95 protein-coding genes, 2 pseudogenes and 1 riboswitch (1 of these 98 running past the window's edge) are annotated in these 115,343 nt (G+C 45.3%); of the genes and pseudogenes, 26 read left to right on the forward strand and 71 right to left on the reverse strand.

The window, feature by feature from the left end:
* A partial coding sequence (locus tag EIZ48_RS30070) for a hypothetical protein (RefSeq protein WP_369127462.1) occupies positions 1-247 on the forward strand: 247 nt, incomplete at its 5' end.
* A gap of 323 nt (positions 248-570) precedes the next feature.
* On the opposite strand, the gene EIZ48_RS10135 is transcribed toward EIZ48_RS30070, so the two are convergent.
* The 4 genes from EIZ48_RS10135 to EIZ48_RS10150 all read right to left on the reverse strand — a co-directional run bounded on the left by EIZ48_RS10135 (position 571) and on the right by EIZ48_RS10150 (position 3,456).
* The gene (locus EIZ48_RS10135) at positions 571-1,317 is read right to left on the reverse strand and encodes an RluA family pseudouridine synthase (protein ID WP_160650617.1); all 747 of its coding nucleotides are present in this window, start codon (positions 1,315-1,317) and stop codon (positions 571-573) included.
* Between the two features lie 80 nt (positions 1,318-1,397).
* Entirely contained in the window at positions 1,398-1,589 is a 192-nt protein-coding gene (locus tag EIZ48_RS10140; protein ID WP_160650618.1) for a YwbE family protein, read from the reverse strand.
* A 141-nt stretch (positions 1,590-1,730) separates the two neighbouring features.
* Positions 1,731-3,023, reverse strand: coding sequence for a DEAD/DEAH box helicase (locus EIZ48_RS10145; RefSeq protein WP_160650619.1), 1,293 nt, complete (start codon positions 3,021-3,023; stop codon positions 1,731-1,733).
* Positions 3,024-3,273: 250 nt separating this feature from the next.
* Positions 3,274-3,456, reverse strand: a complete 183-nt coding sequence (locus tag EIZ48_RS10150) for a hypothetical protein (RefSeq protein ID WP_160650621.1) — start codon at positions 3,454-3,456, stop codon at positions 3,274-3,276.
* Positions 3,457-3,957: 501 nt separating this feature from the next.
* Between EIZ48_RS10150 and EIZ48_RS10155 the strand changes: the two genes are divergently transcribed.
* The 3 genes from EIZ48_RS10155 to EIZ48_RS10165 all read left to right on the forward strand — a co-directional run bounded on the left by EIZ48_RS10155 (position 3,958) and on the right by EIZ48_RS10165 (position 7,443).
* Positions 3,958-4,914 carry a DUF2860 family protein gene (locus tag EIZ48_RS10155; RefSeq protein WP_160650622.1) on the forward strand — a complete coding sequence of 319 codons (957 nt, stop codon included), beginning with the start codon at positions 3,958-3,960 and terminating at the stop codon, positions 4,912-4,914.
* A 163-nt stretch (positions 4,915-5,077) separates the two neighbouring features.
* A complete protein-coding gene (locus tag EIZ48_RS10160) occupies positions 5,078-6,169 on the forward strand; it encodes a calcium:cation antiporter (RefSeq protein ID WP_160650623.1) in 1,092 nt (363 codons plus the stop codon).
* Between the two features lie 347 nt (positions 6,170-6,516).
* Complete coding sequence (locus EIZ48_RS10165) at positions 6,517-7,443, forward strand: LysR family transcriptional regulator (protein ID WP_160650624.1); 927 nt, start codon at positions 6,517-6,519, stop codon at positions 7,441-7,443.
* A gap of 37 nt (positions 7,444-7,480) precedes the next feature.
* Here EIZ48_RS10165 and EIZ48_RS10170 read toward each other — a convergent pair whose 3' ends face one another.
* From EIZ48_RS10170 to EIZ48_RS10190, 5 genes are all read right to left on the reverse strand, one after another.
* Entirely contained in the window at positions 7,481-9,265 is a 1,785-nt protein-coding gene (locus EIZ48_RS10170; protein ID WP_160650626.1) for a mechanosensitive ion channel family protein, read from the reverse strand.
* Between the two features lie 131 nt (positions 9,266-9,396).
* Complete coding sequence (locus EIZ48_RS10175; protein ID WP_160650627.1) at positions 9,397-10,437, reverse strand: alpha/beta hydrolase; 1,041 nt, start codon at positions 10,435-10,437, stop codon at positions 9,397-9,399.
* Between the two features lie 341 nt (positions 10,438-10,778).
* The gene (locus EIZ48_RS10180; RefSeq protein WP_160650628.1) at positions 10,779-11,603 is read right to left on the reverse strand and encodes a DUF4037 domain-containing protein; all 825 of its coding nucleotides are present in this window, start codon (positions 11,601-11,603) and stop codon (positions 10,779-10,781) included.
* Between the two features lie 265 nt (positions 11,604-11,868).
* Positions 11,869-13,134, reverse strand: a complete 1,266-nt coding sequence (locus EIZ48_RS10185; RefSeq protein ID WP_160650629.1) for a RidA family protein — start codon at positions 13,132-13,134, stop codon at positions 11,869-11,871.
* 737 nt (positions 13,135-13,871) lie between these two features.
* The gene (locus EIZ48_RS10190; protein ID WP_160650630.1) at positions 13,872-14,483 is read right to left on the reverse strand and encodes a GNAT family N-acetyltransferase; all 612 of its coding nucleotides are present in this window, start codon (positions 14,481-14,483) and stop codon (positions 13,872-13,874) included.
* Between the two features lie 320 nt (positions 14,484-14,803).
* On the opposite strand from EIZ48_RS10190, the gene EIZ48_RS10195 reads away from it, so the two are divergent.
* From EIZ48_RS10195 to EIZ48_RS10215, 5 genes are all read left to right on the forward strand, one after another.
* Positions 14,804-14,968, forward strand: coding sequence for a DUF2256 domain-containing protein (locus tag EIZ48_RS10195; RefSeq protein ID WP_160650631.1), 165 nt, complete (start codon positions 14,804-14,806; stop codon positions 14,966-14,968).
* Between the two features lie 29 nt (positions 14,969-14,997).
* Complete coding sequence (locus EIZ48_RS10200; protein WP_160650632.1) at positions 14,998-16,320, forward strand: DASH family cryptochrome; 1,323 nt, start codon at positions 14,998-15,000, stop codon at positions 16,318-16,320.
* Positions 16,313-17,869 (forward strand): cryptochrome/photolyase family protein, encoded by a 1,557-nt coding sequence (locus tag EIZ48_RS10205; RefSeq protein WP_160650633.1) that lies wholly within the window; start codon positions 16,313-16,315, stop codon positions 17,867-17,869. The genes EIZ48_RS10200 and EIZ48_RS10205 overlap by 8 nt, the downstream gene beginning before the upstream one ends.
* Before the next feature lie 348 nt (positions 17,870-18,217).
* A complete protein-coding gene (locus EIZ48_RS10210; RefSeq protein WP_160650634.1) occupies positions 18,218-20,494 on the forward strand; it encodes a bifunctional diguanylate cyclase/phosphodiesterase in 2,277 nt (758 codons plus the stop codon).
* A gap of 351 nt (positions 20,495-20,845) precedes the next feature.
* Positions 20,846-21,097, forward strand: coding sequence for a hypothetical protein (locus EIZ48_RS10215; protein WP_160650635.1), 252 nt, complete (start codon positions 20,846-20,848; stop codon positions 21,095-21,097).
* A 70-nt stretch (positions 21,098-21,167) separates the two neighbouring features.
* Here EIZ48_RS10215 and EIZ48_RS10220 read toward each other — a convergent pair whose 3' ends face one another.
* Positions 21,168-21,626 carry a GNAT family N-acetyltransferase gene (locus tag EIZ48_RS10220; RefSeq protein WP_160650636.1) on the reverse strand — a complete coding sequence of 153 codons (459 nt, stop codon included), beginning with the start codon at positions 21,624-21,626 and terminating at the stop codon, positions 21,168-21,170.
* Between the two features lie 20 nt (positions 21,627-21,646).
* Complete coding sequence (locus EIZ48_RS10225; protein ID WP_160650637.1) at positions 21,647-22,330, reverse strand: MOSC domain-containing protein; 684 nt, start codon at positions 22,328-22,330, stop codon at positions 21,647-21,649.
* A gap of 95 nt (positions 22,331-22,425) precedes the next feature.
* On the opposite strand from EIZ48_RS10225, the pseudogene EIZ48_RS30680 reads away from it, so the two are divergent.
* Positions 22,426-22,541, forward strand: a pseudogene (locus EIZ48_RS30680) (AraC family transcriptional regulator); the annotation flags it as partial.
* Between the two features lie 24 nt (positions 22,542-22,565).
* On the opposite strand, the gene EIZ48_RS10230 reads toward EIZ48_RS30680, so the two are convergent.
* The 4 genes from EIZ48_RS10230 to EIZ48_RS10245 form a co-directional block, all read right to left on the reverse strand.
* Positions 22,566-23,615, reverse strand: coding sequence for a hypothetical protein (locus EIZ48_RS10230; protein WP_160650638.1), 1,050 nt, complete (start codon positions 23,613-23,615; stop codon positions 22,566-22,568).
* 143 nt (positions 23,616-23,758) lie between these two features.
* Positions 23,759-24,073, reverse strand: a complete 315-nt coding sequence (locus EIZ48_RS10235; RefSeq protein WP_160650640.1) for a DUF1330 domain-containing protein — start codon at positions 24,071-24,073, stop codon at positions 23,759-23,761.
* Positions 24,070-24,675, reverse strand: a complete 606-nt coding sequence (locus EIZ48_RS10240; RefSeq protein WP_160650642.1) for a short chain dehydrogenase — start codon at positions 24,673-24,675, stop codon at positions 24,070-24,072. Before EIZ48_RS10240 ends, EIZ48_RS10235 begins: the two co-directional genes overlap by 4 nt.
* 23 nt (positions 24,676-24,698) lie before the next feature.
* Positions 24,699-25,667 (reverse strand): haloalkane dehalogenase, encoded by a 969-nt coding sequence (locus EIZ48_RS10245; protein ID WP_192928531.1) that lies wholly within the window; start codon positions 25,665-25,667, stop codon positions 24,699-24,701.
* Between the two features lie 174 nt (positions 25,668-25,841).
* Here EIZ48_RS10245 and EIZ48_RS10250 point away from each other — a divergent pair, with 174 nt between their 5' ends.
* Entirely contained in the window at positions 25,842-26,702 is an 861-nt protein-coding gene (locus tag EIZ48_RS10250) for a LysR family transcriptional regulator (protein WP_160650646.1), read from the forward strand.
* Between the two features lie 15 nt (positions 26,703-26,717).
* Here the strand turns inward: EIZ48_RS10250 and EIZ48_RS10255 are convergent, their stop codons facing one another.
* From EIZ48_RS10255 to EIZ48_RS10320, 14 genes are all read right to left on the reverse strand, one after another.
* Positions 26,718-28,049 carry an MATE family efflux transporter gene (locus EIZ48_RS10255; RefSeq protein ID WP_160650648.1) on the reverse strand — a complete coding sequence of 444 codons (1,332 nt, stop codon included), beginning with the start codon at positions 28,047-28,049 and terminating at the stop codon, positions 26,718-26,720.
* 131 nt (positions 28,050-28,180) lie between these two features.
* On the reverse strand, positions 28,181-30,022 hold the full coding sequence (locus tag EIZ48_RS10260; protein WP_160650649.1) for a GNAT family N-acetyltransferase: 1,842 nt from the start codon (positions 30,020-30,022) through the stop codon (positions 28,181-28,183).
* Positions 30,023-30,358: 336 nt separating this feature from the next.
* The gene (locus EIZ48_RS10265) at positions 30,359-31,945 is read right to left on the reverse strand and encodes an aminotransferase class I/II-fold pyridoxal phosphate-dependent enzyme (RefSeq protein ID WP_160650651.1); all 1,587 of its coding nucleotides are present in this window, start codon (positions 31,943-31,945) and stop codon (positions 30,359-30,361) included.
* Positions 31,946-32,481: 536 nt separating this feature from the next.
* Complete coding sequence (locus EIZ48_RS10270; RefSeq protein WP_160650653.1) at positions 32,482-33,468, reverse strand: acyltransferase; 987 nt, start codon at positions 33,466-33,468, stop codon at positions 32,482-32,484.
* Positions 33,469-33,916: 448 nt separating this feature from the next.
* The gene (locus tag EIZ48_RS10275) at positions 33,917-35,308 is read right to left on the reverse strand and encodes an MATE family efflux transporter (RefSeq protein ID WP_240152926.1); all 1,392 of its coding nucleotides are present in this window, start codon (positions 35,306-35,308) and stop codon (positions 33,917-33,919) included.
* Positions 35,289-36,383, reverse strand: coding sequence for a phosphotransferase enzyme family protein (locus tag EIZ48_RS10280; RefSeq protein ID WP_160650655.1), 1,095 nt, complete (start codon positions 36,381-36,383; stop codon positions 35,289-35,291). Before EIZ48_RS10280 ends, EIZ48_RS10275 begins: the two co-directional genes overlap by 20 nt.
* 311 nt (positions 36,384-36,694) lie before the next feature.
* Positions 36,695-37,381 (reverse strand): GNAT family N-acetyltransferase, encoded by a 687-nt coding sequence (locus EIZ48_RS10285; RefSeq protein WP_160650657.1) that lies wholly within the window; start codon positions 37,379-37,381, stop codon positions 36,695-36,697.
* A gap of 4 nt (positions 37,382-37,385) precedes the next feature.
* Positions 37,386-38,822: a flavin monoamine oxidase family protein gene (locus EIZ48_RS10290; protein ID WP_160650658.1), complete on the reverse strand. Its 1,437-nt coding sequence runs from the start codon at positions 38,820-38,822 to the stop codon at positions 37,386-37,388.
* A 107-nt stretch (positions 38,823-38,929) separates the two neighbouring features.
* Positions 38,930-40,201 (reverse strand): sensor histidine kinase, encoded by a 1,272-nt coding sequence (locus EIZ48_RS10295; RefSeq protein ID WP_160650659.1) that lies wholly within the window; start codon positions 40,199-40,201, stop codon positions 38,930-38,932.
* Positions 40,201-40,869 carry a response regulator transcription factor gene (locus EIZ48_RS10300; RefSeq protein WP_160650661.1) on the reverse strand — a complete coding sequence of 223 codons (669 nt, stop codon included), beginning with the start codon at positions 40,867-40,869 and terminating at the stop codon, positions 40,201-40,203. Before EIZ48_RS10300 ends, EIZ48_RS10295 begins: the two co-directional genes overlap by 1 nt.
* A gap of 150 nt (positions 40,870-41,019) precedes the next feature.
* Positions 41,020-44,109, reverse strand: coding sequence for an efflux RND transporter permease subunit (locus tag EIZ48_RS10305; RefSeq protein WP_160650663.1), 3,090 nt, complete (start codon positions 44,107-44,109; stop codon positions 41,020-41,022).
* Positions 44,110-44,128: 19 nt separating this feature from the next.
* On the reverse strand, positions 44,129-45,253 hold the full coding sequence (locus tag EIZ48_RS10310; protein ID WP_160650666.1) for an efflux RND transporter periplasmic adaptor subunit: 1,125 nt from the start codon (positions 45,251-45,253) through the stop codon (positions 44,129-44,131).
* Between the two features lie 218 nt (positions 45,254-45,471).
* A complete protein-coding gene (locus tag EIZ48_RS10315) occupies positions 45,472-46,902 on the reverse strand; it encodes an alanine/glycine:cation symporter family protein (RefSeq protein WP_160650667.1) in 1,431 nt (476 codons plus the stop codon).
* A gap of 182 nt (positions 46,903-47,084) precedes the next feature.
* Positions 47,085-48,236 (reverse strand): amidohydrolase, encoded by a 1,152-nt coding sequence (locus EIZ48_RS10320; protein WP_160650669.1) that lies wholly within the window; start codon positions 48,234-48,236, stop codon positions 47,085-47,087.
* 374 nt (positions 48,237-48,610) lie between these two features.
* Between EIZ48_RS10320 and EIZ48_RS10325 the strand changes: the two genes are divergently transcribed.
* A complete protein-coding gene (locus EIZ48_RS10325; protein ID WP_160650671.1) occupies positions 48,611-50,137 on the forward strand; it encodes a YfcC family protein in 1,527 nt (508 codons plus the stop codon).
* 117 nt (positions 50,138-50,254) lie between these two features.
* On the opposite strand, the gene EIZ48_RS10330 is transcribed toward EIZ48_RS10325, so the two are convergent.
* From EIZ48_RS10330 to torR, 4 genes are all read right to left on the reverse strand, one after another.
* Complete coding sequence (locus EIZ48_RS10330; RefSeq protein ID WP_160650673.1) at positions 50,255-51,064, reverse strand: bifunctional 5,10-methylenetetrahydrofolate dehydrogenase/5,10-methenyltetrahydrofolate cyclohydrolase; 810 nt, start codon at positions 51,062-51,064, stop codon at positions 50,255-50,257.
* Positions 51,065-51,528: 464 nt separating this feature from the next.
* Positions 51,529-52,110 (reverse strand): PadR family transcriptional regulator, encoded by a 582-nt coding sequence (locus EIZ48_RS10335; RefSeq protein WP_160650674.1) that lies wholly within the window; start codon positions 52,108-52,110, stop codon positions 51,529-51,531.
* A gap of 180 nt (positions 52,111-52,290) precedes the next feature.
* Positions 52,291-55,419 carry a cache domain-containing protein gene (locus EIZ48_RS10340; protein ID WP_160650675.1) on the reverse strand — a complete coding sequence of 1,043 codons (3,129 nt, stop codon included), beginning with the start codon at positions 55,417-55,419 and terminating at the stop codon, positions 52,291-52,293.
* Between the two features lie 4 nt (positions 55,420-55,423).
* Positions 55,424-56,155, reverse strand: a complete 732-nt coding sequence (torR, locus tag EIZ48_RS10345; protein ID WP_160650676.1) for a two-component system response regulator TorR — start codon at positions 56,153-56,155, stop codon at positions 55,424-55,426.
* Positions 56,156-56,281: 126 nt separating this feature from the next.
* On the opposite strand from torR, the gene EIZ48_RS10350 reads away from it, so the two are divergent.
* Complete coding sequence (locus tag EIZ48_RS10350; RefSeq protein ID WP_160650677.1) at positions 56,282-57,268, forward strand: AraC family transcriptional regulator; 987 nt, start codon at positions 56,282-56,284, stop codon at positions 57,266-57,268.
* A 119-nt stretch (positions 57,269-57,387) separates the two neighbouring features.
* Entirely contained in the window at positions 57,388-58,365 is a 978-nt protein-coding gene (locus EIZ48_RS10355; protein ID WP_160650678.1) for a CE1 family esterase, read from the forward strand.
* 44 nt (positions 58,366-58,409) lie between these two features.
* Here EIZ48_RS10355 and EIZ48_RS10360 read toward each other — a convergent pair whose 3' ends face one another.
* Positions 58,410-60,323, reverse strand: a complete 1,914-nt coding sequence (locus tag EIZ48_RS10360; RefSeq protein WP_160650679.1) for a methyl-accepting chemotaxis protein — start codon at positions 60,321-60,323, stop codon at positions 58,410-58,412.
* Positions 60,324-61,456: 1,133 nt separating this feature from the next.
* Between EIZ48_RS10360 and EIZ48_RS10365 the strand changes: the two genes are divergently transcribed.
* The 4 genes from EIZ48_RS10365 to EIZ48_RS10380 all read left to right on the forward strand — a co-directional run bounded on the left by EIZ48_RS10365 (position 61,457) and on the right by EIZ48_RS10380 (position 68,238).
* Complete coding sequence (locus EIZ48_RS10365) at positions 61,457-63,541, forward strand: hypothetical protein (RefSeq protein WP_160650680.1); 2,085 nt, start codon at positions 61,457-61,459, stop codon at positions 63,539-63,541.
* Between the two features lie 189 nt (positions 63,542-63,730).
* Positions 63,731-64,441, forward strand: coding sequence for an SGNH/GDSL hydrolase family protein (locus EIZ48_RS10370; protein ID WP_160650681.1), 711 nt, complete (start codon positions 63,731-63,733; stop codon positions 64,439-64,441).
* Positions 64,442-65,040: 599 nt separating this feature from the next.
* The gene (locus EIZ48_RS10375) at positions 65,041-65,355 is read left to right on the forward strand and encodes a hypothetical protein (protein WP_160650682.1); all 315 of its coding nucleotides are present in this window, start codon (positions 65,041-65,043) and stop codon (positions 65,353-65,355) included.
* A 339-nt stretch (positions 65,356-65,694) separates the two neighbouring features.
* Entirely contained in the window at positions 65,695-68,238 is a 2,544-nt protein-coding gene (locus tag EIZ48_RS10380) for an Ig-like domain-containing protein (protein ID WP_160650683.1), read from the forward strand.
* A 65-nt stretch (positions 68,239-68,303) separates the two neighbouring features.
* Here EIZ48_RS10380 and EIZ48_RS10385 read toward each other — a convergent pair whose 3' ends face one another.
* The 26 genes and pseudogenes from EIZ48_RS10385 to EIZ48_RS10510 all read right to left on the reverse strand — a co-directional run bounded on the left by EIZ48_RS10385 (position 68,304) and on the right by EIZ48_RS10510 (position 97,037).
* A complete protein-coding gene (locus EIZ48_RS10385) occupies positions 68,304-69,305 on the reverse strand; it encodes an adenosine deaminase (RefSeq protein ID WP_160650684.1) in 1,002 nt (333 codons plus the stop codon).
* Between the two features lie 219 nt (positions 69,306-69,524).
* Positions 69,525-69,635 (reverse strand): annotated as a pseudogene (locus EIZ48_RS29700) (GNAT family N-acetyltransferase); the annotation flags it as partial.
* Positions 69,636-69,702: 67 nt separating this feature from the next.
* On the reverse strand, positions 69,703-70,473 hold the full coding sequence (locus EIZ48_RS10395; protein WP_338046912.1) for a PhzF family phenazine biosynthesis protein: 771 nt from the start codon (positions 70,471-70,473) through the stop codon (positions 69,703-69,705).
* A gap of 185 nt (positions 70,474-70,658) precedes the next feature.
* Positions 70,659-74,930: a hypothetical protein gene (locus tag EIZ48_RS10400; RefSeq protein WP_160650687.1), complete on the reverse strand. Its 4,272-nt coding sequence runs from the start codon at positions 74,928-74,930 to the stop codon at positions 70,659-70,661.
* Between the two features lie 546 nt (positions 74,931-75,476).
* Positions 75,477-77,108 (reverse strand): methyl-accepting chemotaxis protein, encoded by a 1,632-nt coding sequence (locus EIZ48_RS10405; RefSeq protein WP_160650689.1) that lies wholly within the window; start codon positions 77,106-77,108, stop codon positions 75,477-75,479.
* A 233-nt stretch (positions 77,109-77,341) separates the two neighbouring features.
* Complete coding sequence (locus EIZ48_RS10410; protein WP_160650692.1) at positions 77,342-77,929, reverse strand: histidine phosphatase family protein; 588 nt, start codon at positions 77,927-77,929, stop codon at positions 77,342-77,344.
* Entirely contained in the window at positions 77,926-79,290 is a 1,365-nt protein-coding gene (locus tag EIZ48_RS10415; RefSeq protein WP_160650694.1) for a cobyrinic acid a,c-diamide synthase CobB, read from the reverse strand. The genes EIZ48_RS10410 and EIZ48_RS10415 overlap by 4 nt, the downstream gene beginning before the upstream one ends.
* Positions 79,291-79,348: 58 nt before the next feature.
* A complete protein-coding gene (locus EIZ48_RS10420; protein WP_160650695.1) occupies positions 79,349-80,383 on the reverse strand; it encodes a nicotinate-nucleotide--dimethylbenzimidazole phosphoribosyltransferase family protein in 1,035 nt (344 codons plus the stop codon).
* Positions 80,384-80,445: 62 nt separating this feature from the next.
* On the reverse strand, positions 80,446-81,468 hold the full coding sequence (gene cobD, locus EIZ48_RS10425) for a threonine-phosphate decarboxylase CobD (protein ID WP_160650697.1): 1,023 nt from the start codon (positions 81,466-81,468) through the stop codon (positions 80,446-80,448).
* Positions 81,469-81,482: 14 nt separating this feature from the next.
* Positions 81,483-82,481 (reverse strand): adenosylcobinamide-phosphate synthase CbiB, encoded by a 999-nt coding sequence (gene cbiB, locus EIZ48_RS10430; protein WP_160650706.1) that lies wholly within the window; start codon positions 82,479-82,481, stop codon positions 81,483-81,485.
* Positions 82,471-83,847 carry a uroporphyrinogen-III C-methyltransferase gene (gene cobA, locus EIZ48_RS10435; RefSeq protein WP_160650708.1) on the reverse strand — a complete coding sequence of 459 codons (1,377 nt, stop codon included), beginning with the start codon at positions 83,845-83,847 and terminating at the stop codon, positions 82,471-82,473. Before cobA ends, cbiB begins: the two co-directional genes overlap by 11 nt.
* Complete coding sequence (gene cobM, locus EIZ48_RS10440; RefSeq protein ID WP_160650709.1) at positions 83,834-84,670, reverse strand: precorrin-4 C(11)-methyltransferase; 837 nt, start codon at positions 84,668-84,670, stop codon at positions 83,834-83,836. Before cobM ends, cobA begins: the two co-directional genes overlap by 14 nt.
* A gap of 11 nt (positions 84,671-84,681) precedes the next feature.
* Positions 84,682-85,506, reverse strand: coding sequence for a precorrin-3B C(17)-methyltransferase (gene cobJ, locus EIZ48_RS10445; RefSeq protein WP_160650710.1), 825 nt, complete (start codon positions 85,504-85,506; stop codon positions 84,682-84,684).
* Positions 85,499-86,371 carry a sirohydrochlorin cobaltochelatase gene (locus EIZ48_RS10450; RefSeq protein WP_160650712.1) on the reverse strand — a complete coding sequence of 291 codons (873 nt, stop codon included), beginning with the start codon at positions 86,369-86,371 and terminating at the stop codon, positions 85,499-85,501. Before EIZ48_RS10450 ends, cobJ begins: the two co-directional genes overlap by 8 nt.
* Positions 86,368-87,993 carry a cobalamin biosynthesis protein gene (locus EIZ48_RS10455; RefSeq protein WP_160650714.1) on the reverse strand — a complete coding sequence of 542 codons (1,626 nt, stop codon included), beginning with the start codon at positions 87,991-87,993 and terminating at the stop codon, positions 86,368-86,370. The genes EIZ48_RS10450 and EIZ48_RS10455 overlap by 4 nt, the downstream gene beginning before the upstream one ends.
* A complete protein-coding gene (gene cobI / locus EIZ48_RS10460; RefSeq protein ID WP_160650716.1) occupies positions 87,990-88,784 on the reverse strand; it encodes a precorrin-2 C(20)-methyltransferase in 795 nt (264 codons plus the stop codon). The genes EIZ48_RS10455 and cobI overlap by 4 nt, the downstream gene beginning before the upstream one ends.
* A complete protein-coding gene (gene cbiE / locus EIZ48_RS10465) occupies positions 88,774-90,036 on the reverse strand; it encodes a precorrin-6y C5,15-methyltransferase (decarboxylating) subunit CbiE (RefSeq protein ID WP_160650718.1) in 1,263 nt (420 codons plus the stop codon). The genes cobI and cbiE overlap by 11 nt, the downstream gene beginning before the upstream one ends.
* Positions 90,033-90,686 (reverse strand): precorrin-8X methylmutase, encoded by a 654-nt coding sequence (locus EIZ48_RS10470; RefSeq protein WP_160650720.1) that lies wholly within the window; start codon positions 90,684-90,686, stop codon positions 90,033-90,035. The genes cbiE and EIZ48_RS10470 overlap by 4 nt, the downstream gene beginning before the upstream one ends.
* A gap of 54 nt (positions 90,687-90,740) precedes the next feature.
* Positions 90,741-91,925 (reverse strand): cobalt-precorrin-5B (C(1))-methyltransferase, encoded by a 1,185-nt coding sequence (locus EIZ48_RS10475; RefSeq protein ID WP_160650723.1) that lies wholly within the window; start codon positions 91,923-91,925, stop codon positions 90,741-90,743.
* A gap of 31 nt (positions 91,926-91,956) precedes the next feature.
* On the reverse strand, positions 91,957-92,652 hold the full coding sequence (locus tag EIZ48_RS10480) for an energy-coupling factor ABC transporter ATP-binding protein (RefSeq protein ID WP_160650726.1): 696 nt from the start codon (positions 92,650-92,652) through the stop codon (positions 91,957-91,959).
* On the reverse strand, positions 92,649-93,446 hold the full coding sequence (locus EIZ48_RS10485; RefSeq protein ID WP_160650729.1) for an energy-coupling factor transporter transmembrane component T family protein: 798 nt from the start codon (positions 93,444-93,446) through the stop codon (positions 92,649-92,651). The genes EIZ48_RS10480 and EIZ48_RS10485 overlap by 4 nt, the downstream gene beginning before the upstream one ends.
* Positions 93,443-94,042, reverse strand: coding sequence for a NikL family nickel/cobalt ECF transporter subunit (locus tag EIZ48_RS10490; RefSeq protein ID WP_205298583.1), 600 nt, complete (start codon positions 94,040-94,042; stop codon positions 93,443-93,445). Before EIZ48_RS10490 ends, EIZ48_RS10485 begins: the two co-directional genes overlap by 4 nt.
* 16 nt (positions 94,043-94,058) lie before the next feature.
* Entirely contained in the window at positions 94,059-94,658 is a 600-nt protein-coding gene (gene cbiM, locus EIZ48_RS10495; protein ID WP_160650732.1) for a cobalt transporter CbiM, read from the reverse strand.
* A gap of 249 nt (positions 94,659-94,907) precedes the next feature.
* Positions 94,908-95,082, reverse strand: a riboswitch (cobalamin riboswitch).
* A 95-nt stretch (positions 95,083-95,177) separates the two neighbouring features.
* Entirely contained in the window at positions 95,178-95,930 is a 753-nt protein-coding gene (locus EIZ48_RS10500; protein ID WP_160650736.1) for a metal-dependent hydrolase, read from the reverse strand.
* Positions 95,931-96,128: 198 nt separating this feature from the next.
* Positions 96,129-96,590 (reverse strand): methyltransferase family protein, encoded by a 462-nt coding sequence (locus tag EIZ48_RS10505; RefSeq protein ID WP_160650740.1) that lies wholly within the window; start codon positions 96,588-96,590, stop codon positions 96,129-96,131.
* A 36-nt stretch (positions 96,591-96,626) separates the two neighbouring features.
* The gene (locus tag EIZ48_RS10510) at positions 96,627-97,037 is read right to left on the reverse strand and encodes a hypothetical protein (RefSeq protein ID WP_160650743.1); all 411 of its coding nucleotides are present in this window, start codon (positions 97,035-97,037) and stop codon (positions 96,627-96,629) included.
* A 238-nt stretch (positions 97,038-97,275) separates the two neighbouring features.
* Here EIZ48_RS10510 and EIZ48_RS10515 point away from each other — a divergent pair, with 238 nt between their 5' ends.
* The gene (locus tag EIZ48_RS10515) at positions 97,276-97,500 is read left to right on the forward strand and encodes a YgjV family protein (protein WP_160650745.1); all 225 of its coding nucleotides are present in this window, start codon (positions 97,276-97,278) and stop codon (positions 97,498-97,500) included.
* Between the two features lie 17 nt (positions 97,501-97,517).
* Here EIZ48_RS10515 and EIZ48_RS10520 read toward each other — a convergent pair whose 3' ends face one another.
* From EIZ48_RS10520 to EIZ48_RS10530, 3 genes are all read right to left on the reverse strand, one after another.
* Positions 97,518-98,609: a hypothetical protein gene (locus tag EIZ48_RS10520; protein ID WP_160650748.1), complete on the reverse strand. Its 1,092-nt coding sequence runs from the start codon at positions 98,607-98,609 to the stop codon at positions 97,518-97,520.
* Between the two features lie 70 nt (positions 98,610-98,679).
* Complete coding sequence (locus EIZ48_RS10525; RefSeq protein WP_160650751.1) at positions 98,680-99,732, reverse strand: hypothetical protein; 1,053 nt, start codon at positions 99,730-99,732, stop codon at positions 98,680-98,682.
* A 144-nt stretch (positions 99,733-99,876) separates the two neighbouring features.
* Positions 99,877-100,398, reverse strand: coding sequence for a GNAT family N-acetyltransferase (locus EIZ48_RS10530; RefSeq protein ID WP_160650754.1), 522 nt, complete (start codon positions 100,396-100,398; stop codon positions 99,877-99,879).
* Positions 100,399-100,692: 294 nt separating this feature from the next.
* Between EIZ48_RS10530 and EIZ48_RS10535 the strand changes: the two genes are divergently transcribed.
* The 3 genes from EIZ48_RS10535 to EIZ48_RS10545 all read left to right on the forward strand — a co-directional run bounded on the left by EIZ48_RS10535 (position 100,693) and on the right by EIZ48_RS10545 (position 104,162).
* On the forward strand, positions 100,693-101,442 hold the full coding sequence (locus EIZ48_RS10535) for a LuxR C-terminal-related transcriptional regulator (RefSeq protein ID WP_240152928.1): 750 nt from the start codon (positions 100,693-100,695) through the stop codon (positions 101,440-101,442).
* Positions 101,443-101,544: 102 nt separating this feature from the next.
* A complete protein-coding gene (locus EIZ48_RS10540) occupies positions 101,545-103,425 on the forward strand; it encodes a DUF294 nucleotidyltransferase-like domain-containing protein (RefSeq protein WP_160650757.1) in 1,881 nt (626 codons plus the stop codon).
* A complete protein-coding gene (locus tag EIZ48_RS10545) occupies positions 103,425-104,162 on the forward strand; it encodes a 3'-5' exonuclease (RefSeq protein ID WP_160650759.1) in 738 nt (245 codons plus the stop codon). Before EIZ48_RS10540 ends, EIZ48_RS10545 begins: the two co-directional genes overlap by 1 nt.
* A gap of 49 nt (positions 104,163-104,211) precedes the next feature.
* Here EIZ48_RS10545 and EIZ48_RS10550 read toward each other — a convergent pair whose 3' ends face one another.
* The 3 genes from EIZ48_RS10550 to EIZ48_RS10560 form a co-directional block, all read right to left on the reverse strand.
* The gene (locus EIZ48_RS10550; RefSeq protein ID WP_160650762.1) at positions 104,212-105,786 is read right to left on the reverse strand and encodes a BCCT family transporter; all 1,575 of its coding nucleotides are present in this window, start codon (positions 105,784-105,786) and stop codon (positions 104,212-104,214) included.
* Positions 105,787-106,107: 321 nt separating this feature from the next.
* A complete protein-coding gene (locus tag EIZ48_RS10555) occupies positions 106,108-106,764 on the reverse strand; it encodes a Qnr family pentapeptide repeat protein (RefSeq protein ID WP_160650764.1) in 657 nt (218 codons plus the stop codon).
* Between the two features lie 270 nt (positions 106,765-107,034).
* Positions 107,035-107,913 carry a LysR substrate-binding domain-containing protein gene (locus EIZ48_RS10560; protein WP_160650766.1) on the reverse strand — a complete coding sequence of 293 codons (879 nt, stop codon included), beginning with the start codon at positions 107,911-107,913 and terminating at the stop codon, positions 107,035-107,037.
* Between the two features lie 105 nt (positions 107,914-108,018).
* On the opposite strand from EIZ48_RS10560, the gene EIZ48_RS10565 reads away from it, so the two are divergent.
* Positions 108,019-108,333 (forward strand): putative quinol monooxygenase, encoded by a 315-nt coding sequence (locus EIZ48_RS10565; protein WP_240152930.1) that lies wholly within the window; start codon positions 108,019-108,021, stop codon positions 108,331-108,333.
* A gap of 2 nt (positions 108,334-108,335) precedes the next feature.
* Positions 108,336-109,331, forward strand: coding sequence for a Gfo/Idh/MocA family protein (locus EIZ48_RS10570; protein ID WP_160650768.1), 996 nt, complete (start codon positions 108,336-108,338; stop codon positions 109,329-109,331).
* Between the two features lie 74 nt (positions 109,332-109,405).
* Here EIZ48_RS10570 and EIZ48_RS10575 read toward each other — a convergent pair whose 3' ends face one another.
* Both EIZ48_RS10575 and EIZ48_RS10580 read right to left on the reverse strand, forming a co-directional pair.
* Positions 109,406-109,768 (reverse strand): cupin domain-containing protein, encoded by a 363-nt coding sequence (locus EIZ48_RS10575; protein ID WP_075762231.1) that lies wholly within the window; start codon positions 109,766-109,768, stop codon positions 109,406-109,408.
* 123 nt (positions 109,769-109,891) lie between these two features.
* A complete protein-coding gene (locus tag EIZ48_RS10580; protein ID WP_160650771.1) occupies positions 109,892-110,719 on the reverse strand; it encodes an N-acetyltransferase in 828 nt (275 codons plus the stop codon).
* Between the two features lie 136 nt (positions 110,720-110,855).
* On the opposite strand from EIZ48_RS10580, the gene EIZ48_RS10585 reads away from it, so the two are divergent.
* Positions 110,856-111,338, forward strand: coding sequence for a GreA/GreB family elongation factor (locus EIZ48_RS10585; protein WP_160650774.1), 483 nt, complete (start codon positions 110,856-110,858; stop codon positions 111,336-111,338).
* A gap of 3 nt (positions 111,339-111,341) precedes the next feature.
* Here the strand turns inward: EIZ48_RS10585 and EIZ48_RS10590 are convergent, their stop codons facing one another.
* From EIZ48_RS10590 to EIZ48_RS10600, 3 genes are all read right to left on the reverse strand, one after another.
* The gene (locus EIZ48_RS10590) at positions 111,342-112,769 is read right to left on the reverse strand and encodes an NAD-dependent succinate-semialdehyde dehydrogenase (protein ID WP_160650777.1); all 1,428 of its coding nucleotides are present in this window, start codon (positions 112,767-112,769) and stop codon (positions 111,342-111,344) included.
* Positions 112,770-112,857: 88 nt separating this feature from the next.
* A complete protein-coding gene (locus EIZ48_RS10595; RefSeq protein WP_192928532.1) occupies positions 112,858-113,331 on the reverse strand; it encodes a GNAT family N-acetyltransferase in 474 nt (157 codons plus the stop codon).
* A 16-nt stretch (positions 113,332-113,347) separates the two neighbouring features.
* Positions 113,348-114,196 (reverse strand): patatin-like phospholipase family protein, encoded by an 849-nt coding sequence (locus EIZ48_RS10600; protein WP_240152931.1) that lies wholly within the window; start codon positions 114,194-114,196, stop codon positions 113,348-113,350.
* 227 nt (positions 114,197-114,423) lie between these two features.
* On the opposite strand from EIZ48_RS10600, the gene EIZ48_RS10605 reads away from it, so the two are divergent.
* Positions 114,424-115,343, forward strand: partial view of a methyl-accepting chemotaxis protein gene (locus tag EIZ48_RS10605; protein WP_160650780.1) — the 5' portion only. It continues 709 nt past the right edge of the window; only the first 920 of its 1,629 coding nucleotides appear in the window; its start codon is at positions 114,424-114,426; the stop codon falls past the right edge of the window.

A 115,343-nucleotide genomic window follows, 5' to 3' on the forward strand; every position in this document is an offset into this window, starting at 1 on the left:
GCCTTGGTCAAGAACTAACTGTGCGGCTTCAAGTTTAAACTCGGGGCTAAATGTTCTTCTACTACGTTTTGTCATTGTGTCACCTGTTAACTTCCGAGGTGATGATATCACCTCTAATCAGGTGGCCAAATTAACTATGCCACTTCATGATGCATCATTTATAGGAACAGGTAATAAAGAAATGTGCAAAATTATGAACGGGATGAATGGCGCAATTGCCCGGTGGTTTGCCCCTAACTACCATTAATTACTTATTCTTTAGCCTGAGCGCTGAGATGATCTTGGCGAATTATCAGAATCAATTCGCCAGGGTAAAAGTGGTCAACCATCTTTAGATGAACTCAAAGAAACCTTAAACAAGGTCAAGTACAATCGTTAGAACGCTTATCACAACGCGTTTAAGGCAGATTCCCAACGTTTGGCATTCTGAGCTCCATGCTGGGTTCAGTGCTTTCGGCACAAAGTTTAGGCTAGTTGGCTGCGTTGCTCACTAATTAACGTAGCTTTATGTTGCTAGGAGTAACTATGTTGAGATTTGAGCGCACAAGCTCGAAACAAGTATCTTATTACTTAAAATGGGTTTGGGCTATGACCATGGACAGGCTCGCCTGTGACTGGATGAGTGAAGTAAATATCACTGGCATGGAGCATTAAGCGCTGTGAGGTATCATTCGCTTCAAGGCTGTTGCTTTGCTCTGGGGTGTTATACAGATCACAACCTAAAATAGGGTGTCCAAATTCAAGGCTATGGATCCGCAATTGATGAGTGCGGCCTGTAATGGGTGTGTATTGCACTAAAGTTCTAGGGGGGTTATCCAAACGACTAATTACCTGATAGTCACTAGTGGCACTTTTCCCTGTATCGTGGCAAATCTTTACTCGGGGGAACAAAGCCTTATCTTTAGCAATAGGGGCAGATATTTGGCCACTGTCAGCTTCAACCCACCCAGTTAACATAGCGAGGTAACGCTTTTGCACTGTCCGTGCTTGAAACTGTTTATTCAGACTCTTAGATGCAGAACTGTTTAGCCCCACCACCATAACACCAGAAGTCCCTAAATCTAGGCGGTGTGGTAATTTAGCATTCTCAAAAGCAGGCGTTGCTTTTATAGTCTGGGTGGCGCCTTGACCATTAACTAAACGATAATGCACTGAATCCCAATTAAGAAGGTTTTTACCCGATAAACTTAACAAACCACTCGGCTTATTAATCAATAAAATATCATCATCTTGATAAAGGATCTCTACCCTAGCCTGACACTTAGGTGCCACAAAATTATCAATGATTTCATTAGTAGAAGAGTCAGATTTAGACATTTAAGTTATCCGATATTTCTCAGTCTCTAAAAATTCGCAACAAGGTTTTGCCCGAAGTGATAGCCATTTAAGAAAAATGGCTAACAGATCACTTTCACACGACCGACATCACCATTTTCTAAGCGGACTTTTATTCCATGAGGATGATTTGGTGACTTCGTTAAAAGGTCTTTTACAATGCCAGAGGTCAGTGTTCCGCTTCGTTGATCTTTTTTAAGGACAATTTTCACTTCTAATCCAGGGTGAATATTGGCTCGATTGGTTCCACTCATTTTCTCTACCTTATTACTCAATGTGTCTTTGATTAAACGCTTCTCAACTCAAGCTACTTCAAGATGCTTGAGTATATAATCGTGTCAGCAACTATCAACTGACACGATGTTTATCGCTTGGTTGATCGGTTAATTGCTGGGTTATGAATTTCTCAACCAAACATCAGATTGACCAAGCCCTTTCTTCTTGCGCTTTTTCTTACCCGTACCTTCTGGTTTTGCCATTGGCTTACTGGCCTCTAGCATCTCTTGGGTAATGGTTTCATCGAGTTCGTACCCTTCTACCTGTTCACGTTCAAGACGAATTTTGTTCTTCTTCTCGATCACTTTGAAATGATGAAAATCTTCATAATCAATCAGTGATAGCGCTAGGCCAACTTCACCGGCACGGCCACTTCGGCCAATGCGATGCATGTAGTCTGACGGGCTTCTTGGCAGATCAAAATTAATCACCACTGGCAATTTTTCGATATCTAGACCACGGGCCGCGATATCAGTTGCAATTAATACATCAATCTCACCCGACTTAAAGGCTTCCAGTATACGGGTACGATAGCCCTGCCCTTTATCACCATGAAACACTTCGGCTTCAATGCCGCGTTTATAAAGTTTGTCGGCTAAGTGCTCACAGCTGTTCTTCGCATTAACGAAAACAAGCGCTTGTCGCCATTGATGCTGTTTGAACAAATGCGCTAGTACCGCAGTTTTCTCGCCTTTATTGACGTTAAAAACACGCTGTACGACGGTGCTGGCATCATCACTTTGTAGCTGGATTTCAACCGGGTCGTTAAGCAGTTCTTGAGTTAGCGTCTGTACTTGCTCAGGGAACGTCGCAGAGAACAACAGCGTCTGCTTTTGTTTCGGCAATTGACCTAACAATTCAGATAGCTCATCCGTAAAGCCAAGGCTTAACATTCGATCGGCTTCATCAAGCACTAAGGTTTTTACCTTATCTAATTTGATCGCATTACTTGAAATTAAGTCGAGTAATCGGCCTGGCGTTGCAACCAAAATATCGGTGCCGCCACGGAGCGCAAGCATTTGGGTATTTGCAGATACCCCACCGAAAACAGCCACCGTTTTAATTGCACCGTTAAAATGTACAGCATAGGACTTAACGCTGTCAGCAACCTGTTTAGCTAGTTCACGCGTTGGCACCAAAATCAGCCCAGTAACATAGTTACCTTTGCTGTCTCTCGAGTGCTCGGCATTTTTTTGAGTAAAAATATCCTGCAACAATGGCAGTGCAAAAGCCGCTGTTTTACCCGAACCTGTATTTGCACCTGCAATTAAGTCACGCCCCGCTAACACACTCGGGATAACTTGCGCTTGAATAGGTGTAGGTTGTTGATATTCAAGCTCTGTTAATCGTGCTAACAAAGGTTGAATTAAAGCAAGTTCAGTGAAGCTGGCTGGCGTTGTGGCAGTAGTCATTGGGGAATAAAGGCTCTAGCAAATATAATGGTGTGCATCTTAGCGTATTTAAGCCCTGTGAAGTAGCACAATGATAAGTCTAATCGTTCAATGGATGAAGTAACTTTCAGATACAAGAAAGGGGCGATTGCTTCGCCCCTATTATGTTTGCTTGGTTATTTATGACCTATAATGTCCGCCATTTTTCACCATCAACGAGTGGAGTACCTCACAGAACACTATAAGCCGTTTAGGTTTCAGAGTGCTCAAACTAATCCGTAGCTCTAATCATATGATTGATTAGTTGGTCGATTTTTTCTAGGCCATATTGATCGCAGAGCTCTTTTCTATAACCCTCATCACCTATCGCCCTTACGATATCTTCATTAGCCGGATCTCCAATAATCGGAGTATGATGTACGTTATCACCTGTATACTGGGATTTGTCAGTCATCTTTTTATCTCCCTTATGTCTTGCATCGAAGTACGGGCTTTTGGAGCATTACCGGATTCACTGTCCGCCCCCTACTCGCTTTCGAGCCTGACCTCGATTGAGTTTACACCGTAAACACTTTCAAGCGTTTTCTGCAAAAGCGACATCTCTATTGTAGCCAAACTTACTGGTATCTTGAGGCTAGAAGCGTATGTGGCTCGTGTGAGATTCGGTGTGCTTTGTTGATTCAGTGAGGCACTCCTTCTTGTTGACGTTACCCATACTCTCTCTGCTCTCAATGTTCAATATTGAAGTCACATTGGTGCTCTTTACTTATTTGTACCTTCCAAATAAGCCTTTCATATTCTCAGCGACTCTAACCTTAAAGCTAAGTTCACCTCTCTCAAAAATGAATTTCTCTAATCCATCGTTTTACACGGTATGAATCCCTACTCTGCCTACATCGAAAGGAAAGCCTCTTCAGGATAGAAGCCCAGTATCTAACCAACGGGATTTATCGTTATGAAAAACTTTAAGATTTGTGTCATTGCGTCGATTGTTGCTATTACGACATCAGCAAACGCGTCTGACGATTCACGCTTAAGTGGTGAGATCTCAATCAATACCGGTTATGCCACGTCAAATTCCAACTTAAACCCTAATGGCGACAAGGTGTTAGGTAGCCTGAATGATCGGGTTTCTCATACCAACAACTACTTTGCGGCACCGCTTGGTAGCGTTCAATATGCACTGGATCGAAACCATATACACCGTGTTTATTTAGGGACATCAAGAGATGACCTGGCTGTCGGCACATTAGCTTTTGAGCTTGGTTATAAATATGACTTTTCTAATGGTACGCAGTTGGATGTAGCCTATCTGCCGACCATTGCTTCAGGCGAGGTTTGGGCAGATCCATACTTGATCGGAGACGAAAGAACAACAACGGACATTGATGGTAACGCATATCGCCTTAAGTTATCTAACATCATGAATACTGGAGCGTCAGTCGACATGGCTTACGCTACTTCAAAGATCGATAACGAACAAATTGCGGAAAATGCCCTGCTTCGTGACGGAGAAACTTTTTATCTGAAAGGTCAGTACCTTTCCATGCTTGATCCTCGCTCAGGGTTAGTAACAACATTTAGCCACACCGATCATAACGCTGATGGCAAAGCTGCTTCTTATAACCAATACAAAGCAGAAATGACCTATTTCCTCCACTCTGCCGCGCATTCATTTGCACTAACAGGTAGCTATGCTAACCGTGATTTTGATGCTGAAAACCCTCTTTTTGGTAAAACGCGTTCCGATGATATGTTCCGCATTTTCTTAGCATACGAGTACAAAGACATTCCAGGCTGGGATAACTGGAGTATCACGTCTTTTGCTGGCAGTACATTAACTACGTCTAATATCGATTTTTATGAAAGCCATGACTTTCTAATGTCGCTGGGCCTCAACTACACCTTCTAACCTCCTCAGCTTACTTAGGCATATAAAGACTTCACTTATGCCTTTCGTTTCGCTCAACCATTTAATCATTCACTGCAAGGACTCGGTGCAAAAATATTACCTCCCCAGATGTCATTGGCTAAAGGACAAGTATTAATGACAGGTAGAATAATAAAGGCTCAACATGATCAAGGCATTTAAACAAGAATACACTCTCCCCATCGGTATTATTGCTATTGCGTTTTTTAAACTCATCGGTAATGGCTTACTAACTGACGGAACGTCCTTAATCCTTTACATCGTCACTACCGGCATTTTGTTCTACGTGGTAATGACCGCGATATTTGCCGTCGTTCGTCACTCGGATGCGCTGGCAATAAAACTCGGCGACCCCTACGGTACCCTTATTCTGACTTTGTCTGTCGTCTTACTTGAAGTCATCATGGTCTCATCCGTCATGCTCACTGGTAATTCTAATCCCGTACTAGCCAGGGACACCATGTTTGCCGTTGTTATGGCCGTTCTTAATGGCTTCGTAGGTATAACCCTTCTGATTGGTGGCATGAAATATCATACCCAAACTTATAACCTTGATGGTATTAAGGCTTACCTTGTCGCCATCATCCCGCTGGCCATGTTGTGCCTAGTTCTGCCAAACTTCACCAGCATGGATGCCTTTGGCAACATGTCTGCGGGTTTAACATGGACTCTGGTTCTTATCTCTATTGCACTTTACGGTGTTTTCTTGTTTGTTCAAACCAGAAGCCATACGCATTTTTTTATTGATGCTGACAATACAAACGATCACGAACATCATGGCCCGCTAGAGAGCAATGCGTTTCATACCATTATGCTCGTTAGTTATTTAGTTGTGGTTATTTTGCTGGCTAAGAGCTTAGCCATTCCAATCGACAACAGTATTACTGAAATGGGAGCTCCGGCTGCATTAGGCGGCCTCGTTGTGGCGCTTATCATCCTAGCACCGGAGGCTGTAGGTGCTGTAAAAGCAGCCATCACTAATCAACTTCAACGTGCCATGAACTTATTCTTTGGATCTGTGCTAGCCACCATCGCACTCACCGTTCCAGCAGTACTGCTGATCTCCGGGGTTATGAACGAACCAATTCGCCTTGGGCTAGAGCCTGCTGAGATGGTACTTCTCGCTGCGACCCTGTTGATGACCAGTGTTAGCTTCAGTAACGGAAGAACTAACTCACTTAATGGTGCTACACACCTCATACTGTTCATTGCTTACATTATTTTGATGTTTGACTAAGCCCTTAAGTTCACATGCTCTGGTTGTGTCAAACATCCAGAGCAATAGCCTGATTCAGCCTAACTAAGGCAGAAATTAACGTTACTTCACTCCCAAACCAAACCGTTAATATCGATTTTTCCCGACCTTTACTTAATTTTCATACTCTCTTCTGGAATAAAAACTATTCTTCATGCCATCCCGATTGTATGTCTTGTGGTAGCATCATCTATGTTACGACTAGGGCTCATTCTTCACATTGGGTGACACTGACCAAGTAGACAAGCATAAATCGATGGAATATCAGGCCATTTAGCATACTCTAAATAAGAAGAAGATAGGCGCTCAAAGAAAAGCAGGGCTCAAATATGAAAGAGATTCACGATTTGGACTTGAACTTACTGAGGTTACTGCAAGCTGTTGTCGAAACGCGCAATACCCATGCCGCAGCAGAAAAACTCGGGATATCACAAACTAGCGTAAGCCGTGGTCTTACTAAGCTAAGAGAAACCTTTGGTGAACAACTCTTTATCCGTAAAGCTCATGGCGTCGAGCCGTCAGAGTTGGCAGAAAAACTAGCGGAAGCTTCAGAGGAGATGCTTAATCCAATCATAAAAGTGGTTGAATCATACCAAAACTTCGAGCCCGACAAGTTCAGTGGCGAAATCACCATAGCGATGAATATTTTTTTCTTAGAACTGTATGGCGATGGTATTTTTAATGCACTTAAAGAAGTGCTGCCTGAGGCGAGCTTTAAGCTAGTCTACTGGCAAGCAGAGTCACTGTCAGATATGCTCAATGGCCAAATTGACTACATGATTCACTTTGCAGCCCTTCCCCTTCCACAGGAGATTTACCAGCACAAACTGCAAGACATAAAGCTCTGTTTGGTCGCTCGTAGAGATCATCCAATCTTATCGAAATCCAGCGACTGGGAAGATATTCACCACCTGCCTATAGCGCGCTTGGTCATTGATGGGGTTAATTCAAAAAGAGCTCCTATCGAGGAGATATATCTATCCAAAGGCTATCAGGCAAATTGTTCACTGGTTACCCATAGCGTTCGCGTGTTGCTCAATAAAATCAAAGATTCCGACGCTATACTCTATGGCAGTAGCTTTATGACGACTCTTGAACCCGAGATTTCGACCTATCCGCTCCCGATACTTCCCAAAAAAATACAGCAGGTACAAATCAATGGTGGTTACTTGCAAACCAAACGAGGCTTTCCACTTTATCAACTGTTACATCAAACAATGCAAAGTTTCTTCGATTGCATTATCCAACCTCAATAGCAATGTGACCAATCATAGTTCTTACGGTGATAATGAATTAACCACTTAGCCTCGTGGCTGATGTTTTCACAGGGTACACAATGCTATCCTTAATCTCATATTTATACTCATAGCTAAAATCTGGGAAAGGATAATTACTTGAGTCATGCCAATGCTGAACCGTTTGGGCTGCCTTCTCCTTCAGTTTCTCGTCCATAGCCGCCAGGTTACCAGCAAACTGATATTGGTTGGAAAAAGCAAGCTGGGCGCCGACAGCTTCTGTCTGCTGCACAATTGAAAACAACACATCTTCCTGTACCGCCATAAACTCCTCATGATCCCGGCATCGAATGTAAGCCACCACATTCACTAACACGGCAAATTCACCGACTCCCATAAAACGAACTCTGACTGGGTCTTCTTCCAGTTTGGGGTGTTGCAGCAAAATACGACGGGTATTAACCAATAATAGTTTTAGCTGATCTTGTGTCAGCTCAGCACGAACCCTGAATACGTGCTCCATACGGCGTTTATCACGACGTTCCAAATTATCTATTTCCATATTGGCAAATTCAGAGTTGGGAATAGTGATCAACGAGCGCTCTAGCGTACGAATGCGCGTGGAACGCAATCCGATGCTCTCAATCGTGCCAAGTTTGTCACCATATTTGCATAACTCACCGATTTTGATACCACCATCAGCATACAGCGTTAGTCCATTAATCACGTTCTCCAGTACAGGACGAATAGCCAACGCTACAGCTAAACCACCGACACCAATACCCGCAAGAATAGGAGAAATTGAAAAACCTATGAATTCAATAATATAAACACCGAGAATAACTATTGTCAGGCCACCAAAAATACGGGCAAGTACGGTGATCAATGACGAGTCTACGTGTTTACCATTATGCTTATTGAAAACGTAAATGGTGGCGAAGTAATTGAACAGCGCCATGATCAACCAGGACACGAAGAAAAACTGCCCAAGTAAAAATGTTGACGAGAGAAATTGATAAACCCCACCGGTTATCCATATCCCATCATCGATAACCTTTCGGGCCAGAAATAGGATCACCACAACACCAATCAAGGAAAGGAGTTTGCCCACTTTCCACTTCATCCCCTTCATCTCCCAACGAGTATTCCAATATTCTCCCAAGAGAAAGCTCAAACGGATAAGTAGATTACAAACAAAGAACACCCCAGCTAGCGCTCCCCATTGCCACAACGGTAACGGACCCATGAGTTGCATGAGTTGAGAGGGTAATGATTGAATAAACTGTTTTGGAAACAACGGCCCCGGATTGACCAAAAACTCTTGATAGTATTCCACTCTATCTTGGTCTCGATAAGGTAGAACCAACATACTTCGATACCAACGAGGCAGTTGTTGCATAGTCCCCGGAGAAAAAAGATACTGTCCTTGCTTGTCATCTACATCGTGCCGAACAATTGCAAGATCAGTATTTGGAATACGCCAACGCTCAACAGACACAAGGCTATCACTTTCTAACGTTGGAGCCTCCCACAGAGCATCTCCTTCCAGCCGATCTAACACTTCTCTGAGCAACAATACCCGCTCCATGACAACCACGGTACGGTTTCGGTTTGGTATTTGAGAAAGGTCCATCGTTCTTATCACCTGCAGATAGGCATGCTGTGCTTGAGGGGCTGCTAACTGTTCATTACGCCAGTATTCGATCAGCACATCAGATGAAGCCAAAAAACTCTTCACCGTCGCCTTCGGGCTGGAAGTATCAGCAAAGACATAGTCGCTTGATGCCAGTGCCGGTAGGCTTGTGGCAAGAAAAACGCACAGCATAATCAAAATTTTGATCATGGGAGAACCACGCTTATTATTCAGGAAGGTAAATGCGAGAAGCCTATAGCAACGTTAATGGCTTGTGCAGTCAATGCACAAGCCATTCATTTTGCTTTGGCAGTAGAAGCAACACATCCTTGTGTCGACCATCAATTAAGATGGGTATCAAAGAACTGACCAATTTCTTTTATTGCATCGTCAGATTCCGGAATATCAGCCAATAAACCCGACATGTAATCACCGTGTGACTGGCCATCGTAAACATGCAAAGCAGTTTCCACATCGGCGCTACGTAGCAAGCGATGCATACGCACAGTGTCACTCAATAACAAGTCACGTGTGCCGGTTAAAAAGACAGTTGGCGGGAAGTCTTCAATGTCAGCATAAACAGGAGAAATCAGTGGATTACTCAATGACTGCTCTCCTGCATATAATTCAAATGTACTTTGAATTAAACCATCACGCTTACCGAGTGGGTCTAACCCTTCCAACACATACCAAGAATCAGACGTCTCTTTTAAATCGACCGCCGGTGTACCTACGTACAATGCACCTGGTAATGGCAACCCTAACTCTTGAAACTTAAGTGTTGTCGCAAGCGTCAGGTTACCACCTGCTGAAGTACCAAAAATGGCTGTAGACTCAGGCTTTTGTGTTTTGAGAAGCTCCTTCCACACTGCCACCGTATCCTCTAACGCGGCAGGAAAAGGGTGAAGGGGCGGCTTACGATAATCGATCGAAATGACTTGCGCACCTAGACCATTTGCCAACCAAGCAGCCTCACGCAGTGCCGATTCTCCCCCTCCAAAGACAAAAGCACCGCCATGAATGTGGATCAACCACTTATCTTTATACTCCGGCGCGATTTTTTTTGGTGAAACAAAGAATGTATCCACACCGGCAAAAATTTTGGCTTCATACGTAACACCTAAACGTTCCAATGCACTTCGTGCAAGCTCAATCCCTGGCTGATCATATTGTTTTTGAAGCGAAATCCAAGCCTCTGTGGATTTCGGAACAGGAATGGTGAGTGATGTTTCTCTATTTTCAATCACATGAGAGAATTCCGCTGATAAACCAACTGGTGTAGGAATAGTACGTTCGTTTAGCGTTGTATTCGCAATAGCCGCGCTAGAAGCGAGTCCAACTAAAATTGCTGGGACTAAATTACGTAAATAGTTTGTCTTCATAATGGTGCCTCAATTTGGATTCAAACAATGCCGTCCTTAGCGCTTGAGAACCATTATTCACCCCCTCGTTTTAAATCACTATGAATTAGAGAAATTCGTTTTTGTTCTCAAATTGAGCCGATAATGAATTTCTCTAATTCATAGTTTAGAGCCAAAAATCAAATAAAATCACCAACATATACTGCAACCATTAACTGGTAAACCAGATGAAAAAATACTTACCTTTGATCGTAATTTTTTCCGCCTACCTAATCATTCTATTCTCCATGGTAAACCGGCTCTTATCTTAAGAGAAGATAAGCTGAAAGCGAACCGTATGATTCGCTTGAATAGGAATATAGTCAACAAACATGGTAATTGATGCCAGATTCATCAACGACGGCTTTCAAGTTCTCAGTTGCAATATCCAATGCCAAGGGCAGTTCATTACTTCTGGTTCCAGCAAGAAACAGGAGATTCTCCATTGTTTGCTCAAAATCAGCAGGTAAGCTTGAACACTGCTTCACCGCCACCTCAACCAAACGCTTTTCACCTGGGTGAGGTATAAGATTTACGGCAAACAAAATATCAAAATAGCTGTCCAGATATGCGGTAAGCCGATGCTGAACGCTGAGATAATCTTGCCGCTTTATCGCCTTGATTATCTGTTGTGGATAAGCAGGAGCCGCATCACAAAGCAGAGGCAAGTTTTTAGCGATCACGGCAGCAGCTAACTCTCGGCTGTAGTCAATGGTATATTTGTCTTGAAGCCTCGTTAATGTGTTATTTCGTTCAAAGAAAACTTTTGAACTCAGCAGGTTAGTCCAAAAACAAGTACTATATCCCACGTTTGACTGATGCTTGAACAACACACGCTCAAGTTCCTTATCCAACCAATCTGTACTTCGATAAATGAGCTCGACCTCAGTTCCAGAGTTGAGCCGGCCATCATCCTCGGTTTCCCAATATTGGTTGTTTATCTCCATTTCACAACAATGGCGTGAGGTTATCTTTTGCCTGACTTCGACCGGAATAGTTTCATTAACGTAGACATAGATATCATAGTCAGAAAGTGAATCGTTCATTTGCGTGCCGTGAGAACCGGCTATTGCTATAGCATCAACTTGTTTTAACCCGGAAAAATCATTTAGCAATGCTAGCAATACATTATCCTTCACTTCTTTCATTTCTTTTTCTCCTCATCTTGGCTTCAGGTCAGAAACAAAATAATCATTATTAATCACTCCAAACGAGTGCCTAATCACAAAGAAGAAAGGTTGGACTTAATTTATGCTTGCGGAGTGTGAGTTGAGTTACAGCTAGAAAGACAAAAGGCAGGTTTTTATCATTTAGCAGTTAATTTAACTACCAAATAATAAAAACCTGCCCTGTTTTATTTGAAGAATGCAGCTGGTATTTATATTTAACTACCAAGCTGCAATCTATTCACGATTAAGCTTGTGGAAGTGTACCTTCGCCGTTAGATACAACCGCGTCGATTTGAACCAGTGCGTCCATCTCGATTTGAGAAACACCCACTACTGTGCGAGCAGGTAGCTCGCCCTGGAAGAAGGTTGTGTACACTTCGTTAATTGCATCGATATCAGCAACATCTTTCATATGGATGTTGATTTTAACGATGTCGTCCATAACGTGGTCAACACTTTCTACGATCGCTTTGATGTTCTTCAGGCATTGTTCTGCCTGCTCTTTCGCACCACCAGCAACAAGTGCATTTGTTGCTACGTCAACTGGAAGCTGAGCGGCAATGTGGTTGTAGTGAGAGAAAGCTACAGTTTGCGTGTGCAGCGGGCTACGTGGTGCTGCATCTGTGTTGTTCGCACGAATGACGATGTTATGACGATCTTCAACTTCTTGCGGTGGTGTGCCGTCACCGTGTGATACAGAAGCATCGATTTGTACTAGTGCGCCCATAGGTAGTGCGTCTGCAGCGATGATAGAACGCGCAGGAACGTAAGCGACTGTACGTGCGATAGATGAATCAGGGAAGAACGTTGAGTAAACTTCGTTTACTGCATCAACGTTTGCCAAGTCTGTTAGGTACAGGTTGATTTTAACGATGTCATCGAAAGGCACATCGATGCTTTCCAGAATCGCTTTCATGTTTCTCAAACACTGAGCTGTTTGCTCTTTCACGCCACCTTCAACAAATTCGCCAGTTTTAGGGTCAACTGGAAGCTGGGCGGAGATGTTGTTGTAGTGAGAGAAAGCCACTGTTTGTGTTGCAAGTGCATTTTGAGGTGCATTCTCAGTGTTGCGAGATAGTTTTACTAGCGGGCAAGGCTCTTGAGGAGCAGTACCTTCACCGTTAGAGATTAGGGCATCCATTTGAACAAGTGCATCGCTCATTGGTAGCGCAGCAACTTGAACCACAGTACGAGTTGGAATTAGGTTATCGAAGAATGTAGCGTAAACTTCATTTACTGCTTCCATATCTGCAATATCTTTTAGGAAGACGTTGATTTTAACAACATCGTCCATAACGTGATCGATACTTTCAACGATTGCTTTAATATTAGTTAAGCACTGTTTTGCTTGTTCTTTTACATCACCAACAACAATCTCACCTGTTTTAGGATCTACAGGTAATTGTGCAGAAAAGTTATTGTAATGAGAAAAAGCAACTGTTTGTGAAGATAGTGTGCTTTGAGGTGCATTTGCAGTGTTTCTAGAAACTTTAATGATACCGCCACTCATGTCGATATTTATCCTTATATGTAGTACAGAGTTAAGAAATTATCTTTATAGATTTTTATTTAATTGAATGATGAAAGCGAAGCCATGTTAAGTGAAATTATCTTGGTTAATTGTGATACATATCAAAATATCATTTTACTAGCACATGAGACTGAACAGGATAAATAGTCACTTTACGAATAAATATCCGCCCTTTTATTAAAAATCTGGGTACAATGACCGTTTTTATGCGAATAATTCGTCAGCCGTGAATATGTTCTCAGCAAATTAAATGCGAATTTTTCATATTTTCATCCAATTCTGATAAGTTGATCACAATAAGTTCACTCAATTTCAAGCATATGCTTTTTTAGAACATCTTTTATGTCGTTAAAAATGCATAAATTCCCTAAATCGACTCTATTAGCTACATTATTAGTGAGAAATGTTAACGAATGAGAAAGGTGCAGCCCTTAGTTTTATGCAACCAGGCGCACCAGCTTGATTATTTTCATGCAAACTTTAGTTCTGTTTAATCAAGTCCAATATTCTTCAGTCCCTACCTTGTTAAACATACGTTATCAGATTGATTTTAATCATAACAATATACGCTGAATGACTTTCCTTTTTTATTGAGCTACTAGATCAGCATTTAATTGGACTATCAAGTAACGCTTCAGAGTATTAACAGCATTATACCGATATCGGGCGCAAAGCTTTCCTCGCTCTCCCGATATCGGCCATATTTCAGTCACTTATCAACTTTCTGATGAACTCCCTATAGGCTCACGCCTCAAGATGTAAGTTGTAATACCCTCAATTCGTTGCACTTTTTCAACAACAGTAAAGCCATAGTGCTCATACATGCCCACATTTTTCTCATTATTAGTATCTGTTGAGCACACTAATTGGTTTTCATCCATATACGAGAGCATTGGCTTCATCAACTCTGATGCCAGGCCTTTTCCCTGACACTCACGAGCAACATATAACAGGTTTAGATAGTAGTCTGACCTACGCTTATTAAGGTCAATTCGCTTTTGTATTTCAGATAAACGTTTGCCGTAAGTGCTGATCTCTTTAATACAACCACATGTGATCATCTTGTAATGACAATAAAGAACCTTAAATGGATTCCTTAACTTTTTAACACCGACACGTTCCCAAATCGCAAGCGCATTATAGCTATCATCCGCTGTGTATATAAACGTCTCACCTTTGCTATTGTAAATAGCAAGTTGACAGATTGATGCAATTGCTTTTTTCCTGGCCTTAATATCTGTTGTAAATAAGGAAAACAATGGATCGCCGATAAAAGCATCGGCCTGTTTTTCATATATAGCCTGATTCAGTTCATATATTCGCTCCATAACTTGCACTTCCTATATCCAGTAAGGTTACGACCATGTACCAACAGCTTCAATAAGACAGGTCTTAATAACTTGTCTTTGTGTCAGTACAGAATTAAATGAAGAAAACTTATTGATATTAAATCATGCCAATAAAGATTAATCTGTTAAATTAGAGCAACATATTGAATTAATTCATATTTAAAGATGAAATAAGAAGCGTGCTTATCATAAAAAGTTGAAGGGTAAACAGATTTGATCGAGGCCAAACTGCCTTACGTAATAGTTATCAGAAGGAAAATATCAATAAGCAGTACTAAGCACATGATGAGGAAGTTGCCGTGGCGCTCAATAAGAAACAACACTTACCTGCCAAGGTATGTGCCACATGTATGAGGCCGTTTTCCTGGCGAAGGAAATGGCAAGCTTGCTGGGATAACGTCAAATACTGCTCAGAACGTTGTCGAAGGCAACGGTTTATCAAACAACGTAAAAGAAACAGCTAAGATAACTGATACAGACAAGAGGCATAGTAATGATAACCGGGCTCTTCTTATTTCAAAACGATCTGCGTCTTCATGATAACCCGGCACTGCAGCTAGCAGCACAAGAAGTGGACCTACTGCTCTGTGTCTACTGCATGCCTACAAGAAAACAGGCACATCAACCTTACACCTTTGCAGAACTGGGTCGGCACCGTCAGCAATTCCTGCTGCAATCACTAAGCTGCCTTAACATTCGACTTAGCCATTACCATCAATACCTGCTTGTATTACCCGATAACCCTCTAAACACATTTCCTGACATTATTAAACATTACAATGTCACAAACCTTTATCGCAGTCAGCACTGTGGCTACTATGAAAATCAAATTTGGTGGCAACTTAAACAACAGTACCCGTACCTCTCATTTACAACAAAAGCCACTCATACGATGTTTGAACAATCAGAACTTCCTTTTGACGTTAGTGAGATCCCTGCAACCTTTTCAAAGTTTCGGAAGCAAGTTGACGAGAAACCTATACAGCCACCTACTCCCACAGTTGACAGGTTGCCTCCCCCACCAATCAACTTTAATCAGCCCGCTTCAATGCCATTCCCATCGACAGAATTAATCAGTGAATTTACAGGCGGTGAAACGGCAGCTCTTCAGCACCTAGAGGCCTATTTTTCTACTGCCTATCCCAGCCAGTATAAATTAACCCGTAATGCACTGGAGGGTTGGGATAAATCCACGAAATTTTCTCCCTGGCTGGCACTTGGCTGCTTGTCGGTACGCACCTTACTTGAGACGTTAAGTCAGTATCAAAACGAAATTGAACAGAACGCTTCTACCGAATGGATTAAATTCGAGCTACTCTGGCGCGAATACTTCCAATGGTACGCCCATTGTCATCAGACGAACCTATTTACATTCAAGGGAATAAAGCCCTACGCACCAACAACCAGTTTTTATTATGAGCGTTTCCGCCGCTGGTGTAGCGGCAATACTCCCTTTCCGATCGTCAATGCCTGTATGAACCAATTGAATCAGACCGGCTTTATGTCAAACCGTGGCCGTCAAATCGTAGCCAGTTGCCTGGTCAATGAATTAAGTATCGACTGGCGCTACGGTGCGACTTACTTCGAACAGCACCTAATAGATTATGACGTGGCATCTAATTGGGGAAACTGGCAATACCTGGCGGGAGTCGGCGCCGATCCCAAAGAACACCGCCACTTTAACCTGCAAAAACAAACCGAGATCTATGATCCCAACCACAACTTTATCCGTAAATGGAGAGGCGATCAGACCGATGGCAACTTAGATACAGTGGACGCAGCAGACTGGCCGATAGGAATTAGTGACGATGAATAAGAACTACAACACGCTCCGGTTAATACTTGGTGATCAACTCAATGCCTCGCACAGTTGGTACCGAGAAAAAGATGAGCAGACTCTTTATCTCGTTGCCGAAATGAAGCAGGAAACAAACTATGTGAAGCACCACATCCAAAAAGTGTGTGCATTTTTCCTCGCAATGGAGCAGTTCGCCAATAAGCTCAAGAATGATGGACACCACATTCTGCACCTTACACTTGATGACACGTGCTCATATCGCTCACTCCCTGACATGATTGCGTCACTCTGCCAGCAGTACGCCATTAAACACGTTGAGTTCCAGCGGCCGGATGAATACCGCCTTTACGAGCAGTTACACAGCCTGAAGCTACCAGAGAACACCTCCCTAAAAGAGTGGGATACTGAGCACTTTCTACTCGGTTATCATGAAATTATGGAGCTGTTCCCGCAGGGTGAGCATATATTGATGGAGCACTTCTATCGCCGCATGCGAAAGCGTTACAACATTTTAATGGCAGAGGGTAAACCCTGCGGAGGAAAGTGGAATTTCGACAAACAAAACCGCAACAAAATTAAACCTGCCGAACTGGCTGATATTCCCGCTCCCTTGATTTTTGCAAACCCGCTCTCTCAGAATTTAAAGCGGTTAGGCCAGCATGGTATTACAACAATAGGCGATTGTGATGCTCTATTACTCTGGCCTGTTAATGAAGCACAGGCCCAAGAGCTACTGGCGTACTTTTGCCGATACTGCCTGCCAAATTTTGGCCGATTCCAGGACGCTATGACCAACCAGACGGAACATCAATGGAGTCTCTACCACTCCCGCCTCTCTTTTTGCCTAAACAGCAAACTTCTCCATCCTATGCAGGTTATCAATGCCGCAATAAATGCGTATAACGACACAGAACGTCAGATAGACATTGCCCAAGTCGAAGGCTTTATTCGTCAGATCCTGGGCTGGCGTGAGTATATCCGCGGGGTCTATTGGGGCAACATGCCGTATTACCGGGAACTCAATGCGCTTAATAGCCATCGCGAACTGCCAGATTTTTTCTGGACCGGAAAGACTCAAATGGCATGTATGAAAGCCGCAATAGGCCAGTCTCTGAATTATGCTTACGCCCACCATATTCAACGCCTAATGGTTACCGGGAATTTTTGCCTTCTAACAGAAATCAATCCTGATGAAGTGGATGCCTGGTATCTGGGCATCTATATCGATGCTATCGAGTGGGTCGAAATGCCGAACACCCGCGGCATGGCCCTTTATGCTGACAACGGTATCGTAGCCACCAAGCCTTATGCAGCCAGCGGTAATTACATCAATAAAATGAGCGATTATTGCAGTGGCTGTCACTATAACGTCAAGCAAAAAACAGGCGAACAATCCTGTCCGTTCAACAGCTTATATTGGCGCTTTATGCATATTCATGAGAAAACTCTGGCAAAAAATCCCCGCATCAGAATGATTTACCGAAGTTGGGATCAGCTCGCCGATGATCAACAACAAAAAGTTCTCGACAGGGCTCAATACTGCCTCGACAACTTGTCTTCCCTGTAATACCGATACACCTTTGGTCATTCCGAATCTTATTGCGCAACTGAGATAATGGGCAACCAAGTTAATATAGATGTTTTATATAAATGCAAATAACCACTTAACAAATCTAATGATTAACTTTGTAACCTGGGTTAAAAAAATAACTACCAACACACACAATCAAAATCATTAATTACTAATAACAATCAGACACTTAGTACAACAACCATTAGTTATCAAAACATAAGACACTGATTTAACGTATGTTTATCTATGACTCGCGATGTCAATGTATTGACTTATTTTCTGTTCATTCTACACACGATTCAGTAATATATAGCAATATCAATAAATAATAATCTAATTCAAATGAAATCTAATCCCCACTTGTTAACACAAGTAAATCAGTTACGGACTGAATTAGCTTCTGTAAACGAAACAAACGAGCTACTTACTAACGAGCTAAATAAAAGTAGCGAACGATTTGTCACTGCGATGCGTGGAGCTAACCAGGCAGTGTGGGATTGGGACCTTGATACTGACGAAGTCTATTATTCCCCTCTCTGGAAATCGATGCTGGGCTATGATGACGACGAATTAGATAACCATTTAGATACCTGGAAGTCACTAGTTCATTCAGATGAACAACAAATAATTCTAGATAAAGCTCAGAACTACCTATCAGGTCAATTAGGTTCATTTGAAGTAGAGATGCGTTTACGTCATAAGAATGGCTACTTCGTTTATATTCGATCTATCGCATTTAGTGTATCAAAGTCTTTTGACTCTAAGCCAAGTCGACTGGTGGGGTATCATGTCGATATCTCAAAGCACAAAAGAGCTGAGCTATTTAATAAAAAACACACTAAGATCCTAGAAATGATCGCCAAAGGCTTCCCTACATCCGATATCTATACCGAAATAGCATTAATGTACGAAGGACTCTTTGTAGGAATGCGCTGTTCAATGCTTGAACTCGAAGGAGACACACTTCTTCATGGTGGTGCTCCAAGCCTACCCCAAGAGTATTGTGACTCAGTACATGGCCTTAAAATCGGCCCCAATATTGGCTCTTGTGGAACTTCTACCTATACGGGAAAAAGAGTTGTTGTTGAGAATATAGAAACGGATCCCAAATGGTCTGCGATTAAACACGTTGCCCTTCCGCATGGTATGCGTTGTTGTTGGTCTGAGCCGATAATAAGTTCAACAGGTAAAGTATTAGGCGCATTTGGTATGTATTATAACCATCCTGCACGACCGACTGAAGACGAGTCAGAGGCTTTAACTTCTGCTGCCATGCTGACCGGCATTGTTATGGAGCGAGATCATAACCAGAAGCGAATACGAGAACTCGCCTATACCGATGAGCTCACTGGGTTTTCAAGTCGAAGTTGCTTATATGCCAACCTTGAATCATTGATAAAACGATCTTCCAGTGAGAAAAGCCAATTTAGTTTGTATTATCTTGATCTTGATAACTTCAAAGATATCAATGATAGTCTGGGACATGATGTTGGTGACAAGCACCTTCAGGAAGTAGCAAGCCGGATAGCCTCTGTTGGCCAGGGAGCGCATTTGTTAGCCCGACTCGGTGGTGATGAATTTTGCATCATTGTCAAAGAGGCTACGAATAAGGACACTGCAGCAAACATTGCTGCTCGTTATCTTGACATAATCGCTAAACCCTCCGACGTCTGTGGCAGAAAATTCACTCAAACATGCAGCATTGGAATCGCATCCTATCCAGAAGATGGGGCAGACCTTCAAAGCTTGCTGAAAGCGGCAGACACAGCTCTTTATACCGCAAAAGATCACGGTAAAAGCCAATATGCATTTTATAGCAAAGTGCTGGCAACAGAAGCTGAGTATCGTTTTAAGGTAGAGCAATATCTGAGAGAAGCCATCGAACAGCACACCTTATCACTTGTTTATCAGACCCAGCATGATTTAGATTCAGGCAAGATCGTGGGGGTTGAAGCATTATCCCGATGGCACCATCCTGAGTTGGGACAGGTATCACCTATTCAGTTCATCTCTATCGCTGAACGAATAGGCATGATAAAGCAGCTTACTGAACAAGTACTAATAACGGCATGTACACAATTAGTTGCGTGGAAGAAGCAAGGGTTGCCTTCTATACGCATGGCTATCAATATTTCCCCTATTCATTTTCTTGATCCGGATTTTATTCCATTGATTAAGCGGGTCATTGCTGAAACAGGAATAGTAGCATCTGATTTAGAATTAGAAGTTACGGAAACTGTCGTCCAAACACATCAAAAAAACCTATCTGTATTTCAGGAACTGAAGACACTAGGAGTATCATTGTCAATCGATGATTTTGGCACAGGGTATTCGTCATTCGCTTCACTCAAACACCTTACCGTCGATTGCCTTAAAATTGACAAGTACTTCATTGATGACTTACTTACCGATAAAAAGACACAGCTATTAGTTGGCTCAATGATAGAAATGGCGCACAACTTGGGCTGTAACGTAGTGGCCGAAGGAATCGAAAAACCAGAGCAAGTTAATGAACTAAAAAAACTTGGGTGCGATATGGCTCAAGGTTACCTATTCAGCCAACCTACCCATCCGGAAGGAATTTCCACAATCTTTAATGCCAAGATGGAACTAAGCTAAGCTTGTTTTTGGGATGTATCCGCCGAGAACACATCCCTTACCCTTGGTCTGAACTATCTGAAAAAAGGCTCCCTCAGCAACCTAACATGATACAACTGACGACTTTCAACCACTCTAATCATATATAGGTGATTTATTGCTCTAGCAGGCTAAAAGTTGGCTTTTTTTAAAGCACCCAACGCTTTGCCGGTTCTAATTTTCATGCATCAACTGTAAAGTACATTCATTGATAACTCCCGCCTCTATACAAGATGTAACACAGCAAGATATAGCCGAGTAAAGTACCTTCTGGCTATCCGTCCTATGCTGTACTCAAGGGGTGGGTATACAAACAAGCAAAGTGATAATCATATGAAATTTGATGAAAGCGTGATTGACAACCTTGAAGAACTCGAGACCTTTCTTCGATTGGTAGAAAGTGGCGGATTGGGCCTGAAGAATGCCGCCGGTGTCGCTCTGGCAACTAACAATGCTGACGGCCGCCATTTCGTTGCCGTCCTTGATGACAAGCATCAACTGCTTCTCGGACGCTGGGTGACTGAAGAAGTATACGAAAACGGTAAGGACCTTGTTCGTAACGGCCCTAATAAGAAGCTGCACTAAAAGCTTGTAGCTTACTTAGCCTTTTCTGACAAAAACGCGAACTATTGGTTCGCGTTTTTGTTATTTAATTTCAACCCTTATTGGTAACCGACATATCTTTATCCATAAAAATTAGGGTCCTGCCATTAGACTCATCAGTCTTGAAAGTTTTATAACCCATCTTTTCATAAATATGTTTTCCTCGAGCATTCTCTTCAAACACATCAAGCCAAACTCGACTCGCTTTTAGGCGAGTAGCCACAAATTGCTCCATTAACTTCATTGCTTTCTGGCCAATTCCCAGCCCCTTTTGCGATACAACAATACGTCTAAATTCGGCACTGTTACTGTTTTCATCAACCACAAGAATGATAAATCCTGCAATCTCATTTGCATTTTTAATCGTTAGGTAATGGGTATCTTCTTTCGAGTACTCGACTAGATGCTTCTCAGGCGTATTAGGAATGATATAGCTTGCGTTGTCAGCAAGCTGCTCCATTTCCGCAAATTGGTTTAGCTCCGTTTCTAAAGATGAGGATAGCTGGACCATTACTCTTTCCTTGTTTACATTCATGCGTGACCAAGCAGTCTGAAGTTCCAATTTTCAACCTTTCTCGTTTCCAACCGAAGCTCGACTTTACTCATCCAGCTTTGCGATAATCGATCTTGTTGTAGGAGCTTATTCAACCCTTCCTGGTTCAATGGGTCACCAAAATAATACTCGCAGACTTCTCGCACTGACATTGCACTCTCGACACGTTCTACCAGTACTAATGGCTCTTTCAGGTTCACTTTACCCGGGCGAATAACACGGTAGAGCCAGCCACAACGGCTAATGTCTTGCATCTCTACCGCAAATTCTTCCACGCCCCAACGTTTGCTGAGTTTGAAACACGGCGAGCGCGGCTGACTGACCTCAATAAGGGCTTCTCCCCATTGATAACGGTCACCTATACATACTGTCTCTTCGGTCATCCCTTCCGAGCTAATATTTTCCCCCATTCCCGGAGCTTGCCATTCAGATTCAGATTGGTATTTATTTCTCCAGTAACGATAGTGCTCCGCCGGATACTGGTGGAGAGCGCGCTCAGCACCACCGTGATGTTTGTGGTCTGCACACTCATCCCCTTCCAGCCCTTGCTCAGAAAGATAGATATCTATTTCTACCGCACTCTTATCAATGGCCGTTTTCATGCCATACCGACTGGCCACCTTGCCACAATATACACCGCTCAGTGGATACACCTGTGTCATACCAACGTCCTTCTGTTCTTATTTTCGCAATAGGCTATCATCAGCCTATCTAAAAAGTCGCCTAAAATCTTATTCATACGGCTACTAGGCATATCACCTTTAAACTGCTGTTACCGAAAGATAAGCGGTTAAACTGATTTTTGAGACGTTGACCGACACTCCTGAGTTGGATTGTTCGTTATTAAAGTGGGGGGATATGTGTGGAGGTACCACACCACAACAGTTTCGAACTAGGTTATGAAGCGTTTAGACGCTCAATTATTTGAGGCTTTTTTACTGCTTCGAACAGCGATAGTTTAGCAGACCAGTCGAAATCACAATAAAGAGCCAATTCATCCTGATTCATAGGCCCTTTTGTCTGCAACTTTTTATCGCCTTCCGTTTGATGATGATAAATAACCTCACCGGACTCACAATAAGCCTGAGCATATATGCGCGGCAGATCTTTATTGAAAGTAAGCCTAGTGAGAATATATTCCTTCAACTGCAATTCTTGAGCTTCCTCACGCACAACGGGCATCACCATTGTTACGGAATGAAGAACAGGCCGATACCAACTCATTGGCAATGACCATTCCTCTTCAACATATGAATAGTTTACTGCCCGCATCCACGGCCTTTTTTCTACTTGAGCCAAAGCATACTTTTCAAATAGATACCCCGGATAGCTCATATTGACTAATGCAACTGTAAGAATAGAAATAAGCCAGACAGGTCCTAACCAGGAATCCGAAGTAAGCATATCTTTTAAAAAGCCGCGAGGAAGAAAAGATGCCATCAGCATCCCTAACAAAAGGACACCCATGCCTCCTACGGTAGCAATGAGCAGCAAATCTAAGGAATCTGCCGTTCCGAGCATATACATGATCCATCCCACTGCATCATACTCAGATCTAAAGAAGCTGTACGCACCCAATACACCGGAAAATAGATAAAAGAAAACCGTCAACCTATCACTGAAGTTAACCCCCGGCTTAAGAAAGCCAAGTAAAAACTTAATTAAAATGGTTAGTCCCAAAGCAGTTAGGAGTATGCCAAGGCCACTTCCAGTCATCCAATTTATCACTGTTGTCAGGACATCATATTGCGAAATACTAATATTGAAAGCGATCAGAATAGAGCAGGCCAAGATAAAGACAGTAGATGACAGTTTTCCATCTTGCTTAATCCCAAGTTTCAATTGATAAATTAAAACATTAACCAAAGAAACAACCCCCAGGGCGGTTATCAATACACCAAAGGGAGCTGTAAGCAACCAATTAATTACCGATTGTACCGTTTCCATTCACTCTCTCTTACTTTCATAAAAATGCGGTCGTGAATGTTAACGATATCAATAAGATGTTTCAATATTTTTACTAGCTTAATTAATAACTTGAGTGGTATGAGTGATGTTTCTCGACATCACTCATCAACATTAATTGCTACTTAGCCAATTGCGACCGAAAAATTCCTGTCGACAATATCGGTTCTTAAATGTTTAATGGTCAAATATTCATCCGAGTTCAGGCAAGTTTTCAAATGCTGCATTGAGGGAAATTTAACCAGTGACAGCTTGGCATCTGAACCTAACCAATTACCTTCCAACACATCGACACTTTGATCCGAAGTTCCTGCCACCAAAACCTCAGCGCCATGAGCCTTGAATATTGGCATTGCAGCCTGAGCATAATCAGCCAGAGAAGCGTGCTCTTGTGGTAATTCAATTGATGCCACTAAATAGGCAGGTTTATGCTGACTCATATTGCCCCCCCAACTGCATCAAATACGATCCCTTTGTATTGGCCATCAAGACTGGCCTGATAATATGTAGCGACATCCTTTGCTGGTATTCCAGTACTGCTATCGATACCCCAAAGCTCCATCGTTTCTTTTACCATGCCAGGGCTCACCGCATTGATTCGCTTGCCATCTTTTAGCTCCAAGGCTGCAGTTGCGACAAAGGCGTTAATTGCTGCCACTCCCATGGTAATTGCAGTGGTGCCCGGCATCGGATGATTAGCTGCCTGACCCGACGTAAGCGTTATCGAGCCCCCTTCATTTAGATAATCAAGCCCCTGGCGAACCACGTTAACCTGGCCCATCACCTTGTTGTTTAGCACCTCAAGGAAAGCAGATTCAGGCATTTCATCCAAACTCCCCATTTGCCCATTACCCGCCATGCTGATAATGGCATCGACCTTTCCAACCTTTTCAAACAGAGACTGGATGGACTCCTTACTTTCAATATCAACCGTATAATCACCCTGGCTGTGTCCTACAGCAATAACTTGGTGATCTTGCTGTAGATGGCTAACAACCGCTTTACCGATAACACCGTTCGCACCAATTGCTAAAATTTTCATCACTTCTCCTGATAATTTGAAAATTAATATTGTGTTTGCTCTAACCAACTAATGACTTTCGATGCCAGATGCTGAGATTGATCTTCTTGTAAGAAATGCGAGGCGTTTTTTACCGTTATATGTGGTTGGCCCTGCGCCCCACTAAAGTTGTTCTGAAACTTCTTGTCATAGCCTCGCTCTGCCAGAAACGGGTCTTTATCACTGAATAACGTAAGAACAGGTTTGCCCCACTGTTTAAGCTGCTTCCAGTCTGCATTGACCAGATCCAATTCCGAAGCCACTATTTCCGGCATTTTGCGAGGCGCGGCATAATAATCTGACGTCGGAAACGGCGCATCGTAAGCCTGCATTTCATCCTGACTAAGCTGCCTGGTCGTGAGGGTCTGGATGATTTCCCCTATTTCCAGCTGCTCTGAATGTCTGAAATACCCAGCCCAGTTTCCGTAATTGATGTTATCGGCAAATTTACTGATACTTGGTTTACCCGCCATCGCCGCCATCAGCTTAAGCACTTTAGGCACCATGAACTTTTCCAGACCTTTCATTTCAGCCAGTGCGGTATTAGATACTACTAACCGCTCCAGCCACTCAGGCTCCTTGGCAAGCACTCGTAACCCGATCATTCCTCCCCAGTCCTGCATAAAGGCTGCGGCATTTTTTATTCCTAATTGACGAACAAAACTTGTCATCCAGCGAACATGATTACCGTAGGAGTGAACATCGCTGCTAACCGGTTTATCTGACTTACCAAAGCCGATTAAATCTGGAGCAATAACGCGATAACCGGCATCAACAAACAAAGGCACCATGTGCCGGTATAAATAACTCCATGAAGGCTGGCCATGAAGCAGAAATATTGTTTTGTCATTGCCTTTACCTTCATCGAGGTAATGCATTCGCATGCCATCAACTTCCAGGTAATTTGCTGCAAACGGATAATCCACTAGGGATGCGAACGCCTCGTCCGGAGTCCTGAGTATTTGCTGGTTCATTTCCATTTCCTCTCTGGCTGCTTTTCTTAATGGCCTACAATTTTGACCACCCTGTAAATGCCCTGCTCATTAATGATTGAGGGCCCTTGGGTGCGGTTGATGTGTCTACTTTATTCCTAAATAATGGTCGAAAAAAGCATAGCTTTTAGACCAAAACAGTCATATTATTTGACCATGATTGCATTAGAACATTTGCACGTTATCAACGTGATCCATCAGGAAGGTAGTTTTCGCAAAGCCAGTGAGCGTCTGTTCAAGGCTCGCTCCGCTGTTTCATATTCAGTCAAACAGGTAGAGGAGTATTACCAGATAGAAATCTTTAGCCGTGATACCTATCGCCCGGAGCTCACACGCAATGGCAAGATTCTGATTAACAAGATTCAGCATTTGCTCAGTGAAGCCAATGACTTTGATATGTTCGCCCGCCAAATGAACAGCGAGGTTGAAGCCGAGCTGCGCATCAGTATCAGCGCTATCTTTGCCATGGATAAAGTCACGAAACTGCTGGAAAAGCTCAAACAAGAATTTCCGAAAACCATTATCCACCTGGATATTGAAACAGCATCAGGTGAACGGATGCTGCTTGATGACTTAGTCGACATCGGTATCTATGGCGGGTTTGAACAAGATGCAAGAGTACAATACCGATGTATTGACCACTGCAAGCTACCGGTGTTTATCTCAGACAAGTTTCCCCTGGCCCATAACAGCAATATCAGCCAAGTCGACTTGCTCAACTACCCTCAGGTTGTCGTTAAGTCTTCATACAAGACCAGCCCAGACTCCGGCATCGTAAAAGACGGGATTCAATGGTATGTCTCAGATCAGCACACAAAAAAATCACTTATACGCAGCGGACTCGGCTGGGGAAGATTACCTACTCATGAAATAGAGCAAGAGATTAAAGACAATAAGCTTATTCCTATAACGACACAAAGAACAATGGAAGTGCCTGTCTATGTTGCCAAACTAAAAACCAAGGCCCTTGGGCCGGTTGGCATGACGGTGTGGCAATTCTTTGAAGATCACGAATAAATCTTGCTTATGTTATCAGGTCAGGCTCTTGGCCCACTCCAATCTCACAACGCGCAGCCCACTTAGCATCAGCTTAACCAATTCCCCTCCCCCAATTGCAATCAGGTATACATACATCACAGGCAGGTTGAGTTGAACACACGCAAGTGCAAGTGGTACCGACGTCCCCCACATGCAAATGGTATCAACCATAAATATGTACCGGGTTTGGCCGCCAGATTTCAGTGTTCCCATCATATTGATCGAGTTCACTGTAATAAGCGGCAACAGCATACAAAAAAGCAATGTTATCTTTCTAGCCATCTCCCTCGTACTTGGCTCAAGCTCGTATAGACCAATAATCGGTTCAACAACGTTCGCCAGAACAACAGCAACAACCGCAGCAAATATAGCCCCGATGATATTGAGCTCTTTAGCTATACTAACGGCCTTAGCAATATTATTTCGGCCAAGTTCATGACCGATAATAATGCCGGTCGCACAACTCATCGCAATGATCCCTGTGGTTGCTATTTTTTCAAGGCTGTTGAAAACATTAACTGAGACTAATATGTCGGTTCCCATTCGGGCGTAGATAGCCGTTAATGTTGTCGTACCAAGAGCCCAGCACGTGTAAGAACCAATCACCGGCAGAGCCGTCTTCAGGTAACCAAAAATAAACCCTCGCTCAATTTTTCTGAAATCATCAATCGATACAAATACCGGATAATCACGTTTGCGCGCCAAATAAAATAACAGCAGGCATTCGAAAACTCTGGCACATGTTGTCGCAATAGCCGCGCCAACAACCCCCAATGCCGGAAAGCCAAAGTGTCCGAATATTAAGACATAATTCAACGAAATATTGATAACCAGCGCAAGCGCACTGGCATACATCGCTTCTTTGGTATGGCCGAACCCACTGAGCATTTGCCCCAACGTAATAGACGCCGCCGAAAAAAAGTAAGATACCGCGACGATAACCAGGTACTCTTCCGCCAGACTAATCACCCGGGTATCTGCCGTAAACAACCGCATTAACTCATCAGGAATAAAGAATGCTGCTCCTGCAAACGCGCAGGTAACCAACACGACGAGCATGCTGCAGAATGCAATCACCTTACGAATGCTGGCGAAATCTTTCACGCCATAGAACTGAGATACAAATATAACGCCTGCGCTGCTCACGCCGAACAATGAGATAATTAGCAGCATCATGATCTGGTTAGCGAGGCCAACGGCAGCAATAGCTGTTTCACCAACCTGACCGATCATAAATACATCTGCCAGGTTAATGGTTGCGGTGATAAGCCCCTGAAGCGTTATTGGAATCGCTATGTGGAGCAGCTTCTTATATATATCTTTCACTGATTATTAGCTTCTATATAAAAATTGATAAACTTGCATCGCTTCAACTATTGAAATAGAACAGCTGTAAACCCAGTGCCAGCTAGGTATCACAGCTGTGGTTACACGTATTTCAATGAGAATATACAGTCCTACCTGTCGGTCAGGTTATAAGCGAGCAGCTGAACATTATCGAAGAAGATATCCTGTACATAATCAAACGTTCCGATAACTTCAAACCCCATCTTTTGATAGATGGCGAGCGCATCACTACTTTCATATACCGTAAGTACTACCCTGCTACATTGTTGCGCCTGAGCATCTTTTTTGACCCGATTAAACACCTGGGAGAAAACACCCTTGCCACGGGCACTGTTTTTAAGCGCAACGGTACTTATAAAATAATCATCATCTCTGAGATGTGTCAGTACAAAATCATCGTATGCATTATCAACAGCTTTCATCTCATCACGATAATAATAGGGTGCCTTGATGGCATCGTATTGAGCACAGCTTCCCGAAATCACGAACCCCATAAATTCACTAGACGAGTAATCGTAAATACCATCCAGCAAAGAAAGATAAGGCTCAATATTTTGTTTCTTCTGTAACTCGGTAAGGTTTACTCCCAGCACATTACCTGCTGAGCAGTATTCCAGATAACTTGTTTCAAAAATCAGTTTTGCCATTTCATGGCGGTCTTTTTCACTCGTTTGATCTCCGGGAATAAATCTCACCGCCTCCCTTGCTGTTAAACGATTGTGATTGTGGGGCTGTATATTTGCTTCGGCCCTCGACGTAACACCATGCCAAAACGATCCTCGCTCAATGGCCTGCTGATTACTGGCAATCATGTAATCACCAAACACTTGGTTTACTCGATCAAGGTATTCATCGGTACTTAGTACGTTGTAGTAATGATAATGCTCGATATCGGAACGAAGCTGCAATGGATAGGCCATCCTGGGCACTTCATCGACATGGTAAACATCGCCCATTTGAGCCAAGTCCAGCGCGTTATCTAATGTCCAGTCCACCTGAGTCAGGTTGGCTATGCAGCGATCATAACTTTGGCCCTCTTGCTCATCCAGCGGAAGATGAATACCCGTAATAATATCATGAGACAAACGCATGCCACGCATACCGCAAAGTACTGGCTCAGTTTGATGATCGAACAACACTGAGTAGGTCTGGGTGAGTTCATCATGGCTCATAAAGCTGCAGCCAATATGCAGCTTCCATTCATCATAAAGCTGTTCAAACACAAACAGTTCAAACTCACGGTTTTTATACGGCATATCCTGAGGCAGGCGCATGTACTGCTCATGCAGTTTATCGAGGATACTGCGCAATGATTGGTTGTTCTTTCTTGCGACGATCAGCCCGGTTTCATCCAAAAACAAATTCATCCAGTCAAGATGATGGCATTGCCACTCACCGGCATCATTTTGGACGTAATGGCTATAGTTCGGCACTTCAGGTTTTGCAAGGAACAGTGCCGCCGGTTTATAGGGAATCGTGTCACTGTCCATATACAAACCGCCGAACTCAATCACAATCATAAACCTGAAATAGTCCGACAATGTTGCGTAATAGCCCTTGTCGTGCAGCAGGTTGACAGCACTGAAGTAGTCTTCGGCCTTTGCCAAGGCAAGCATTTGTAACGAATTGACATGGGAGACATGATCACCAAATCGGTACTGACCAAGAGTGAATTCCCCGGCTCCTCCTGTCGAGGCGTAATGGGGATCAGCACGAAGTTGATCCTCATCCCAGACCCAGAGGATACTCTTATACGCACTATCATTAACCGCCTGAATTGCATCGTCCCATTGAAGCATCGCACTTTTTGTTGGTTCAGGCAGACCGCCTCCCATCCAGACCCGATGAATGAGCTTTTCATCTTCATCCAGCTGCTGGGTTGGTACAGCGAACAACGATGAGCAGCGTGAAATATCTAACTTTTCACTACTTCGACTAATCCATTCCCTCATTGCTTCCAATTGCAAATGAAAATGCTTTTTGTGCTCTTCCGAATCTTGATTCTTTTCCTTAATGGATTGCTGAAGCTTGATAAAATCCAATTTAAGCGAATTTATTCTTTGCTCAAATTCGCCATGATGAATATTACTTTCTATCGTCTCTAAATCTAAGTTTCTAATTACCATATCTTAACTCGTTATCTTGAGGTCATTCGTAATGTTTAATTCCGGCACGCACCAACAAATACAAACGGTATTGAATCAAGCAACCCGTCTTTATTGCATCTTCTGGTAATATGAGTAGCCAGCCAAAAGCTAGGCCCGTTAACTGACTGATTAAATAGTGAGTTAACCAGTTCTCATGATGCCGGGTTCAAACATTTCCGTACTGCATTGACTAGGCTCCACCTCGTCAAAATAATCATGAACAGAGGGAGCTCTGAAGATATTTGAGGAACTAACCTTGTCTTCTATGATGTTGATATACTTAAGGTTTGAGTCTTCTAATCCTTGTAGTGAAGCATTAGTTAACTTCAGCATATCGATATAACGAATTATTTCATCCGTAATCTCTTCTCCCGGATACAAAATAGGAATACCAGGGGGGTAAACCATAATAGATTCACCACTTTTTTTGCCAACGGCCTCGCTTAACAAACACTTGGTCTTAGGTGCAAAAAACGCTTCCCTGGGGTTATCAATCATTCTCGGTGTATTACTTAGATAATTAACAACAGGGATCGTCGCGTCATTTATTTTCCGAATATACTGTTTTGAAATAGCACCAAGCGCTTGTAACACCACCATGAAATCATCTTTGCTGTCCGCATAGCTGGTAATGAAAAGAACATTGTAGAAATCTGACAATTCAACTTGAATATCAAACTCAGAGGTTAATATTTCCTCTAGTTGGAAGCCCGTAAGCCCTAGCGCCCTTGCACTTACGGTTATTTTGGTTGGATCAAACGCAAACACCCCTTGGTAATCTAGCACCTCTTCACCAAAGCAGTGCATCCCTTCGATGGCATTAATGGCTTGTCGAAGCCACTTTGCATTACTGATGGCCTGAGCCACCAACTCTTTTCCTTCTAGAGCAACTTGTCTCCTGGCAACATCCAGCGACGCCAGCAATGGATAGGATGGCGAGGTCGTTTGCAACATACTCAATACTTGTCTTACCCTGCTCCCCTTAATCATATCGCCCTGTATGTGCAGTATGGAGCCCTGTGTCAACGCACCTAGCAGCTTATGCGTACTCTGGGTACAGGCATCGGCACCTGCCTCCATCGCCGAAATAGGCAGCTCATCGGAAAAGCACAAATGTGGTCCGTGAGCTTCATCTACCAGTAACGGTATATCATGGCTATGTACAAGTTCGGCAACAGAAACAAGATCGGTTGCGGTACCATAATAAGTCGGATTAATGATTAACACCGCTTTGGCGTCTGGGTGCTGATGCAATGCGTGCTTTACGGTCGAGGGCGATACTCCATGTAGAATACCATTGTCAGGATCTATCTCAGGCTGCATATAGACAGGAATAGCACCACTTAAAATAATTCCAGAGCTTACGGAAATGTGAATATTTCGAGGAACCAGTATTGTCTCTCCCGGTTTCACAGCAGATAAGATCATTGCCTGAATACCACCAGAGGTACCATTTACCGTGAAGAAGCTTTCTTTCGCACTAAATGTTTCAGCTGTCAGTGCGAGAGCTTTTTTAATATGACTCTTGGGATGATGAAGGCCATCAACCATCTCAAATATAGTGACATCAATTTTGAATATATTAGGACCAATAAACTCGTAAAAATCTTTATCTATTCCGCGCCCTTGCTTGTGACCAGGGACATGAAACGGGGCCATATTTCTTGCCGCATATTCATCTTTTAAACTGCTGAATATTGGTGTCTCACGTTGGTCTAATTTACCCATTTTTCGCCACTCTACTTATTCATAACCAATATAATTTATAGTGACTCACCTAAAAAGATAACCTCGCTAAATTGGAGCACAACTTAACCCAGCAATAACCTTACTGTAATAAGTAATAATAGGACGTGTATTTCCCTACAAAAGCCCGATGTTCAGTCATTAAGCTTCAGAGAACTTGTGTTTGTAGCAACCAATTTATAGCGGTTATTATCACTGTTGCGAATCACATCAATAACCATGTACAGAAGCATACAGGCGTAACATTCAACAATAAATCGAACAATTTGCTTTTGCGAAGCAGTTCAAGCAACAAGAAGAAACAGATTACAACGAAAGAAAATCTAAACACCTTCTGATATTAGAAGGAAGTACTAAAGAGAAGTCACAGAGTTGTACTAATTTTCACCAAACAAATCACAACGCTGATTAAATTTCCCGCCAACATTAACCAGCTAAATAGTAAAGAGTACTAACTTAACCAATAATGGCCTCTTAACTGTATAAAAACCCATAATAAAAAGCCACCTAAATGACTTCTAAAACCCTACCCACTTGCTGATTTTCTTAACCTTGCTGAGATAGTATATGAATACAAACGAGATCCCAAAGGTTGCAACAGCATAATAACTAGCATCTAATACCATAATACCCGTAATGGATTCTCCAGAATAATTCACTAACAAATCCAGTATCAAATGATGAATGCAGTAAATACCCATAGTGTAAATACTGAGCTTGCTCAATACGCTCTCTTTACCTGTCAAACCATTAAAAAACACATACAAGCAAATTGTTGCAATCGTTGTTGTGTACATAGTGCTAGCTGAGAAGTTAAAAGCGATATCACTCTGTTGGTCAATGAAGTACACCGTAAAACCCACCGCAGTTAGCATTGCTATCAAATAACCAATAAAACTCATTTTTTTGACTCTATTAGTTACAACAAAGTCTTTTAGAATATCTCCCATTGTAAAGTAACCAATATAGGTAAATAGCTGTAATATCTGAATTTCAGCTGTCATCTCGAAAACTGGTGCAATCAGTAATGACACAATACTAAATATAACATATCCCTTTGGAGATAGTTTTTCCTTTATTTTGTACAATACTGGCGTAACCAGGTACAAGCCGAAGATCATATACAAGAACCACAAGTGAACGTAAGGTACTCCTATAACAAAGTCCATTATATTGCTCTCTACCGTGCTACCATCAACAAATACCAGTTTATATACACTATAAACTAAAGACCAAAACAATAATGGATATATTATTCGTTTCGCCCTCTTTTGGTAAAACTCTTTCAAGCTAATCGATGAAAGGCAACTCATCATATACCTACCGCTCACCATCACAAAAAGTGGTACGGCGACTCTGGTAAAAACAGCAATAGATGTTGAAACTTTTAAGTCAATATTATAATAGTCATAGTTCGCAACTATATAAATAGCAAAACTGTGCAGTATTACAACCATTAAAATACCAACAACCCTTAAAGAGTCTATGTTATGTTCTCGATTCATTTCCAAGCCCTTCAACTATTTTATTGTCAACCCTAACTATAATTATCACTATGACGTCACAATCTCATCTATATCGATAATAAGTAGCAACCCAAACAATACTACCTTTGCGTGTTACAAATTAAATCAATACTTTTAAATAACAGTATATACTTACATTATCAATATAACACAAGAGATATAAGTAAGCTTTTAACTGACTCTATAGGCCTATGTCATATTAGAATTCATGTTGTGTTAATAATTCTTAATAAGGACAATTAAACGCTTGAGAACAAAATCACTTCAAACAGAAAATTAACAAATAATCAACACACATAAATATTAACTCTTAGGCATTTGATTCAATAAGTTATACACGACAGGTAAACAGTGAAGTAATAGTAGTATTTACTGGTAATGACATCGACTCATTCGCTGAGAGCAATTACACTCGATTTAAATATCATCAGACGAGACGCTTAAGCCAAAGTCCTGCCCGCATTCGACGGATAAATAGCCCAGCCTTAAATACCTCTTCCAGCGATATTCCAATGAAGGCACCTATCAAACCCCACTCACACCAAACACCAAGAAAATAACTCGCAGGAGCTCCAACTAAGGCGAAGCTTAATAGAGTGATATTCATTACTGATTTTGCATCTCCACCAGCTCTTAGCAACCCTGGTATCACCGAGTTAATAGACGTAAAGTATAGCGAGAAAGCGAGAATCCAGATGCAAATATAGGCCAGCTCGCGCGTTTGAGCCTGAATGTTATACAAGCTCAATAAAGGGTTAGCAAATAGGATTAATAACAAGACAGGAACCGTCATTATCAACAAACCAACCATAATTGCACTGTTAGCACTTGCTTGCGCCTGGCGAAACTTCCCTGCCCCAAGCAGCTTGCCGATATGAATCGCGGTTGCTTGCTGCAACCCTCCTACAGGTAACATAAAGAGACTTTTAAAGGTTCTGATAATCGTATACCCCGCATAAGCAATCGCACCTACTGAGTTCATCAGTATCGTATAAAACACACGAGCACCCTGCCAGTAAAACCCATCTACAGTGTTCGGATAACCAAGCTCTACGATTTTGCTAAGATAGCGCCACTCAGGCAGTAACCGGCTCTTAATCTTGAATTGACGTAAAAAGCAGATCAGTAGAATTACACTCTGTCCTACACTGGCAACAAGCGTAGCAAAAGCCGCCCCTCTCAGCCCTAAAGGCGTAAACATTGGCTCCGTGATGCCAGGAAGAGGCAGGCCAAAAATCAAAATATAGTTGCCTACAAAGTTCACCACATTGAAAAATACCGCGATTTTAACTGGTGTTTTTGTATTGCCTGACGCGTTGAATACCGCAGATATCATTTGCGAGAGCAGCATACAAGGCACGGCAAACGCGACTATTTGCATATAGCTACCTGCAATACCAGGTACAGCCGACCAATCACTACGAGGTTTGAATATATCGGTCGTTAATATTGCTATCAATTCTTCAGCGTATAAATAAAAGACAGCCCCCAGCACAATCCCACACAGCCAACCCGTTGCTACCATACTCTGTGCGACATGTACCAACTTTTGCGGCTGGCCTGCACCTGAGTATTGTGAAACCAGAATGCTTCCCCCCGTCGACATCGCAGCAAACAGCAGGAAGCTAAAAGATAACAGCTGACTTGAATTACCCAGTCCGGAAATGGCCGCTTCACCCAATTGGCCAATCATTAGTGAGTCGACGAAACCCATCAAGGTAAAGAGCACCCCCTGAATCATAATCGGCAGCGCCAGCTTAATGATGGGCCGTGCCAGACTCGGCCTCACAAATCGTAAACTATTTTGAATCAAGATCATTCAACACTCTCTTGATGACTGTTTGAACCACTTGCCTATCTTTTTCCAGACGAGAAAGTTCCCACTCAAACCATTCGATATGCTCCAAGCATTCTTCTTCACTATTCGTCAGTTCAAAAAACCGAACGATATAAAGAGGTACCGCTTCAACAAACAGATATATATACGACAGCTCTTCCCTGGTTAACTCAGCTATCTTGCGATATTCACTGACTATCATTCGCCAGTTATCAAATTGTACTTGCTCAGCGATCTCCTGTGGAACATCAAAGTCATCTGAATTCAACTCTTCACGACTGTATCTTTTCCTCATCTCACTAAAAAACAATATCCGACTTGTCCAGTAAATATCAGCAAGGCGATGGTCATAACGCGAAAAATCAAAATCAATCACTCCAGTATAATTGACATCCTGATCATAAAAGAGATTAAAACAATGAAGATCACCATGGATATAGCATTTACTCAAAACACTCAGATCATGAGTCGCTATCTCATCCCCTAATCTGCTAGCAAGAGCAATTAGTTTCGGGAGCAAGCGAGACATTTTCTTGACTGAGTTTCTCGACTTGTCAGAAGCTTCAATCTGCACTTCTAAATCGGTTAGCCACCTTTTACATGCAGCCATATCCAAAAACTGGATGCGCAACCCCGGATACGGCTCTTTGAAACTACGTGTAGCCTGATGGAAGTCAGCTAAGGCATGTACCGTTTCTCTGTAGGCTTTCTCTGGAATTTCGCTTTCCCAGTTATATGTCATATCAGGAACATACTCCGTCATGACGTAGAAACTACCATCAAATTCAACAAATGAGGATCCTGTCTTATCCGCAACAATTGCCGGTGTTGGACAACCATTACGAGTGAGATGTTCTATCAATGCAACCTCATTGCTCACTAGCTCATGCGTATTGCTCTTAAAGCAGTTCTTTAGGACGAACTTGCCATCTTTGGTTGGAACAATGAATACTTCATTTGCCATACCGAAATAACATAATGTGACATTATCGTTGGGGTATTTCTCATATACGTCTAATACAAACTGTAATCGACGCTGCACGGGCTCTGCAGCCATGTTCGAAACCTCTCCATGAATTCATAATATAAAAACATTTTCCCCAGCAATTACAGCCTCAACAAACTTGAGTCCTGGAGAAACACCAATGCAATTTTATAAACAATTGTGGTTCATGTAGGTTTATCTACAGAAAGACGGGTAAGCCAGCGTCAGAAACCTATGATCGAATCAAACGAACGATTCAACCTAAAGCCGACGCTATATCATTAGATGATTACAGACTAAAAACTCAATTAAAATTGCATAACTTGTAAAGTCTGCACCAAAAGCCTCTCACGTAACGTGATATAAATCTCGGTTTATATATACTACTTAATGACGTCAATATAGAAAACCATCCCATTTTCTACTTCTGAACTGTTGTTCGCTTGATTTGAACATTTGAATGTACGATGAAGTTTAAAACCATACTTATGGTAAAAAGAATAATTACAATCCATATCTGTCCAGAGAAAAGCTGTTTCTATGGCGTTCTCTCGACAAAATCGCATGTAGCGATCCATAAGTTTTCGCCCAAGCCCCATACCTTTTAGTTCAGGACTGACAACGAATAAGTTGACCTCACTGTCAAAGTACTCGGCATCAATTTCGCCTTGATCGTCATTAAATACAAAGCTCTCTAACGCCTGTTCAGCTTTATCTCGATCACCAAAAGCACCAAGTCTTATTTTCTTGTTTTTCCACTTCTTAATTTGCCGTTCTTTCCTGAGATATACCAACTCCCTAAATACTGATGAGTCTTCCTTGCTAGCAAAAAGTAACCCTTTCACATTGCTATTCTCATCGACAACAACATCGAGGTGCTGATTCCAATTCAAGCATGTCTTAAAGTAATACTCATAAACGATGTTGTCATCAGGTATATTTATAAAGTCAATGTGGAAATTCCAGGTAGACTTGATGAGTTCGACACAACTAGTAAAGTGCTGATTACTGTATTTTTCGAATCTCAGTCTATCCATAAGGTGCGTGTTAACCATATGCTCGCTCTTCATGGCATCACTTCCCCCTAGCATGCTTCATCGCTTTATTGGCAGCATCAGCTCCAGAGTTAAACGCTGACTCAATCGTCGGATACTCTATATAATCCCCGGCTAAATATATACCATCAAAACTCTTCTTTAGCTCGTTCAGACGTCCGTAAGCACCCGGACTCATTACCGGATAAGCGTACATAAATCGTTTAATGTCATAGCCTTTAATCTTGCTCTTGATACCAGGAACAATCGTGGCAAGCTCTGTTTCAACGATGTTCATTATTTCCCCATCACTTAAGGTCATTAATGACTTGTCCGAAACACCTTTAGGTGCAAGATATGCACTGGCAATATATTCTTTAACGTCTTTTAGACCAGGAGTGTAATGACGCTCTACCCAGGTGGCATCATAAAGATCTGTGATAATATCACCATCAAGGATTGCTAAATCAAAGGCTTTGTTAAATATGGGCGTCTCCGAAAACAAAGCAACCGTAATGTACTGAGCATATTCAACCTCGCTTAATAGTTCCTCCTGACGGGTGGTAAGTACATCTTTGGCAATCCATTGCGTGACGGGTGAAGGCGTTGCCACGATGACCTTGTCAGCAATAACAACAGACTCTGTACCCTTGTTGTTCACCATGACCTTGAACTTACTACCATGTTTGGTGATTCTGCTAACTGTTGAATTGTACTTAATATGCTCACCAAGCTCCGAGGCTATCGCATCAGTGATCGCCGCAATCCCCTGAATAGATGTCCATGAGCCTGAACTTTCAGAAGGCTGGAAAAGGTCTTCAAATGAGCTTGCTCCTACATAATCAAATGCAGCCTCAGGAATTAGACTAAGCGCCGAGATATCATTCAGATTGGCGCCAAAAAGCCCCCGCGCCATTACATTATATCGACGCTGAATAAATGTCGAAATTTCATTATCATCTAACCATTGCTTAGCTGTAATATTATCCAGCTGCTTCCAGTGCTCAACAGACTCATTATCGATTGCTTCTTTCAGCATTTTCAAAAAATGAATAAAGTTTTGGTTTCCAGCCTGTTTTGCTGTCAACTGAGAGATATTGTGATCACCTATGTATGCTTTTCCTTCAAAATGACTGGCATCCATTGGCATTGGAATCTCCACCATAGGTATTTCCAGTTCCTCTATTATATTTGCTAAAGCGCCATAGGGCTCTCCTAAGTACTCTGTCCCCTTTGCATAATGAAAGCGACCTCTACGGCCATTCTCTGCTATCCCACCGGCTCGATTGTTTTTCTCAAAGACAATATAGTTTTCATTGGATTGATGGAGGGTGAATGCCGCTGATAGCCCTGCTGCTCCTGCACCGACAACGACATAGTCGTGCTCTGCATACTTGGCATTGGCTATGTTACCTACTGATAGTACACAGACACTGATTATCAGCAGCAGGCCTTTAAACACCTTGGTTAAAATCATATTGATTCCTCACGATACCTGACAAAAGTAGTTCTCGATCAAACAGAGACAACAAGCCCCTCTTTAATGAATCTAAGTGTACCCTTAGAGCAGTTATCAATCGGTTATCAACGAGTAAAGGTTACCGTTGCTTTGACTGTGTTAGTTTCTGTCATGATTTCAAAGCGGTAGTTCTGTGCCTCACATATCTTTTCGACCAAATACAATCCAATACCATATGATGATTCAACCTTTTGGTCAGAGTTATCATCGTCAACGGGGTTGGTTATAGTGACCGTGCTTGAGAAGCTTTCAAAGGTAATACACCCCTCATGGGTGTATTGAATGGCATTACGGACAAGGTTCATCAGAACTAACTGCACGGTACCATAGTTATCATGTAACACATCTCCGGCAGCCAACTTATCCAAGTCAAACTCAATATCTTTATCCTGCGAAAGATATTTATTGTCTTCGACGAGTTCATGGATCAACGCATTGATATCTATTTCAGCAACAGGTAACGGGCTATCTGATTTTCTTGATATCCAAAGTAATGTTTGTACAAGCATCTTCATATTATCGACAGCGTACATGATCCTATCTGTTGCTCGCTGTGCGATCGCATTCCTAAGTGACAGCCGCTCTAGTAATTCTCCACTCGTTGAAATAATAGCTATAGGGGTTCGCAGTTCATGGCTGATTGTTCGCAAAAAGAACCCTTCCCTATCAATGAACTCTTTCTGTTTTCTTATATTATCTTTTAACTCTTCGGCTAAATTAACGAGTTCTATATACTTTAGGCGTTTTCGTGATGGTGCATTGTCTTCATCTAAGCTGTTCACCCAATCAAAAAGTGTTTCAACTGGGCTCAATAATCGCCAATACAATACTTTGACAAACAACAAAATTGTAATAATAATCATGCTGATACCTACTCCAATATAGAGCAAGCTCCCTTCGCGAATCGAAGCCTCGTATTGTATTTGCTTTTCTAAATCATCATCATAGCTTGAAATAATATAAATAGGCGTGTTCAGTCCTTTTATGGCGTATTTCATCGCATAGACATAACGACTTTTACCCAGGCCATCATATAGCTGTTTTTCTGCCAAGATAGCCACTCCCATCTCAGGCCATGGGAAGCCGTCAGCTATATAGGCTGGAATGTCTTCCACTTCTTTGTATACACTAAGAATTTCACTATTGACCAACGCTGGAAGCGAACCTGTAGAGTTATACGACCGCTCAAGCAAGGCTCCCTGATATACGAGCATGTTTTCAGTATCAGTACTGATGCCATACTTCACATTGAGAAACATTAGTGACGCAAACAGAAGTATTAGTAAAACAATAAATCCGCCAAGTAACTTATAGACTTCCCGTTTAATACTCGGCATCAATTATCACCTTTCAGTACAAATCCTACTCTGGGAACAGCATGAATCAACGGAGAGTTAAACGGTTTGTCTACTGACTGTCTCAACTTATGAATTTGCACTTTTAGATTATTTGCGTTTGTTTCCTCTCCCCACACCTCCTGTTCTAACTCTTCCTTTGATACAACAGAAGGACTGTGCTGTGCCAAGGTCAATAACAGCTTCCAACTAAGAGGAGAAAGCTCCAAAAGGGTGTCATCGCGATAAGCTTGATGCTTATCCAGATCCAAGGTGAGATCATCAATTTTCAATTTACTGGCTACCTGTCCTTTGCTTCTTTTTATCAATGCATACAAACGCGCATATAGCTCAGCCATCGCAAATGGTTTGGTAATATAGTCATCCGTACCGGCACTGAAGCCTTCCAACTTGTCATCCAAACTATCTCGTGCTGTCATCATCAATACAGGAGTTGAGATGCCTCGTTGCCGTAGTGTCTGACACACTGTTAGTCCGTTTAGCTTAGGCAGCATGATATCGAGCAATATCACATCATAGTGGTTTTGAGTCGCTAGCTTTAAGCCTGATTCACCGTTAAACGCATAATCGATTTCGATATTATCCAGCGCCAAATAATCACTTATTGCCGATGACAAGACCTTGTCATCTTCAACCATCAAAACAATCATTTAATTCCTCAACTAACCTGTGTGATTTCTCAACTTGCAATTCTTCATACGATAACAAAAGCGTGGTTATCATTCGGTTATTATTATCTCACAACGCCGACGATGTCTGGCCGCTTGTGGCATGCAAAGAGACGATTAACAGGAAGGTTTTCATGGCTCCACCCTCATTTCAGTGATCGGTTCTTTTGAGTAATCACGGGCGATAAGCATATAAATCGATGGAATAACGAACAGGGTAAACAGGGTGCCAATTGCCATTCCTCCTACCAGCACCAAGCCGATAGAGTTACGAGCTTCTGCCCCCGCACCTGTAACTAGGATCAGCGGGAAATGGCCAGCGATTGTGGCCGCACTGGTCATTAGTATTGGCCTAAGTCTAGTCAGTGCAGCCTCATGAACAGCTTCAAGTTTTTCCAGGCCTTGCTCCTGAAGCTTATTGGCAAACTCAACAATCAAAATGCCGTTTTTCGAAACCAAACCAACCAGGGTCACCAGCCCCACCTGCGAGTAGATGTTCATGGTTGTTGTCCAACTATGAGTCCAAAATGAAACATTCGGATCTGGCATTCTTAAAAAGGTGAAGGTTAATGCCCCAAACATAGCCAAAGGCACCGAACCGGCGAGAATAACAAACGGATCACGGAAGCTATTAAACTGTGCCGCGAGGACAAGAAAAATCAAGGTTACTGCAAGGATAAACGCTGGCAAGAAGCGATCACCTTCGGCACGAAGCTGCCGTGATTCACCGGTATAATCGATCACATAACCGTCAGGCAGGATTTTGGCGGCCTCTTCTTCGAGGTAAGTCAACGTTTCGTTTAGCGGACGTATCGAGACCCCGCTGATTTTGACTGCATTTAACTGCTGAAAGCGGTTCAGGGATCTTGGTACTGTCGACTCTTCAATGGTCACGATAGTCGCCAGAGGCACCAGTCCGCCATCTGGCCCGGTGATATATATATCCTGCAATTGTTCAGGATTAAGACGATTCACACGCTGGATCTGGGGAATAACTTTGTAGCTACGCCCGGCAATGTCGAAGCGATTAACGAAATCACCACCCACCATCACGCCGAGATCGATGCCAACCTGCTCCAGACTCAACCCGAGATCAGCCGCTTTATCGCGATCTATTACAAACTCAGATTGTGGCTGATCAATCTTGACGTCGATGATAGGCGGAAAAGCAAACATCCCACTTTGCATGGCCTTGAACTGAATTTTTTGGGCCAGTTCTAGAATCTGCTCAGTTTCTGCCGTTGAGGCAAGAACGAACTCCACCGGGAACTGTCCGCCGCCGGGCAGCGCAGGCGGCGTCACCGGAAACATCTGAATACCGGGAATGACCTGTAGCTTTTCCTGAATTTCAGGGAGAATTTCAAATACGGTACGTTCCCGATCGTCCCATGGACGGGTTACCATCCCACCAAAGCCCGATGCGGGAAACGTGATTTGAAAAGTAAAATCTGTCTCGGGTACACTGTGAAAAGCCTGATTCGCCGCAGCAGCATACTGGCTGGTCTGGTCGAGCGTAGCATTGGCCGACGCATCAATGATCCCGAAGATGACCCCCTGATCTTCACTGGGAGCTAACTCTTGTGGCGACATCCTAAACATAGGGACAGTCAGCAGACTAATGCTCCCCCACACTATATAAACAGCGGGGCGCGTATTCAGAGTGACATCGAGCATCCGTCCGTACAAAACACGAAGGCGCTTGAATCCACGGGCAACTTTTCCCGCCAAACCGTGTTCCTCAATCCCCGGTATAAGGAGTTTCGATGACATCATCGGAGAAAGTGTTAATGCCACGATGCCCGAAATAGTCACGGCACCGGCCAGGGTAAAGGCAAACTCCCGAAACAACGCGCCGGTCAGCCCTCCCTGTAATCCAATGGGCGCATAGACAGCAGCGAGCGTAACCGTCATCGCCACGATGGGACCAACTAGCTCGCGCGCACCGAGAATGGCGGCCTCTAAAGGGCTCTGCCCTTCACTGAGATGACGCTCGACATTTTCGACCACCACAATAGCATCATCGACCACCAACCCAACTGAAAGCACAATGGCCAGTAGAGTGAGTAAATTAATGGTAAAACCAAAAGCCTGCATCAAGAAGACGGCACCAACCAACGACAGAGGAATAGCCACCACAGGCACAAGCACAGACCGGAAAGAACCGAGGAAAAGATAAATAATCACTACCACGATTAACAGCGTTTCCCCTAAGGTCTGAAGCACCTCGTTAATCGCACTGTCGATATATTCCGTTGCATCGTAGGCTATACGTGCCGACATTCCGCTAGGTAGCCCTTTTTGAATAGCGACCATCTCGGTGCGTACCAACTTAATCACATCGAGAGAGTTAGCATTAGGCAACGGCCAAATCCCCATAAAAACAGCGGTCTGGCCCGAGAAACGCACTTCGGTATCATAGTCCTCTGCTCCAAGTACAACCTCTGCAATATCTTCAATACGCACGGTTGCCCCGTCCTGCTGACGAATAACAAGACGCTTAAACTCCTCAACGGATTTCAAGTTTGTATTTGCTGTCAGGTTAACCTGAATTAAAGACCCTTTTGTCTGCCCGAGAGCAGACAGGAAATTATTGGCAGACAGGGCCTGACGCACTTGCGCTGGGCTGATATTGAAGGCGGCCATGCGCTCGGGATCAAGCCAGATCCGCATGGCAAAGGTACGGGCTCCAAGGATATCGGCTCTCTGTACCCCTTCGATCGCGCTCAGGCGTGGTTGAACGACACGTACCAGATAATCCGTGATTTCATTTTGCAGCAATATATCGGAGCTAAAACTCAGGTAAGCCGAGGCAAACTCACTGTCCGCCGACTCGATATTGATCGTTGGTATTTCTGCTTCTGGCGGAAGATCATTACGTACCTGATCGACCTTAGAGCTGATTTCTGCCAGCGCCTTGGTGGCATCATAATTAAGCTTTAGCCGCACCCTGATCGTTGACAGGCTATACGCGCTCTGAGATTCGATGTAGTCGATACCATCCGCCGCGGCGATCACCCGCTCCAAGGGCGTTGTAATAAACCCCCTGACCAAATGAGCACTTGCGCCGATATATACCGTACTGACAGTAATCGTCGCATTTTCGCTACGGGGATATTGACGAACATTCAAGGAGCGAATTGCCTGCAACCCGGCGATGATGATCAATAAACTGATCACCAAAGCAAGCACCGGGCGACGTATGAAGATATCAGTAAATTTCATTAAAGATCTCTCACTGCCATCAGTTATTCCCGGGCTCGGGTGCTAACTTGAAATCCGGCGATAGCGTATTGTCGATAACTACAGCCTGGCCGTTACTGAGTTTGAATACTCCACTGCTTACAACAACCTCACCTTCCTGCAGGCCGGACAATACGGCGACGTAGTCTCCTCGCTTCTCCCCGAGGCGAATGAACTGCTGGCGTAGTACCTTTCCAGATTCGCCATTTTCTTCTTTGCTCTCGACAACAAAGGCCGAGTCACTGTAAGGCGCATACAGCACAGCAGTTGATGGAATAGTCAGCACTGTTGTCCGAGCTGATAGCAATACCCTGACATTAACAAACATTCCGGGCCGAAGCTGCTCTTCCGGATTAGGCACCGTTGCCTGTATCTGAAAGTTACGGGTAGCGCTATCCACCTCAGGATTAATTGCCGTTATTTTTCCCTTTATTACTGTCCCCGGCAGAGCATCTGTACTGACCTCGATGGTTGTCCCTGTTGTGATTCGAGCGATTTCTCTCTGAGGAAGGAGAAAGTTAACGAGGATTGTGCCAAAAGCCTGCAGAGAAACTATTCCCTCCCCTTCGCTCAGGATCTGGCCAAGGTCAACCTGACGAATTCCAAGGCGTCCCGCAAAAGGAGCCCGAATTGTTTTCTTGGCAATAACGGAACGAATATTGTCTGCTTCGGCAACAGTCTGACGAAGGTTTGCCCGGGCAGTATCCAATTCGGATTTTGAGACAAGCTTCTGCCTATAAAGGTCGGCATTACGATTAAAGCTGAGCTGAGCAAGTTCGACACTCGCCTCTGCGCCTGCAAGCAGGGCACGCTCTGACGCCGTATTTTGGCGTACGAGCAAGCTACCTTTTTCCGCCTTTGCCCCTGAATTAAAGGCCACCTGCACCACTTTCCCGGGAAGCTCGGCGGATACAGTTACTCCCTGAATGGCCTCCAACGATCCAACAGCTGTCAATAGCGTATCCCATGACTCAGCGCGAACGTTGGCCGTTGTCACCGTCTCGGGGGGGACAGCAAATGCCGCTTCATTATTGATCATCCGCTGGATCTGTAATACCTTAATACCGGCAAGTACGCCGATTATTACCATCAATCCGACAATCGTCAGTATTACCCTCTTCGCCATTGGCTTGATTTTCCAAACGTTAAAAACGGGTTGCCCAAATTCTGAGTATAAGCGGGATCGGGCACTTATGACTGAAAGTCAAACCGGCATATCAACGCCATGGCAAGACGTACCAATGACTAAATCTGAAAGAAAAAGCGAGTACCACATTTGCAGTACTCGCTATTTGATGATGAACTAAACCCTAGTGGGATTTTCGCTGTGCTAAGCCGACATCATCAACTTTCTTCCTTTTTAATTTTCCACGCTTTATGGTCAATATCGAGATCAGGGAACTTTGACGCATCAAACACAGGATGCTCAGCCCCTGCTTTCAGCTGTTCTTTGTAGTCTGTCAGAATACGGATCAGTGTCGGGAACAGCATCAACAGTGCCAACAAGTTAACGATTGCGAGTATGCCCATCATAGGATCCGAGAAGAAGAACACCGATGTTGCTCCCGGCGCTACGGCCCCAAGGAAGACTATTCCTATCACAAAAATACGAAGGATATGAACTGTAGCCTTATTCTGCGACATAAAGGTCAATGCGTTCTCACCCAGGTAATAGTTGTAGATAATCGAACTGATGGAAAAGAGCAAAATGGCTATTGTCAAAAAGTACTGTGACCAGGATCCAACATGGGAAACCAGTGATTGCTGGGTCAATACAACCCCATCAATATCTTCAGCCCCCGGCACATAGACATCACCAAGCAAAATCACAAACGCCGTACAGCTACAGATAAGAATGGTATCGATAAATACGGACAGTGACTGAGTAATCCCCTGACTTATCGGGTGAGTCACTTCTGCTGTTGCTGCGACATTCGGTGCAGATCCCAACCCGGCTTCGTTAGAGAACAGACCACGGCGTAACCCCTGTGCCATAGCCGCGCCCATACCGCCACCGACCGCTTCTTCCCAACCAAACGCGTTAGAAATAATGGTGCCAATTACCGCAGGTATTGATGTAATGTTTAAAAGAATAATCAGTAGCGCCATCACAACATATCCGATAGCCATAATAGGGACTATCACATCTGCTACTTTGGCAATACGCTTAATACCACCATAAATGATAAAGCCCGTACCTATTGCAAGGAGGGCCCCGGTCCATATACGGTCAATCCCCATACTATCTTGAGCAGCACCAGCAACAGTATTTCCCTGAAATGCATTAAAACCAATAGCAAAAGAGGCTATCAGACAAACTGCATACAGATAGGCAAGCCAGCGGTAGTCTTCGCCCAGGCCGTGAATTATCGTACGAGCCGGACCACCACGAAACTCATCGCCTTCTTTACGTTTATAAAGCTGAGCAAGTGAACACTCCACCAGACTGGTTGCCATTCCTACCAAGGCAATTGCCCACATCCAGAAAACCGCTCCGGGGCCCCCAAGCGTTATGGCAACTGCAACACCGGCAATGTTACCACCGCCAACGCGCCCGCCAACTGATAACAATAGTGCTTCCCGGCCGGAAATCGCATTTTTGTCAGCCGTTTGGTTTTTGTTTAGCAGCACATGGAACATGCGCCCAAAGAATGTAAACTGAACGAACCCGGTAACAAGCGTAAAGAAGAGACCCAATACCACGAGGAAGGGTATCAATGCCCATCCCCAAGTGAGATCGCCAATGACACCAAATAGACCTTCTAACCATTCCATATCCACTCCTAATCAGCGTGTTCTTTAAGCTTATTGCTCAGAGTTGATCTTCAGAATCGAGCCGACAACTGGGCTAAGTGATTAACAAGCCCTGAATTGATAATTGTCAGAAGTATAGTCGCTAGTTACCTTTTTGTTCGGAATTACGGCATATGATCACGGGCTATCCCGTGATCATATACTCACTCAGAGTGATGAATTTGGCGGATAATACCTAGGAAGAGCCCACTCGCACTGCTTATTAAGGCATCAGGAAAGTCATAGTCAGGATTATGCAGTTCGGGATGCCCGCTTCCACTCCCTAAGCAAAATAAAGCTCCCGACCATTTTTCCAGGAACTCGGCAACATCTTCCGACCACCTCATTGGCTCTGAAAGTATCTCTATCGGTAAGCCAAGCTCGTTAGCTTGTTCACAAACCAGTTCACAATGTTTAGGCGAATTGATTACAGCATTAAACGACTCCTGCCATTGAACCTGGCTGGTCAGTTTATCCTGTGCGGCCAGCGTCGATACCATCTCGCATAGGTCTTGTTTCATGTCATTGAGCACTGCACTATTATCACTTCTCAGGGTTGCCATAATGGTCGCCTTCCCCGGGGCGGTTCCAAACGCCTCTTCCCCCAGCAAAGCATGCACAACCGTCACCAGAGTGAACGAATCTCTGTAACTCGTGGGCATACTTTGCAGAAACTCAATCACCTTAAGCATTGCCGTTGTCGGATTAACGCCATTCTCGGGTCTGGCTGCATGTGATGTTTTACCTTCCAGTTCTATCGTTACCCCCGTTGAGGCGCAGGCAAATGCATCAGGTTTAACTATCACTGTATGTAACGGGTAGCCTGGGAGGTTATGATAAGCAAAAACATTATCTACCCGCTGCTCTGCCAGCCAGGCATCATTTAACATACTCGCCGCTCCCGTACCTGTTTCTTCGGCAGGCTGAAAAAGCAGTATGACTTTTCCCTGCCTTGGTGGGTTAACCGACAGCGTTTGGGCTACAGCCATCAGGGTTGCGGTATGTCCGTCATGACCGCAGGCGTGCATTACCCCCTCATGTTGAGAACAGTAGGAGAACGCATTTTTCTCTGTAATAGGGAGTGCATCAAAATCTGCCCTCAGCAATGTTGTTTCTCCGGGGTGCCCGCTATCAATGGTACAGACAACGCCATGCCCACCAATCCCTGTAGAAGGGATTAATCCAAATGCTTCTAATTGAAGAGCAATCGACAGGGCGGTGTTTTCTTCAAATGAAGATAGCTCGGGACGTTGATGGAGTTGGCGGCGAAAGCGAATCGCGTCGAATTCACAGGCATTATCAGAGAGATTGTTCATAGTTACTATTAATTGATTAATCAAATAGGAAGATTACAGCTGTTTGAAAAATCGAGCTGTGATTCTACTCGCAAATTAATCAGCAATTATTACTGTGGCGCTTCGTCACTCATTAGAATGATTCACAATAATATTGAAAACAAAGATTACCAAATGCCGAATTATTATAATCAATAAGTGACGTAATGTTCACGGCACACAATATTATTACCCTTCCCTCGACATTCAGAAGAACAAATAACACCATGGTGATTTACTGAATAATATTTCACGTCCCAACTTGAGACATCATCGACATATTTTTTGTTTGTTTAGCCGTATTTTAAATTCACTTGGTAGGCATTTCCTCACCAAATAACTTTAGGGGATGTATTATGCTCGCAGTTAAAGAGTCAACAAAAACTTTTCAATTTCCGACCGCCTTTACAATTTTATTTATTATCATGCTGGTTGCAATAGGGCTAACATGGGTCGTCCCCGCAGGGTCATATTCGAAACTATCATACAACTCGAGCGATAACTCTTTGTTAATTACCAGTCCACAGGGAGTTACAACAACTGTTCCTGCTACTCAAAACGAGTTAGTCAAACTGGATATTAATATCGGTATTGATCAGTTCGTCAATGGCACAATACGTAAGCCCATTGCAATCCCGGACACCTACCAGCAGCTTGAGCAATCGCCCAAAGGCTTAGGCGATGTTGCAGTCAGCATGGTAGAAGGAACGATCGAAGGTGCCGATATTATTGTCTTCATCTTAATTCTCGGTGGAATGATCGGTGTTATAAATAAAACAGGAGCATTTAATGCGGGGTTAATTTCACTTTCTGAAAAAACGAAAGGCCGAGAGTTTTTATTTGTTGCGCTTGTTTGTATTGTAATGGCACTTGGTGGAACAACTTGCGGATTAGAAGAAGAAGCAGTTGCTTTCTATCCTATTCTGGTGCCCATTTTTCTTGCTCTTGGTTTTGACTCAATTGTCTGTGTCGGTGCAATATTTCTTGCCGCCTCAATAGGTACGGCGTTTTCAACAATTAACCCATTCTCAGTTGTTATTGCTTCTAATGCAGCTGGTATTTCTTTTACAGAGGGGTTAGGCGTACGAACTTTTGGGTTAATTGTCGGAACCATTACCGTCATCGGATATTTATACTGGTACTGTAATAAAATCAAAGCTAACCCATCATTCTCATATACTTATTCCGATCGAGAGGCATTTAAAGAGCGCTTTTTAAAAGGGAAAAGCCTGGATGAAAAGGTGCCTTTCACAGTGCGCCGTAAGATCATTCTGTTCTTATTTGCCATTGCTTTTCCAATGATGGTATGGGGAGTGTCGATGGGAGGATGGTGGTTCCCTCAAATGGCGGCTTCGTTCCTAACCATTGCCATTATCATCATTTTCATCTCCGGCTTGAAAGAAAAAGACGCTGTAGAAGCCTTCACCCAAGGAGCATCAGAGCTTGTTGCAGTCTCACTGATTATTGGTATGGCGCGCGGCGTCAATATCGTTCTCGAACAGGGAATGATTTCCGATACGATTCTGGCCTATGCCTCTGATCTTGTCTCTGGCATGCACGGCAGTGTTTTTGCTGTTTCGCAAATGTTCGTATTCTTCCTGCTTGGATTAGTTGTGCCCTCTTCCTCTGGGCTAGCAGTACTATCAATGCCTATTATGGCCCCTCTGGCTGATACGGTTGGTATACCGCGGGATATCGTGGTCTCTGCCTATAACTGGGGGCAATATGCAATGTTGTTCCTGGCGCCAACAGGGCTGGTATTAGTAACGCTCCAGATGCTGGATATTCCGTTTAACAAATGGGTTAAGTTTGTCCTGCCCATCGTGGTTTTCTTACTTGGTTTTGGCTCTCTATTGTTAACAGCCCAAGTAATGATGATCTAATTTTGGCTTATCGGGCTCAGTGTCTCTGAGCCCGATTTCGCACCGATACTGCCATACCTCTCCGCTCTCAAGTAACAATCATCGTGTTACCCTCAAGCGATTAAGCTTGTTTGAATGTTACCGAGAATAATCCGCCAGCTTAATAGCGTTACCCAAAACATGCAGGCAAGTCAGACGGCCTACCCCGCCAGGCACAGGTGTAATCGCCGCTTCAGAGAAAATGCCGTCATGGTGCTTGATATCCCCTACCAGCTTACCGTCAACACGATTAATACCGACATCGATAATCAGCTGCCCTTCGATAAACTGAGAGTTATCCAAGATACCGTGAGCACCGGTAGCAACCACAATAACGTCATACTTGTTCCAATCAACCGCCACAAGATCTGAGCGGCTATTAAAACTCGCAACCGTACTCTGGCGATTAATAAGCTCAATCGCCAATGGTTTACCGACGATATTGCTTCGGCCTACGACCGCCACTTTCAAACCGGGAAAATTGTATTCGCCGCAGTGTGCGGAAATAATATCTATGGTTGCCTGTACCGTACACGGAAGAACGGCATTCTGGCCTAATACCAGCTGACCGAGCGCCTCGGAACCAAAGCCGTCAACATCGACAGCCGCCGGCAGGTCCGGAGCTATCAGGCCGTTTGGTAAAGGAAGCTGGAATAAAATCGGATGCTCGGCTTTTTCTGCAAGCACATCAAGGTCCGACTGTGTTGTTCCTTCTTCAGCAAGAACAATGTGATGGCACTCAAGACCAAGCTCATCAAATAACCGGATTTTATTACGGACATATACTTTGCTGGCCGGGTCTTCGCCGACAGTGACGATCGTAAGCTGAACAGGTGTACTAAGAGTCTCTATTTTGTCTTTTAACTCTGCTAGTTTTGATTCATAAATTGTATTTATTACTGATTTCATTTTTCTTGGCTTTTGTGACATGTCCTTGCTTTATAACCAACTGATTTTACATGCACATTGCGTTAGGACAAGGAATCAACTGTTACTTAATAAATTAGGATAGAAGAATAATGATGTGATAGCAGCAAAAATAAAGCTGCTATCACAAAGGTTTTGCAAAGAGGCGTCGATTGACGCCTGTTCAGAAATGTTATATCTCAACCTGAGCCTGCTAACTAACAGGCTCAATTGCATGTTAGCGGCAGCCGAAATTTATACGCTGCCACCCCTTTACTAACAATGTGTACCTAGAGCCAACTTGGCCCTGGCCATCCAGACTTTCAAGGCTAAATTATTGATTTTTATCACGTCAAATACAGAAGTTGTATTGGCTTTAGTTATTGCTCTCGCTTGTTTGTATTGCGCCTTGTTAATGCTCTTATATCAGAAAGTTATACGTAAATAATTCGTGTTAAATTAGATATTTACAGGCAGAGGCATGCATCTTCTTTAAGACTGTCCTCTACACTATCCAGATCTTTTAGCTCCGTCAGCGCTTCTTCGGCCCAGTTAACCCAAGCCTGACGAATGTGTATACCGCGACGAAGTGTTAGGCGATTTAATCGTTCCTGACGATTAAGCGTTCTATGGTTAGGGAAGTAGATTTTTTCCAGCTCTTCGTAATTATTCATGAGGGTGTGCGACTCTTGAATTAACGCTTCAAGCTGTTGTTGCATAGGAGTAGAGTGATGGATACCGCATACTGCTAGCTTGGCAGCAAACTCATCACGAATTGTGGGCGTACGTGTAGGTTCCTGAAACCACTCAAACAGTGCCTGACGCCCCTCATCAGTAATGGAATAGACTTTTCGATCCGGCTTGCTCTGTTGCAACTCAAGCCTAAAACTTGCCCATTTTTTTTCAGCCATTCTGTTGAGTTCACGATAAACCTGTTGGTGGCTCGCCTTCCAGAAATAGCCGATACTGTGAGAGAACTCTTTGGTGATATCGTAACCGCTTACGTCACGACTGCTGAGCACGGTGAGTATTACATGTGCTAGTGACATCTTTTCAATCCTTTTAAAAATATACCGCAATAATAAAGGTGCTCCGGAAGCTGTGTCATCACGACCTCTGTCACACCTCACCAGCAATTAGTTGCGTTATCAATGATGCATATTTTATGGGAACAAGTATTAAAAAAATGCGTAAAATTATGAACAGAATCGCCTGACCGCAGTTATCGTTTACGACTGAAATTCCTCTTTCAATATATCAATCGAGGCGGTATACGTCTCCAGCAACTGTATAGACAACTGCTCTATCTCTTCCTCGCCTGCCGCTTTCTTACAAGCGATTTCCAGTGCCTCGCAACCTTTACTAAGAGCAATCAGACCTATCGCGCCAGCAGAGCTTTTCAGACTATGTGCCGCGGATTCTAGCTCATTGGCTGTGCGAGCAGCTCGAATATCTTGACTAATGCTTGCCGAGCGTTCGAAGAACAGTGTAACCATCTCTCCGACCAACTCATCACCAAGTGTCTGCCTATCGACCTCTAATACAGACGGATCAAATAACACAGCGTGGCTTTCTAAAGGAGCAGCTGCAACATCGTTAGCCGTACGAACTTGATGATTACGACCATGGTAAACACTGGTGATAATAGCCTTCATCTGGTCAAACTGTACCGGTTTGCCAAGAAAACCATCTAAACCGGCTTCGAGATAGGATTCAATTTCCTGACGGAAGACATGAGCAGAAAAAGCGATAGTTGGGATTCGGCGATTGGCTTTCTTTCGAAGAACATGGGTCAACGTCACGCCATCCGTATCCGGAAGGTTGATATCCATCAAGATAAGATCGATATCATGATCATCAATAGCAGCCTCAGCCTCGGCCCCTGACATGGCAACTGTTACCTTATGCCCCAGCCTGTTCATAAACCCTTTAGCTACCAGAACATTGGTATCATTATCTTCAACAAGCAAGATTCTCAGAGGCGGAACGGACAGAGAAACTGTATCTACATCTGAATTCAACTCGCCTTCTGCAGCGATATTCATCGGAAATGTCAAAGTAAACCGGCTGCCTTTATCCGGTACGCTGGAAACAGTTAGCTCCCCGCCCAGCATCTGAGCAAATCGTCGGCTGATAGGCAAACCTAAACCGGTTCCTCGCTCCGACCGCGTCGCCTGCTCAAACGGCAAAAAGATCGTTTCGTGCTTGTCTTCGGGGATCCCTTTTCCGGTATCAGCCACCTCGAAACAAAGTATCAGCTGATTTTCTGCCTGCTCCTTGGCTAGGTACACAGAAATATTAACCTGCCCTTGTTGGGTAAACTTAATAGCATTTCCGACCAAATTGATAACGATCTGGATAATTTTATTGAAGTCACCGCAAATATGGTCTGGTACGTCGCCAGCGATTGCATAAGTTAATTCTATATTTTTTTCTTCCGCCCTTGCCTTAAAGATATTGATAACATTGGTCACTATCGAACTGGTAGAAAAGCAACTTTCATTGATATCAAAGTGACCTGCTTCGATCTTTGAATAGTCTAGAACGTTATTCAACACCCCCATCAGGATCTCTCCAGACGAGATAATCGTCTTGGTATATTGCTTCTGCTGGCTGTCAAGCAAGGTACCATCAAGGAGATGGAGTGTTCCCATGATCCCATTCATTGGTGTTCGGATCTCATGACTCATATGAGCCAAAAACGTCGACTTAGTCTTGTTGGCCTCTTCTGCTTGCTCCCGTGCATTGGCATGCTTAATTACTTCACTATTTAAAGCATCATTGGCTTTTGTAAGCTGTTCAGTGCGCTCATCGACCAACTTTTGCAATTCGTTCTGATGTTCTTGCAAAGCAAGGGCATTTTTTTTAAATACCGATATTGCATCAGCAAGGTGCCCGACATCTTCCCCTTCGCCGCGAGGGATATCGACAGATAAATCACCAGCCGCAAGTTTCTTTATCGCTGCCGTCATCCTGCCAGAAGGCTCAAGAACATCATTGCGTTGCATTCCAGGGGCACCAATCGTGGCTTGATGTCCTGCAGGAAAAGCTACCACCGGTTCTGATTCAGAAAGAGGAATCATACTGTCCGTGATATTCGCGGAAGCTTGCGAGATTTCCAAGGTCATCGACTGAAGGTAGGCAATAAACTTGTTCACCGATTTACCAATATCCCCCAGCTCATCATGGGACGTGATCTCTATCCGTGATGATAAATCGGCCTCCCCGGTCGATAGCGTATCGATACGCTCTTTTAGAATCACTAACCCTTTGACAATCTTATTTATCGACCAGGTCGCAACCAAAAGAGCGACCACCAGCAGAACTGCCGATGTCGCAATACTTATATAGACCTTGTGGTTAAAAATATCTTCGGTGGCACTCGTCAGGCCATCCTGGATATTGGTAATATCGCTGGCATATGTGCCAGTGGCAATCGTCCACCCCCATTCCGGATACACATTCCGTGCATAAGCTATCTTGCTCTCGGTCTGTTTAGTGGTTGGATTCTCGTAGGCAATTTGGACAAAAGCCTCTGTTTGCCCTCGGATCGCATTGGCAATCTTTGTCGTCGTTGACGGAATCGTTGTCCCGATAATTTCCGACTTGGGGTGAGCCAAGATCTTGCCATTTTTGTCCTGAACCCAGAAATAGCCGTTTTGACCGTATTTTGACGCACTGATACTGTTTAGTGCAGCCTGAAGTTCATCTTTCCTAAGGGTACTAATGTACTCACCGGTAGCGATAACCAAATTTAAAGGTGCAAAATAAAATGAAGCGGTCAGTTTCTCTTCGACCTTGCGAGTTACCGGGTTCAAAAAATGATAGCTTGCAAAACCAATATCATTGGATCTGGCCTCAGCTACAATATCTCGCGCGTAGTAGACACCTTTTGAATCCGTTTTATTGATAGCGCTAGAGCCAATAATACTGGCCTTTACCCCGTTTGCCTTATTCACCAGCGTGGTCGCATCATAGGCAAAAATATAGCGGCCATTATTCCAATGATACTCGTTGATAAACGCATGAATACTGGTTTCTGCCTCGGCAGCCGAACCGCTGTTACGATATATGCTTTCGATAGTATCTCTGAATGTCGAAATATCCGTTGCCAACTCGGCCCTGATACTTTCTAACTTTGAGTTTTCATAATAGTCAGAAAGTGACCGGGTAACAGTATCAACCTGTCCTTTCAAATGATCATTCAACAACAAAGCAACTTTATCACTAACATTACTTTGCTCAGCCTCAAGGACAGCCTTTTCGGTACTCATCAAGCTAGTAATGAAGAAATAACTCATTATGAGTAAAGATGCACACATGATGAGTGATAGCTTGGCTTTTATGGTCAGATTCATCGAGCTACATAACTTCCGGTGCAAACAAATATCCCTCGCCATGTACCGTAATGAAGATCTTGGGGTTCTTAATGCTCTCTTCCATTTTGTTTCTTAACCTGCGAACGAGCACATCTATGGTACGATCACTGGGAGAATCAACCCGGTGTGATATCAAGTTAAGCAACCGGCCGCGACTTAGCACTCGACTAGGATGAGTAATAAACGCCACCAATAACTCATATTCCGCTTTGGTAAGCCTTATTGCCTCACTACCTTTCGATAACTGGCGCTGCGTAACGTCAAATTCAAAATCCATGAAACAAAAGCGGCTATCGTCTTTTTCCAGTTGCGACCAGGCTGCTTCTGCCTGTTGTAGCGCATCACGAGTGAGCTGGATCCGCCATAGCAAGTTCTTAGCCCGTACCAGCAACTCTCGTGGTTCGACAGGTTTGGTAACGTAATCATCTGCCCCCATCTCCAGACCCAAAATTCGGTCGATGGGATCAGTCCTGCCCGTCACCATTATGATAGCGATATCGGACGTATTCCTTACCTCACGGGTTAGTTGGATCCCGTCTTCACCCGGCAGATTGAGATCCAGAAGGATTAGGTCAATTTTTTCGTTGCCCAGAACAGCCTTCATCGCAGCACCGTTTTCAGCCTCATAAACGGTATAGCCAGCCTGAAAAAAGTGACCTCGGAATTTCATTCTAACGATGGGATCATCTTCAACAATCAAGATCTTATAAGTCATAGGTTCTCTATATACAGCCATACGTTGAAACTGGAGGAACAGCCCCCGCCCAAATTTATACCCAAATACTTTCTTATATTCTTGGCAAGAATAATAACACACTCGATTACTGCCTGTTGTAAGCAAATGCAATTGTTTACACTTAACCACGATAGCAATATCTGTCAGGATATTTGCCTTCTTCATGGCGATACTAGCAAGCAATCAGAAGACGAACTGGAACATACCGTGAAAGCAACGATAGGCCATACATTGGAAGTGAATGAGAATTACCGGCAAAGAATCGATCAAGTCTGTAACTACATCTATGCGCACCTCGATGAGGAGTTAACTGTTGCCGAGCTCAGCAAAGTGGCACATTTCTCTAAATATCACTTCCATCGGCAGTTCTGCCATTACATGGGGATCAATGTATTCAAATTTGTCCAGCAACTGAGACTCAAACGCGCAGCCTATCAACTGGTTTTCCATCATAAGACGCGCATTATTGATATTGCGCTTGATGCTAAATTTGAGTATCCGGAATCATTCGCTCGTGCCTTTAAAAAGGAGTTTGGCCAGTCGCCTTCTGAGTTCCGCAACCAACCTAATTGGTTGCACTGGAATCAACAGTATCATCACCGTGAAAGAGCATTGGAGAGACACATGAAGGTAGATATCATATTCTTCGAAGAAACTAACGTGGCCGTAAAAGAGCATCGTGCAGCGCCGGAACGCGTCAACGAATCGGCAAGCCAGTTTATTGAATGGCGCAAATCAACCGGGCTTTCACCGATTGCCAGCAGCAGAACCTTTGGCATCATCTATGACGATCCCAAGGTCACGGCCCCTGAGGATTTTCGCTTCGATATTTGTGGTGAAATCAAACAAGCGATCGGCACTACCACCCATGGGATTATAAATAAAACCCTTCCTGCCGGGCGATGCGCTGTTATCAGGCATCATGGTTCACATGATGACCTGGACAGCAAAGTTCATTATCTCTATGGGCAATGGCTGCCTGAAAGTGATGAGGAGCTACGCGATTTCCCCTGTTTCTTTCATTATTTGAACTTCTTCCCCGAAGTTGCGGAGCATGAATTAATCACAGATATCTACCTACCACTAAAATAAAAAATACTAGATAGAACGGCAATCGGCGTAATGATTTAAGCATCTTCAGTTTGTATCATCAGCGCCGATACACTTCAAAAATACACATAAAAATATACGTCAGCATTTGGAGGCCAAGGATGACGAGACTACCTTATTCACGACTCTACTTTGCTCTGCTTGTTATATTGTTTTCAGCCATAAGCTCATATGCTGTTGCCAAGCAATCGCCTCATGATGGCCTTCATCTGGAAACAATCCATCATGACGGCCTACAACGAAGCTTCTACCTGCACCTGCCGCCGCAACACACATCTTCCGATCAATTTCCCTTGCTATTGGCCCTACATGGCGGAGGCAGAGCCGACGGTGACGAGCTTGCGGAGAGAACCGGATACAATAAACTCGCAGACCAAAAAGGTTTTATCGTTGCCTATCCCAATGGTATCGATGCACAGTGGAACGACGGTCGTGGTAAAACAGCCAGAAAATCTGACAAGATCATTCTCATTGACGATGTCGGCTTTCTCAGCGCACTGATCGAACATCTCATAAATACCCACAATGTCGACCCGAGCAGAGTCTACATGACAGGCCTTTCCAATGGCGGCATGATGACACTGCGAATGGGCTGTGAAGCCAGCGATAAACTCACTGCCATTGCTCCTGTCATTGCCAACATGCCAGCAAAGATAGCCAACACCTGCCGTCCAGACTCACCGCTACCAATGCTATTGATGAACGGAACCCAAGATCCAATGGTGCCATGGCAAGGTGGTACTGTCCGTTTTATGCGTAAGGAAATGGGAGATGTGCTATCCACGGAAGAAACGTTGAAATTATGGAGAAAACTTAACCAATGCTCATCCATCCCCTCTGTTGAAATGCTGTCTGATACAGATAAGACAGATAGCTCAGTCGTCAGAGTCGTTAGCTATCAGTGCGCCAGCAATCACGCTGACGTGATCTTGTATGCAATCGAAGGCGGCGGCCACAACTTTCCTGGCAGCAACACGCCAGACTTGCCTCGCCTCCTTGGCAACAAGAATAACGATATTAACGGCCCTGAAGTGATAGTTTCTTTCTTTATGTCATTAAACGAACAAAGCCGCCACTGACGTGACGGCTCTGGGTTTATCATTGCAGGTTGGTTGCTCAGTAACTACTGAAGCTTAAACTGCTTCACAATAGCGACTAATTGTTCGTTGCTGCTGGCAAGGTTGTTGGTACTGTCCATGGTTTGAGTACCGTTATCTGTCAGCTGGCTAACCATCTCCTGAATCGCCATCATATTACGGCTGATCTCCTCAGTCACCGTACTTTGCTGCTCGGCTGCTGTCGCAATCTGAATACCGAGATCGTTAATTTCCACAACAGATGTCGCCATCGAATCAAGGCTCTCAGTCACATTCGACGTTGTATCCGCCGTTTGCTGACAGCTATTTTTCGTGACATCCATGGCTGCGACAACCGAACTTGCCCCGTTGCGCAAATTGCTCAGCATCTCGTTAATTTCAGAAGTACTCTGCTGCGTTCTTGCCGCCAATGCCCGTACTTCATCAGCAACAACGGCAAAACCGCGTCCGTGCTCACCGGCACGTGCGGCTTCAATGGCAGCGTTAAGAGCCAACAAATTGGTCTGATCAGCAATTCCACCGATAACACCAAGAACAGAACCAATCTTCTGGGTATCTTCATTCATAGCCTGGATACTCAGCGCCATTGACTCGACTTCGTCAATCAAAGCCGCAACGCTGCTCACCGCCCCATCAACCACACGCTTAGACTGCTCAGCCTCTTCACTGGTCTTCTGGGTAAACGACGCCGACTGAGACGCACTCTGAGAGACACTTTCAGCTGTTGAGCTCATCTCGTTAACGGCTGTGACGACCTGCTCGGTTTCTGAATAGTGCGCGGTAAGGACATTATTATTGAGTTCCGTTTGGGTTTTAAGCTGCTGGATCCCTTCTGAAATATGCTCGGTAGACTGAGAGACCTCCAGCATCATAGCCTGCAAGTTACTAATAAAGGTATTCACCGCTTCTGCAATCTGCCCTAAATCATCATTGGTATAAACATCAAGGCGACGGGTAAGATCGCCATTACCTTGTGAAAGCTCAACGATAGTCGATTTTAGATCCAGGATTGGACGATAAATCCGATTCAGGACAACCATAATGATCGCAATCGCAAACACCAGCAATATTCCTGCTGTTGCCAACGAGGTATTCACTGCCTCATCAACCTCGGCGTGAGCGACAGACTGATCGATACCCACCAGAAGGTGCCAGCTGTTTTCTTCATCGAGAACAATCTCCTTAAAGTAAGCAATCTTGTCGACCCCTCCCAGACTATAATCGAATATCCCCTGCTCTTTAGAGAGCATCTGGCGTTCGAGTTCTGCCAGTTCAGGAAAGTCTGAAAGTTTTGTCTTACCAGGAACATCCACCTCTCCCGTTGAAGCGACGGTTGTACCCTTATCGTCATACAACCCGGTCATCGCACCTGGGAAGGGAGACTCGTTGACGACTTCGCCCAGTAAATCCAAATCCAGATCTGCGAGCAAAACACCACGGAACTTATCTTCGTAAAAAAATGGTTCTGCAATACTGATCATCAACTTTCCAGAAGACGCTCCTTTATAGATACCAGTAACCACAGTACTCCGCTTTTGCTTAGCGGCTTTGTACCAGCCACGGACTCGGGGATCGTACAATGCCAGGCTACGCATGCCACTTTTGGCGCCGTAAGAGCGACCATCTTCAAAACCTACAACAAAATCTGAGGCCTTAGATACACTCGCAATTTGCTTCACCATTAAGGTAATTTGCAAGTCACTCCGATCGATAGCAAAATCGGGCGCGGTGGCAATGACACCGTCCTTAATGGTTTGGAACCAATCTGTGATTCTGTCTGACGAACTGTCAATTTTAAGCATTGAATATTCATCAATGTTCCTCAGAATTGAGGATGACAGCTGCCGGTAGGATAAAAAGGACGAGATAGCCAACGAGGCTACCAACAACAAGACAGCGACCGATATGATTCGGCCTTTAAAGCTTGATAATATGTTCACAATACATCCACTACTCTTCTAATTACGTCAAAAACAATTACTCAGGGTAATGATTGCATATGATTTCATTGATTAATCGAGCATAAGTCACAAAAGCACCGACATGTATGTACAATATACGCAACAATATGCCACACGGGCATATCAAGCCGAAATAGTCACAATTAACAGTATTTCGCCGATAATATAGGTATAAGACTTCAAACTAGTCTCACTGGTTGCCAGTTATCCGCGTTTTTAATATTTATTGCCGACTGTATTTATACAGAAGGCTATTGGGGGTTATTCATCACAGTGAACACCACAATCAAGCTTGTTACCACCGACCAAAAAACAATCAGAAACGTTACATCTCATTGTAACAAAACAACAATTGATAGATATATTTTCATGGTATGCAGCATGCTAAACAAAACATAATTTACTAACTGTCAATATAGAATAAAGGCACTAGGGTTTAAATTCTAAGTATTGAAAAATCATTTATTGAATTAAGATCACACTGGCGTTTTCTTTGGGAATGCTGCAACACAATACCCACCTCCTCAGACTCTCACGCAAAACGCACAAGATATTGATAAACAAGCTAAAAACTCAAATAAAATCTTTTCAAGCACAAAATACAATCAAAATAGAGTTAATAAACTAATATATTTCAACGCTTTCAATTCATTTCGATCGTCATTTTTTTGGCGATATCGATATTATTTAGCTGGCTTGAACGCCAATTAATTAACTAACGTTGTTCTTTCGCACAATATTAAAAAGACAATAAAAACTTCTCTGTGATTTTATTATTCATCAGGATTATAATAATCAGGCACAACGACAAATGAATTAAATGGATTTCATATCAATATACATTAATTTTCAACTTTCTATTTTTCAGCAACTTATAAATTGACTTTTAGCTTGGGCATATTAAACCAAGCGAATACATGACGTGTATTAAAAGGGATATATCAATGAAATTATTAAAGCACTTGTTATGTTTAATTACATTAAGTTTTGTTCTAACTGCTTGTAATAGCGGCGGAGGAACTTCCAGTGAAACCGAACAAGCCGTTAGTGGTATCAGCACCCCTTCGACAGTCAGTGTCGTTAACTAACAATAATAATAAAAAGGACTTGATATGAACAAGATATCTTTAGCAGCGGCGATCACCAGCGCCCTCTTTTCAGCTTCCACTACTGCTAATTTCAGCGACACGGGCACTGACTACTCAAACACCATTGCTGACAGCTATGTCGGAGAGCAAGCCGCCGAGCCGCTTAATATGGCTAACATGCTGCTATGTATCATGAAAGCTACCGGTGCCGAGCATTTTGCCAATGCCGATTACCGGGCTTTGGTCGACTCAGCACAGTGTGAGCAACGCCAGGATGACTCCAGCTCACAGGCCGCCAGTAAAATTTCCTACTCGGAAGTTGTAGTTAGCTCCAAGCGTGCCAACAGCAACAGCCCTCAGGAAGTTGAAGTATGGTTCCAGGACTCTGAAGAGCAAGATGGACAATACATTATCAACACCACGGTTTCGGCAGCCCCTGGCCCGAACAGCCCTTTTGGTGAGCTACAGTTTACCTTTAAACATGCGACAGGTGGCGACAAAGGTGACCTGAACATTAGTGTTCAGAACGGTCAGAACGTCATCAGCCTGATCAATACCTTCGAGGAAGGTAGTAACACCATTGAACAAGCTGCCATCGTACAAATTGACGATGCTCAGGGCAACAGCGGACGCGGCAAGACTCAAGGAATTGACTGGAGTCAGAGCCCGCCGGTACCTGTTGAATACAAACTGGCGTACAACGAAAACTTCTACTTTAAGCAAGTAGGCAGTAACCCGGAAGTTTGCCTAAGCCGCAACAACCCACGCGAAAACGTTCATAGCTATTCGCTGTTTAATCTTGCCACTGGTGCCCTGCTGGATATTAAAGCTGGATTCAATTTCGAATATATTTCCAATATCAATGGCCAGCCCCAGCACGGCTTTATCGGTGAATGGGGACTATGGACAGAAGAAGAACACCAGCCAGGCTATGTGTCTCCTACCACAATTACTGATGAAAACGGTGTTAGCTACAACGTAGTTACAGCACCTGGCAAACTCGTTCGCCAGACAAAAGGACAACGCGATCTAAAAGACGGGGAGGCTTTCGAATATTGGACCGGCAGCAATTCAGTAACCGTCTACTGGGTTGAGAGTGCGAGTCAGTTCCAGGCTGACAATGGCTCAGGCAGCCCGGACGGTGTTGACGCCGGTATTACGCAAAATACTTACTTCTGGTCACCTCTACTGCGCCAAAACGTCAATTACCTAGGTAACGGCAGTGGCACACACCGAGTCGCTTACACAACCAGTGAAACTGTCCGCGCTAATGATGCCATCTTTAACAGCGGCTCGATTGGTTTAACCTGTTACGGCAGCTGTCCTCAAAGCAACATCAGCATGAATGATGCTATTAACTGGACCTTCACTCAGGCCTACGAAGACCCCTCTTCAACAGGCATCGCCTATACCATCGATCCGGCGGATATGACACTTAAACTGTCAGGACAGCCTGTTAAACTGAACTTTACCCGTGCAGATCTTAGCAATGACCAAGACTTCTGGGGCGCGTCAAGCGGCGAATTTGTCCTTAGCTCTGATGCAAGTTCGGTAACCAGCTGGGATGATCTTAATGGACAGAGCGTAGTTACCTATCGCTGGGAAATGGGGCTAGACAGCTGGAGCCAGCTAACCATGCTGCAAAATCAGACTGACCAGAGCTTCTATGAGTTTGATAAAGCTATCAACTTTATTTATACCCACACCACAGCAAATGATCGCAATGGTGAATCCAGCAATAACAACACCCAGGTCATGCTTGAGTACCACGGTCCGGGTAATTTACATGGCATTCCATGGAATCAGACTAATGGCCAGTGGGACGCACAATTCAGCATTACTGACGGTACTGAAGTTTATAGCGACAACAACGGTAACCGTTACGTCCTGAAGGCTACCGGTATCGACAAACGCTTCTTGCCGGCAGCTGGTGGGGCCGCTGACTGTACTAACTCAGGGTTGGATCTAACCGGCGCATCGCTGCTGACACTACCAGCGGCAGCAAATATACCCACTATCAGTACCACCTGGCAGGATAAAGACAACCTGACAGTTGCTGACGAGCCTTGGGTCGTCCATGGTGAAATCCAGTCAGCAGCCAATAAGTAATATACGCTTGTAAATCAACAGCCGATAACTTGATGGCCAAGAATCATGTTTGCTTCCCTATGAAGGCAACCTGATTCTTGGCCTCTTTTTATTATTGAAATAGAAAAATTTGGAGAATAAAGCTAATAATTAATCCTATGCTAGAAGACACTTTTTCCAAGACTATGGGCTTCTACGTAGGAGAAAAATATGATTCATAATCTGATTCTGCTACTGATGGCACCGGTATTCATTGTTCAGGGCCGTTATGTTCGCAAGGTAACCCCAAAACTGGAAGAGGCTTCCGGCCCGCGAAGCGGTAGTGCCGGACAAGGAAGAGTACTTCGTTTGTTACTGGTCGGCGACTCGGCTGCCGCCGGTGTCGGTGCCGAGGATCAATCTCAGGCACTGTCAGGTAATGTGATCAATCAGCTAAGCAGTCATTTCAAACTAGAATGGCAGCTTCATGCCAAGTCAGGATCCACGACGAGAGACACCCGCTCCAGCCTGTCAGATCATCCCAGACAAGCCTATGATATTGTGATTGTCTCGCTCGGCGTCAACGACGTCACCAAGCCTTTGAGTTCGATTCGATGGCTACACCAGCAAAAAGCCCTTGTCACGCAAATCCGCAACCATTTTTCTTGCCGCCAGATCATACTGACTAAGATCCCTCCGATGGAACAATTTCCGGCCTTGCCCCACCCCTTGCGTTGGTATCTAGGAAGCAAAGCCAAGGCATTTAACCGTCAACTTACCCGTTGGACTGCCACGCAGAGCGATTGCGAATTAATCGACCTCAACTACCGCCTCAAGCCTGAGCAGATGGCTATCGACGGCTTTCACCCCGGCCCCGAAATATACCAGTTCTGGGGAGCGACAATCGCCGAGGTGATTAAGGCACGCTGGAGTTCAGATTGACTCAGTTCCCTGCCGACCTATAGTTAATAGGTAACTATACCCAAGGCGCGAAGGAGGCAGGAAAGATGCCCTCTCACATCTCATATTCCAAATTGGAAAGAACATATACACCAAATTTTAGGAATAAAATTAATACAGCCAGAAGTACAAATGATGTTTATGATGTCTTCTGCCACACTGTTGCATCTATGTTCAACGACATAACCGACTCCAAAAAATTCAGAGACAGCGATATTGATTTCTATCCTGAAAGAGAGTGTCATTATGAGCTCGGCACCAAACTGAAACGCGAACCGAGTGTTGTTGAATGTTTGCACACGTCAGATATGGGCAGAATACTCGATAATATGGCTCAAACGGCTACTAATCGCCATACCCACCTGATGAAACACCCAGAGAAGACCAACTCTAAGATAATGCGTCATTAACAGATGTCGAATCGCCACCCGCGCTGGTGACGATTCGCTATAATGCCTACATCCCCTTCAGAACCAACCTCGACAAACATAGCGTTAACACTTTTTAGAGTATTCTCTCAGTTTTTTATGCATGGTTCTTCTACCATATGCACAAGCGACACATGTTGTTAGGAGTTTACTATGGATCAAAGTCACTTCGTTGATGCTATTCAAAACAAAAAAATGGTGCGTCTAACGTTTATCTCGAAAGAAAATGGCCAGAAACTGATAAGAACCTGTGCGCCAATGGACTTTGGTCCAAGACGGTTGGCACAAAACCAGTCTGATCGTTATCACCTATGGGATTTTGAAAGTGACCACCGCCACCATATTCTTTCTTTACTCCCTGAGCGCATTGTCGACATGGAGATTTTAGGTGATGAATTTTCACCAGATGAATTTGTTTCCTGGCCGACAAACTGGTTCGTCAAACGCGACTGGGGTAAATATAGTTAGTCGCCCACTTACCCGTAGACGATTCAATACAACGGAAAGGTGAAGTGTTAGCCTCACCTTTCTGGGCTATTATGCCTATGCTGCTTTTTGAGCCTGTAGAAAATACAAACTCACTCGCAATATCCCATTCCGAATTTCCCCCTTGCTTATCACTAATGTGATAAGCGCTTGAAGTATAAAACAATACCAAGAGTTTCATTATTAAAAAGTGTCTTAGGCGCTAATGATTACTGCATGCCACCTCGATGCTTGCAACATAGGGAGGAGGCTTCGCTGAGTGATATGGGTAAACAGCGACTTTATCTAACATTCTAAGGATACTTTGATAGGAACTTTATTATGCAAAAATCGTTGATGGCAACGGCAATACTGTTAAGTATTAGTGCTGCCGGTCAAGCCTATGCAGTCAATTGTTCGCAACTCACGGTCTGGGAACAAGGAACGGCTTATAACACCGGTACACAAGTTCAGAGCAAAAATATAGCTTATAAGGCTAACTGGTGGAATATCGGCAATGATCCGGCAAACCATTCGGGACCGTGGCAAGAGTGGACCAATCTTGGTCAGTGCGACACAAACCCCGGCAATCAACTCCCCATTGTGACCCTCACCTCCCCTCTGGCCAATGCACAATTTACCGAAAAAGATATTGTAATATTGACCGCGACTGCCAGTGATACTGACGGTACTGTCGACAGCGTCGAATTCTTGCTGGGAACACAATCACTTGGCATCATTTCCGCTCCCCCGTATACGCTAAACTGGAAGTCGGAAGTCGGTAATCATCAGATCAAAGCAATCGTGACGGATAATCAAGGGGCAACCAACAGTGACACGGTTACTATTACGGTTGTCACTGCCACCGGCAACCTACCGCCTTCAATTGACCTAATCAACCCTACAGCATCGTCACAAATCGTTGCCGGCAACAGTATTACCCTCACAGCAAACGCAACTGATGACAAAGGACCAGTCGCTAAAGTTGATTTCTACATTGATGACCAAATTATTGGGACGGACACGAGTGCCCCTTATGAATACCTATGGACCGCACAAGCAGGTACCCGTAGTTTCAAGGCCAAAGCAACCGATATAGATAATGCCTATACATTCAGTGAAATTGTTACGGTTGCTGTCAGCGATGGAAACACGGGGGGAGGATGCGCCGGTATACCCGCCTATATTGCAGGCAAGGCGTACCTAGTCGGCAATATCGTCCAGCATAATAACCACAAATATCACTGTGATGTAGCAGGCTGGTGTTCGTCAGATTCGGCTTGGGCCTATGAGCCGGGTAAAGGCCAGTACTGGGCTGATGCTTGGACTGATCTGGGTATCTGTGCCATTGTGCCTGAAGTCAGTATAACCTCGCCCGCCGATAACAGTACGGTATTGGCAGGAAGTACCGTTACCATCAATGCCCAGGCAACAGATGCAGACGGCACAATTAGCCAAGTTCAGTTCTATGCAGGCAACCAAAGCATCGGTACGGATACCACAGCCCCCTTCTCCGCCAACTGGCAAGCCGCGGGACTTGGTGATGTCGCGATTAAAGCAGTCGCCACCGATAACGAAGGGAATAGCGGGGAGTCTTCTGTTCTTGTAAGCATCAGCGACCAAGCTCTTGTTACCAGCCTGACCTCTCCGGCCAGTGGGACGACTGTCAGCTTAGGCCAGGCCTTTAATTTCGCGGCTACTGCGGAATCCCTCAATGGTTCCGTACAAAAGGTGGATTTCCAGGTCAACGGCACCATCGTCGCTACTGATACAACGGCACCCTATACAACCAGCTGGACTGCCGGCTCTGCAGGTAGCTATAACGTCATGGCCATAGCAACCGATACACACGGCGCGACGGCCATCTCTGCTACAGCCAGCGTCAAGGTTATCGAACAATCAGCCACTAAGCACAAGCTCATTGGCTATTGGCACAACTTCGTCAATGGTGCCGGCTGCCCAATGCGCCTTCGAGACATTTCTCCGGCGTGGGATGTGATTGATATAGCCTTTGCAGACAATGACCGAAACAGCGACGGTACCGTACACTTCAACCTTTATGCCGGTGACATCCACAGCACCTGCCCGGCACTAAGTCCCGAACACTTCAAACAAGATGTCCGCGACTTGCGAGCTCAGGGCAAAGTCATTGTTCTGTCTCTTGGCGGCGCCGAAGGCACCATTACGCTCAACACAGATGCGGATGAAGTCAATTTCGTCAACAGTCTCAGCCAGATCATTAAAGAATGGGGCTTTGACGGCTTGGATATCGACCTGGAAAGTGGTTCCAACCTGCTGCACGGCACCCAAATTCAGGCGCGTCTACCACGAGCGCTAAAGCAGATTGAGGCCAATACAGGCGGAAACATGTATCTCACCATGGCTCCGGAACACCCTTATGTTCAGGGTGGGATGATTGCCTACTCAGGTATCTGGGGAGCCTATATTCCGGTTATCGATCAACTCAGAGACATGCTGAACCTGTTACATGTTCAGCTATACAACAATGGTGGATTAGCTAATCCGTATATGCCGGGCGCAGCACCTGAAGGTTCGGTTGATATGATGGTCGCGTCGGCAAAAATGCTCGTCGAAGGGTTCGAGCTTGCCGACGGCACTATGTTCCAGCCTCTCCGCGATGATCAGGTTGCCATTGGTCTGCCTTCCGGTCCAAGTTCAGCGAATTCAGGACAGGCTCCGATACAAAATATCGTCAGTGCGCTTGACTGTTTAACACGAGGAACTGGTTGCGGAACGGTTATCCCTACTAAGCTGTATCCAAACTTCGGTGGTGTGATGACATGGTCAATCAACTGGGACAAGCACGACGGATATAACTTCTCTGGCCCTGTGGGTGACAAACTCAAGACGATGAACGGGAAATAGAAAACCTGTAACAATGAGCATGAAGCTCAGGGCAGCCATGCCCTGGGCTTCTTTTCTTTCATCATTTACTGCATCAGATAGGTCAGTGTCTCTTTCTGGAGACGAAGTTTCTCACTCTCCGAAATAAAACTGGCTTCGATGGCATTTAATGTAAATTGTGCAAGTTCTTCTTTGCTCATTGGATGCGCGTTGGCAACAGCCAAAAAGTTAGCATTCATATAGCCGCCAAAATAGGCTGGGTCATCTGAGTTCAAAGTGACGCACACGCCGCGGCGAAGCAGTTCGACAACATTGTGCTGCTCCATATCCTCAAAGACTTTGAGCTTGGTATTAGATAACGGGCACACCGTCAGCGGTACCTTGCCCTCAATTAGCCTGCCCACCAACGCTTCGTCTTCCACACAACGTACACCATGATCTATGCGTGCAGTTCGCAGTAATACTAAAGCATCATCAATATTTTTAGCCGGCCCTTCTTCGCCGGCATGGGCCACCGTCAGGAAGCCTTCGGTCAATGCCTTTTGAAATACATTTTCAAACTTTTTCGGTGGATGCCCCAGCTCGGATGAATCAAGTCCAACGGCAATTATTTTATCCTTATGTAACAATGCCTGCTCCAGCGTTTCAAAAGCCGACGCCTCGTCAAGATGACGCAAGAAACACATGATCAGCTGACTGGTGATCCCCAGTTCATGCTGAGCCTGAACAAGCGCACGGTGGATCCCGCAAATGACAATATCGAAGTCAATGCCCCGGCTGGTATGTGTTTGGGGGTCAAAAAATATCTCAGTGTGCAGTACATTATCTTCCTTGCAGCGAAGAAGATAAGCCCAGGTTAAATCGAAAAAGTCCTGCTCATGAATCAGTACGTTCGCACCCTGATAGTAGATATCGAGAAAAGACTGTAAGTTATGAAACTCATAGGCATCACGCACTTCTTGAGGCGTATTATACGGAATTGCTACCTGATTACGTTTAGCAAGCTCAAACATAAGCTCAGGTTCAAGCGAGCCTTCAATATGAAGGTGAAGTTCAACTTTGGGTAAACCACAAATAAATTCTTTCATATCATGCTCCCCACACCCTATTAATGGGGTTATACGAAGTTGTGTTGATAAACACCTAGACAGTAAGTTCTTCTATAACAACAATTTTTAGTTTTTCACAGCTTTACCGATCTTGCAAATGACAAATGCATTAATTGCACTCCTGCTCAAGTATCTACGTACTTCATTATCACTCATCGGCAAAGTAAAACATCACACTTCCCAAATTCTACGAGACCATTAGCCAGTGCAGCTTAGCTTCATAGGTATATCAACCATTCCGTTACGTTCTCGAATACCATCAATTCTTTCAAAACCAAACTTGAGATACACACCTTCCGCATTCAACGCAGAATTAACGGTATGATTAGATCACTTATCGCTTCGGCATCCGATTTATCTGCTTTTCGTATTTTCATTACTTTCCATCTTTCTTAATTAGCTTTACTATTTCTTGCAGTCGAACATTGGCGATTAATTCTATAGTGTCCACACTCGCCTGCTTCACTTGAAAGTATCCACCTTGTTGCGAAAGCTGAGTCACTTCAAGTTCCTGAAGAGATAACTGCTCGAACCAATACGGACCTAACGAACACTGTGCTGAACCTGTGGCTAAATCTTCATTAATACCAATGCTCGGCGCGAAGTACCTGAGTACGTAGCCATTATTTCCATTTCGTGCGGTTAGAATCGTTGCATGAAAATCGTTAATAGAGCTTATCTTGTCAAAATCCGGCTGATAACGACGAACCTGCTCCACATGTTCAAGCACAATAACCAAATCCCTCGTACTAAAGACATCGATAGCTTCCAAACCCAGCATATCAGCATGTTTCGCTAACCCTGAACAACGAGCTTCCTTCCAGCCCGGCATCGTCATCGTAAATGCATCACTGCTTTTTGTGACAGTTACCGTTCCATGCTTGCTAAAGAGGGTAACAACAGGCGCATGGTCAGGTATCATTTCAAAAATAGCGGCGGCTGCCGCTAAACTACCGTGACCGCATAAGTTAATTTCAATCTCTTTAGCAAACCAGCGTATTTCATAGCCTTCATTTGCTTCGACAATAAATGATGTAACGGGCTGTTCTAACTTTCCAGAAAGGGCTTGCAAAATATCGAGTGGCACCCACGCTTCAAGCTTTACAACGGCAGCAGGATTGCCGCAAGCTGTATTTCCTGTAAACACGTTCAGAATATAGGCATCAATAATATGTTCCTCTTGGGTAATTAACTTGGCTGGGAGTAATATTTAACATAGCAAATATGTGGCTCTGGCAGTTCATTTCAATCACAATTTCAACAATGTATATAACAAATATCCCCCTATAATCAACAAGATCATAGAGGGATATATTTCTTTTTTAGCTGTGACTAGTCTTTACTTATTTGCTTGAAAATAAGGCTCGTCAATTCACCCTCTCCTTCAGCAGGGGCTGGGTTTGCCCACTCACCGGATGTATCTATCCAGAAAGTTTTTACTGAGAAGTATTCACCATCTGTTTCAACGATGGACATTTTTTCCGTGGAACCTGCATAATCCTGATGGGTTATAGACAGCAGTAGCTGACCATCGTCAATTTGCCAGTCAAACCCAAATTCTCCGTCTTCGGCATCCACAAAAGCCCCTTTATTGTTTGGATCAAAGCGTAGCCGCTCATCCTCTTTATAAATAGGTTCTCCCTGTTCATTTGTGCCTTCAGTATTGAGCAGTGCCCATATTGAAGACTTGTCATTTTTACCAACCAACATATCTTCAGTGAACTTCAGGGTTTGATCATCTGTTCTTACCCGACAGCTTTCAGTGGCGGCATAATAATCGTCAATAACGTTAAAGGCTGAAGGTTGGTCAAGCTCACTGTTCCACGGACTGTTTCCTTCATTGCATTCAGTGATCTTGTTACCTTCGTATTCACGGAAAACAAGGCTCCATACCTCTTTGACCCACTGACCATCATCTTGATAGACATCGTAGACAACGAAGCTGCTTTGATCATCCGAGTACAGCAAGTTAGCCAGTATCATGTACTCTTCAGGGTTTGCGGTATCCCAAGTAATTTTGAGATACCCATCATCAGTTCGTTCCCAACGACGCGTTGAACTTTCACGATTTTCACCAGCACGGTAATAGGCAACTGAATTATCGGCGTTAAACTGATACGCCCGAGTATCACCGTCGCCACGTACACGAACAAACTTGATATTGGCTATTTCAGCTGCATCTTCTTCTGTTATGACGTGATGTCCGCCACATGATTGTATCGCAGTGGTAAAATCAGCCATTGTTGCGTTTGAGGTTGCTAGATCGACCTTACAGCTACGAACGGTATAGTCTTCTGGGCGGTTATATGTAAAGCCCGATGACCAAACCTCTTTCAAGTCTTGCCCGTCTTCATTCCACTCACTATAGAGTTTGAAACTAATACGGGTATCATCCTTGCTGACATAAGCAAAATAGTCTAAATCGCCGTTACCGTAATCAATGACAACAATCCCTTCTGAGTTTATTGCCCAGGTAAATTGACCATTCGGGTAACCGTTTTTAAAGTACTGGCCAGTTCCGTCAGCATTAAGCACCCAATGACGGAGTTCACCACGGCTATTCGTCCGATAAAATGCTTTACCTCCAATATCAGATACCGTCATAGCTTCATATTGGCAGCTAGTTGCACTGGCAACAAACTCCTGATAACTATGGCTCGTAGCCGGTACATCATTGACGTCATCCCATTCGGTATCGCCTTCTGTACAAACAGTATACTCTTTGACCCCCACCCCTAGTTCTAGTGCCCGAGCAGTTGCCTGCGCCTGATCAAGATAGAACTCGCCAAGCCAGCTGGTCCAGCTATAACTATTACCACCTTCGTTGGTATTGAAGCTGTCAATATCGACCATCATCCGCCAATAAGCGTTATACCAGTCCCATGGAGAATCAGAGACAGGAACCGATATTACAACTGTGCCTACCCCGTTATCATTAACCAGCCAGCCATCCTTAATACCATTATCGCTCAGCGTAATGCTCAGCAATTGATAGCTCCCATCATCGCTGCCGGTAATTGCCGAGTTATTCGTGATAAAGTGCCAAACCACAGGCTGGCCACTGTCATCAATTCGGAATGACGGTGTTAGAACCTTGCCATCATAGTTACTCAGCCCGGGAATTTGCTCCGGTGTTATTTGGGCTAACTCATAGTTAGCTGCTCGAAGGGCTTCAACCTGACCCGATAAATCGACAATGTTCTGGCTTCCCCACTCAGCAAAGCGATGGCCAAGCCACATCCCATTGTCCAGGCGCTGGAAAATTTTATAGTCCTGCCCCATATCGTCACTTAATACGGTAAAGTTTTCCCTGTCTTGGCCAAAGTAGCTGTCGTCTAGTGCAAAACTCGCCCAACTGGATGATTCGACTTTTTCACTATCGCTAACGTCACGGGTTTGCGTTGTGTATTGACTAAATAACACCCCATCCGGGTTATCGTCATCTGTCCGCTTCTGGTGACGCCCGTCTGTTTCATCAAGCAAGAAGCGCTTGCCGGACAGAAGAACTGTCTTAAGCCCGTCCTGCCAACTGACTTGCCGATTAACTTCATACCACTGCGGTCCAAGTTCTCCCGCTTTGCCCTGAACATAGGTATAGTGGGAATACTCTTCAAAATCAGCATTATGGGGATTTGACCATACCGGACGCTGATAGGCGAAGGTGTAGTTCTGCGCATCAACATCAGTAAGCTGAAAACTGACATTAACCAGGCCATCAGCATTCCAGTCTCGCAGCTCTTCGAAGCCAGTAAGCAGCCCGCCACTGAAAGTCGCAATCATCTGATACTGATATTCAGGAAGGTATTCTTCAGCGTCAAAGTCAAAACCACTAGCTGAATATTGCTTAATGTCTTGGGTGTTCTTTTCGCTACTCTCACCTTGTTCGTTGGTTTGAGTAATGTGCTGTATGACATCAACCCCTGTAAGATCTTTAGCTGCTATTTGCGCGACAAGATCAAGGTTGTCAAACTGGCGAGAGTCTGCCCCATTGTCTCCCCCTTCAGGTTGAGCGCTCGATTCATCGATATATCGCCAGAAGGTTTCACCCTGCGAGGTGCGGCTTCCCTGCTCAAAAGCTTTCCCTCTGAATCCCACGATACCATCGAGGTTAAAATCATATTCCCAACCCCGTGTTCGTACAAAGTCACCGGCTGGAGACAAGTCACTAACTTCTTCTTCTTTTCCGAAATAGCGGTTACTGCCTACCATAGAGTACGTTGTAGTCTTGGTTGTACTGATGTTTCCGCTATTAAACGTCTCTACTACAGTGGTGGTACTGGTGTTCAGTTCACGCACGTCACTGAGCAAGGAGATCAATACCGGACCAGAATTATTGATAGTGGTCGTTGTATCGGCAACCGACTTTTCAGCGTTATCAGGATAGCTGTCCCTATTATCACCGACATTGTCACCGTCTGAGTCAAGCCATTCTGTGCTATCTTCCGGGAACCTGTCAGCTAGATTATCACCATAACCATCGCCGTCACTGTCCGCCCATTCAGTACTGTCTTCAGGGAATTTATCGGCAGCATTATCACCATAATTGTCACCGTCGCTATCCGCCCATTCGGTACTATCTTCGGGGAACACATCGGCAAAATTATCACCATGGCCATCACCGTCAGTATCAGCCCACTCTGTAGGGTCATCAGGGAATTTATCGGCAGCATTATCACCGTAATTATCACCGTCGGCATCTGCCCACTCGGTACTGTCTTGCGGGAACTTGTCAGCTAAATTGTCGCCGTGACCGTCACCGTCGGTGTCAGCCCACTCGGTACCGTCCTCGGGGAATTTATCTTCAGAATCAGCGACACCGTCTTTATCTTTGTCAGATTCAACATTCTTATTTTCGTTGACTATACGATCAAAGTCATAATCATCACTAACCTCATCCCCGCGGTCACTCTTCAGTGCCGTGCCCACTTCATCTCCACTATTCATGACATCGGCAAGGGTAGCGACGAGGTTATTTTCATTCAATGCATCTTCATTATTGGGTAATACGCCTGCTGATACGATCGACTTCGCTGATTGCTGCACGAGCTTAACTGCGACGGTATCAATTTGCGGGTTGTTGTCACCATAATCCTCCGTAAGCAATTCCGCTTCAATGCCAAGCATACTGGCAACGTCTTCTACCGCCTGCTCGACTGGTATTCCTTCGCTACGTACTTTCATATCAACCATTGTCGTCAAGGGACTAACCACTTCACTCCCCGCTGGTGCCGACATAATGAAGTCTTTCGTAACCGTAACGCCAGGGTTGTCTTCATCGACTGTTTCACCAGTAACGGCTTTTACAACAATGGGATACTGCTCTGGGTTATCGATCCCAGTGACATCCAACTCTGCCAACCCTTTGTCGCCGCTTTTTACATTCGGTTCATTGGCATCAAGCTGATAGTCTCTATCGAGGTCTAGCCAGACCGTTGCTTTATTGAGATAGCCATCAATCGCTGTCACGCTCATGGTCGTCTGGGGTTGCGGGTTAGGCTGAGGCGTTTCAGCAGCTGTGTTGTTGCTGCTGTCATCGTTACAGCCCGCTAGCATCAATAGGGTCCCCAGCCCTACTGCGATAGCAAGAGGATGTTGTTTCATCATACGGTTCCTTGTATCTCTTCTACGAAAAGACATCCCAGCGTCAATTGCTGGCTCAGGATGCCCCATCTTCACCTGGTTCATCTCTGTTCTTGAGCTGGGTAAATCTCACTTACTGACGGTTATAGAACTTAGGATGACGATCAGCATCACCCGTTCGGGGGACAAATTACGGCTTGAAGAAAAGAAGGAGCAAAGTATTGATCTCGAACATGATTGTGTTGTCAGGGACACAAGCCAAGTTTGATTCCGAACTCGATGATCATTATTTAAATTGGGACGTGATAGAGCAATGGGATACTAGTTTGAATAAAAGAGATAAGGCTACCTGGCTCGGAATTTCTATTAGAATCAGCATTTAGATTTCTACTGATATGCCCAAGCTACCTTTTAACGCTAATTAAAGGCGATTAGGAATTGAAATACCTCCGATAAAAAAACAGTCACCTATAGTTGGTGACTGTTATTCTTAAAAATATAGATTGACTCTTAATCAGGTGACTTTCTCATTCAGTAACGCTAATTACTTAGGCAACAAACCTTTACCTGCTAGCAGCGAAAAAACTCGAGCTGCTTGCGCTGCTGCTCTGCCAAACGTGACAGCTCCTCACTTGCACTAGCACTTTGTGTAATTCCAACCACGTTCAGATTCACCAGCTCGGACATGTTGACAACGTTCTGGTTGATATTTTGTGTTACCTGAGACTGTTGTTCTGCAGCTGTCGCTACTTCAGTATTCATATCACCAATCATATCAATTGCATCAGTAATGCCGCCCAGCACTTCATTTGCCACACCATTAAGCTCTTCGGCTTGCTGGAGCATCTTCAGCGACTCTTGCATGCCTTCATTGGCACCAGTGGATTGATGCTGAAGATCTTCTATAATTGCCTGAATCTCGCGCGTCGAATCCTGAGTCCGTGCGGCAAGCATTCTCACCTCATCAGCAACAACCGCAAACCCGCGACCGGACTCACCGGCACGCGCAGCCTCGATAGCAGCATTCAGCGCCAGCAGGTTGGTCTGCTCAGAAATAGACTGAATAACTTCTATGACTTTGCTCACTTCTTCAGACTGTTCACGTAAATGCGTCACAACCTGCGCAGCTTCAGTCATCTTCACCATGGTTTCACGACTTGCCTGTTCGCTCTGGGCGAAGACACTCAGTCCCTCGTTAACCATCTTATGACTCTGCTTGGAGCATGTATCAGCTTCGGAAGCATTTCCGCTGACATTCTCAGCGGTACTGGAAAGCTCATTTACGGCCGAAGCAACCTGTTCAATTTCACTTAGCTCGCTCTGAGCATTATTTTGTGCAGATACCATCACTTCGGCCAGCTCAGTTGAAGCTGAAGCTACCTCATGGCTAATTCGGTTCAGGGAGTCAATAGTTTCATTTAATTTACCAAGCGTTAAGTTAAGATCATGACTCAACTGAGTGATCTCGTTATCGCCAAGCTCTTCAGTACGAACTGACAAATCCCCTTGCGCAACGCGTTTTAGCGCACCACATACCGATATAATCGGATTAACAATCAGTCCCGACAAGTACCACGCAATCATCAAGCCAACACCAACGATAACGGCCATAACAACCATTACCCCCTGCATCATCTGACGGTAGTCTGACTCAACAGATTTCAGTTCGACTTTGACATCTTCCTCAATTGCAGTGGCCAGCTGGTCAATCGCCTCAATCAGCTCGCTTCCCACATTACGGAAACGAGATGCTAGCTTCTCTTCGTCGCTAATCGTTACTGTCCCTGCGTTCTTCAGTGCGACAAATGGTTTTAAATCACGATCAATAAAATCCTGATAAGCCTGCATCTTATTACGGATAGTACTGATATAGCTGCTTAAGTACTCATTCTGACTTAGCTGATCAAGCAAACGATTATTATTACTAAAGCCCATTCTCACAGCACTGTCTAGATTAGCTAATACCGTTTGATCATAAAGACTATAAATAGCACTGACCCGCACCTGATAGGTATTTTTCAGAACGTCTTGAGCAATACTCTTTTCAGAAAGAGCGCTAAAGGTTACCTTGTTAGATAACGCCCGCTGCTGACGAGACTCTTTGGTTACGACAACAAAAGCAATCAGCATGATCAGACAGATCATGACTACAGGTAACAGAACCTGCTTTCGTACGGATATGTTATTGATATTAAACAGCATGCACTAGCCTATAAAGCCTTGTTTGTATTTCAAAATGCGTTCGAATTTAGCACGGAAAAGAACAAAAATATTGATTTTTATCAACATGTTATAGCGCCCCAAGCCGTCAATATAATGACCAGCCCCCTATGTTTTTTTGACACCCATTTATTTATTTAAATATCAATAATTTATAAATTACACTGATTTACTGCATGCAACATTTTCGAATAATCAATTAATAATTAGATACACTAATCACAATGCAAAATGGTGTTTCTTTCAACAGATTCAGCAAGCCGGATAGCCAAAGGCTCGCCGTTACTCAAGATCCCGTTGCCCTGTTGCCAGGATGGTTTGCCTAAAATGATGTTTTGTAGCGCCCGCAACCATTCACCGTGGCTGACCACAAGCACGGTATTACCATAATGCCGAGCGGTAATATCGCTAAGCCAACTGTTTATTCGCTGCTCAAACTGTTGCTCTTTTTCAACACCCGGCACACTTGTCATCTTAGCTTGATACCGTTGATGATAACCGTGCCAAAATGTTCCGCCACTTACGCTATCAAGCACCTGCTTTCCTTCCAGTGCCCCGAAACAGCGCTCACGCAAGCGAGTGTCAGTGATGATATGAGCCCGGGAGATATTGGCAATAATACGTGCCGTTGACTGTGCTCTTCCCAAATCACTACTGTATATCACATCGCTTTTGATTAATGCTGGCGACAAGGCCGAAAGCTGGCGTCTCGCCTGCGGGGTCAGCGAGCTATCTCGCCAACCCTGAAGCTTGTTTGTGAGATTCCATTGAGTCTGACCATGACGGAGTAAAATCAGCTTCATCGCTTAATCACGTTACCTAAGAAAATGTCGGCAACCAAGGCAGGGTTCGACGGGAAATACCAATGGATGTAAGAGGCAATCAAATTATTCTTGAACCATACCGGATCCGTTTTGTGCCCACGCTGAGTAAAAGGCTGGGTAAGCACTTGTTCTGTTGACAGGGTTGTTGAGTAATGGAAGGTATGACCTCGTAATACATACTTATTATCATCATCGAGAACATAGTGTTCAGCGGCAGCGTCGCCCTCTCGATAAGGATTAAAATCTGCTTCGACCATACCCAGTGCTGCCAGTTTCGGCTGCATTGCAGACTCAGCTTCAAGTACGCCACTCAAGGTAGTCGTCATACCATCCAATGTCTTCAACGCTCGGTTCAGGTAAAGCATACCGCCACACTCTGCCAAGCAAGGTTTACCTTGTTCAACATGTTGTTTTATCTGTTCAATCAGCCTTTGATTTTCAGCCAACGCACCAGCAGATAGCTCAGGGTATCCCCCCGGCAAATACAGTGCATCACACTTTGGCAAGCTATCCCCTAGCACCGGCGAGAAGAAGTGCAGTTTCGCCCCCAGCATTTTCAGCAAATCCACATTGGCTCGGTAAATAAAGCTAAATGCCCTATCTCTGGCAATGGCGATCGTTTTGCCTGCCAGCATGGGAGAGACTGTATCATCCACGACCTCATCGAAGACAGTTGGAGACGGTAGCGAGACAGCTCCATGCTCGCTAATCAAACCTGCGGCTCTGTCTAGCCGGATATCCAAATCATCGAGCTCATCAGCCTGCACTAACCCCAAATGACGCTCTGGAAGTATGATATCGCCGTCTTTGGGTAACCAGCCACAAAATGCCAAGCTATCCGGTAAGCTTTCTTGCAACATCTGCGCATGATGAATCGAGCCTACACGATTGGCGACCACGCCAAACATTTCGATATTATCCCGGTAATTCGCCAAGCCATAGGCCAAGGCACCAAATGTCTGGGCCATCGCACCGGCATCAATAACTGCCAATACCGGAATGCCGAGCTTTGCTGCAATATCGGCACTTGAACAATGGCCATCAAACATCCCCATCACACCTTCAATAAGGATTAAATCGGCATCTTTCGCAGCCTCTGCGATGAGTGCTTTGCAATGTTTCTCACCGCACATCCAGAAATCTAGCTGATAGACAGGATGGTGAGAAGCAAACTCCAAAAAACGCGGATCAATAAAATCTGGTCCAGTTTTAAACACCCTTACTCTCTTTCCCTGCAAGTGAAAGTGGCGAGCCAAGGCTGCCACAACCGTCGTTTTTCCGCTGCCAGAAGATGGCGCGCTAACAACCAATGCCGGGCATTGAACTGACGTATTTTTCATTATTATGTTACCTAACACTCATGCTCATACTACGCATGTAATCTATCCAATATTCAACCTATTCCAGCCAAGGCTTTACTGCCGTATCCAAGCACTCAATGATCTGCTGCTGCGATAAACCCAGTTGCTCTGCAAAGACCAGGCTTCCCCCTAAGCCGCAGCCTTCGACCACATAACCCTGTTCATACAGATGCAGCGCACGATAGGATGACTGATTAAAGTCAGTCACTGATGGCACAACTTCGATTGAAGAAGGTAAGTTTGACAATACCTTACGGGCATTTGTTCCTTCTAATACCCACCTTGTTGTCGCGATTTGTAAGTGATGTTGTATGTCATCAATCCCAATCGCCAGCAACGGTGCGATAAACATCATTCCTCCAGCCAGATTTAACTCAAGTACGGTTTTGTCATGACTTTGTGTCATCAGCAATGCACACAGAGCACGTTGAACGGGATCGGAAGCTTGCTGATGCTGTATGAATGTATTGACATTACGGGGGAAAGAAGAGAACTGGTCCATTAGCTGCTCAATGGTTTTTGCCTTCATCATCAGCTTTTCTGGAGCCTTTGTACTACCTGCTAAAGTAATTTCATTTGTTAACCAATGCCTTAGCCACAAGGTTGCAAATGTTGTCCCCCCTACGCCACACTCGGCAATCATATGCTCTTCACCGGCGTGATACTGACGCACTAACTCAGGCAACAACTGCTGCCTGACCAGGCGATCCTCTTCACTGGGCAAACAGAAATGGCAAACAATATCATCAAGCGCACTACCACTAAAATCCGGCTGTTGTTCTAGACCGAGCTGATAACAATGCAGGCGTACTTTTAGCCCCTGACGTTGTAATGCTTTCAATAGTCCGTGTACAAGAATGGCCGGGCTAACGGACTCTGAGCCTGCGACAGGTGATGGCGAAAACTCCCCGTTTAATGGCGTATTGGCTTGTCCGCAAGCGATTAATTCCGCATCCCGTGTGGGAGTCAACTGCATCAAGTTTTCGCCGGCACCGGCATCACTCACTCGATGAAGGTCGGGCAACGGCGCAACAGCATTAAAAATGATAAAGTTAAACCACTGCACGGTCATTGCCCCACCTATGTTTGCTGTATTCCTTTACAATCATCATTTAATTGGCTCCCTCAGAAACATCAGACCGATTGAGTTATGGCTTTTAATGCCACATCAAGGCGTTGCCACTCTGATTCATCACGCGGCAGGCCAAACCTAAGTGCATTTTTCTCATCGCACAAACGGGTTAATATGGCATGCCGACAAAGCTGTTGATGAACCATAGGTGCATCATGCAGACAAACTGTCTGAAACAACTCTGAACCACTCACTGAAGTTGAAAAGTAGCAAGTTAGCAATGTACGCAATCGCGATGAGTGCCCCGCCAACTGTTGCCGCATCCTTCGCTGCCACTGCCGGTCAAGCAAGGCCTCGCGTGTAACCCAACGACTCGGGCCAGGAACCGTCCACGGCCCCAACTTGAGTGCAATAGCGTCAAGAAGCAGATGGTTTCCGAAAAGAAAACCGACCCGAGCACCAGCCAGGCCAAAGAATTTTCCTACCGAGCGTAGTACTACAACATTGTCCCCCAATTGCCGGCTCAGCAGGGAGTGCTGGGGGGTACAGTCAATAAACGCCTCATCGACGATTAACAGACCTTGTCTTTGCTGAAGCTGAGCTTGCCACTGCTGTAGCAACTCTAGCGGTTGCCTTACACCTGTTGGGTTATTTGGATTAATGACAACAACGACATCTGCACGTGCTAGCTCTGATTCACTCGGAGCGGTATCGTAGAACTCTATCTGCCACTTCGCCCCATTAGGTCCAATGAAATGTTGCCAGGCATGCTGATGTTCTTTGTAGCCCACCCGTGGTAATAACACGACACCAAGCTCTCCTCGCTGTGTCGCTATCACTTCAGGCAACGCCATAATGGCTGCCTGAGAACCGGCAACCGCCAGCAAAGGCTCACAGCCGTAATAACCAGCTGCCGCCTCCTCAAGTCCATCATTCAGTTCGGGAAGCCTGTTCCACACCGCTGAAGGTACCGACGTGCAAGGATAAGCAAACGGGCTGACTCCAGTTGAAAGATCCAGCCATTCGGCAACAGGTATCTGATATTGCCGAGAAAATTGCAATAAATTACCGCCATGTTCTAACATCTTGTATTGCCTGCTTAACCTAGTCCCAAAAGAAGTAACACTAACACCCAAACCCATGCCCCGCAGATGACCAGGCGATTGGCCTGGATGATCACCGGGTAATCGGCAAATTCACCATTGCCCATATAGATTTTCTCATGATATTTTCCGTGATAGATCGCAGGACCACCAATGGTTGTATTCAGCGCGCCGGCCCCAGCACACATCACTACCCCGCCATTGGGACTGGCACACAGAGTCGCTTGTTCCTGCCAGCATTTCATTGCCAGTTGCAAGTTTCCCTGAATGCCATAAGTCAGGGCAGTCAGGCGTGCCGGTATCCAGCCAAGAAAGTCATCAAGTTTAGCGGCTGCAAACCCGAAATATCGATATCGCTCATTCTTATAGCCCCACATCGCATCCAGAGTATTGGCCAGGCGAAACAGCAGCGCGCCCGGAGCACCTGCAACAACAAACCAGAATATGGCGCCGAAAACGGCATCGTTGCCATTCTCCAGCACGGATTCCACTGTCGCTGAGGTTATCTGCTTTTTGTTCATAGAGGCTGTTTCGCGACTAACAATAAAACTGATCTTTTCGCGGGCCAAAGTGATATCCCCTGCTTTGAGCGGGCGATAGATCTCGCTGGCGTGAAAAACCAAGCTGTTACCGCCAAGGGTGAAATACAACACGATCACGCTAATAAGCAGCCAGAGCCAGAATGACACTTGTGCAAGCCATACCATTAAAGCGCAAACCACTATCAAAATTGGCAACACAGCCAGACACCAAGCGGCTATTCCGACACTTCGGAGCCGTGTTTCTGGATTGCCACTATCAGTTTGTCGATTTATCAGCAAGAACTGCTGACGGCAAACCCTTTCAACCCAGTTAGCCCAGTTACCAAAACCCACCAACGGATGAAAACGGCTTGGCTCGCCAAGAAAGCTATCCAGCGATAGTGCAGCTCCCACCGAAGCGGCGACTACAAGCAGCTCGACTTCTGTCGTCAGCAACCCTCCATCAAACCACATCCAGCACCTCGTTTTTGAGCTCTAGCATCGCTTCAAAATCGGTGATAGGCAATTGCTCGTTAGGCAAGGAATTTGCCCACTCTACTGCCTCATCGTTCAATGCAATGATTACTGCTTGCGCCAATTCTGGCAGCTGAAGTAGCAAGGATTTTGCCTGGGCGACATCTTCCACAATTAACCAATCTACCTGAGGCAGCTCAACGCGCATTGGCGGATAGTGCCGGGAACCAAGACAACGCTCCATACCATGGCCACGTGAGTTGCGCTTGGCTCCAACCGGGGCCGACAGCACTGCCCGATTGTAAATGCCAGCATCAGAAGAAGACTCGACAACAATACCTCGGTGTTTCAGAGCTTGCGCCACAGCCGGGTTCTCGGCACTAATAGGCATTGAGTAACGGCGAATATCCCATTGATGAGCAAGCAACCCTTGCCACCACAGAGTCACCGAAGCCACATCGGCAAAAGACAGTGCCGAGTATTGGCATAGCTCTGTCAGCAGAGCCTGGTCGACAAAACTTACCAGCTGTGGCTCAGGAGCCTTGAAAATTTCTGCGCCTGATGATTTCAATTTATCAAGGCCTGAGTAGTGACCACATAGCAACACGCGGCTGCCTGAGAGCGGTATTCTTTGGCGCCATGCCAGCTCGTCTAGCACATTGACAACATTTCCCATGACAACCAGTGCCGGAGCATGATTATCGAGCGCCAGTACCTGATCACCTATGGTCGCCAGACTCCCCTTGGTCACAGTGTGGCTGGCGCAAGTGGCCGAGGAGATATGCACAACCGGTGTTGTCGGACAGCGCCCCTGCCCAATTAATCGTTCTGCATGCTGTGCAAGTTTCTTTGCCCCCATATAAAGGACAAGCGTCCCGCTTGACTGGCCGAGAGCCGCCCATGAAGACAGCGACTTGGAACCTTGATGGCCGCTGGCAAAGGTCACATCGGAAGCAATACCTGCACTTGTTAAGGGGAACCCTGAATAGGCTGCGGCCCCCAGAGCTGCTGTAATACCCGGAACGATTTCATAATCGATGCCATGCTCTTTCAAATTACGGCACTCTTCCGTGGTGCGACCAAAGATACACGGATCGCCCGCTTTTAATCTCAGAACCTGTTTGCCCTGCTTTGCAAAATTAATCACCTCGGGGTGCATACCATAATCAATATGGCAATGGCGGTATCCCCGATAGCCAACTTCAAACAACTCAACATGATCGGGAATGCTGGCTAAAATGCCCGGGCTAACAAGCTTGTCGTAACACACCACATCACACCGATGCATTAAGTCGAAAGCACGGCGTGTTAATAAATCAGGATCGCCCGGCCCCGCGCCGACCAAAAATACCTTACCTACACTCATCACAATGCCCCGGTATAGCAGTCTGATCAGCCGTTGCTCCGTTATCTACAGTAACGACATCATTGACGACTGTTGCTTTGCGGCAGGCATGAGAAAACGCCGGATCATAAAGCTTAGAGTCAGCAAATTCTTCAATGGCAAACACTTTGCTGATAATAATCATTGCCGTCGAACGGATTTTTGCCTGATGCATTTTATCTGCTATATCCGCCAAAGTACCGCGAACAATACGCTGCTCCGGGTGAGAGGCCTTTTCAACCACAACGACCGGCCATGTTACGGGATAGACCTCTTCAAGCTCACGCACCACCTTGCGGATCAGTGTGGCACTGAGGAACAAACACAGAGTTGCTTCATGCGCTGCCAGAGATTTGAGATTCTCCTTTTCAGGAACAGGCGTTCGACCCGAGGCACGGCTGAGAATAATCGTCTGACACTGCTCCGGAATTGTCAGCTCCTGACCAAGTGCTGCAGCGGCAGCCTGAAACGATGACACACCGGGTATCACCTTCCAGTCAATACCCAGCGCTTTCAAACGGCGGGTTTGCTCGGCCAGCGAAGAATAAATTGATAAATCCCCCGTTTGCACACGCGCGACATCCAGACCCTGCTCGAAAGCATTGACGTACACTTGCGTTATCTCGTCAAGATCCATATCAGCAGAATTGAGGACCAAGGCATCTGGCCGCGCCCTGTCAATAACTGCTTTGGGAACCAGGCTGCCGGTATAAAGAACGACAGGACAGGATTCAACCAACTTCGCTCCCTTTACCGTGATCAAGTCCGGATCACCCGGCCCTGCGCCAATAAAATACACAGTCATCGTTTTCTCCGTTATTCTCTTTCTGCATTATCGACTGCAAGTGCATGCCCGCGCTTCTGTCCGGGCAAAGTCACCCCATCATCAAGCTGATATTTGTTCCGGTATCCACGCGGGGTAACAATCCAGTCTTGATACAGGAAACTACTGCTATTTCCGACGATCACAGCCGCATTCATCCCGAAATCCAGCTCGGTAAATCGATCAAGGGTGGTCAGATTCACCTGCTGCTCATCACGATAAGCGGCATTCACCACAGCGACGGGAGTTGTCGGCTCGCGGTATGCCAACAAAATGCGCTGCGCATGTTCAATATGGCTTTTTCGTTTGCGTGAACGGGGATTATAAAACGTGATAGCAAAGTCAGCTTCGGCTGCAGCATGGATCCGTTTTTCGATTACCGGCCAAGGCGTGAGCAAGTCCGACAATGAAATCGTACAGCTATCATGACCAAGCGGCGCACCAACCAAAGAGGCACAGGCATTGGCCGCCGTAATACCGGGAATTATCTCTATCTGAGGTCCCTGCTCATCACTCCATCCTTGCTCCGTCAGCAGCTCGAGTACCAAGGGGGCCATCGCATACATCCCTGCATCACCAGAACAAACCAACACCACGTCACGCCCGGCTTTTGCCTGTGCAACCGCTGCGGCGGCTCTATCCCACTCTCGAGTCATTCCGCTTTGGATCACCTCTTGGCGTTCGATAAGCTCCTGTATTAGCTCCACATACGCCTTATAACCGGCAACAACATCGGCATCGACAATGGCCTGTCTGGCTCGTAACGACATAAGATCCAAACTGCCGGGCCCAAGCCCGACCAGAGTTAGCTTAGCCATATGACACCTCAGATTCTGGTGCCCGCAAACGAATAAGTCCTTCTTCAACTTGCTGCTCTAACACTGAAATCAACTCAGGAAAATCCAACAAACAAAAGCGGTCACCGCTAATCGGCTCTGCCAGGGAAACATCAAAGCTGCTCTCCAGAGATTGCTTAATCTCGACCAGGTCATTAACGAAGTGATTTCCTGATACTAACAACAACGGGATCAAACGCAGCTTTGGCTTAATCGCGTATTCATTACGAGATGAAGCCTGTTGTCCAACCGCCAGCATTTCCTGTGACAATGAATCGGCGATCAGACGGAATGGCCATGCCCCTTCGAGTGAACAGGTAAAGTTCTTCGCTGATAACTTCGTCAGCATACTGTCACAGTACTGGATAGCCTGATGCCCCGGGTTATCCAGTAGCGGAGCACCATGATGAATAAACAGATTTGCATCACTCCCTTGGGCAAAACGATTGCTCAGCGCCGCCAGAATGGCACTGGCATGCAAGGTGTGATGCATGATTGCCGGCGTATGCTCAATGCTGGCTAGCGAGAACTGACGGAAGCCTTCCACCATCTTAGATAATTGCAAATGTTCATCTGTCGGGAACATATAACAGGAAACCACCAGAATATGCCGATACCCCTCCATATCCAGATCTGCCAACACCTGCGGCAGACTTTGGTAATGCTCTCCATGCTGACCCAGCTTTTTAATCACCATCTTTGAACTAAAGGCAAGTTTTACCGTACAGCTCGGATAACGTTCGGCCAGTCGCTGTTGCAAAGCCAAATAACGTTGTTGCTCGACTACCGAGCCAAAGCAGCTTAAGACAATAGCCGTCCCTTTGTTATGGTGCCTCAATCGTTTCATTGTGTTGCCAATCCTTGTGAATTATTAATTATCTCGTCTCGGGTGATCGGCTTTGCCGCATCTATGGCGGCGAAGTATTCCGGCTCCAAAACAGAACTCAGCGGTACGCGATCAGCCAGTGCCAGGAACAACCGGCGCCACTGGGTCAGCGTCAGGTTTTCAACATTCCGCAGCCAGCACCCGTTGTTGACTGGCACCTCGTGGCTTTCAAGCCGCTCGTAAACCACCATCGTGGCGCGATTGCGACATGCTCCCGCACATTGAGTCCTGCTCAGTTTGATGCGGTTGTTGCCGCTGGCAAGCCCCATCTCCTTGATAAGAGAGCGAAGTTCATGCGTGAGGTTTTTACTGCCTTCCTTGCTGCACCGCCCGCCTTCGCACAGCAATAAGTGATGCCGGTGATACAACATCGGCCGGTCTAAATCGACATGCTTGGGTTTGCATTGATATCCTTTTACCACCTCACTGCCATGGGCATTTATTTTGCTCTTCTGCCCAAGCCAGTTTTTCCAGTTGTGTTTCGAGAGCGCTTCTTCATGCTCGATTCGACAGCACGACACAGTGACGTTGTAACCACCCAGCTTGAACTTCCATTTTGGCACTAGCAACTTTTTGGTTTGGCTATGCTTCAATGCCGCCGCTTCGGCAACCGATGCAACACCAGTCACCTTCTCGACGTAGGGCGATGGATTTTCGATCCCTTTGACATCACGCAACTGTTCCGCGCTGTAGGTCACAAAGGGCCATTGTTGCTGTTGGGAATAGGCCAGCAAACCTGCTTCATCAGCCTTCAGCTCGATACTGGCCATCGCTGATACGCTATCAATGGAAAGGTTATTTTCAGCCAGGAATCTGTCGATACCGGCCTGAATTGTCGATAACGGAGTGTTACGGTCGCAACCGACTCCTAGCACCAATGACTTAGGCCGCCATAAAACAGCTTTATGCTGCCAATGTTCATAGTGATCTGGCTCTCTCCGGTCGCTAATAAGCACCAGCCCCTGCCACAGTTCGTTATCAACTTCGGCTAATTGATCATGGCAATATATGTGCTTCGGCATGGTACGTTTATAGGGCCACCAACTTCTCTCGCCCGCCTGCTGTACCACCAGAACAGGTCTATCATTGACGACTGCCGCAGAAACCGAAGTGATTGCTGCCTCGCACTGGGGATCCAGTACCCAGCCAAACGGTGCTCCCACCATATCAACCGACAGAGTATTGGCGGCATCTGATGCAGTTGTCACAATCGGCGTGGCTTTAAGAATTTGTGCCACACGCTGTGCCATCGTGTTAGCGCCACCACGGTGACCAGATAACATTGGGATCGCGAACTGACCTTGGTCATCAACACAGATCACTGCAGGGTCTTGGCGTTTATCCGTCAGCAACGGTGCCATTATGCGGCTGACAATGCCTGTCGCAAAAATACAAATATGGCAATCGTAATGGTGGAAATTCGGTGCGATAAACTCAGCCAACGGTAGGGGCAGCAATGATGCAGAGGCACACTCTTCAAGCCCGGCCTCGCTGACGAAAACATCGGCAAAAGGTAATTCCCGGTGCAACCGCTGCGCTTGTCTGGCACCATTGAGGGTGATCGCATAAATAGCTATTCTCATAAAGCATTCACCCCTGCCCACTCAGAGACACTTTTTTGCCGGGATCCTCTCAAAATGCCCCGGCGGCTTCGGATAGACAACTGAACCATTGAAAAGTAGCGATGCTCGGCTGGTACCTGTCGAAGATCATGATAGATTTCCTGCTTATCCATCGTGGCGTGAGATACATAGGTTGCACAATCCAGCAACCCCATCTCCTCCAGCATCGCCGTCAGTTCAGGGATCACCCGGCCCGCCTTAATCAACATGATAGTGTCGAACTCGACCATCAGACGAGGCAGACATTCCATGCCGTAGGTTGCCGGCACCACACAAAACCGTTCCTGACCATCTGCCAGCGGGATCTTTGTCTGAGACGGAATCGCGGTAATTGACGTAATCCCGGGAACAATTTCAGGCTCCAACTGAGGCATGAGCTCGCAGAGCTCTTCCTGAACATAGGCCCAAGTGCTAAATACAGACGGATCGCCTTCTGTCACAAACACTACCTTTTTTCCGGCTTTGACATGATCCGCAATTTGCAATGCCGCATGACGCCATGCAGGAACATTTACCGAAGCATCGCGAGTCATCGGAAAATGCAAAAAACAGCGCTCAGCCGCTAGCTCGTCTTCTTTAATCGCACCAGTCACTATCTGCCAGGCAAAAGAATCTCCCTTACCCAAGGTTTTTTCTGGAATCGCTATCACATCAGCCTGTTGCAATAATCTAACTGCCTTGAGGGTAAGCAGTTCGCTGTCTCCGGTGCCGACACCGACAGCAAATAATTGACCAGCAGAGTTATTGTTCATTGTTATTACCTTGTAGCGTCACTGACTTATTAAATATGAAAAGATGGATCGGGTTTTCAGCCTGATATCGGGTGTAATGTGCCAGAGGGACCCCTTGAGAGACTGAAGCAAGCTGCACTTTCGGGTTGAGCCGGTTTAGTTTGCTCCATTGATGAATTTCAACAACAGAGTCAATAGTAACGGCAGTCACTACCAACACCCCTTGTTCAGTTAACTGCTGCCAGCAATGCGATAATATGTCGCCCATCGCCCCGCGTGTTCCGCCGACAAATACCGCATCAGGCACAGGCAAACCCGCCAGAGCCTCTGGCGCTCTCCCTTTTAACAAAGTGACATTGTCGGTGCCGTGGCCAGCGATATTCGCCTCGATGGCTGGGTAACAGGCCTCGTTACATTCGACCGTATAAACACTCCCCTGCCAGCACTGCTTGGCGGCCTCAATTGCAATCGAACCCGACCCCGTGCCGATATCCCAAACAGTGGTAGCAGGTCGAAGCCTCATTTCTGCCAGAGCCAAATGCCGAACTGGTTGCTTGGTAATCAAGCCTCGCTGCGGCATGCGCTTCTCAAAGGCATCATCATCGGCAAACTGGCCGTACTCTCCCCAGAACCCAGGCGCTGTTCGTTCAGCAATGATTACATTCAACGGATCAAACTCATCTCCTGACAGTTCGGCCAGCTCTGCCACACGATATACAGTAATGCGTTCACCCGGAGCCCCAAGTTGCTCACAAACACTGAGCTGCCATGAGGTTTCTCTGTAATGCAGCAAATGTTGCGCAATTACCGATGGTGTATTGGTACTATCCGTCAGTATCACGAACAAATCACCCTGCTGCAGCTGACAAACCAAACCTGCCATTTTCCGGCCATGCAGCGACAGACTGCGGGCATCCTGCCAGGGCAGTCCCAGACGAGAGAAAGCCAACTGCATGGAAGAGGGTGAAGGAATGAAGCACAACTCACGCAGATCGAATTGTTTTCTCAAGGTACTACCAATGCCATAGAACAGCGGATCCCCCGAAGCAAGAACAACGACCTCCCCCTCTTCACTCTCATCGATAAGCTGGTTAAGCCAAGGTCTGAACCCATTGTCCATTGGCAGTAAACGACCTTTAAACTGGGGAAACCAATGCAACAGACGAGGATGCCCGGCGAGCACCCTGGCTTGGGCAACGGCATTGACAGCACGACTTGTAAGACTTATACAGCCATCTTCCGGCACACCGACAATAGTTATGGCTGCAGTCATACAGACTCCGTGAGCAAAGCATGAATAGTTGAGACCACCAGCGGGCTCCCCCCTTTTCGACCAAGGCTGGCGATATAAGGCACGATATGTTGTTCTGTCAGCGCCTGTTTTGATTCTTCCGCCTTCACAAAACCCACCGGGATCCCCACTATCAATGCCGGTTTGGCTTCGTTGTCAGCCACCATTCGAAGCACCTCGAAAAGCGCGGTCGGGGCATTACCCACCCCCACAATCGCACCATCAAGCAAACCGAGATCTCTGGCATGACGCATCGCCCAGATTGCTCGCGTTTCACCCTCTTTCTTGGCAATTTCAATAACCTTGGTATCGCTGATAAAACAGTGAGCCTGATTCCCATAGACTGATAGCCTTTGCTGACTAAGCCCGCTGGTAATCATGGTGACATCGGTAATGATCGGAGCCCCCGCCTTCAGCGCAGCAATACCGGAAGATGTTGCCTGCTCACTGAATCGAAATAAGTCCGCAAACTCAAAGTCGCCTGTGGTATGAATCGCTCGACGTACAACCGCCCATTGGGCAGGCGTAAAGCTATGTCCACCGTGAATCTGTTCGATTTCACGATCAATGATGTCAAATGAGCTTTCTTCAATTTGGCGGCCTTGCCGGGTTAATTGCTGCATGCTTTTCATTACGGCAGTCCTTGTTATGGTTTTTCTGTTGGTTAAAGGTGAAATCTATCTGTTTCACGACCCTGACTGCTGCTTGCAACGACTATCCGCCGGATATTGAGCCAGCAAGCTGCCATCAAAATCAATCAGGCGAAATTCAATCATGACCTTGTCAGCCACATAATCAGCCGCATGCTTGGCTGCATGGCAGCAAAGAGCCTGTAAATATCTGCTAGCTGAAAAAGAAAAAGTCACAGCAGAAGGATTTGATCGGTTATTTGAAGCCTGAACAAGATCAAGCACGTGTCGCCCGGTATTGGCATTCGCCAAGTCTCCGCACAGCACCTCATCTGCACCATGCTGAGCGGCAATATCGGCCAGTTGGGAGAAATTAATCGCATGGCCGGACACATGGGTCATCATATGGCCAGACACCATTTTCCCCAGCTTGCCGATCATCGCGACGACAGTCACTTTCCCGATCTGGTATCGCTTAGCGGCACGCAACCCAACCCCGACAAAATCGCCCGCTTGTATAAATGCCATTGAATTGAGTTCAGGCAACATCTCCATTGCCGATCGCTCTGATCGACTTCCGGTAGTCAGTACCACATGATCAAGGCGATTTGCACTGGCCACCTGCACCGACTGGCGTACCGACGCCGAGAATGCAGAGGTCGAGTAAGGTTTAACCGTGCCACGGGTCCCAAGTATCGAAATACCACCAACCAACCCTAACCGTTCGCTGATAGTCTGTTTCGCACACTCTTTACCTTCCGGTACACGAATTTCCAGAGCCAATCCCGGCCTAAGGTGCTGCTCAGACGGACATGCCAACCACTCGGCCATTGCCATATCGTATATATTCTGCCGAGGTACGGGGTTGATCGCCGCCTCTCCCACAGGGAGTTCCAGCCCAGGTAAAGTAACTGTCGCCACCCCTTCTCCACCGTCAATATGAATGCCCGGCTCGGCATACCACGACGCCATGCATTGAATCTCTATGCCATGGGTACAGTCGGGATCATCACCGCCGTCTTTTATTACACTCGCCAGCACCCCCTCAGAAGTGTGTGCGAGACGAAACAACTCAAAGCAAGCTTTATCACCATTGGGTAAAGTAATCGTTACCTGACGAATGCATTCATCAGTCAGCAAATAGTGTGTCGCTGCCCGGCTGGCAGCTGCCGCACAAGCCCCCGTCGTAAACCCTGAACGTAGTTCATTACGATGCTTTGAGCGTTTCACTTGAGTAATCACGCACCATCTCCTACCTGAACGGCCTCTTGATTCATGCTGCACCCTCGATATTCGCGGTAGAAACAGGCACTAACCGGCCTTGTTGCAAACAATATTCTTGCGATACAAGCTCAGAACGAAATTGCTTATCGTGACTGACAATGATCATTGGCAACTGGCAGTCATGCAGAATTTCTAACAACCGTTGCTTGTTCTCCTGATCCAAGTCATTGGTGGGTTCGTCCAGGAGCAGAACCTCGGGCTCCATCACCAACACGGCTGCCAAGGCCACCAAGCGTTTCTGGCCACCGGACAACTGATAACTGACACATTCTGCCAAGTTAGCAATACCAAGCTGACTGAGTATCGCAATGGCTTTCTGGCGAGCTTCAGCTGCGCTAAACCCTTGGTTCAAAGGGCCAAAACAAACATCATCAATCACAGTCGGGCAAAACAGCTGATCATCAGGATCCTGAAAAACCAAACCAATACGAGTCCGATACTGTCTGTACTTGACTTCATTGAGTCGATTTTTGCTATAACAACTCTCGCCAAACAGACGAACGTTGCCCTTGTCAGCAGGCAGTAGTCCCATGATCAATTGAAGCAGAGTGCTTTTACCGCAGCCATTACTCCCGGTTATTGCTATTCGATCGCCACCTGACAAACTGAAATCTAGCTGCTCGGCACAAATATTCCCGTTAGGGCGTGAGTAGCTCAGTTGTTCGAGGGCAATTAATTCACTCATGACCACTCCTGAATAGGCAATATGCTAACTAGCCAACTCACAGCGATATCGCCATGAAAAATCAGGGCAACAATGATGAGGTACCCGCCAAGATAACGTTTGTCACGAGCAGACAAGGGGACCGGCGGAGTCTGTGGGAAACGTCCATTGAAACCACGACATTTCATTGCCAGCCAAATCCGATCGGCACGATCCAACGCCCTTACCAGCATCATGCCAAACAGGTAGCCATAACTGCGCCATGTGTGTAGCGAACTATCAGGCTGGAATCCCCTGGCCTTCATGGCTTGGTGTAATCGCTTAAATTCCAACTGCATAACACTGATATAGCGAATACTTAGCTGCATTATCAGCACCAATTTATACGGTATCTTCAGCTCGGCGAGTGTATAGCTCAAACTCATTGCATTTAGCCCCGCACACTGGGCCATTAAGGTAATAACAAGGATATTTGCCTTAAGCAAAATCATTGCTGCCAGAGTCATGCCTTCTCGGGTCACCGCCATCTCACCGACATGAAATGCGACCTCTCCCGGCTCGGTAAACGGCAGTAAAATAACGGTAAACACGATAAAACCATCAACGGCAGCAAGACGTTTAAATCCAGAACAAAGCCCGACAAGGCTGTGTTGCCATAGGTGAAATGCCAACAGCCCATATCCAAACAGAGGCGCCCATTGCTTGTTCATCACCACCGCAGCTGCAATAACTATCGCCAGCAACAGCCGCACTCTTGGGGCAGCATTAACTGATGACATCTGTGCCGATGATGTTGCAAGCAAGGCGTCTATCATTGGCGACGAGACCGATAGAGAACAAACAACCCGAACAGACCGAAGATATATCCGATCCCACCCAAGATATCGTGAAGGCGTACTTTCGCCTCATATTGGTCAAGTTGCTCACGCAAAGGACGAATGGCTTTCGCTACTGCCTGCTCTACCTGAGCTTTCGAAAGAGTACTATCAACAGGTTTTTGTGGCAGTGAAGCTTCCGGTCCAGAAGGATCAACAACGGTACCCGTATCGCTTTCTTCGACGGAAAATTCACTCGCCGAAATGTTATAAGTAGCGACATGGCCCTGACCGGCATCAGCGCGGATTTGATAATCCCCAACCGCTAATGCTTCAAAGCGAAACAGCCCTTCCTCATCACTATGAGTGGTTGCTACAACTTTCTGGTCAACAAGCAACTCGACGGTTGAATCAGCAGCCATTTGGCCATTTGTAAAATAGGCTTCGCCTTCAATGGCCTGCCCTTCAACCCAGGAAAAAGCCTTCATCCTGTGGGCGTAGGCGCTGGTTGAACTAACGGCTATCAAACTGGCACTCAACATAACCAAACCGGCAACATCTGCTACTAAGCGGCAAGTCGGAATTAAATATTTCATGATAAATTCTGTGGCCTCACTGATAGGAAAACATTGCAAGGGACGGTCGAACCTTACAAAGCAGCTTTAGCGCAAATGCTGATACGACACCCTCGATAACAGCAACAGGCAAGTGCCCTATCACTACTAGCTTGGCACTGGTGATAAACCCTTCACCTGACAGGGCCAGCGATAAAGCGACAAACAAGGCCGTTAGCAACACCGCACCAAAACCGGCGGCAAACCCAAGAGCTACTGCAGGGAGCCGCCCCAGCCAAGGCCTGACGACTAAACCGATAACAATGGCCGGCAAAGCAATGTTGAGGCAATTGACCCCAAGGACAATAAGCCCGCCAAAACCAAAAAAGACGGCCTGGAGCACTAAGCCGATCAGCACGACAGGAAATGCAGCCCCCCCTAACAACAGGCCTATCAGACCATTAAAGATCAGATGGACGCTCGTCGGGCCTAGTGGGATATGAATCAAGGAGGCAACGAAGAAGCACGCGGCAAGTACTGCTGCCTGAGGTAACTTGTCGTCGGACAGGCCGCGCAAACCAAACCCGGTTCCCAGCACAGTAATAGTAATACCGCTAGCCAGCACCGGAGTTGAAAGAACGCCATCTACAATATGCATTCTTGGCTCCTAATTCTTGGTCGCCAGAATGAATATTTGTAATCCTTGACGTTGCGCGAGACAAAGCCGCGATAACAATACGAACCTAATGGAGCAAGGGAGATAGAGGTCTAAAGTAAAGTTCCGTTTCATATCAAATGCACACTTAAGCGTTAAGTTAACTTTGCACTAGATATCAGGCAGGAGAAAACGATTGATAACACAGACGTGAGATCAACCCTTCATCACTGAGTATTCCCGCCCAGTATCTAGAAGCATGTTTTGATAGCAGGTTTCCTGGCTTGCGTATAACAACGTATTACCTTCCTTCCCGAATAATCAGTGGTTCAAGGTAACACTCAACGCTTACAGTTGCGGGTACAGCTCAGGCCTTTAACCTGATTCCCTCTTAGCCGATTAAGGCACTATCATTAAAGCTGTGACAGTTAAGCACTTTTTATAAAAATGGCACATGATACAAATCAAAGTCGGCAAACTTAGATAAGTACTATTGTGATTACTAACATTAATAGAGACGGACTAACGAGGTTGAATTGCATTGGTTGTAGACTCGACAACATCATCAAAGAATGCAGTGACATCTTCTCGATTGAGCCAATTCGGTTTGAGCCTAAAATCACTCCAGTCCGACAGTTGCTGCCAGGTATCATTCCAGGGCGGGCTATGAATCACAAGCACCCCTATCAGCAGAAACTGAATAGCACTAATCACCGGATTACGGTTCGAACATAACTTGAATGCCGAGCCAAATGACATTTTTATTTTTCGGTTAGCAAGATCGACGCTGTATGCTTCATCAAGCAGTAAATGTACAAGGCTTCCACCGAATAAAAAGAGCCCTGATAACCAACTCGTTATTTCACTGTAGCCGAGCAAATAAACAAGGGAAGCGCAGCCTAAACCGGAAACACTAATGAATGCCAATGAATGGCAGCAACCTCTGTGTACGGTCACTTTTTCTAGCAAGGCTTTTAGGTTATGCCGGATGGTCAGATAGCAAAAAAGCGCATATACAATCAACTCCAGCATTGAGACCAATCGGTAAATATGGCCAACAAAACTGAATGTGATCATTCCGCCGAAAAATCGAAACAAAGTACTCATCGAGGTGGAGTTGTCTGAATCAATATCCGGCAACAATCCACCCATGGTGCCAAGAAACATCAGCCATAAGGCAGTGATCGGTACGATATGCCCAGCCGATAATAATGCGGTAGCCGCCAAACTGCTGGTTAGCGCGGCTGATCCAAGATGCACATTGAAATTAGCCACAAATATTCACGCTAAACAAGGTTGTTGAATACTTATCAGTCTAGTATTACTGACCAACAACTCTTGCCTCTTTAACTGGATAAATAACCAGTATTATGTCTTATTTCTTTTCGACATCAACGAAAATCCTAAACTTCAGGCATTTAAGTGGCCAAGTGACGTTTTTTTGAGCGCAATTAACACTATGCTGACTTTCGCCTAGATCCAGCGACGCACTTTTCCTTTATACAGTACAAACTCATTGTGAAACTGTGCTTCGAGAAACCGCTCTTCCGGTTCAATCTGGAAACGGTTCATATAAAGAATAAAGCCCACACAAAGAACCAGCGAATAAGCGCTTTGCAAAAAGACGCCATAACCAACGAGCATTAACAGAAAACCCAGATACATTGGATTACGAGTCACTCGGTACACGCCACTGTTTACCAATGTAGATGCGTCCTGCGGCTCCATTGGGTTAACCGTAGTCCTGGCTTTACGAAAAGCCAACACCCCAGAGACAGCAACGAGGGCCCCGAGAATAACAATAACCACTGCAGCGATTGTACTGCCATTAGCAAATAGTGCTTGTTTAGGTAACTGCATTGATAGCAGCCACATTCCAATAGCAAATACTCCCATCAGCACCACAGGCGGTATTTTTAATTCAAGTTCCCTCATAGTCCTCTTCCATGATCATGGCAATATAGCTTGCGCTCAGTTTAAAATTTCCATTCCAATCGCGACTGCAGAGACGATCCCAAAAAACCAGGCACTCATTGTCAGTTCCTCATAAGCGATGACAATATACTTGTTTTTCTCGTGAATTACCTCCGAGAGCTGTTCTATCGCTTCGTGGTAGTAATTGAGAATAGATTGCTCCCTGCTTGCGATATCAAGCTCGGCTAGATGTAACGTTATTTCACGCCCCTTGGGGAGTTCGGTATTCCTGTCAATTTTCAGCGCCAGTAATGCATGCCCCCAGGCACAGACAATAGAAAACAATGCCAGCAGCAATGCCAACAGCTTAATCCATTCAATAGGTAACGAGGGCTGAAAGAGACTATCACTCTTAATCACAGTTACCGTGCCAAGCGCAGCGATAATCGTCGTTAAGAATGCCAGCAATCTTGAACACTGACTCTCACAGTAAACAAGTCGAGCCAGTTCTTCTGTATACCTGTCTTTTAGATAGTCTATCGTTTCAATGACATGGCCTCCACCTTAACGAAGAGATAACAGCTACCACTTAAACATAGACTACAACCCCTAACTCACTTCAAGGTATGTACAGGAGAGATTTATTCACAGCGACAGGGTTTGTTCTACAGTTAATTGCATTCAGGGACGAATCTAATGAGTAACAATGGAAATATCTGAAACCGTCGGTTATGTGGCTTCTCTGCTGGTAGGATTGTCACTGTTAATGGGGGATATGAAAAGACTGAGATATATCAACGGGATGGGATGCCTGCTGTTTGTCATCTATGGCTGGCAGCTAGGCGCTTATCCCATAGTGTTCATGAATAGCTTCTGTATCATCGTCAACCTTTACCATATTCATAAACTCTCAACAAAAACGCCCGGCTAATCCGCCAGGCGTTGTCGCTATTGATTTGCAGCCTGTCGCAGAAATTCAAGCCTCTGTTGCTCTTCCGGACTTGGCGAATAGGGCTCCTGGCTGAGCGCCGATAAATCAAACGGGGCCAGAGGGATTGTGTCTTGTTCGCTGATCCCGTAACTAGCCTTTTCACCAGGGAAGCCGGACATTTTTTCAATGACCCAATCCTTTAGCAGATATAAACCGTCCGTTCCTGACAGTACGCTGTGGTGGGCCTTTAGCACTAGCTCTTCAGTGCCTTCTGCCAGCTTGGACTTTCCGTTCAGTGCCGCTATTACATCACCCTGCTGGCTATATAAATTAGCACGCACTCGGTATATTCCGCTCTGCTTGACCTCCAACTGCACAGGGATCAGCATATCAGCCGCTTCAGATGTCGGAGCCCCGACAGAGAGCAAAAGGGCTGACGGCACGAAAAAATTAAAGTCCGTCGTCAATATGTCACTGCCCTGTTCGAAATCAATGGTCGCTTTAATTCGAATTTCCTGCGGCCAGTCCTCGCTCGTCTGAATCACTAACGTTTTATTATCAGTTTGTTCAACCGCTAACACCTGCTTTGAGGTTGGCTCATAGAACTCATAATTGATATTGCTAACCGCCAGCTTGGTATTTAATGACACGACGACAGGTTCCGGGTAGAAAAACCGAAACTTGGTCAGTGAGATTGAAGCCGTATGAGCCCCATCTAACACCGGCACATCAACGACATTATAGTAATTGGGCTCCAGATAGCTTTTGTTTGATGCTGTAATCGGCTTTGAGTAAGGGGGATATTGAATTTCAGCCTCATAGGCATTTGAAATCTGGGCCAACTGTCGGGTCACTGATTCTAGTTCGGGATCGCTATTTTCCTTTTCGGCAGAACGAGGTTCGACACTTTGATTAGCCGGGGTTGTTTTTTTTCCACCAGAATCAATCACTGACGCTGTCGCACTATATTCTGCTGCCGCATCACTTTGCCCTGTTTCAGACATTGCCGAAACAAGCTGATGTTCATCCTTTGATGGTTTTGTCATCCAGTATGCCAGTATTGATGCCCCGACAATCACCGCGATAGCAATATGCTTGTTATAATTCATAAAGGTTTCGCAATCAAAAATATGCTCAATCAGACAGCAGAGGGCAAGTTAGCCCTCTGCTGTCTGAATATTAGTTGAGTAAATCAACTGCCAGCTGTGACATTGTCACTTTGTCAGAACCATCAACATAACGATAATAGTTCCCTGTCAGCCAATACTTTTCATCTGTCGTACTCACTGTCAGCGTCTTACCATTTGTCAGTGTCGCGTGCTGGTTTGCTGCTGTAACCTGCCCGCTATGTGTATTGGTAATCAACCCACCATGGCTGTAGCCGTCTCCCATAAGCAACGGATAATGATCGGGCATGAAATCACTTACACCGCTTGATTGCGTGGCCAGCTTGCCATCATAGGCAACATTGGTCGAACAACTATTAAAGTCGCCGGCCTGGCTCGCGCCACATGTAGAATGGCTGGCAACGACACCGTCATCATGACCGGGCAAAAATCCTGCGGTTAAGTTGAAATAGTCCGAGCCATCGCCGGTAAAACGAACCCTTGGGATCCTGCCATCAGGTATCGGGGCCAATTGACGGGCATTCGCTACTTTTAGATCATTCAGCACCCCGGTATTTGAGCTAGTCGGGATTTCACCCAACCACAACTTAATCGCTGACTTAAGCGCACCGTTAACCCATCCGCTTCCCTCGGCCACATTGATCGCCAAATCACCAAGCTCCGAACCTCCTCCGGCACCGGCAAAATCGAAGGTCGCCAGAATATTCAGCGGCTGTAGGCCAGCATTTTCCAGCCAGTTCGCCTGGTTATCCAGCATATAGCGCGCAACAAGATCACCGGTTGAGTGAGTCACAAAAATACAGCCATTGCGGCATGTCTGATTTTTCGATAGCTCCTGCAACTTCGGCCAGATATAATCTGACGAAATCTTACCCGCAACCCTTTCCTGAGACGGCCAGTCAATGCGATCATCTGCTTTTGCAAGCCAGAAATCGCGCCAATAATCAGCCCCTTCCTGTTCGACGCCCTGACGATCGGGTTTTGTTTGCAATTGATCAGCCTGAAAACCGTGGATCAAAATGATAGGGTGCTCACCAATTGCCGCATTCGCAGAAAATGAGAGCGTAGCCAACGCTGCTAAGATACTCTTAGTTACTGTCTTCATTGTTATCATTTCCGTTGCACATGGAACAATGAAGAGTAGAAGCTCTAATTTAGTTCATCAAATATGATGTCTGACCAGTGTCGAGTAATTGTAAAAAGATCACGTTATCAATAACTAAAGTAAGCATGATTGATGTGGCAAATATTACCCATCAACCGGGCAGGCCGGCGTATTCAATACCAGTTGATAAAATCCCAAGTCCAGCCAACGACCAAATTTAAATCCGGCTTGCTGAATCGTCCCCGAATGAGTGAAACCCAGCTTTTGGTGCAAATAAATACTGCCTTCATTCTCCAGATCAATAGCACCAATAATGACATGATAGTTTTGCTGCCTGGCACGCTCAATAAGCTCTATCATTAATGCTTTGCCAACTCCCCTTCCCCTGAAGTCCGGGTGAAGATACACAGAGTGCTCAACCGTGTATTTAAACGCAGGCTGTTCGCGGAATCGTCCATAGGTGGCAAATCCCATCAACTGGCCATGTTCATCTATCGCCCCGATTACCGGATAATCGGCTTCTTCCTTGGTTGTAAACCATGACACCATGTTATCTATTGTTCGCGGCTTATAGTCATAGAGCGCTGTTGAGTGCAAAATCGCATCATTAAGAATGGTTAAAATCTCATTTGCATGAGAGTCAAAATTGCAGCTAATAAACTTCATATCCTTGATTAATGTTCCTTTGTTATGTATTCCCTTATCGCACTCAAGCTATCACCCATAATTCCATACGGTCAACCCGCTTTTCACTGATAGGCTTTTTTAGGTTATGTGGCTTTCGTTGCCCATTGAAGAAACAAGGCCACCGAAAACGGTGAAACCAGCACGCCGCCAATACCGATTAAGCTGCTGATTGCCAGTGCAAATCTTGATCACATCATCAATACAAATAATTGCAATGTACTAATGCATCATTGATTCTTATATTAATAACAATGACACCAGTGAGGATAATCCATGGAGCGGGTTCAATACTGGGTAAAAGAAATGCTGGAAGCCGGCCAATCAAGTGACGACCTCAACCGAATCGTCCGTAGTATCGGTCAATATCTAGGTGCAGATATAAGTCTGTTATTCCTTGGGGCTCCTCCCCATAAAGGCCAGCAATGGATCCTCCATCACGGCATTGATACCAGCGACTTTGATTTTTATCTACGGCACTCTCGAGATGATATTTATCTACAGCATTATCTCGGCCAGTCACTATCAGGTAGCATGATAGCCTTACAGGAAATGTTGCCCATCAAGCAAATTAGTGACAACTGGTTTCTTGAAGAAATGATTCCTCGGATGGCTGTTGATTATTCAGTCAGCGGAATTTTTCCCATTTCAGACGGAAAAATATTATCGCTTAGTTTTCATCGTTATAATCAACCGTTTTCCTACAAAAGCCAGCAGCTCATGCAGCAACTGCTAGAAATGCTCGCTCCATGGGGACAGTTTTTCATCGCCCGCAACACTCTTGAAAACCTCTATGGCTCAGCACCTATATCCAGAGGAATGTTGAAGCTTCCCAGCACGCTCACCCAGGCTGAACATAATGTCGTCTCACTGCTTGCTCAAGGCTATGATGGCAGTGAAATAACCGCTATTCGCGGCGTATCGAAAGAAACAACGAAGTCGCAGATCAAAAGTATCTTGCACAAAACGGGCTGCCGCCATCAAAATCAGCTGATAAATCAGATTTACTGTGGGTTTGAAAAGTAAAATTATCTAAGCTAACAAGCTGATAGTAAAAGCATAAATGAAGCAACCCTTGTATACTGATTACTGTATATCTTTAATTAATCTCCCAACACGGATCTTGCGATGGAAGCAGAACAGCTAGAAATACTTAGTTTTATCAGCCAGTTCCCTCCTTTTGATAACTTACCAGAAGAAAAACAAAAACAGGTAGCGCTACAAATCGAGGTCTCCTATTACCGAGCCGGTAGTATGATTTTCAACTTAGGCGATGAAATTCACGACCTATTTCTGATCCGTAGCGGTGCTGTCGAAATTTACCGACGAAAGGGCGAGCTCTATAACCGTATTGACGAAGGGGATCTTTTCGGCCAAATGGGCCTGTTGATGAACAACCGTGTCCGTATGCCAGCAAAAGCAATTGAAGACACACTGGTATATTGTATTCCTGAGCACATGTTCAACAGCCTATATGATGAATTCGATACCTTCGCCGACTTCGTCGAAGTCGAAGACAGTGCCCGGCTCCGTAATGTCGTCTCCACTCATACCGATGCCAACGATCTCACCACATCCAAGGTCCGAACCCTCTTGACTCGCGATCCATTTCTCATCGCAAAGGACGAGTCAATTCAGGTCGCCGCGCAAACCATGGCTGAAGAAAGTACTTCTTCCCTATTGGTTACCGACCCTGAAGCTTCTATTGATGATGAAGACAGAGACCACCTTGTCGGCATTATCACCGACAGAGACTTATGTACGCGCGTTCTTGCCATGGGAATTGATGTTTCAACCCCGGTATCAGAGGTGATGACTACTGAGTTAATCAGCCTCGATCATAACGCGTATGTATTCGAAGCAATGCTTACCATGTTGCGCTACAACGTACACCACCTTCCGGTGCTGCGTAACAAACATCCAATCGGGGTTATTGGACTGACTGATATTGTACGTTACGAGTCGCAAAATAGCCTGTTATTGGTCAGTACCATTTTCCAACAACAAAGTGTCGAAGAGTTGCAGGTGTTATCAGAACAAGTTAAAGACTGTTTTGTTCGCATGGTCAATGAAGATGCTAACTCCCATATGGTGGGCAGTGCAATGGCTGTAATTGGCCGCAGCTTTAAGCAACGCCTGCTCGAGCTTGCCGAAGAGATTCAAGGCCCGCCGCCCATCCCTTACTGCTTCCTCGCGCTTGGCTCAATGGCCCGAGACGAGCAACTGATCGTTACCGACCAGGATAATGCGCTTATTCTGGACAATAGCTACGATGAAAAACGGCATGGTGAGTACTTTGCCAATCTCGCTAAGTTTGTCTGCGACGGACTTGCTGCATGTGGTTACAGCTACTGCCAGGGTGACATCATGGCTACCAACCCTGAATGGCGTAAAACACGTAAGGAATGGGAAGAATGCTTTGGTGAATGGATTGATAACCCCAAGCCAAAGGCATTATTAAATAGCTCGATCTTCTTTGACCTCGATGGTGTCTGGGGACGGGTGAAGTGGGCCGAGCAACTCAATAGCTTTATCATTCGAAGAGCCAGAAAGAATAACCGCTTCCTGGCCTGCCTTGCCCGCAACGCCATCAGCCGCACGCCACCACTTGGCTTTTTCAAAGATTTCGTGATGGAGAAAGACGGTCGCCACAACAACTCGATTAACCTAAAGCGCCGCGGTACAGCACCACTTGCCGATCTGATCCGTGTTCACGCTCTCGCCGTCGGTTCGCGTTCACAAAATTCATTCGAACGACTGGATGACATCATTGAAGCAGGAATACTACCGAAAGGACGCGGTCAGGATCTTCGGGATGCCATGGAGTTTATCTATATGGTTCGTATACGCCACCAGGCGCTTGACGTCGAAGCCGAGACCGAACCGGACAATAGTATCGAACCTGAAAACATGTCTGACTTTGAGCGAAGAAACCTCAAGGCTGCATTCCAGATCCTCAGTAATGCTCAGAACTTCATCAAGTTCCGGTATCAAGGCAACAGACGATAATGACTAAAGAAAAAAGGCAAAGACCCCTGCTTGCCAATACCAACACACCTGACTGGCCAACGTTTTTTGCCACGCTGGCTGGACAGGCGAAAGACTCTCGTCTGCAACAGTATTACTCTGCTGGCATGATCAGTGGCGAGACACCACTAAAAGACGTCCCTTTTGTCGCACTGGACTTTGAAACAACCGGGCTTGATCCTAAAACCGATGAAATCATCAGTATAGGGTTGGTCCCCTTTAGCCTTCAGCGTATTCGTTGCAGGGAGTCGGCACACTGGGTCGTGAACCCACACCGTCCTCTTGATGAAGAATCGGTTGTAATCCATGGTATTACCGACTCTGATGTCAGTGGTGCGCCAGATCTGCTGCGCATCCTGGAGAGAGTACTCGATGCCCTTGCCGGGAAAATTGTTGTCGTACACTATCAGAAAATTGAACGAGAGTTTATGAACAGTGCGTTAAAGGCCCGGCTTAGCGAAGGTATTCACTTCCCTGTCATCGACACCCTAGCACTGGAATCGGCATTTCAACACCGCCAACTTGGTGGTTTCTGGAACCGATTACAGGGCAAAAAACCAGGCTCAGTGCGTCTCGGGAAAGCACGACAGCGTTACGGGCTACCAACCTATCAACCCCACCATGCACTCACTGATGCTCTGGCAACAGCGGAGCTTTTGCAAGCACAGATTGCCTATCACTTTGATCCCGATACGCCGGTATCGGAGATTTGGTTGTAAAAAAACGCCGCTATATTAGCGGCGTTTTTATAATCACTATGCTTAGCTATTAGCGATAACGTTCTGTACGGAAGCCCATAATCAAGCTTACACACATCAGTAACAGGATAATGGTAAACGGTAGCCCCGTTGAAATCGCACCCGCCTGAAGCGCTTCAATTGCCTGCGTACCGCCTACATACAGCATCACAGCAGCAATAGCACCCTCGATAGTCGCCCAGAAGATTCGCTGTGGCATTGGAGAATCCAGCTTACCACCCGCGGTGATGTTATCGATAACCAGTGAACCGGAGTCAGAAGAAGTAATAAAGAACACCATCACCAGCACAATTGCGATAATCGACAATACATTGCTGAAAGGCAATGCTTCAAACATCTCATACATAGCCAATGGAACTGACGTCAGACCGTTTTCACCCAGGACACCAACACCGTTAATAACCTGATCAATCGCCTGACCGCCAAAGACTGACATCCAAAGAACAGTAACAAATGTCGGTACAATTAGCACAGCAATCAAAAACTCACGAACAGTACGGCCCTTAGAAACACGCGCAATGAACATACCAACGAATGGTGACCAAGAAATCCACCACGCCCAGTAGAACACAGTCCAACCATGCATCCAGGTTTCATCTTCACGACCATGAGGGTTACTTAGAGCAAAGAAGTTCTCGGCATAGCCTGAGATAGTTGTTGGGATGGTCCCCATTGAGACAGCAAAGCCCACCAAAGCAACAAACACCAATAGCGCAACCGCCACCAGCATATTAATGTTACTGAGTAGTTTTACCCCGCCGTCGATACCACGAGCTACTGAGAACACAGCCAGCAGAGTTACAATAGCAATTACGCCGATCTGCAACGTAATATCACTCTTGAAGCCCAGGACATGCTCAATACCACTTGCCGCCTGCTGTGCACCCAGACCCAATGATGTTGCCAAGCCAAATAATGTCGCCAATACGGCAAAAACATCAACAATATGACCGGCCCATCCCCAGACACGATCGCCTAGCAGTGGGTAGAAGATTGAACGAATAGAAAGAGGCAAGCCTTTGTTGTACGCAAAGAAGGCCAGAGATAATGCAACTACGCCATAGATAGCCCAAGGATGGAATCCCCAGTGATACATGGTTGCCCCCATCGCCAGCTTAGCAGCTTCGGGAGTATTAGGCGTCACACCGAGCGGAGTTTCATACCAACCTGTGTAGTAGGCTACCGGCTCGGCAACACTCCAGAACATCAGGCCAATACCCATGCCAGCGGCAAACAGCATTGATAGCCAAGATACACGTGAGTAATCCGTTTCAGCATCCTGACCACCAATACGAATTTTCCCGTATGGTGAGAAGATCAAAGCCAGGCAGAAGATGACAAAAATATTTCCTGACCAAATGAACAGCGCATCGAAGTTATTTATGATGCTATTTTTCACCCCGTTCAGAGCTGTCTTTGCCGTTGCCGGATCACTGATCAAAACAGCAACCAAAAACAGGGCGATCAGGCCAGCACTCGTACCGAATACCGGATTGTGAACGTCAAAACCCCATTTTTGGATGTTGTCTTGTCCAACTGTGTAATCAGTATTTTCTATACTGTATTTATCATGTTTACTCATCATTTAATCCTACTTGGCACAACTTCTGCCAAGAATACTTAGTCCTATAAATAATATGTAACTGCGTAGATCAAATCATTTATGTGGTTGAAGTGTCAAGTTTAATTGGAAATTACTGTAAAGTGGACAAGAAGCAACCAACAATTCTTGTTTACTTAGATAATTATTAACCATAGCAACAAAATAATATTTCGTGTTCTAATCAATTAGCAATAACTGCTGCTTTTTTGCACCCAAAACAACAATAAAATTGCCCCGGAGAAAGGGCCAGGCAGAAAGCCCTAAAACGAAAGAACGGCCTTAAGACCGTCCTTGTAAAGAAAGTTAGGATGGAAGGATACACAGCCCAAAAGGTTCAAGTAATTGCTCTTGCTGCCAGTCGCAGATCATGACCCCTTTCAACTTCACTTTTCTCAGATCCAAACCTGCCAGATCTACGTGACACAAGTTACACTCCTCGATGACAAATTGGCCCCACTGTTCTTCGGAAAACTCACAACGACTTAAGTCAGAGCCCTTTAAAGAAGCATTCATTAGATTGGCACCATTCCAGCGATTTTCGAACAAATCACATTTCTCCAAACGCTGATTCTCAAAATTCGAATATGACAGGTTGCACCCGGTAATGTATGCAGAGGAAAAGTAAGTATTATGAGTGATGTAATTGCAAAAATTAGCTCGCGAAAAATTACAGCCCTTCATGTTACAGGATCTAAATTCAATACCCAGACAGTGCGCACCAGTAAACAACGCCATGCTCAAATCACAGTCATTAAAGCTGGCATCTTTTAGTTGCGCATACTCGAACCGACAGCCTTCAATATCACCAGGCTCAATGAATCGACAATTGGTGAATTTAGCATCAGTTAAATCAGCTCGAACAAAACTACACCGATAGAAATAGCATTGATTGAACACCGAGCCGGCAAGGTCCGTATTCGAAAAGTCTTCCTCAGTAAATGTTGAACCGGAAACGTTCATCTTTCTCTCTCATCGCTAAAATTTGGTATAGCTTACTAAGATAAACAGATGAAAATCTAGAAAAAACACCTTTCAAAACCTATATTTTTAAAGCCTTTATTATCACCCCCTAGAGAGCACTGTAAGACACACAGAGCTACGTTCCCTAATCCATCGAACGGCGCCGTTAAAAACAGAAAGGTGCCAATCAGAATTGACTGACAAGGCTTTAATAGCACAAACACTTTCTAATGACTTATAACGACAAAAACAGACATAAGAAACTCACGCTTACTTAACAAGCGCCGCCAAGACAAAATCAACTAATGTTCGCGTTTTTAAGGGTAATTGCTTGCTCTTATATAACAAATGAACGGGCATGGCTTTCGGCCGCTCGTCCTTAAGTACTTCGATCAAAGCTCCGTCACCGAGAGCTTCCGAGAGAATAAGACGCGGTTGAAGAACCACTCCCGCTCCTTTTTCTGCTGCGACCTTCAAGGCCTGCCCGCTATTGGATAGTAGCCGTGTATGCTGCCTGTCAAAAGCATGAGTTTCGATCCCCACGGCAAGCTGGGGCTGAATATCGCTATAACTAAAGCCCAGACAATGATGATTCACCAAATCGGCCTGCGAAACAGGCTCTCCCTTGTCCGATATATAATCGGGTGACGCGGCAAACAACATTTCATAATCCGGCAATCGCCTAGCTATCAACGTTGAGTCGGCAAGCTCCCCCACTCTGAATACGATGTCGAACCTTTCGTGCATCGGATCGATCCTTGCGTTATCAACCACCAACTCAATGTTGATATCGGGGAACTGATGCAGGAAGTCTGCTAGCAAAGGAGCCAATACCAGATTGCCGTAAGTAACTGGCGAATTAATCCTTACCGTTCCTTTGGGCTTATTTTCGATTGTCTGAAGATTGTTTTCAGCATCTGCAATATCACTCAGAATCCTTTCGCACTCGATAAGGTAGATTTGTCCGGCCTCAGTTAAAGACTGCTTTCGAGTTGTACGGTTTAACAGCTTGACCCCAAGCAAGGCTTCTAATGACTTAACATGTTTGCCAATCATTGTTGAGGATAGCGAAAAATGCGTTGCGGCTTTGGCAAAGCTACCGTTTTGCGCCACATAGACAAATACCTGCATGTTCTTCAATTTGTCCACATTAACAACCTATAGTTTATAAACTTCAAACCAGATCATTGTTTATCAACCACAGGGAGTCAATTAAATTAGTTATGCCGTTCAATTACCCAACATGACTTTCTTATGCTGTCTGAAATGTTCAAACAAGGTCTGTTCATTACCGCAGAGCTTCATATTAAACCTGACGTTGACTTAGATAAGGCCATCTGCGCGATTCACCAGTTTTGCGATGAGATGAACAATGAGCCGGGATGCACTTTTGCTTTGGCTCTCCAAGATCAAATAGAACCCAGAAAAATCATATTTTGGGAACGTTATGAAGACCGCGCCGCTTTTGAGCAACATTTTCAAGCCGACCATACCCAACGGTTTATTGATGCAGGGCTAACTGATTTGGTTCAGGCATTCGAATCTAAACTACTCATCAAGGAGCAATAAGCATGTCTCATACATTACAATGGGGGATCCTGGGAACAAGCTTTATCTCGGGCGTCATGGCTGATGCCATTCATAAAGAGGGTAATACCCGTATTCATGCTGTCGCTGGACGAACCCTCTCAACACTAGACCAATTCGCACAAGACCATGATATCGCAACGGTAACATCAGACTTCGATGCTGTTATCAATGATAGCAATGTCGATATTGTCTATATTGCCCTGCCTAACCACCTGCACCATGAATACATCATCAAAGCAGCCAATGCAGGTAAGGCAATCTTATGCGAAAAGTCACTGTCTGTTGATATGACAAATACGGCCGAGGCACTGGCTGCTGTCGAGCAGAACAACGTGTTCTTTATGGAAGGCTTGATGTACCTGCATCACCCATTCACCGGCAAGATCCTGGAAGTGCTCGACAGTGGCATCATTGGTGAAGTACGTTCAATTCAAGGCCATTACTGCGCTTCCATTGCTCAGTTTGTCAATCCGGGCAGTAAAGGTGCACTGTACAACCTTGGCTGTTACCCAGCCTCACTGCTTCACCTCGTGATGCAGCACAGCTTTGGTAACCAAGTTTTCGACAATTATACCCTTACAGCCCATGGTCGCCGGGGGAGTGACGACAATATCTGTGAATCTGCAGCAACACTTCACTTCAACAATGGTGTTGTCTGCCAGCTTCATACGGCAGAAGATTACGGCCTGCAAGCCGGCTTTACCATCCTCGGTACCAAGGGGTGTATACAGCTAAAATCAAACCCGTGGCTGCCAGAGGCTACTGGCAATCAGCTCATCATCCAAAAGTACGAACAACAGGAAGAGATTGTTGAAATTGATGCCGACGGCGATGCTTTCCTTTACCAAGTACGAAAGACCCGAGAATACCTCGAAGCAGGTCTGAAACAAGCCCAGCGCCCGGCAGCACTACCCACTGACTCCTACCAAATTATGGAGTTACTGACTCGCTGGGAACAAGCCACCGTCTGTAAGTAGTAGTACCAGATAGCAATCATGCCCGATGCACTTTCGCATCGGGCATGAACATTTAACCATGTTGATTTAGTAATCTATGCTTGGCTTGGCGTCGATATCTCCAACACGATACATTCCTGCTCACACAAAAAAGGACCATGAATTTCACCGGGCAGTCGATTGGCATAATGGCCCTGCTCTAACCAGGTGCCGTTTGTCTGATCATAAAGTCGACCGGATACAATAAACACCTCTTCGGGGTAATCATGACGATTTCGACCAAACGGTGTGGTATCTGCCCCCGCCTTGAAGCGGGTCAAACGAGTATAGTCACCCGTTGAATCATCCATGCTTAATGTCACTTGCTCTATCATGCCATCGGTTCCATCAAGCACTTGCCAACGGTTGCGACTCGATTCCGCCAGAACATTCCAATATTTTACTGCCCGCTTTGTCATAGGCTAGCCTCCCTGCTTTTTTTACTCACTGCTATATAACAAATGTAGAGCAAAAATCTTCAACTACCCTAACTAAAACCAAGATGGTGAACAGCGTCTCACTTAAAAGTGATTATACTAGGCCTAGTCCGCTACCAAGTCATGCCATTCGTCATGCTTGGTGATGTAGTTACTGATATAGCCGCAAACAGGCAAAACCTTATAACCTTCGTCCCGAATTCTAGTAAGCACCGTCTCCATCAATATTTCACCAATCCCCTGCCCTCTGAGTGAAGAAGGAACTTCAGAGTAGTTGAGGTGAAGCACGTTACCTTCAAGGCTGTAGGTGATCAATGCGTAGGTATCTTTGTCGAGCTCCATCCGGTATTCATGCTTTACCGTATCGTGCTCGAGTGGGTAATCCTTCTTGGTTGTCATTTCTGCTCTGCCTTTTGATATTTGACCCACCTCTGCCTCAATGACAGCTCTTTGGCTCTGGTCTACTTTGTCTGAAAATTTTTCTAATAGCCCTTGCAACTTAGGAGTGATGAAATTTCTGCAAAATGGCTTGTCCGGGTTGGAATAATAATAGTCCTGAATCTGCTCGCATGACGGCTTGAACGCCTCGAAATCGAGTACCCGGGTAATGACAGGCTGATCAAACTCAGCCTGTAATAACATGAGGCAAGCTTCAGCTTCTATTCCCTGCTCAGCGTTGTAAACATAGACAGCCGAACGATATCGGTCACGCAATACATGGTTCGATGTACAGCTATGGGTGTGCAAGTGGATTTGAATCAATGTATGCAGATCTATGATCTGCTCATCATAACTAACAACCACCCCTTCAGACGGCTCGTCATAGCCACAAGCACAGAGCCAGCCCTGCCTGACTTGCTCTACCCCTGCGAGTGAACGGAAAATAGCTTCAGTGCACCAATAACAGCTACCACCTAATCCAACTGTTGGCATATTCAGTCCTGTTTTGCCGCAGCTTCGTCATATACTTAATCGTAGAACCTCAACAGTAACTACATCTGAAGACAACTATGACATCATGTTTGCATTCAGGTACGATGAGCACCCGCATAAAAATGAATATATAAACATGGATAAAACACTGTTACTTAAACACATTGTAGATGAGCTTAAAACTGTCCACCAATCAGCGATAGATGCGGCTACGCGTGCATACGAAACGGCAACCGATGAGGAAAATGCCCCTGAGCACAAATATGACACCTTAAGTCTCGAAGCTTCATATCTTGCTCAAGGACAAGCTCAGCGGGTCGCTGAGTGTGAAGAAGATTTGTCTCTGTATGCCAAGCTTGATATCAAGCACTTCACAAGCGAAGATGCCATTGCCCTCGGCTGTCTCATCCACCTGGTCGACGACAATGATAACGATAAATATGTTTTTCTCGGGCCAGCTGCCGGCGGCCTGAAATTCCAGTTTTCAGGCAAAGAAATCATTATCGTGACACCCTCAGCTCCGCTTGGTCAGGCCTTAGCTGGCAGCCATGTTGATGACGACGTTGAAGTGCATATCGGCGGCGAACAGAAGGTCTTTGAAATCGTCGCGATTTATTAGTCACTAGATCCCGCCGAAGCAAAGATATTTAACATCGAGGAATTCATCCATCCCCTGCTTCGCCCCTTCACGGCCAAGCCCTGACTGCTTGACGCCACCGAAGGGGGCAACTTCGGTGGAAATAACCCCTTCATTGATCCCAACCATGCCGTACTCGAGCGCTTCTGCGACCTTCCAGATACGGCCAATATCACGACTATAGAAATAGCTAGCTAGACCATAGATAGTATCATTTGCCATTTCGATAAGTTCTTCGTCGCTGTTAAAACGAATAACCGGTGCGACAGGGCCAAATATCTCTTGTTTGACGATATCCATATCCTGTCTGACCTCAGTCAAGACAGTCGGAGAGACAAACAATCCCGATTGCTGAATATCTCCACAGGCAACCGTTGCTCCCTCTTGCTTGGCCTGGGCAATGATGTGTCCAATACTCTCTTTGGCCTTTTGCTCGATAACGGGTCCAATCACAACGCCATCATCTAGACCATTGCCCATCTTCAGAGCCTTGACGGCTGCAACAAACTTATCGACAAACGTCTCGTAGACGGAATCCTGTACATAGAAGCGATTGGCACAAACGCATGTCTGGCCGGCGTTTCTGAACTTGGAAGCAACGGCACCCTGAACGGCTTTGTCGATATCGGCATCATCAAACACGATAAATGGCGCATTGCCACCCAGTTCCATAGAAGTACGCTTAATGTCGTTGGCACATTGTGCTAACAACAAGCGTCCAACTTGAGTCGATCCGGTAAACGATAATTTTCTAATTTTCGGGTGGGTACAAAATACCTCGCCGACCATGGCGCTTGAAGCATTCACGACCAGCGTTAACAAATCACGGGGAATACCGGCCTGATAGGCCAACTCGGCAACGGCATAAGCTGACAAGGGGGTAAGGTTTGCAGGTTTGGCTATCATGCTGCAGCCTGCCGCCAGGGCAGGAGCCGCTTTACGGGTGATCATCGCGATAGGAAAATTCCAAGGGGTAATAGCCGCGGTTACGCCGATAGGTTGTTTGATCGTTGCAAGACGACGATCACTCATTGGTGCCGGAATCACATCACCGTATACCCTCTTGGCCTCTTCAGCAAACCATTCGACAAAAGACGCACCGTAGGCAACCTCTCCCATTGCTTCGGTCAGCGGCTTACCTTGCTCCAGGGTCATAATGCGGGCCAGATCACGCTGATTATCCATCATCAACTGGAACCAGCGCCTTAGCACGGCTGCCCGCTCTTTTGCTGTTCGCTTTTTCCAGTAGCATTGTGCCTCATGGGATCTTTCTATTGCCGTTTCAATCTCAGCTTTTGACTGGGTTGCAATATGACCAATAACCTCGCCGGTAGCCGGGTTAGTTACGGCAAGCGTATTTTCCGAAGGCTCACATAAAAATGAAAGCAGCGAAGGGTTTTGAATAGATTGCATGCTTACTCCTAAGTCTATCTATATCCGGCGTATAATCGCATTGAAGGTGATTAAAAACCTGGTCATTATTTACTTCCGGGTTCAACTGTTAATCAATGCTATTGAATACAAACTGAAACGGAATACATCCACCAGGCAAAGGCTTCGATTCTCCTGCCTGCTCAAAACCTATCGCATGATAAAAATCTTGAGCATGGGTCGACGATGAAAGCCTCACTAGCCCTTTGGGCGATTTCCCCCTGCATTGAGCTAGGGCCTCAGTAATGAGGGCTTTACCTATACCTCTGCCCTGATAGTCCGGATCAACAAATAAGCTGGTAATATTCCAAAATTCTTTGACCAATACTACGCCTACGATCCTGTTATCGAGACGATAGACTAAGTGAGCAGCATTATGTTTATTTTTCTTCCATAACAATATGTTGTAGACACTATGGGCGACCAGGTCATTGGCATCACGATCGGTTACGTCAATACAGGTTTTTATTACATGCTCAATCAGAACTGATATTTCAGCAATATCATTTTCCTGCGCGTTTTCAATCACAACAACTCCTTTCATTATCAATACCGTGAACTCATACCTGCTGGAGGTTTATGGCTTCTATCCCGAGTTGATAACCCGCATTAAGCTTGGCTTGATCGGTAGTAATTCTGCCAACGGAAAACGACTCTGGCGGTGCGATAACAGTGATGGAACAGTCTTCGGGCGGGTTCTCGATAAAGTCGATGGCTTTGTTATAACTTTCAGCTCGTCTTATCATCGCTTCCGACAGGGCCGGAAACTCAGACATCATTTTCTTTACCAGCCACTTGTTTCGAACAGGGGCTTTCCGATAGCCAATCTGACGTGATAGGACAACCGTTATATCTCTGGCACCAAGTTCATAAGCCTTAATCACGGGAATGGAATCTGCTACTCCACCATCTGTCATCGGCTCGTCATTAATCAAAGGAAAATGGCGATAGGCAACCGGCACCGAGCACGATGCTTTCAACAACTCATTGAGATTATCTGCCGTCGCCTTGATATATGCGGCTTCGCCGGTATTCACTTTAGTAGTAACAACATACAGGGGAATAGGCTGGCTCATCATTGCTTCTGCATCGATCTTGATCTCATCTATGGTTATATCCCATAACCAGTCAAGATCCAGCCAATGTCCCCCTTTTACAAAGCGTGGGAAGTTGATGAATTCGGGTCGACAAGAATAATCTGTGATCACCCTATAGCTTCTGCCCCGCTGATTGGCGAGCCAGGCCGCCAGGTTCGTTGAGCCCGCAGAAACGCCGATACAAAAATCAAAAGGGCGGTAATTGTTATCAATGAAATTATCGAGCACTCCAGCTGCAAAAATCCCCCGCATCGCACCGCCTTCGACAACCAGCGCTGACTGAAAAGTATCCTGCATTCGATTATGTACCATGTTGAGTCCCTTCATTTCCGTACTGCTATGATTCTATAGCATTAATCCTAACCTTGTCTGAACCTGATCCCAAACTAGAATATCTGACTTTAAAATCCCGCTTAATAACAACAAGGAATGTGTTCAACAAAAAGGTGCTATTAAAACTAACTTATTCAGTTTAAAGCGTTAATTACATGTGTCATCATTGATACATTCTTGTTACCTGCGGAATAGAGAATCTATATATGTCTTTTCTCTCCAATCTAAGGATAGGCCAGCGTCTGGGAGTGAGTTTCTTACTCATCTTAACGTTGCTATTTGTCATCTCTGGAGTTGCAATTGAGCGAATGAAAAGCTCTTCAGCTGCTTCGAAACAATTTATCGAACATGATGTTCAACGCGTTACCCTGTCTTCCGAAATGAATATTGAGGCACAAGCTGCCGCACTGCGCTTATTACAGATCCTATCTACCAGTGACTGGGATAAACGAGTGCAGCTATATCGTGAAATGGACACCCACTTAGCGCAACTGGACAATATCATCAATCGGTTTGCCGAAGTAAAAACCACCGGACTGAACGAGAAATTTGACCAGCTGCTGGCCAGTAAGGCGGCTTACCGCAAAGCTTTCCTTGCCTCTGTAGAGCTTGTCGAAATCGAGCCAGAACAAGCCGCAGGCCACTTCTCGGAACAGACGCAACCAGCACTAGCGGCATTCCTTAATGCCATCGAAGCATTAAGCATGCAGCAGCAGATGCTAATGATGGAAGAACAGACCATTGTCGAGCAGGAAGGAGAGCAAGCACAACAATGGGTTATGGTACTTTCTGCTACTGCCCTCATTCTTGGTATTATTTTGGCCTTTGTTGTCAGCCGCAGTATCGTGAAACCAATTCGTGGTGTTGTCGAGGCTGTCCGTCGCCTTGCAAGTGGTGATCTTCGCCATCCGTCACTGCCACAGGGACGGGATGAAATTAGTGATATAACCCATGCCTTGACAGAAACATGCTCGAACCTGGATCAGCTCATTATGGCGATCCACCATTCATCTGATAAAGTCAGTACTGCAGCGGAAACAATTCAGCACCCCGTTATTCAAATCCAAACAGGATCGAATACCCAGGAACTGGCTGTCGAGAGAATCAGCAATACTATCAATACCTT

The organism is Photobacterium alginatilyticum, from assembly GCF_009910675.1.
In the GTDB taxonomy this organism is placed as follows: domain Bacteria; phylum Pseudomonadota; class Gammaproteobacteria; order Enterobacterales; family Vibrionaceae; genus Photobacterium; species Photobacterium alginatilyticum.

Bases quoted from the DNA above. Each gene is read 5' to 3' on its own strand.
- EIZ48_RS10135 (WP_160650617.1), bottom strand. From the start codon at position 1,317: ATGTCTAAATCTGACTCTTCTACTAATGAAATCATTGATAATTTTGTG.
- EIZ48_RS10140 (WP_160650618.1), bottom strand. From the start codon at position 1,589: ATGAGTGGAACCAATCGAGCCAATATTCACCCTGGATTAGAAGTGAAA.
- EIZ48_RS10145 (WP_160650619.1), bottom strand. From the start codon at position 3,023: ATGACTACTGCCACAACGCCAGCCAGCTTCACTGAACTTGCTTTAATT.
- EIZ48_RS10150 (WP_160650621.1), bottom strand. From the start codon at position 3,456: ATGACTGACAAATCCCAGTATACAGGTGATAACGTACATCATACTCCG.
- EIZ48_RS10155 (WP_160650622.1), top strand. From the start codon at position 3,958: ATGAAAAACTTTAAGATTTGTGTCATTGCGTCGATTGTTGCTATTACG.
- EIZ48_RS10160 (WP_160650623.1), top strand. From the start codon at position 5,078: ATGATCAAGGCATTTAAACAAGAATACACTCTCCCCATCGGTATTATT.
- EIZ48_RS10165 (WP_160650624.1), top strand. From the start codon at position 6,517: ATGAAAGAGATTCACGATTTGGACTTGAACTTACTGAGGTTACTGCAA.
- EIZ48_RS10170 (WP_160650626.1), bottom strand. From the start codon at position 9,265: ATGATCAAAATTTTGATTATGCTGTGCGTTTTTCTTGCCACAAGCCTA.
- EIZ48_RS10175 (WP_160650627.1), bottom strand. From the start codon at position 10,437: ATGAAGACAAACTATTTACGTAATTTAGTCCCAGCAATTTTAGTTGGA.
- EIZ48_RS10180 (WP_160650628.1), bottom strand. From the start codon at position 11,603: ATGAAAGAAGTGAAGGATAATGTATTGCTAGCATTGCTAAATGATTTT.
- EIZ48_RS10185 (WP_160650629.1), bottom strand. From the start codon at position 13,134: ATGAGTGGCGGTATCATTAAAGTTTCTAGAAACACTGCAAATGCACCT.
- EIZ48_RS10190 (WP_160650630.1), bottom strand. From the start codon at position 14,483: ATGGAGCGAATATATGAACTGAATCAGGCTATATATGAAAAACAGGCC.
- EIZ48_RS10200 (WP_160650632.1), top strand. From the start codon at position 14,998: ATGATAACCGGGCTCTTCTTATTTCAAAACGATCTGCGTCTTCATGAT.
- EIZ48_RS10205 (WP_160650633.1), top strand. From the start codon at position 16,313: ATGAATAAGAACTACAACACGCTCCGGTTAATACTTGGTGATCAACTC.
- EIZ48_RS10210 (WP_160650634.1), top strand. From the start codon at position 18,218: ATGAAATCTAATCCCCACTTGTTAACACAAGTAAATCAGTTACGGACT.
- EIZ48_RS10215 (WP_160650635.1), top strand. From the start codon at position 20,846: ATGAAATTTGATGAAAGCGTGATTGACAACCTTGAAGAACTCGAGACC.
- EIZ48_RS10220 (WP_160650636.1), bottom strand. From the start codon at position 21,626: ATGGTCCAGCTATCCTCATCTTTAGAAACGGAGCTAAACCAATTTGCG.
- EIZ48_RS10225 (WP_160650637.1), bottom strand. From the start codon at position 22,330: ATGACACAGGTGTATCCACTGAGCGGTGTATATTGTGGCAAGGTGGCC.
- EIZ48_RS10230 (WP_160650638.1), bottom strand. From the start codon at position 23,615: ATGGAAACGGTACAATCGGTAATTAATTGGTTGCTTACAGCTCCCTTT.
- EIZ48_RS10235 (WP_160650640.1), bottom strand. From the start codon at position 24,073: ATGAGTCAGCATAAACCTGCCTATTTAGTGGCATCAATTGAATTACCA.
- EIZ48_RS10240 (WP_160650642.1), bottom strand. From the start codon at position 24,675: ATGAAAATTTTAGCAATTGGTGCGAACGGTGTTATCGGTAAAGCGGTT.
- EIZ48_RS10245 (WP_192928531.1), bottom strand. From the start codon at position 25,667: ATGAACCAGCAAATACTCAGGACTCCGGACGAGGCGTTCGCATCCCTA.
- EIZ48_RS10250 (WP_160650646.1), top strand. From the start codon at position 25,842: ATGATTGCATTAGAACATTTGCACGTTATCAACGTGATCCATCAGGAA.
- EIZ48_RS10260 (WP_160650649.1), bottom strand. From the start codon at position 30,022: ATGAGGGAATGGATTAGTCGAAGTAGTGAAAAGTTAGATATTTCACGC.
- EIZ48_RS10265 (WP_160650651.1), bottom strand. From the start codon at position 31,945: ATGGGTAAATTAGACCAACGTGAGACACCAATATTCAGCAGTTTAAAA.
- EIZ48_RS10270 (WP_160650653.1), bottom strand. From the start codon at position 33,468: ATGAATCGAGAACATAACATAGACTCTTTAAGGGTTGTTGGTATTTTA.
- EIZ48_RS10275 (WP_240152926.1), bottom strand. From the start codon at position 35,308: ATGATCTTGATTCAAAATAGTTTACGATTTGTGAGGCCGAGTCTGGCA.
- EIZ48_RS10280 (WP_160650655.1), bottom strand. From the start codon at position 36,383: ATGGCTGCAGAGCCCGTGCAGCGTCGATTACAGTTTGTATTAGACGTA.
- EIZ48_RS10285 (WP_160650657.1), bottom strand. From the start codon at position 37,381: ATGAAGAGCGAGCATATGGTTAACACGCACCTTATGGATAGACTGAGA.
- EIZ48_RS10290 (WP_160650658.1), bottom strand. From the start codon at position 38,822: ATGATTTTAACCAAGGTGTTTAAAGGCCTGCTGCTGATAATCAGTGTC.
- EIZ48_RS10295 (WP_160650659.1), bottom strand. From the start codon at position 40,201: ATGCCGAGTATTAAACGGGAAGTCTATAAGTTACTTGGCGGATTTATT.
- EIZ48_RS10300 (WP_160650661.1), bottom strand. From the start codon at position 40,869: ATGATTGTTTTGATGGTTGAAGATGACAAGGTCTTGTCATCGGCAATA.
- EIZ48_RS10305 (WP_160650663.1), bottom strand. From the start codon at position 44,109: ATGAAATTTACTGATATCTTCATACGTCGCCCGGTGCTTGCTTTGGTG.
- EIZ48_RS10310 (WP_160650666.1), bottom strand. From the start codon at position 45,253: ATGGCGAAGAGGGTAATACTGACGATTGTCGGATTGATGGTAATAATC.
- EIZ48_RS10315 (WP_160650667.1), bottom strand. From the start codon at position 46,902: ATGGAATGGTTAGAAGGTCTATTTGGTGTCATTGGCGATCTCACTTGG.
- EIZ48_RS10320 (WP_160650669.1), bottom strand. From the start codon at position 48,236: ATGAACAATCTCTCTGATAATGCCTGTGAATTCGACGCGATTCGCTTT.
- EIZ48_RS10325 (WP_160650671.1), top strand. From the start codon at position 48,611: ATGCTCGCAGTTAAAGAGTCAACAAAAACTTTTCAATTTCCGACCGCC.
- EIZ48_RS10330 (WP_160650673.1), bottom strand. From the start codon at position 51,064: ATGAAATCAGTAATAAATACAATTTATGAATCAAAACTAGCAGAGTTA.
- EIZ48_RS10335 (WP_160650674.1), bottom strand. From the start codon at position 52,110: ATGTCACTAGCACATGTAATACTCACCGTGCTCAGCAGTCGTGACGTA.
- EIZ48_RS10340 (WP_160650675.1), bottom strand. From the start codon at position 55,419: ATGAATCTGACCATAAAAGCCAAGCTATCACTCATCATGTGTGCATCT.
- torR (WP_160650676.1), bottom strand. From the start codon at position 56,155: ATGACTTATAAGATCTTGATTGTTGAAGATGATCCCATCGTTAGAATG.
- EIZ48_RS10350 (WP_160650677.1), top strand. From the start codon at position 56,282: ATGCAATTGTTTACACTTAACCACGATAGCAATATCTGTCAGGATATT.
- EIZ48_RS10355 (WP_160650678.1), top strand. From the start codon at position 57,388: ATGACGAGACTACCTTATTCACGACTCTACTTTGCTCTGCTTGTTATA.
- EIZ48_RS10365 (WP_160650680.1), top strand. From the start codon at position 61,457: ATGAACAAGATATCTTTAGCAGCGGCGATCACCAGCGCCCTCTTTTCA.
- EIZ48_RS10370 (WP_160650681.1), top strand. From the start codon at position 63,731: ATGATTCATAATCTGATTCTGCTACTGATGGCACCGGTATTCATTGTT.
- EIZ48_RS10375 (WP_160650682.1), top strand. From the start codon at position 65,041: ATGGATCAAAGTCACTTCGTTGATGCTATTCAAAACAAAAAAATGGTG.
- EIZ48_RS10380 (WP_160650683.1), top strand. From the start codon at position 65,695: ATGCAAAAATCGTTGATGGCAACGGCAATACTGTTAAGTATTAGTGCT.
- EIZ48_RS10385 (WP_160650684.1), bottom strand. From the start codon at position 69,305: ATGAAAGAATTTATTTGTGGTTTACCCAAAGTTGAACTTCACCTTCAT.
- EIZ48_RS10400 (WP_160650687.1), bottom strand. From the start codon at position 74,930: ATGATGAAACAACATCCTCTTGCTATCGCAGTAGGGCTGGGGACCCTA.
- EIZ48_RS10405 (WP_160650689.1), bottom strand. From the start codon at position 77,108: ATGCTGTTTAATATCAATAACATATCCGTACGAAAGCAGGTTCTGTTA.
- EIZ48_RS10410 (WP_160650692.1), bottom strand. From the start codon at position 77,929: ATGAAGCTGATTTTACTCCGTCATGGTCAGACTCAATGGAATCTCACA.
- EIZ48_RS10415 (WP_160650694.1), bottom strand. From the start codon at position 79,290: ATGAAAAATACGTCAGTTCAATGCCCGGCATTGGTTGTTAGCGCGCCA.
- EIZ48_RS10420 (WP_160650695.1), bottom strand. From the start codon at position 80,383: ATGACCGTGCAGTGGTTTAACTTTATCATTTTTAATGCTGTTGCGCCG.
- cobD (WP_160650697.1), bottom strand. From the start codon at position 81,468: ATGTTAGAACATGGCGGTAATTTATTGCAATTTTCTCGGCAATATCAG.
- cbiB (WP_160650706.1), bottom strand. From the start codon at position 82,481: ATGTGGTTTGATGGAGGGTTGCTGACGACAGAAGTCGAGCTGCTTGTA.
- cobA (WP_160650708.1), bottom strand. From the start codon at position 83,847: ATGAGTGTAGGTAAGGTATTTTTGGTCGGCGCGGGGCCGGGCGATCCT.
- cobM (WP_160650709.1), bottom strand. From the start codon at position 84,670: ATGACTGTGTATTTTATTGGCGCAGGGCCGGGTGATCCGGACTTGATC.
- cobJ (WP_160650710.1), bottom strand. From the start codon at position 85,506: ATGGCTAAGCTAACTCTGGTCGGGCTTGGGCCCGGCAGTTTGGATCTT.
- EIZ48_RS10450 (WP_160650712.1), bottom strand. From the start codon at position 86,371: ATGAAACGATTGAGGCACCATAACAAAGGGACGGCTATTGTCTTAAGC.
- EIZ48_RS10455 (WP_160650714.1), bottom strand. From the start codon at position 87,993: ATGAGAATAGCTATTTATGCGATCACCCTCAATGGTGCCAGACAAGCG.
- cobI (WP_160650716.1), bottom strand. From the start codon at position 88,784: ATGAACAATAACTCTGCTGGTCAATTATTTGCTGTCGGTGTCGGCACC.
- cbiE (WP_160650718.1), bottom strand. From the start codon at position 90,036: ATGACTGCAGCCATAACTATTGTCGGTGTGCCGGAAGATGGCTGTATA.
- EIZ48_RS10470 (WP_160650720.1), bottom strand. From the start codon at position 90,686: ATGAAAAGCATGCAGCAATTAACCCGGCAAGGCCGCCAAATTGAAGAA.
- EIZ48_RS10480 (WP_160650726.1), bottom strand. From the start codon at position 92,652: ATGAGTGAATTAATTGCCCTCGAACAACTGAGCTACTCACGCCCTAAC.
- EIZ48_RS10485 (WP_160650729.1), bottom strand. From the start codon at position 93,446: ATGATAGACGCCTTGCTTGCAACATCATCGGCACAGATGTCATCAGTT.
- EIZ48_RS10490 (WP_205298583.1), bottom strand. From the start codon at position 94,042: ATGAAATATTTAATTCCGACTTGCCGCTTAGTAGCAGATGTTGCCGGT.
- cbiM (WP_160650732.1), bottom strand. From the start codon at position 94,658: ATGCATATTGTAGATGGCGTTCTTTCAACTCCGGTGCTGGCTAGCGGT.
- EIZ48_RS10505 (WP_160650740.1), bottom strand. From the start codon at position 96,590: ATGAGGGAACTTGAATTAAAAATACCGCCTGTGGTGCTGATGGGAGTA.
- EIZ48_RS10515 (WP_160650745.1), top strand. From the start codon at position 97,276: ATGGAAATATCTGAAACCGTCGGTTATGTGGCTTCTCTGCTGGTAGGA.
- EIZ48_RS10520 (WP_160650748.1), bottom strand. From the start codon at position 98,609: ATGAATTATAACAAGCATATTGCTATCGCGGTGATTGTCGGGGCATCA.
- EIZ48_RS10525 (WP_160650751.1), bottom strand. From the start codon at position 99,732: ATGAAGACAGTAACTAAGAGTATCTTAGCAGCGTTGGCTACGCTCTCA.
- EIZ48_RS10530 (WP_160650754.1), bottom strand. From the start codon at position 100,398: ATGAAGTTTATTAGCTGCAATTTTGACTCTCATGCAAATGAGATTTTA.
- EIZ48_RS10535 (WP_240152928.1), top strand. From the start codon at position 100,693: ATGGAGCGGGTTCAATACTGGGTAAAAGAAATGCTGGAAGCCGGCCAA.
- EIZ48_RS10540 (WP_160650757.1), top strand. From the start codon at position 101,545: ATGGAAGCAGAACAGCTAGAAATACTTAGTTTTATCAGCCAGTTCCCT.
- EIZ48_RS10545 (WP_160650759.1), top strand. From the start codon at position 103,425: ATGACTAAAGAAAAAAGGCAAAGACCCCTGCTTGCCAATACCAACACA.
- EIZ48_RS10550 (WP_160650762.1), bottom strand. From the start codon at position 105,786: ATGATGAGTAAACATGATAAATACAGTATAGAAAATACTGATTACACA.
- EIZ48_RS10555 (WP_160650764.1), bottom strand. From the start codon at position 106,764: ATGAACGTTTCCGGTTCAACATTTACTGAGGAAGACTTTTCGAATACG.
- EIZ48_RS10565 (WP_240152930.1), top strand. From the start codon at position 108,019: ATGCTGTCTGAAATGTTCAAACAAGGTCTGTTCATTACCGCAGAGCTT.
- EIZ48_RS10570 (WP_160650768.1), top strand. From the start codon at position 108,336: ATGTCTCATACATTACAATGGGGGATCCTGGGAACAAGCTTTATCTCG.
- EIZ48_RS10575 (WP_075762231.1), bottom strand. From the start codon at position 109,768: ATGACAAAGCGGGCAGTAAAATATTGGAATGTTCTGGCGGAATCGAGT.
- EIZ48_RS10580 (WP_160650771.1), bottom strand. From the start codon at position 110,719: ATGCCAACAGTTGGATTAGGTGGTAGCTGTTATTGGTGCACTGAAGCT.
- EIZ48_RS10585 (WP_160650774.1), top strand. From the start codon at position 110,856: ATGGATAAAACACTGTTACTTAAACACATTGTAGATGAGCTTAAAACT.
- EIZ48_RS10590 (WP_160650777.1), bottom strand. From the start codon at position 112,769: ATGCAATCTATTCAAAACCCTTCGCTGCTTTCATTTTTATGTGAGCCT.
- EIZ48_RS10595 (WP_192928532.1), bottom strand. From the start codon at position 113,331: ATGAAAGGAGTTGTTGTGATTGAAAACGCGCAGGAAAATGATATTGCT.
- EIZ48_RS10600 (WP_240152931.1), bottom strand. From the start codon at position 114,196: ATGGTACATAATCGAATGCAGGATACTTTTCAGTCAGCGCTGGTTGTC.